Genomic DNA, 100,102 nt, shown 5'->3' with positions numbered 1-100,102 from the left:
ACTTCTCGATGGAGGCGACGACGCCGGCGCCGACGGTGCGGCCGCCCTCGCGGATGGCGAAGCGCAGGCCCTGGTCCATGGCGATCGGCGCGATCAGCTCGACATCCATCGCCACGTTGTCGCCCGGCATCACCATCTCCACGCCTTCCGGCAGCTTCACCACGCCCGTCACGTCGGTCGTGCGGAAGTAGAACTGCGGACGGTAGTTCGTGAAGAACGGCGTGTGCCGGCCGCCCTCTTCCTTGGTCAGGATGTAGGCCTCGGCCTTGAAGCGCGTGTGCGGCGTGATCGAGCCCGGCTTGGCCAGCACCTGCCCGCGCTCCACGTCCTCACGCTTCGTGCCGCGCAGCAGCGCGCCGATGTTGTCCCCCGCCTCGCCGCTGTCCAGCAGCTTGCGGAACATCTCCACGCCCGTCACCGTCGTCTTGACCGTGTCCTTCAGGCCCACGATCTCGACTTCCTCGCCCACCTTCACGATGCCACGCTCCACGCGCCCCGTCACCACCGTGCCGCGGCCCGAGATCGAGAACACGTCCTCGATCGGCATCAGGAACGGCAGGTCCTTCGGACGCTCCGGCTGCGGGATGTAGCGGTCCACCTCCGCCATCAGCTGCAGGATCGCCTGCTCGCCGATCTCGGGCGTCTTGTCCTCCAGCGCCGCCACCGCAGAGCCCTTCACGATGGGAATGTCGTCGCCCGGGAACTGGTAGGAGGACAGCAGCTCGCGCACCTCCATCTCCACCAGCTCCACCAGGTCGGGGTCCGCCAGGTCCATCTTGTTCAGGAACACCACCAGCGCCGGAACGCCCACCTGGCGCGCCAGCAGGATGTGCTCGCGCGTCTGCGGCATCGGACCGTCCGCCGCCGACACCACCAGGATCGCGCCGTCCATCTGCGCCGCACCCGTGATCATGTTCTTCACGTAGTCGGCGTGGCCAGGGCAGTCCACGTGCGCGTAGTGCCGGTTCGCCGTCTCGTACTCCACATGCGCCGTCGAGATCGTGATCCCGCGCGCACGCTCCTCCGGCGCCTTGTCGATCTGGTCGTACGCCGTGAACGACGCCCCACCAGACTTCGCCAGCACCTTCGTGATCGCCGCCGTCAGCGACGTCTTGCCGTGGTCAACGTGCCCGATCGTGCCGATGTTGCAGTGCGGCTTGTTCCGCTCGAACTTCGCCTTCGCCATGTCTGTCCTCGTGCCTGTCGTCCCGGGCCCCGTGTCGCGTGAGAACCGGTCCCGGAAAAGCCGACAGCAGTTGCATGATTGAAAGGTGACGGGAAGATGGAGCGGGTGACGGGAATCGAACCCGCACAACCAGCTTGGAAGGCTGGGGCTCTACCATTGAGCTACACCCGCGCCCCGCATGTACCGGGGTGAATATGGAGGGGGTTGGATTCGAACCAACGTAGGCGCTAGCCAACGGATTTACAGTCCGTCCCCTTTAGCCACTCGGGCACCCCTCCGCATGGCCGACCCAGCGGGAGCGGCGCCGAGGTATCGCGTTCCCGGGCAGGCTGTCAATTGCCCCCGCCGGAAGAATCCGCCGCCCGGCCGGGCACGCACCCGGCCATGCGCCCGAACCCGTACCCGGACATGGCTCCCGCCGCTCCGCCGCCGGCTGGCCCGCGCGCAAAGCCCTTGTGAAGCGGGGCGCGATTTGCTGGATGCCGGAACATGCCCAAGTCCCGCCGTCCCGGCTCGCCCAAAAGCCCGTCCCATCCCCGCACTCCCGGGCAGCCTTCCGGGGCGTCCGCCCATGGGGCTCCCTCCGGGAAGCCTTCCGCGAAATTCGCCGGCACCGCCGGAAGGGCGGCCGGCAAGGCGCCCGTGAAGGCCGCCGGAACACCCACCGGCAAGCCCGCCGGCCACGCCCCGGCGAAGTCCTCCACGAGGTTCCCGGGAAAGCCGGCGGCGCGCGGCCCGGTGCATCCCGAGGGCCGCGGCCAGCGCCCCTTCCCGGCCGAGGCCGGCGGCGAGGCGCGCCCCGCGCTGGGCAAGGATCTCCGCAAGGACCCCCGCCGGAACCCGCGCCAGCCCCGCCCGGACCACGCCCCGGAAGCCCGCGCGGAGGCCCGTTTCCCCGCGGAAGGAAGCTTCCGTCCCCCGCGCGGCCGCGCCCCCGCCGAAGCCCTGGCGGGCGCCCCCCGCCCCGCCGAGCGCGACGGCTTCCCCGAGCGCGTGTCCCACCACCACATCGAGGCGCCGCGCCCGGCCCAGCCCACCGAGCGCCCGGAGAACGGCACGCTCTGGATCTACGGCCTGCACGCCGTCTCGGCGGCGCTGGCGAATCCGCGCCGCCAGCTCCGCCGCCTGCTGCTGACCCAGGAGGCCGAGGCCGGTCTGGCCGAGCGCCTGCCCAAGCCCTGGCGCCTGCCCGCGGAACGGGTCGAGGACCGCGCCCGCTTCAACACCTTCCTGCCCGAGGACGCGGTGCATCAGGGCGCCGCCCTGCTCGTCCATAACCTTCCCACCGCCCGGCTGGATGCCGCCATCGCCGCCTCGGACGGTCCGGTCCTCCTGCTCGACCAGGTGACGGACCCGCGCAACGTGGGCGCCATCCTGCGCTCCGCCGCCGCCTTCGGCGCCGCCGCCGTGGTGATGCAGGACCGCCACGCCCCGCCGGAAACCGCCGCCCTGGCCCGCGCCGCCTCCGGCGCGCTGGAGACCGTGCCCGTGGTGCGCGAGGTGAACCTGTCACGCGTCATCCAGGCGCTCCAGGCCAAGGACTTCTGGGTGCTGGGCCTCGCCGGGGATGCCACCCGCACCCTCGCCGAGGCTGCGCCCCGGGACCGCCGCGTGGCCCTCGTGCTCGGCGCCGAGGACAGCGGCCTGCGCCGCCTGCAGCGCGAGAACTGCGACGAACTGGTGCGCCTGCCGATCTCCCCGGCCATGGAAAGCCTGAACGTGTCCGCCGCCGCCACGGTCGCCCTCTATGAGATCGCGCGGGCGAAGCCGCCGGTCACGGAGCCTTAACCGGCCCGGCGGCAGAATGCCGGCGCGGCCGTATCAAGAGGACACGCCGGCACTTCAAACGAAAGGGGAGCAAACCCCGTGGAACATCGCATTCCGGGCATGCCGGGCCTGAACGACGAACTGCACCTCGCCCTGTCGCGCGAGGCCCTGCGGCAGGCCTCCGAAACCCTGGCGCGGCAGGCCGAGCTGCTGGCCGACGAGATGGAGCTGGGCAATCTCCTCGATCGCGGCGGGCCGGCGGCGCTGCGGCTCTTCGCCGCCGCGATCCGCTCCACCCGCCTGCCCGTCTCGCCCCTGGTCGGCCATGCCTGACCGCGCGCCCACCCGGCTTGAGACGGATCGCGCCACAGTCTAGTGTCCCGCCCGCCCGACCGAGCGCCTCCGCGTGGCGGGTGGATGGGGACCATCAATAAAGTCCCGGGCCTTTGCGCCGGATCGCCGGGTTAGCACAGTGGTAGTGCAGCTGATTTGTAATCAGAAGGTCGGGGGTTCAAATCCCTCACCCGGCACCACGCCCCATCCCCCCCGCACACGCCGGCCGGGTCACCTGCTCAGGGATCATCCCCGAACAGGCAGGACACTGCCGCCAGCACGAAGATCAGCACCATCAGGCTCCCGGCCGGCAGTTCCACGGGCGGGCTGTTCGTTGACACCCCGCCACGCGCCACAGCAGTCCAGGGAAACGCGTTCCGGACGCGCGCACATCGCCATGTCAGAACGAAAACCGGCTCGGAGCTCTGCCACGCACCGTCACATGACCGGCCCCGGGGGCGATCGCCTTCCGGCGCCCAGCCACGTCTCCGGACGCCCGGCACGGAGACACCGGCACCCAGTCCGGCCATCACCTCACCCTGTGCGGCCGGCCTTGCCCTGGGCAGGCATCGCCACCGCCACGCCAGCGCCCTGGCGCTCCCCGGTGGCGGTCCCCGTCCCCTCGCCTCCATCCAGGCTGGAGCCGGGCAGCCATCGCTCGCGATAGGAATCCCACTCGGCCTTGCTGTCGCAGATCAGGCGCAGCAAGTCCTGCGGCACCGACTTCGCGATGCCATCGCCGAAAACCCCGTCGCCGAACTGCTTCCGAAGGCTCTGCCGCAACCACAGGTCGAAGGGGTCCGTGGGCCTCGGAGGCGGGGGCGGGCGGGAGAACTCTGCCGTCATACCAGACCTCGCCATGGAAGGAGATGCGGGTTGAACGCCCGGCAACGCTCCGGGCTTCCCGCGATGCGGCGGGAACGGCTTCGCCCTCCTCCTCGTGTCGGGCTTCGCCCTTTGCGCTCCGCGCAGCCTTCCCGCCCCGGCCCGCCTGCGGGCCGGGGGAAACCGGGCGGCATGGAACCCTGCCCCCGGCTGCGGTGTTGTGCCGGAGACAACGCCGACGCGGCGCATGCACCACACCGGACAAAGGGATATCCAGACCATGGACCAGCAGGCCACCCAGCCCATGCCCTATGGTAGCCAGCCCTATGACAGCCAGCTCCCCGCCCGCAGCGGGGACGACGACGCAACGCTTAGTCTGGGCCAGCGTAGCCTCTACGTCCTAGCCGGCCTCGCACTGGCCGCCGCCGGCGCCAAGCCCCGCCCCAATCCGCTACTGAACATCCTGGCCCTGGGCGCCGGCTCCTACCTCGCCTGGCGCGGTGCTGAAGGCACCTGCCCCATCAAGGCCGCCTACGTCCGGCATTTCGGCTGATCCACGGCGCCAGGGGCGGAACCGGCCAGCAGCGCCCCCGCTTCCCCTCGCGGAACGACGGGGGCAGCTTGGCGGAGGGGTTGCCGTCCCGGCGACCTCACCACCACGGAATCGCTGCACAAGGAGGCAGCCGCCCGTGCCGGGATTGTCCGTGGCAGAACAGGCTGGAGCCATGACCGAAGACACCGTCGCCAAGACCGAAACCCTGGTCCGCCACCTGCGGGAACAGGAGCACCATGCCGAGGCTGACCGCCTCCAGGCTGCGGTGAAAGAGAAACAGGGCGGCAATGCCTTCCTGGAAGGTTTGCGCGACGTCTGCCAGACCGTCCTCACCGCGCTGGAGGCCATTGACCCCAAGACCGAGCTTCTGGCCGAGGAGCTGCGGCTGGAGATCGACCGGCGCCTTGGCCACAACCCCGCCCCGCCTCCGACGGAGAAGGCCTGACCGCTGCCCCCGCGAACGGGACAGGCCAGCGGATGAACATCCTTCCATAAATGCCGGGCCAGGCGGGCTGCCCAAGGCCGTGCCGCACGCCCGGCCCGTCAAGGCTCGCCTCACGCCAATCCGCGGAAAACCCTGACTTTCCAACGCAAGTCGCGACCTTCCGGCCTCCGGTTGCTCTTCGTTACTCTTCTTGAGGCACGATCCGGCTGCGACCACGAGCAGCATCCATTGCATGGAAATGCTTCCGCTCGCAGCGGCGATCCGCTTCGGCCTCGGGCCGCGACCGGACCAGCCCCTTCCCGTCGATGCCCTCGCCTGGCTCGACAGCCAGCTCGATGGTCCGGACACGCCACCCCCGCCACCGCCGGGCCAGGACCGCTACCGCACCGTGGCCGACGGCTTCCAGATCTGGCGCGACCTCGACGCCATGGGCCAACCCGCCCCGGGCCAGAAGAACCCCATCGAGGAGAACTTCGTCGCCGAGGCCACCACCCAACTCGCCTGGCGCATCGACACGCCGCAGCCCTATCGTGAGCGCCTCGCCGATTTCTGGGCCAACCACTTCACCGTCAGCAAGCGTGCCGGCTACCCGGTTTCCACCACCATCGGCCCCTATCTGCGCGAGGCCATCCGCCCGCACGTCACCGGCCGCTTCACAGACATGCTGCTGGCCGTCTTCCGGCACCCGGCCATGCTCTACTACCTGGACCAGACCGCCTCGGTCGGCCCCAGCAGCCCCTATGGCAAACGCAGCGGGCGCGGACTGAACGAGAACCTCGCCCGCGAGATCATGGAGCTCCACACGGTCTCCCCCGCCAGCGGCTATACCCAGGCGGATGTGACGGAGTTCGCCCGCCTCCTCACCGGCTGGGGCGTGGAGCGCAACAAGGACCCCTTCGGCACCCTCTTCCGCCCCTCGAACCACGAGCCGGGCCCCAAGACCGTGATGGGCGAACGCTTCGAGGAAGGCCCGGATTCCGCCGAGCAGGCGCTGCGCTTCCTCGCCTCCCACCCCGCCACCCGCCGCCATGTCGCCCTCAAGCTCGCCCGCCATTTCGTGGCCGACGACCCGCCGCCCGAGGTGGTGGCCCGCATCGCCGGCCGCTGGCGCGACACGGATGGCGATCTCGGCGCCGTCGCCCGCCTGCTGCCGCGCCTGCCGGAAGCCTGGTCGCAGCCCTTCGGCAAGCTCCGCGCGCCGCAGGACTTCATCGCTGCCGCCTTCCGCGCCTGCGGCGCCCGGGGGCAGGACGTCGCCCGCATCGCCTATGGCGCGGGCTACACCCTGAACCAGCCGATCTGGACCGCGCTGCAGCCCAATGGCTGGCCCGACCGCGCCCCCGACTGGCTCGGCCCCGAACCGGTGATGCAGCGCCTCGACTGGTGCTTCGAGACCGCCGGCCGCTTCAGCCGCCTCGAACCGATGGCCGTGCTCGACACCGCCCTCGGTCCCCTGGCCAGCGACGAGACCCGCCAAGCCGTCGCCCGCGCGGGCTCCCCGCGTGAGGCCATCGCCCTTCTCCTCGCCAGCGCGGAGTTCCAGCGCCGATGAGCTGCCACATCCCCGACACCGTCCATGGCGGGGGGCACCTCCCCCGCCTCGGCCGCCGCGGCCTGCTGCTGGGCCTCACCGCCCTGGCGGTCACCGCCAATGCCCGCCTCGCCTTCGCCGACACGCCATCCCCGGTGCAGGCGCCGGGCGCGCCACGCCCGCCGCAGCGCCTCGTCGTGGTGATCCTGCGCGGCGCCATGGACGGCATGGCCGCCCTGGCCCCCTATGGCGACGCGAACTACCGCGAGTTGCGCGGCTCCATCGCCCTGCCGGAGCCCGGCCAGGAGGGTGGGCTGCTCGACTGCGGCGGCTTCTTCGGCCTGAACCCGCGCCTCGTCAGCCTGCACGGCTTCTTCACCCAGGGCGAGCTCCTCCCCATCCACGCCGTTGCCGGCCCCTACCGCAATCGCAGCCATTTCGAGGCGCAGGACATGATGGAGAGCGGCGCCCCACAGCGCCTGACCTCCGGCTGGCTGAACCGCGCCCTGTCCGGCATGCCCGAGCCCGGCCCCAGCGCGCCGGAACAGGGGATCGCCATCGGCCTCGACCTGCCATTGCTGATGCGCGGGCCGCAGCATGTCGGCATGTGGGCGCCGCCCCGCCCGGTGCGGCCGCCACCGGACCTCTACGCCCGCATGGCGGAACTCCTGCACGCCGATCCGGAACTCGGCCCCGCCGTGGCGGACGGGCTCCGCGGCCGTGGCTATGCCACCGGCGTCCTCGGCGGCGACGGCATGGGCGGGAACAATGGCGGCAGCGGCTTCACCCGCCTCGCCGCCACCGCCGGCCGCCTGTTGGCGCGCGACGACGGCCCCCGCGTCGCCGCCATGGAAATCGGCGGTTGGGACACGCATGCCGACCAGACCCGCCGCCTGACCCCCGTGCTGGGCCAGCTCGACGATGGCATGGCGGCGCTGCGCGGCCAGCTCGGCGAGGCCTGGAGGCACACCGCCGTGCTGGTGATGACAGAGTTCGGCCGCACCGCTCGCGCCAATGGCAACAACGGCACCGACCATGGCACGGGTGGGGTTGCCTTCCTGATGGGCGGCGCCGTCTCTGGCGGCCGGGTCCTGGCCGACTGGCCCGGGCTCGCCGAGGCACAGCTTTTCGAGAAGCGCGACCTCGCTCCCACCCGCGACCTGCGCGCCATCGCCAAGGGCCTGCTGCGCGACCACCTGCGCCTGTCGCCGGAGGCCATCGCCCGCGCCTTTCCCGGCAGCGAGGCGCTGGCCGCCGAGAACGGGCTGCTCGGGGCCTGACGGCTCGGGGCGGGCACAAGCGTCACCCGCCCCCGCTCCATCAGGCCGCCCGCACCTTCTCCACGAAGTCCAGCACCTGCTGCCGCAGCCGTTCCGACCGCTGCGACAGCTCGCCCGCGGCGGTCAGGACCTCCCCGGCGGACTGCCCGGTCTCCTGCGCGCTCTGGCTGACCGAGCCGATGCTCACCGTCACCACCTCGGTGGACTGCGCCGTCTGCTGCACCGTGCGGGCGATCTCCGCCGTCGCCGCAGTCTGCTCCTCCACCGCCGCCGCGATCGTCACCGTCGCCTCGCTGACCTCGCCGATGGTGCGGGTGATCTCCCCGATGGCGCCCACCGCGCCCTGGGTCGCTGCCTGCACCTGCGCGATCTGCTGGCCGATCTCCTCGGTCGCCCGCGCCGTCTGCGCCGCCAGGTTCTTCACCTCCGACGCCACCACCGCGAAGCCCTTGCCCGCATCGCCCGCCCGCGCGGCCTCGATCGTCGCGTTCAGCGCCAGCAGGTTGGTCTGCCCGGCGATATCGGCGATCAGCCGCACCACGTCGCCGATCCGCCCGCTGCTCTCGGCCAGGGCGCGCATGGTCTCGTCCGTACGGCGCGCCCCCTCCACGGCGCGCGAGGTCACCGCGCTCGCCTGCATCACCTGGCGGCTGATCTCCTGGATCGAGGCGCTCAGCTCCTCCGCCGCAGCCGCCACGGTCTGCACGCCCTGGCTGGCGTCCCCGGCTGCGACCGAGACGCGCGCCGCCTGCTCGTCCGTGCCCCGCGCCGTGGCGGACATGCCCTGGGCCGTCGCCTCCAGCTCGGTCGAGGCCGCCGAGAGCATCCCAACCATCTCGCCCACCTGCCCCTCGAAGCCGCGCACGACCTGCCCCAGCATCTCGGCCCGCCGCTGCTCCGCCCGGTGCGCCGCCTCCTGCTCCTCCTGCAGCCGACGCGCCGTCACCATGCTCCCGCGGAACACCTCCAGCGCCCCGGCCATGCATCCGATCTCGTCCTGCCGGCCGAGGCCCGGGATCTCCACCTCCAGCTCCCCGACGGAAAGCCGCCGCATCGCCCCGGTCATCGCGCCGATCGGCGCGATGACGCGGCGCAGCACCAGAAACAGCCCGCCCAGCGTCACGACGAGCGCCAGCAACAGCAGCATGACGTTGACGGCCAACGTCACGCCGGCCTCTTCGGCCCGCGCCTCGGCCCGCGCCACCAGTTGCCTCAGCGCCACCAGCGCCACGCCCGACACGGCCGTCACGTCGTCGCTGCTGCGTTGCTGGAAGGTCGCCAGCGGCATGGCCTGGCGCCCCGCCGTCAGGTCTCCATCGATCTCGCGCTGCCGCGCCAGGAAGCTGTCCGGAAAGGCCTCGCGCAGCGGCAGCAGGGCCTGCCGCACCGCCTCGGGCGTGCCGGGCCGGGCCGCGATGTCGAGCACCTGGTCCCAGTTGCCGCGCACCCGCCCATGCCATTCCGCGATGTCGGCCGCCTCCTTTGACGTGGGCGCCCGGCCCGCCGCCAGCAGCGTCTCGTTCAACCCGCCGATCTGCCCCGCCGCGAGGCGCGCGCTCCAGATCGCCTGCTTCAGCGTCATCACCTGGCCGAGTTCCGGTGCCGCCTCGCGGATCATCCCCATGATCTGGGCATCGGCACGGCTGAGCGCCTCGGTATAGGCCAGGGTCGCCCGCGTCGCCTCCTGGATCGCCGCGGCGTCGCTCACCTCCTGGTTCAGGCTGGCATCGAGCCGCGCCCGGAGCGCGCCCATCGACTCGCGATTCTGCCGCAGCGCCTCGATCAGGCCGGCCGTGCCCTCCGCCCGGGACAGGCTGGCCAGGGCGGCGCCCATGGCCTCCTCGCCGCTGGCCCGGCGCTCGGCGATCCGCCGCCGCGCCACCTCATCCGCCTGGCCCGGCCGGATCATGGCCGCCAGGGTGGTGGAACGCTCCACCCGGGCCTCGTTCAGCGCACTGAACAGCGCCGCATCCGCCCGCGACAGCTCGGCGACGCGGATGGCATTTTCACGCCGGGTCCAGCCTCCCCAGACATCGGGGACGGAGGTCCCGATCGTCAGCACGCCCAGAACGCAGATCGTCCCGCCCAGGACGGATTTCATCGATAGCCGCCGCAACATGCCTCGCGCCCCTGTCTGTCTGGCAGCGGCATGTTGCGGCAGGAAAACTACCGTCCCGTGAACGCGGCACCCGAAACACCGCGCCGTGACGGCAGGCTACGCCCCGCCGAGCCCGGCCCGGATCGCCCCGGCGAAGCTGCGGTCCAGCAGATCCTTCGCCTCCACCGGCTTCCGCACCAGCCCGGCGCGGCGATAGAGGTCGATGTTTCCCTGCTCGTCCCGCTCCACGGCGTCGTCCACCGGTACCACCCGGGTCTTCGCTCGCGCGAACCAGTGCTCCGCCACCGGCGCCGGCACGTTCATCAGCCCCGACCATGTCCGGGCATAGCCGGCGGTGTTCGCATTGGCCCATTCCCGCGCCTGGGCCAGCCGCCGCACCAGCTCCGACAGGTCCTCCCGCCGCCGCGCGATGGCGTCGTCGCGCGCCGCCTGGAAGCCCAGCCCCGGCGTGATCCCGCGCCCGCTCGCCACGATCCGCGCGCCGCTCAGGATTTCCTCCTGCGACACATAGGGCTCCCAGGTCGCCCAGGCCTCCACCGCCCCGCGCGACCAGGCCGCTTTGGCATCGGCCGGCAGCAGGAAGACGAACTGCACCGCATCCAGCGGCAGCTTCGCGTGCTCCAGCGCAGCCAGCACCACCTGATGCCCGATCGAGCCCCGCCCCGTGGCGATGCGCTTGCCCACGAGGTCCTGGATGCCCTTCACCGGGCTGTCCTTCGGCACGATGATGGCGAGCCCGCCCCGGTCCTCGCGCGTCGCGGCGATGGCCTTGGCCGGCACCCCCGCCGCCGCGCCGAAGGTGAAGGGCGCATCCCCCACCAGCCCGGTGTCGATGGCATCGGCGTTCAGCGCCTCCACCAGCGGTGCCGCCGCCGGGAACTCGCTCCAGGCGATCCGGTCCTCGAAGCCCTTCAGCGCCCCCGAGGCCTCCAGCACCGCCCGCGCATTGCCGCGCTGGTCGCCGACGCGCAACGGCGCCCCCTGCGCGCGCAGCAGGCGCGGCATCGCCAGCGGAAGGGCGATCCCCGCCCCCGCCAGCAGCAACCCTCGCCGGCTCAGCCTCATTCCGCCGCCACCCGCACGGCGGCCGCCCGCCGCTCCGCCACCAGCCTCTTGGTGATCGGCAGCAGCGTGCGCCCGTACTCCGCCGCATCCTCCAGCGGATCGAAGCCGCGGATCAGAAAGGTCGTCACGCCCAGCTCGTAGTATTCCAGGAAGGCCTCCGCCACCTGCTGCGGCGTGCCCACCAGGGCCGTGGTGTTCCCCCGCGCCCCGGTCTCTCGCGCGATCGCGGTATAGAGCCGCCCCTCCGGCCGGTCGCCCCGCTCCGCCGCCGCCAGCAGGCGCTGCGAGCCCGCATTGGCCGGCGCCTTGTTCGCCGGCCCCAGCGCCGCCTGCCCGCGCACCTCGCGCACCCGGCCCAGGATGCGCTCCGCCTTGGCCCAGGCCGCCTCCTCCGTCTCCGCCAGGATCGGGCGGAAGCTCAGCGAGAAGCGCACGTCATGCTCGCGCCCGTGCTTCGCCGCCTCCTCGCGCACGCGCCCCACGATCTCGCGCACCTGCGCCTGCGTCTCGCCCCAGAGCGCATAGACATCCGCATGCCTGCCCGCGACCCGCAGCGCCGCCTCGGAGGCACCGCCGAAATAGACCGGGATGCGCGGCTTCTGCACCGTCCGCACCTCGGGCGAGGCGCCCTTGATGCGGTAATAGGCGCCCTCGTGGTCCACCGGCTTCGCGCCGGTCCAGATCGCCTTCAGGATATCGACATACTCGTCCGTCCGCGCATAGCGGTCGTCCTTGCCGAGCCAGTCGCCGTCCCGCGCCTGGTCCACGTCATCGCCGCCGGAGATCACGTGGATCGCGGCGCGGCCGCCCGAAAGCTGGTCCAGCGTCGCATAGCTCCGCGCCGCGAGGCTCGGCGCCAGGAAGCCCGGCCGGTGCGCGACCAGGAATCCCACGCGCTTCGTATGCGCGGCCGCGTCGGTGGCCAGCAGGAACCCGTCGGGTCCGTTGCTGTACCAGCCGATCAGCACGCGGTCGAAGCCGCCCTCGTCATGCACCCGCATGGACTTGCGGAAATAGCCGAGGTCGATCGCCTCGCCATGCGGCGGGTGGATCTCCGACTGCTCGCGCGGCTGCACCATGCCGATGAACTCGACATCGTTCAGATGGGAACCCGGAACCGTCATCGGCTTTCCTCCTTCACTCGTCTCAATTCACCCCGAGCGCCCGGCGCCCCGCGACACCGTAGGCACTGTCGGGCTGCGGCGTGTGGATGCGCGCGCAGAGCACGTCGCGCAGATGCCGCTCCAGCGGGTTGGAACGCGCCAGCGCATGGTTGCCGCAGAGCGCCACCGCCTCCTGCACCACCGCGATGGCGTTCTCCGCCGCCACGGTCTTGATCAGCCCGGCCTCGGCCGCCTCCAGCCCCGCGTCGCGCGCGCCGGAGTCCACCAGCCGGTCGTTGGTCGCCAGCAGCGCCTCGATCCGGCCCACCGCCTCCTGCATGCGCGGCAGCGTGGCCAGCGGCCGGCCCAGATTGGCCGGCACGCGCCCCTTCAGGAAACCGACCAGCCAGTCCCGCGCCGCCCGCGCCACGCCCGTATAAAGCGCCGCGATCATCAGCGTGTTCCAGGCGCCGTGCTGCGCGCCGGGCCCGCCGCGCTCCTCCGGCAGCCGCAGGTCCACCGCATGTTCCAGCGGCACCAGCGCGTCCTCGAAGACCACGTCGTGGCTCCCGGAGGCCCGCAGCCCCGCCTGGTCCCAGCTCTCCTCGATCCGTACGCCCGGCGTGTCCGCCCGCACCAGAAGGGACCCGATGCGCGGCCGCTCCTCGTCGGTCCGCAGCCAGACCAGCATCCAGCGCAGCCCCGGCGCCCCGGTGGAGTAGATCTTGCGCCCGCTGACGCGCCATCCTTCCGCCGTGCGCCGCGCCACCGTGCCCGGCAACCCGCCACGCGCCGGCGAGCCCAGTTCCGGCTCCACGCGCAGCGCGTTCACCAGCGCCCCGCGCTCCACCGCCTCGCGCCCCACCAGCGCCTTGATGTGCTCCGGCACATGCGGGTCGGTGACGAGCCCGCGGATCTGGATCAGCTGCATCGCCAGCACCAGCGCCGTGGCCGGGCAGCCTTCCGCCACCCGCCCCACCAGCGCACAGGCCCGCTCCAGCCCGGCCTCCTCGCCACCATCGGCCTGCCGCGCCGTCAGGCCCAGCATCCCGGCCTCGTGCAGCGCCGTGAAGTTCGCGTGCGGGAAGCTGCCTTCCCGGTCATGCGCCGCGGCCCGCGACGCGAAGTCCCGCACCAGCGCACCCAGCGGGTCGGGCCGCACCAGCAAACCGTCCATCATGCCGCCAGCTCCAGCCCATGCCCGAAATCACGGTCCCAGAGCGGCGCCACGTTCACGCCCTTCGGCAGCAGGCCGAGTGCGGCGAAGTCGTCCGCCACCGCCTGGTGCGAGGCGATGGCCGCCTCGTCCGGCGCCACCAGCCGCCGCTTCTGGCTGACATTCTCCAGCAGCGCGCGGATCGTGGCCTCCGGCACGTTCAGCAGCCTCGACTGCGCCGCCGCCAGCTCCGCCGCATGGCTGTCCATCCACAGGAAGGCCCGCGAGACCCGCGCCAGATGATCGGCGATCGCCGCCCGCCGTCCCGGCTCCACCAGCGCGTCCGGGCTGGCGAAGACCAGGTAGTTCCCCGACAGGATCCCGCGCGCGTTGCGCAGTTCCCGCGCCCCGGCCTCGCGCGCCATCGGCACGGAATAGCCATAGATCGCCCAGGCATCGAGCGCCCCGTTCTGGAAGGCCGCACGCCCGTCGCTGGGGGAAAGATTCACGGCCTGGATGTCGCCGAAGCCCAGCCCTGCCTCGGCCAGCATCCGGTTCAGGTAGTAATGCGTGGTCGTTGCCCGCACATAGCCGACGCGCCTGCCCTTGAGGTCGGCGATGCTCCGCACCGTGGACCCCTTCGGCACCAGCACCACCTGCTCGTTCACGTCGCCGCGGATCACCGCGACCACCCTGATCCGTGCGCCCGAGGCGGCGGCGAAGGCCGGCGGGATCTCGCTGCCATAGGCGAGGTCGATGGCCCCGGCATTCACCGCCTCGACCATCAGGTTGCCGCTGCCGAACTCGGACCACGCCACCTGATAGGAACGGTCGCGATCCTGCCCCGACAGGTTCAGCAGGATCTGGTCGCCCGCCTTGTACTGCGCCGCCCGCAGCGTCACCCCCGCCTGCGCCCGCGCGCTTCCCCGCCCCGCCAGCAGCAGCGCCGGCGCCGCCAGCACGGCACCCCGCAGCGCCCCGCGCCGCGTCAGCACCCCGCTCACGCCGCCTGCCTCGCGCTGTCCTCGACGCCCAGCTCCGCCAGCAGCCGCCGCCGCAGCGCCACGAAGCCCGCATCGCCATGCGCCCGCGGCCGCTCCATCGCCACGGGAATATCCGCCGCGATCCGCCCGGCATCCAGCACCAGCACCCGGTCCGCCAGCAGGATCGCCTCGTCCACGTCATGCGTGACGATCAGCGTGGTCGGCCCATGCGCGCGCCAGAGCTCCAGCACCAGCGCATGCATCCGGATGCGCGTTAGCGCGTCCAACGCCGCGAAGGGCTCGTCCAGCAGCAGCAGCCTCGGCTCGCGCACCAGCGCCCGCGCCAGGGCGGAGCGCTGCGCCTCGCCGCCCGACAATGTCAGCGGCCAGGCATTCAGCCGGTGCGACAGCCCCACCTCGCCCAGCGCCCGCTCCGCCCGCTCGCGCGCCCCGCCGCCGGGCAGGCCGAGGGTCACGTTCTGCCAGACCTTCTTCCAGGGCAGCAGCCGCGGCTCCTGGAACACCGCCGCCACGCTCTCCGGCAGCCGGACCACCGCGTCCTCCGGCACCGGGTCCAGCCCGGCCAGCGTCCGCAGCAGCGTCGTCTTGCCCGAGCCCGAACGCCCCAGCAGCGCGGTGAAGGACCCCGGCTCCAGCTCGATATCCAGCCCGTGCAGCACGGTGTTCTGGCCGAAGCGCCGGGTCAGGCCGCGCACCGAGACGGCGCGCGCGTTGTTCTGCTCGCCCATGGTCCCCGCTCCCCGCTCAGGCCTTGATCAGGCTCGGCCGCCAGGCCAGCGTCCGCCGCTCCACGAGGCGCATCAGGGCGTCCGCCCCCAGCCCCAGCAGCGCATAGACGACGAGGCCCACGACGATGACGTCGGTGCGCAGGAAGTCCCGCGCGTCGTTGATCAGGTAGCCGATGCCCGAGGTCGCGTTGATCTGCTCGGCGATCACCAGGCTCAGCCAGGCCGTCCCGATCGCGTAGCGCAGCCCCACGATGCCCGAGGGCAGCGCACCCGGCAGGATCACGTGCCGGATCATCCCCTGCCGGTCGAGGCCGAAGACCTTGCCCGCCTCCATCAGCTTCGGATCGACACCCCGGATGCCCGCGAAGAGCGTCAGATAGACCGGGAAGCTGGTCCCCAGCGCCACCAGCGCGATCTTCGGCGTCTCGCCGATGCCGAACCACAGGATGAACAGCGGCACCAGCGCCAGGAAAGGCAGCGTGCGGAGCATCTGCAGCGGCGCGTCCACGATCTCCTCGCCCAGCTTCGACAGCCCGGCGATCAGCGCGAAGGCCGTGCCCGCCGCCACGCCGATGGAAAGCCCCAGCGCCACCCGGCCCAGCGAGACCAGCAGGTGGTGCGGCAGCTCGCCCGAAAGCGTCAGCTCCCAGGCCGAGGCGATCACCGTGCTCGGCGCCGCCAGGGTGCGCGGCGAGATCAGCCCGGCCATCGAGGCCGCCTGCCAGAGCAGCACGATCACCAGCGGCGAGACGAAGCGCCGCGCCTTGCCGAGATGGAGCCGGCCGGGCAGCAGCGCCCGCGCCGCCCGGGCGAGGCTGCGGTCGGAAAGAGAGGAAGAGGAGCGCCCTGTGGCGCCGATCACCTGGGTGTCGGACATGCTGGCTCCGTCCCGGCCACCGGCCCTGGGGCCGCGCGGTCCGCGAAAAGGGGAAGAGGCGGTGGAACCCGGTTGCAGCCCGGGCGGGATGGCGCGGGCTTCAGCCCGGCAGACCGGGGCCGGTACAGGCCCGGCAGCGGCAACAGGCCCGCCGCGCCGGAACCGGACCCTTGAGGTCCCCGATGCGCCCGCCGGACGCGGCCTCTCGGCCCGGATTCCACGACATCTCGATCATGGAGCAGAGGATAGGCAGAGGGTTATTCGCGATAAATAGTCGGGTTTATCGAAGTTCAACGCCGCCAGAGGATGCCATTCCCCCGTCCGCCCGATCCGGGGGAGTTATTCCTCCGCTCCCTCCTGGGGCTGGCCCCGGTCGCGGAAGGCCGCCCGGTTCAGGGGAAAGGCGGTGGTGTGCTTGATCCGCTCCATGGCGAAGCGGGAGGTCACGTTGCGCATCGGCACCGTCCCGATCAGCCGCTTGTAGAACAGGTCGAACTCCGCCATGTCCGCCACCGCGACGTGGAGCATGTAGTCCACCTCCCCCGCCATCCGGTAGGCCCCCATCACCTCCGGCATGGCGTCCACCGCCTGGGCGAAGCGTTCCAGCCAGTCCGGCGTATGGTCCCCCGCCTCCACCGCCACGAAGACGCTCAGCCCCACCCCCACCTTCTCCGGCGCCACCAGCGCCACCCGGCGGGTGATCACCCCGGCGGCCTCCAGCTTCTGCACCCGCTTCCAGCAGGGCGTGGCGGAAAGCCCCACCTTGTCCGCCATCTGGGCGATGGAAAGCGTGGCATCCTGTTGCAGGATCGCGAGGAGCTTGCGGTCGATCTCGTCCATGAACACTCCGTCCGGCCGCCGTTCCGGCGCCCAAGGGACGCCCCCGGGGAGGCACCCCAGGCGACGTCCCGGCATTGGCCGGCCCGGCCATGCCGGCGTTTCCCGGCCCCATAAGGGATCACGCGCCAGCCGCCGGGGGTCAAGGCCATCCCCGCCGCTCCGCCCTTGCGCCCCCCCTTCGCCCATGTCCCGGCTGCGCCTCAGCCTCGCCCCTCCCCCACGGCCCGGAACTGAACCTTTCCCGCGCTGCGGCGCTTAACCGTGAACAGGACGCAATGATGGGGGCAAGGAGGCAGGCATGTGCGACATACTCGTGGTGGATGACGACGATCTGGTGCGGGCCACCCTCTCCTCGATCCTGGAGATGGAAGGCTGGTGCATCCGCGAGGCGTCCTCCCCCGACGAGGCCACGGTCGTCACGCAGGACGAGATCTGCCGCGTGCTCGTCACCGACATCAACCTCGGCACCCCGCAGGACGGCTTCGACGTCGCCGCGCAACTCCGCAGCCGCAGCCCTGGCCTGCCCGTGGTCTATGTCAGCGGCCGCCCCTGGCTCTTCAACGGCCGCCAGATGAACCCCGACGAGCGTACCCTGGCCAAGCCGTTCCGCGCCGAGGAACTCACCCGCACGGTGCGCGAGCTGCTCGGCCTCGTGCACATGGATCACCCGTCGCGCCAGGGCGCCGTCCCGACGGGACCGTGACGAGTCTCCGGCGAACAGCGGAGCCAGCATCTTCCGGCTGCCCCCTTGCCTGTGGCGAGGCGGGCACGGATGATGTCCCATGAAGCATCACAGCCACGCGAACCTCTCGCGAGATCGTCATCTAAACAGGGATTTGCGCCATTGGGCGGATCGGCCGGCCCCCGGACGGAGCCGGTGCCGATGAACGACGCAAGCCCCTTCGCCGGCGAGACCCGGCCCGGCAGCCTTCCCGAAGTCCACCGCAGCGTCGGCGTCCCCCGCACCGGCAGCACCTTCCGCCGCTTCCTCGCCTTCGCCGGCCCTGGCTACCTCGTCGCCACCGGCTACATGGACCCGGGCAACTGGGCCACGGCGATCGCCGGCGGCTCCGCCTTCGGCTACACGCTGCTCTCCGTCGCCCTGCTGTCCTCCCTGATGGCGATGCTGCTCCAGGCCATCTCGGCCCGCCTCGGCATCGCCACCGGCCGCGACCTCGCCCAGCTCTGCCGCGAACGCCTGCCGCGTCCCTTCGCCGTCCCGCTCTGGCTCCTCGCCGAGCTCGCCATCTGCGCCACCGACCTCGCGGAGCTGATCGGCACCGCCGTCGCCCTGCAGCTCCTCTTCGGCATCCCGCTGCTGCTCGGCACCGTGCTGACCGCGCTCGACGCGCTGCTGATCCTGTGGCTGCAGCACAAGGGCATGCGCTGGCTGGAGGCGATGGTCGCCGGCTTCCTCGCGCTGATCTGCGCCTGCTTCGCCGTCCAGGTCGCGCTTTCCGACCCGAACTGGGGCGATCTGCTGCGCGGCTACCTGCCCTCCGCCTCCATCGTCACCAACCAGACGCAGCTCTACATCGCCATCGGCATCATCGGCGCCACGGTGATGCCGCATAACCTCTACCTGCACACCGCGGCCGTGCAGTCGCGCGCCGTCGCCCCCGACGATGCCAGCCGCAAGGAGGCCGTGCGCTTCGCCACCTGGGACAGTTGCACCGCGCTGACCATCGCCCTGCTGGTCAATTCCGCCATCCTGATCGTCGCCGCCGCCGCCTTCCACACCAGCGGCCACCACGACGTCGCGGAACTCCAGGACGCGCACAGCCTCCTCGCCCCTCTGCTCGGCGCCGCGGCCCCCATCCTCTTCGCCGTGGCGCTGCTGCTCTCGGGCCTCAACTCCACCGTCACCGCCACGCTGGCCGGGCAGGTGGTGATGGAGGGCTTCATCCACTTCCGCCTTTCCCCGGTGGTGCGCCGCCTCGTCACCCGCGGCATCGCCATCGTCCCGGCGCTGATCGTCACCTGGCTCTACGGCGAAAGCGGCACGGGACAACTGCTGATCCTCAGCCAGGTGGTGCTGTCGCTGCAGCTCCCCTTCGCGATGATCCCGCTGATGCTCTTCGCCTCCGACCGGAAGCTGATGGGCAACCTCGTCACGCCCCGCTGGCAGCGCGTGGTCGGCTGGGCCATCACCGTGCTGATCGTGGGGCTGAACGTGAAGCTCATCGCGGACACGGTCACGGGCTGAACGCCACCGCGCGGCCGGCCGGGGGAAGAAGGCGCCCCCTTCTCCCCCCCGGCACGCCCCGCTCAGTGGTTCAGCGTCCCCGCATTGATCACCGGCACCGGGTCCTTGTCCCCCACCAGCACCAGCAGCAGGTTGGACACCATTGCCGCCCGCCGCTCGGTATCCAGCGCCAGCCCCTTCCGCTCCAGCGCGGCCAGCGCGTCCTCCACCATGTCCACCGCCCCGGCGACGATCTTGCGGCGCGCCGCCAGCACCGCCTCGGCCTGCTGCCGCCGCAGCATCGCCCCGGCGATCTCGGGCGCATAGGCGAGATGCGTGATCCGCGCCTCGGCGATGCGGATTCCGGCGCGCCCCACCCGCTCCTGCAGCTCCCGCACCAGCCCCTGCACCACCTCGTCGCCGCCATCCAGCAGCGTCGCCGGCGCCCGCGCCGCCACTGCCGCCTCGGCCTCCGTGCCGCCCACGCCGCTGACGATGGCCACCTCCGCCGCGTCATAGGCATGCGCCCCGGCGATCCGCCGCAGCGCCGCGTCGCTCTGCACCCGCACGAAAGCCTCGTAGTCGTCGATCTCCAGCAGCGCCGCCGCCGAATCCGACACGGACCACACCACCGCCGCCCCGATCTCGATCGGGTTGCCCACGCCGTCATTCACCTTCAGCGCCGCGATCTCATGCGTCCGCAAACGCCGCGACACCTTGCTGCGCGTATAGAGCGGATTGGTGAAGCGCAGCCCCGCCGCCTCGTCCGTGGCGCGATAGCTGCCGAAGAGCAGCAGCACCGCGCTCTCGTTCGGCGCCAGCACATAGAGCCCGCGCAGCAGGAACAGCCCCAGCACCACCAGCAGCCCGGCCGGCACCACCCGCCCCGGCTGTCCCGCCGCGGCGGAGCCCAGGAACAGCAGCACCCCCGCCGCCACCAGCAGCACGATCACGCCCAGCGCCGCATAGCCGCTCACCGCGAAGCCGCGCCGGTCCCGTACCGCCCCGCCCCGATCCGCTTCCGCCATCGCCATCCTCCCTGCCCAAAGGAGACAACGCCCCGGTCGCCTTCCGTTTCCCCGGGCCCCACCAGCACGCGCCCCGGCTGGCCTCAGCCCCAGGCCCCCGCCCCCCGGCAGACCCGGCCTCGCAGCTTGACTCCCGCCCCCGCCCCCGGACCAATGCCGCCCCCTGGCGCCGCGCCGCCCGTTCCGGGCACCGGCCCCCGAAACCTTCCCCGGAGCCCCGCCGCATGACCGCGCGGAAAGTCATCTTCGACACCGACCCCGGCATCGACGACGCCTGCGCCCTGGCGCTGGTCGCCGCCAGCCCGGCGCTCGAACTGGTCGGCATCACCAGCGTCTTCGGCAATGCCCCGGTCGGGACCACCACCCGCAACGCCCTCTACCTCCGCCGCCGCTACGGCCTCGCCGCCCCGGTCGCCCGCGGCGCCGCCCGGCCGCTCGCCTGCCCGCCGCGCGACTTCCCCGCCTTCATCCATGGCGAGAACGGCCTCGGCGACTTCCCCCTCCCCGGCCTGGCGGAAACCGGCCAGGGCCCGGCCGACCGTCCGCACGCGCTCGACGCCGCGCATTTCATCGTGGAACAGCTCCGCGCCGCGCCCGGCGAGATCACGCTGATCGCCGTCGGCCCGCTCACCAACCTCGCCATGGCGCTGGACATCGATCCCGGCATCACCTCGCTCGCCGCCGAGCTCGTGGTCATGGGTGGCGCCTTCGGCACGGCCGGCCGCCCCGGCAACGTTTCCCCGGTCGCCGAAGCCAATATCTACAACGACCCGCACGCCGCCGACCGCGTCCTCACCGCGCCCTGGCCGGTGCGCCTGGTCGGCCTCGACGTCACCACCCTCTGCGTGATGAGCGGCGCCTACATGGCGGCGCTGCGCGACCGCGCGCCCGGCATCGGCGGCTTCCTGTACGATATCACCCGCTTCTACGAAGGGCTCTACCGCAGCCGTGACGGCATCGACGGCATCAACGCGCACGATGCCCTGGCCGTCGCCCGCGCCATCGACCCCACGCTCTTCACCGAGCGCCGCGGCCCCGTCCGCGCCGTCACCGAGGGCATCGCCATCGGCCAGACCATCCAGCGGGTGGAGGATATCCGATATCCCCCCGGCCCCTGGGACAACCTGCCCGCCCAGTCCATCTGCCTCACCGCCGACAACGAGCGCTTCCTGCGCCTCTACGCCGACACCCTGGCCGCCTGGGACGCCGGGCGGGGCTGAAGCGCCGGGAGGCCGGGCGCCGCCTCAGGCAAAAGCCCAGCGCAGCGTCCGCGCCACCCCGCGCACCCCGCCCCGCACCAGCGGCGCGGCCAGCAGCGGCACCTCCAGCCCATGCATCCGCCGCGCCCAGAGCGGCAGCAGGTCCACCGCCGCCCGTCCCGCCAGCGCCCGCAGCGGCTCCGCCTTCCCCGTTCCGGGCGAGAGCACCAGCCCCGCCACCTCCCGCGTCCGGCCGTCACACCGCAGCCCGGGCCGCATCGCCTCGATCAGCCGCCGCGCCTCGCCCCGGCTGCGCGGCACCGGCGCGGCGCCCAGCGCCTCCCCGACCCTGGCCATCTCGGCGACATAGCGGTCCTGCTCCGCCGCGCTCAGATCCGGCGCGGCATAGCGCATCCCCGCCTCCAGAAAGCTGACCACCTCCGTCACATGCACCCAGGCCAGCAGCGCCGGGTCATCCGCCGCATAGGGCGTCCCATCCGGCAGCACCCCCCGCACCCGCGCATGGATGCCGCGCACCCGCGCCGCCACCGCCGCGGCCTCCTCCGGCCCGCCATAGGTGGTGAGCGCGATGAAGCGCGCCGTCCGCCGCAGCCGCCCGCTCATGTCGGCGCGGAAATCCGAATGATCCCAGACCCCCGCCAGCACCGCCGGGTGCAGCATCTGCAGCAGCAGCCCGGCCATGCCGCCCACCATCATCGCCGCCACGTCGCCATGCAGCCGCCAGGCCACCGAGCCCGGCCCGAACCAGCCATCCTCCCGCCGCGCCACCGGCCGCTCGCCGCGGGCGGCATCGTTGAACAGCCCCCGCACCTCGGCGACGATGGCGCGCTTCAGCGGCCGCGCCAGCGGCGCCGGCAGCAGCGTGGCGAAGAGAGGGGACGGCGAGGCTTCGGACATGCCGCACCATGTCGGCACGCCCGCCGCAAGCGGAAGGGGCATCCCCGCCAACCCGCCCCGGAACCGGCCTCCGGGAACCCGCCCCCCGGAAGCCCCCGCCCCTATTCCCCCAGCGCCGGCACCGCCTCCTCCGCCGCCCCATGGCGCGGATCGCCGCAATGCCCGTGCCCGAAATCCGCCAGCGTCTCCAACACCCGGCAATCCTCCGTCACCCCGCAATCCCCCGACACCGCCAGCCGCGACAGCTCCGCCCGCAGCGCCAGCAGCCGCGCCACGCGCCGGTCGATCTCCGCCATTTGCGCCCGGGCGATGCCATGCGCCGCCGTGCAGTCCAGCCCCGGATGCTCCGCCAGGTGCAGCAGCTCGCGGATCGCCGGCATGGCGAAGCCCAGCTCCCGCGCATGGCGGATGAAGCCCAGCCGCCGCAGATGCGCCAGGCCGAAGACCCGGTGGCCGCCCTCGCTCCGCAGCGCCGGCGGCAGCAGCCCCTCCGCCTCGTAGAAGCGGATCGTGGTGGCCTTCACCCCGGTCCGGCGCGACAGCTCACCGATGGCCAGCATTCCGCTCCCTTCCGCCGCCCGCCGTTCCGACATGCCTGCCTCCCGCACCGAAATCCGCCACATCGCCTCTTGAACCTCCAGCCGCTGGAAGTCCCACCTTTCAGGCCGAACGAGCGGAAGATGGTGCGATGACCGGAGCCGATACAAGCGAGGAACGCCTGTCCTGGCGGGTCCAGGGCATGGACTGCCCCTCCTGCGCCGCCAAGGTGGAGAAGGCCGTTGCCCGCCTGCCGGGCGTCCATTCCCCCCGGCTGAACTTCACCGCCGAGCGCCTCAGCCTCGCCCTCGCCAAGGGCATCCAGGCCGAGGCCCTGGCCGCCCAGGTGGAAAGCAGCCTCGCCGCCCTGGGCTACCAGGCCCGCCGCCTCCCCCCGCGTCCGGCGCCCGCCCCGGCCAGCGACCAGGCGCACGGCCACCGGCACGGCCCCGGCCCCTCCTCCGCCACCGAGGCATCCTGCTGCCACCCCGGCGACGCCGGCTGCTGCGGCAATCACTCCGGCGCCGGCCACCCGCCGCACGACCACGGGCACGACCATGCCGGCCAGGATGCCCACCCCATGGACACCGAACCCGCCGCCGCCCACCCCACGGGCTCCCACAGCCATGGCGGCCTCGCCCACGCGCATTCCCACGACGACCCGGCCGAGGCCGGCCTCCCGCTCTGGCGCACCGCCAAGGCCCGCCTCCTCCTCGCCATCGGCCTTGTCGCACTGGCCGGCTGGCTCCTCGCCCGGCTCTCCCCCGGCGCGGCGGATGCGATCTACGCCGCCGCCACGCTGGTCGCCGTCTTCCCCTTCGCCCGCCGTGCCTTCGCCCTGGCGCGCGCCGGCAGCCCCTTCTCCATCGAGACGCTGATGGTGGTCGCCGCCCTCGGCGCCGCCGCCATCGGCGCGGCGGGCGAGGCCATGACGGTCGTCTTCCTCTTCGCCCTGGGCGAGCTGCTGGAAGGCGTCGCCGCCGGCCGCGCCCGCGCCGGCATCCAGTCCCTGGTCGCGCTGATGCCGCGCACCGCCCTGCGCCTCGACGCCGCCGGCAACGCCACGGAGATCCCGGCCGCCACCCTCGCGGAAGGCGACCGCGTCCTGGTCCGCCCCGGCGAGCGCGTGCCCGCCGACGGCACCATCGAGGATGGCCGCTCCGCCCTCGACGAGAGCCCCGTCACCGGCGAGAGCATCCCCGTCCCGCGCGGCCCCGGCGAGCCGGTGGTGGCCGGCAGCATCGCCACCGACGGCGCGCTGCGCCTGCGCGTCACCCGCGCCGGGGAGGACAGCACCCTCGCCCGCATCGCCAGTTTGGTGGCCGAGGCCTCGGCCTCGCGCGGCCGCGCCCAGCGCTTCGTGGAACGCTTCGCCAACTGGTGGACCCCCGGCGCCATGGCGGTGGCGGCGCTGACAATCCTGGTCCCGCCCCTCTTCCTCGGCGGCGACTGGTCGGTCTGGCTCTACCGTGGCCTCGCCCTGCTGCTGGTCGCCTGCCCCTGCGCCCTGGTGATCTCGGTCCCCGCCGCCATGGCCTCCGGCCTTTCCGCGGGCGCCCGGCACGGCCTGCTGGTCAAGGGCGGCGCGGCGCTGGAGGCCATCGGGAACGCCCGCACCATCGCCTTCGACAAGACCGGCACGCTGACCGAAGGCCGCCCCCGCCTCACCGACCTCGTCCCCGCCGGCACGGAGGCGGAGGACGATCTCCTGGCCCTGGCCGCCGCCGTGGAAGCCGGCTCCGCCCATCCCCTGGCCCGTGCCGTCACCGAGGCCGCCGCCGCACGCGGCCTCGCCATCCCCGAGGCCCGCAACGGCAGCGCCATCCCCGGCAAGGCCGTCACCGCCCAGGTCGGCGATGCCCAGGCCGGCATCGGCAGCATCGCCTGGGCCGAGGCCGAGACCGCTCCCCTCCCCGCCGCCCTGGTCGCCCGCCGCGACGGCCTCCAGGCTGAGGGCAAGACCGTTTCCGCCCTCATCGCCGATGGCCGCCTCCTGGCCCTGCTCGCCCTGCGCGACGAGCCCCGCGCCGATGCCGCCCAGGCCATCGCCGCCCTGAAGTCCCAGGGCATCGCCACGGTGATGCTGACCGGCGACAACCCCCGCACCGCCGCCGCCATCGCCGCGCGGCTCGGCCTGGAGGCCCGCGCCGGGCTGCTGCCAGAGGACAAGCTGCGCGAGATCGCCGCACTGAAATCCGCGGGCCCTGTCGCCATGGTTGGCGACGGCATCAACGACGCCCCGGCGCTCGCCGCCGCCAGCACCGGCATCGCCATGGGCGGCGGCACGGAAACCGCGTTGGAGGCCGCCGACGCCGCCCTCCTGCACGGCCGCGTCGCAGGCGTCGCCGAGCTCGTCGCCCTGTCGCGCGACACGCTGCGCAACATCCGCCAGAATGTCGGCATCGCCGTGGGGCTGAAGGCGCTCTTCCTGGCCACCACCCTCGCCGGCATCACCGGCCTCTGGCCCGCCATCCTGGCCGATACCGGCGCCACCGTCCTGGTCACGCTGAACGCCCTGCGCCTGCTGGCCTGGAAACCCGCCCGGGCCTGAGCGCCATTTCAGGCGTTGAGCCGTCCCGGGGGAAAGGCGCTGCCTTTCGCCCCGGACCCCCTATCCGCCAGGACCCTGCGGGCCCTGGGCCCGATGAGTTGGCTCTCCCTGTGGCCGGATTGCGCCGGAGAGCCATGCTCTCCGGCGGACTGCCCGGGCCACCCGCGCGGTAAGGATGCTTTTCTTCTTTTCGGGAGCCCCGCGTCGCTACCTGCTCCCAGGGATCAGGCCGCAGGCTGACGGACACCACGCAGAGCCAGCGAAAGGCGGGGTCCGGGGACATACCATGTCCCCGGCGGAGAGGGGGTCCGGGCGGAGAGGCAGAGCCTCTCCCCCGGCGGCCGGCCTCGAAGCAAAACGCCCGCAGCCTCAGCGCATCGGCAGCGCGTAGAGCAGCCCGCCCCGCGTCCAGAGCTCGTTCGGCCCGCGTGCCAGCCCGACCGGCGTCTTCGGCCCCATGTGGCGGTCGTACATCTCGCCATAATTGCCCACTGCCTTCACCACGCGCACCACCCAGTCCGGGTCCAGCTTCAGCGACTGTCCCAGTTCCGGCGTGACCCCCAGCAGGCGGCGCGTGTCCGGGTTGGTGGTGGTCCGCTTCACCTCCTCCGCATTGGCGGAGGTGACGCCGCTCTCCTCCGCCTGGATCACCGCGTTCACGTACCAGCGCACCAGGTCGTACCACTCGTCGTCGCCACGGCGGACATAGGGGCCGTAGGGCTCCTTGGAGAAGCGCTCGCCCAGGATCTTCCATTCCTCGGGATTGGGCATCGAGGACCGCACGGCGGCGAGCTGCGAGGCATCCGTGCCGAAGGCATCGCAGCGACTGGCCTGCAGCGCGTCGGAAGCCTGGTCGTTGCGCTGGAAAAGCACCGGGCTGAAACCCAGGCCCTGGCTGCGGAAATAGTCCGCCGTCACCTGCTCGTTGGTCGTGCCCTGGATCAGGCAGATCGTGGCGCCGTTCAGCTCGGATGCCTTCGAGATCTGGGCATTGGTCCGGACCATGAAGCCGTGCCCGTCATAGAAATACGGCGTGATCGCCCGCAGCCCGAGCGTCACGTCGCGCAGCATCGTTTCCGTGCTGGTGCGGAACAGCACGTCGATCTCGCCCGAGGCCAGCGCCGTGAAGCGGCTGGAGGACGGCAGCGGCGTGAACCGCACCTTGCCGGCATCGTTGAACAGCGCCACGGCCAGGCCCCGGCACAGGTCCACGTCCAGTCCCTGCCACACGCCCTTGGAGTCCGGCAGGGCGAAGCCCGCCACGCCGGTATGGATGCCGCAGACAAGCTGCCCGCGCGCGCGGACCGCATCCAGCGTGGCCCCGGCCCGCGCGGCGCCAGGACCGGTCAGCAGCGCGGCCACGGACATGGCCAGGGCAAGAAGAAGGCGCTTCATCGTCACGACATCCCGGTTGTGAACCCGGAAAGAGTGCGAAGTCTGTTCCCGCACCGTCAACACGCCCGCCCGGCTTCCAGGGTGCTGGAACGCGCCACCCCGTCCGGCCGCTGCCCACGCCCCGGGCATTGCCGCGTGGCGCCGCCCATCTCCGCGCCGCTTCTGTCCCGCGAGCGGGCGCGGACAGCCACCGCCGAGCCCGAACAGACCGTTCCTCAGTGCCCCCGCACGTAATGCACGATGTCGATGAAGCCCTGGGCGGAGACTGGCAGCACCAGCAGCAGGACCGCCGTGATCAACACGATCGCCGCCCAGAACCGCTCCTGCCCCTTCGAGCGCTCGGGCGGCTCTTCACGCATCCGGAAACCCGCACCATCGAAGGGCATTCGCAGCACTCCCGCCAGCAGCTCCCACTCCCCGGGGGCAAAGCCTATCGGCACGGCCATCGCGGCCTCAAGTCCTATCCGTGCCGTTGCCCGGAACCCGCCCCGGCTCCGGCCCCGACCGCTGCGCCGATGGGAACGGTGCGGGCGTCTCCCCCCGCCACACGCCCGGTGCGGCCCCTCCGGCGTCATGCCCCCCCCGCCACTCCCGGCGGAGGCCGCCGGACCGCCCACCGGCGCCCGGGCTTGCGGTTCGCGGTATCCCCATTAACGTCCGGCAGGCCGGGAGAAGCGTCTCCGCCGCGCCGCGCCCGATGAAAAACCCGTGTCCCCGCACCAGATCAGGCCCAGCATGAACCTGATGACCGCCCCCGCCCCCATCCTGTTCCAGCCGCCGAAGCGCCCGGCCACCGAGCCGCAGAAGCCGCTGCGGGTGGAATCCCCCTACCAGCCCGCCGGCGACCAGCCCGCCGCCATCGCCGACCTCGTCGCCGGCCTGCGGCAGGGGGAGCGCGACCAGGTCCTGCTCGGCGTCACCGGCTCGGGCAAGACCTTCACCATGGCCAAGGTCATCGAATCCGTGCAGCGCCCGACCCTGATCCTGGCGCCCAACAAGACCCTCGCGGCCCAGCTCTACGGGGAGATGAAGTCCTTCTTCCCCGACAACGCGGTGGAATACTTCGTCTCCTACTACGACTACTACCAGCCGGAAGCCTATGTCCCGCGCACCGACACCTATATCGAGAAGGATTCCGCGATCAACGAGCAGATCGACCGCATGCGCCACAGCGCCACACAGGCGCTGCTGGAACGCGGCGACGTCGTGATCGTCTCCTCCGTCTCCTGCATCTACGGCATCGGCTCGGTCGAGACCTACGGCAACATGACCGTGCGCCTCGAACAGGGCGGCCGCATCGCGCGCGAGACTCTGCTCAAGGCCCTGGTGGAACTCCAGTACCGCCGCAACGACGCCGCCTTCGCCCGCGGCACCTTCCGCGTGCGCGGCGAGACGGTGGATGTCTGGCCCTCCCACATGGAGGACCGGGCCTGGCGCATCTCCCTCTTCGGCGACGAGGTGGACGGGCTGCGCGAGTTCGACCCGCTGACCGGCGAGGTTTCCGGCGAGATGGAACGCATCGCCATCTACGCCAACTCGCACTACGTCACCCCGCGCCCGACGCTCATCCAGGCGATCAGGCAGATCAAGACGGAACTCAAGCAGCGCCTCGCCGAGCTCAACGACGCCGGCCGGCTGCTGGAGGCACAGCGCCTGGAACAGCGCACCACCTTCGACATCGAGATGCTGGAGACCACCGGCGTCTGCAAGGGCATCGAGAACTACTCCCGCTACCTCTCCGGCCGCGGCCCCGGCGAGCCGCCGCCGACCCTCTTCGAGTACCTGCCCGCCAACGCCCTCCTCGTCGTCGATGAAAGCCACGTCACCGTGCCGCAGATCGGCGGCATGTACCGGGGCGACTTCGCGCGCAAAACCATCCTGGCCGAGCACGGCTTCCGCCTGCCCTCCTGCATGGACAACCGCCCCCTGAAGTTCGAGGAGTGGGACACCTTCCGTCCCTCCAGCCTCTTCGTCTCCGCCACCCCCGGCCCCTGGGAGATGGAGCGCACCGCCGGCACCTTCGCCGAGCAGGTGATCCGCCCCACCGGCCTGATCGACCCGGTCTGCGAGATCCGCCCCGTCGAAGGCCAGGTGGACGACCTCCTCGCCGAATGCCGCATCATCCGCGACAAGGGCGGCCGCGTCCTCGTCACCACGCTCACCAAGCGCATGGCCGAGGATCTCACCGAGTACATGACGGAGACCGGCATCAAGTGCCGCTACCTGCACTCGGACGTGGACACGCTGGAACGCATCGAGATCATCCGTGATCTCCGCAAGGGCGTCTTCGACGTGCTGATCGGCATCAACCTGCTGCGCGAGGGCCTGGACATCCCCGAATGCGCCCTTGTCGCCATCCTCGATGCCGACAAGGAAGGCTTCCTCCGCTCCACCACCTCGCTGATCCAGACCATCGGCCGCGCCGCCCGCAACGCCGAAGGCCGCGTCATCCTCTACGCCGACCGGATGACCAACAGCCTGAACAACGCGTTGGGCGAGACCGAGCGGCGCCGCGCCAAGCAGATGGCCTACAACGAGGAACACGGCATCACGCCGCAGACCATCCGCCGCGACATCTCCGACGTGCTGCAATCCGTCTACGAGCAGGACTACGTCACGGTGGAGGCGGTCGAAGGCTCCGAGACGGCGGAATTCGTCGGCAAGGACCTCCGCGCCTCGATCGCCGAGCTCGAACGCCGCATGCGCGCCGCCGCCGCCGACCTGGAATTCGAAACCGCCGCCCGCCTGCGCGACGAGATCAAGCGCCTCGAAGCCATGGAGCTCGGCCTCGACGCCGGCCCCGTCACCCACGCCAAGGACATCCGCGCCAAGGGCAACTGGCGCCCCAAGCCCCTCGGCCCCGGCGGCGGCGGCTACGATCCCAAGAAGACCACCCGCGGCGGCCGCTCCCGCGGCCAGCGTGCCGCCGCCCGCAAGGGCTGATCTTCCGCATCCGGCGCCGCTCCGTCCCGGGGGACAAGGCTCCGCCTTTTCCCCCGGCCCCCTTATCCGCCAGGACCCTGCGGGCCCTGGACCCGATGAACTGGTGCCCGCTGATGACGGATCGCGCCGGAGAGCATCGCTCTCCGGCGGACTGCCGGCGCCACCCGCGTGGACAAGGTGTTTTTCTGTTCGGGAGCCCCGCGTCTCCACCGGCTCCCGGGGATCAGGCCGGAAACCAACGGCAGCCACCAGCACCCACTCAAGCCCGGGGTCCGGGGACCGGCTTCGGTCCCCGGCGGAGAGGGGGTCCGGGGCGAGAGGCAGCGCCTCTCCCCCGGCGGCCAGCCACGAAGCGCGATGCCGGAACCGGCCCCGTCACTCTTCCGCCACGCGCCCCGGCCGCAGCAGCCTGTCCCGCAACAGGCCGAAGCCCAGCACCGACAGCACCGAGGCACCCAGCAGCAGCGCCGCGAAGCCGAGCGGCGCGAAGGCATCGCCGGAAAGGTCCCGCACCCGCCCGGCCAGCGCCGGCAGCCCGGCCATGCCCAGCCCGAAGACGGTGTAGAACACGCCCAGCCCCAGGGAGCGGCGCTCCGGCGGCAGGATGGTCGCAGGCAGCGACACCATCGGCCCGCCCGCCAGCCCGCCGAGCAACCCGTAGAGCAGCAGCAGCGACAGGGGCGCCACCGGCAGGAAGGCGACGCTCGCCGCCATCAGCGCCGCCACCCCCGCCGAGAAGCGCAGCACCGAGCCAGCCCGCGCCGCCGCCCAGCCGCCGAAGGGCAGCAGCGGCACCGCCCCCCAGCCCGCGAGGCTCGCCACCCATCCCGCCCCGGCCACGCCATAGCCACGCTCCGCCAGCCAGGCCGGCGCGAAGCCCAGCACGATCACCAGCGCGGCGTTGAAACCCGCCCAGCCCACCGCCAGCACCAGCAGCGGCGCCCAGGCCCGGCGCTCCGGCCACAGCCCCGGCCGCGCCTGCCGCCTCGCCGCCGCCGCGCGCCCATAGCCCGTGCCCCAGATCGCCAGCAGCCCCGCCAAAGCGGGCAGCGTGGCCGCCAGCAGCGCGGCACTCCAGCCCGCCTCCATGGCCAGAGGCGGCAGCAGCACCAGCGACAGCGCGATCCCGACCGGCCAGGCGGCCAGCAGCCACCCCATCGCCACGGTCAGCTCCGCGCCGGCAAAGCGGTCCATCACCCCCTTGGTCAGCACGAGGTTCACCAGCGACGACCCCGCCCCGGCCACCAGCCGCCCCGCCAGCGCCACCTCGAAACCGGGCGCCCGGGCCAGCACCGCTCCGCCCAGCACCATCAGCCCCAACCCGCCCAGCAGCGCCCGCCGGTCGCCCAGCCGCGCGGTCAGCCAGCCCCCGGGCAGCGCCACCGCCGCGCCGGGCAGCTGCGACAGGCCGATCAGCACCCCCAGCGCGGCGAAATCCGCGACCACCGGTCCCACCAGCATCGCCCCGACAGAGCCGACCGACTGGAACTGCACCCCCATCAGACACGGACCGCGACCAACATCGCCAGCACCGTCCAACGCCTGTCCATGCACCCATCCCTCCAGCACGGCGGGGACGAGGCTAGCATCGTCCCGCCGGCCGGCACGGATTCGCCGACGCGGCGGCGCCCGGGCCCCCGGCCCCGTCCCGCCGGCCACCGGCAACCCCGCGCCGCGGCCTCGCGTTGCCCCTCCGCACTGTCCCACAAGAACGAGAGCCAACAGGACGCCACCATGGACCAGAAGATTTCCATCCAGCGACCCGCCGAGGAGGTCTTCGCCTATGTCGCGGACACCGCGCACATCCCGCACTGGGTTCCGCAGCTGCGCCGCGACGACGCCAACCTGCCGGGCTCCGGCCTGGAGGCGGACGAGGCTGCCCTGACGGTCCGCTGGAGCTTCGACCCTCCGGGCGAATGGCGGATCACCGGCAAGGGCGAGAGCGCCGTGCTGCACCTGCGCGTCGATGCCGCCGCCGCCCTCCCCTCCGACCCCACGGAGGAAGAGACACCCCAGGAGGCCCTGGCCCATGGCATCGAGGCAGCGCTGCAAAGCCTGAAGTCGCACCTCGAAGGCGTCGATGGCGGCGACCCGGAGGAACCCAGCAACGACGCCCCCAGCCGCCTCTACGGCCGCAGCGCCACGCAGGACCCGAACCTCTGACGTCCCGCCGGCAGGTCCCGGCCCGCCTCGCCCGGCACACCGCCTGAAGCGCCCCCGGCGTGGCCCCTGGAGGCCACCGCCGGGGCGCGTGCCCAAACCCTCTTCCCGGATACCGCGCGCACCGATCCTGTTCTAAACCTCCTCCATGCTCGACATTCCCTCCGCCATCCCCCGCGCGGCGCTGGTGACCGGCGGCGCGAAGCGGCTGGGCCGCGCCATGGCCCTCGCCCTGGCCCGCGCCGGCTTCGACATCGCCCTGCACCACGGCCACAGCCGGGCCGAGGCGGAAGCGGCCGTGGCGGAGATCCACGCCCAGGGCCGACGCGCCACGATCCTCGCCGCCGACCTGTCGCGGGAGGCCGAGACCGCCCGCCTCCTGCCCGCCGCCACCGAGGCGCTGGGCCCCATCGGCGTGCTGGTGAACAACGCCTCCACCTTCGAGCGCGACGAATGGCACGACGCGACGCGGGAAAGCTGGGACCACCACCTGGAGCCCAACCTCCGCGCCCCCTTCGTCCTGGCCCAGGCCTTCGCGAAATCCCTGCCCGAGGCCGCCGAAGGCGTGGTGGTGAACATGCTGGACGAGCGCGTCTGGTCCCTCACCCCACACTTCACCAGCTACACCATCTCCAAGGCCGGCCTCTGGGCGCTGACGCAGAGCCTCGCCCTCGCCCTGGCGCCACGGGTCCGCGTCGCCGGCATCGGCCCCGGCCCGGCCCTGCCCAGCCCGCGCCAGAGCGAGGAACAGTTCCGCGCCCAGTGCGAATCCACCCCCCTCCACCGTGGCACCTCGCCGCAGGAGGTCGCCCGCGCCCTGCTCGCCATCCTCTCCCTTCCCTCCTTCACCGGCCAGATGCTTGCCCTCGATGGTGGCCAGCACCTGCAGTGGTCGCCTGCGCGCGGCGCCGTGCAACCGGAGTGAGCCGCCCGATGACCCAGAACCGCCCCGGCCCTGCCTTCCCCGACGCCGCCCCGGCCAGCGCCTACCGCCCCGATGCCGCGCGCCGCCTGCGCCGCGTCTTCGTGCGGGGCCTGGAGGTCCGCGCCAGCCTCGGCGTCCTGCCCTACGAGCTGCACACCCGCCAGCGCGTGATCATCGGCATCGAGCTGCTGGTGGAGGACGAATCCGCCCCCGCCTCGGTCGGCGAGGAAAAGCTGGCCCGCGTGGTGGACTACGGCGCCGTCGCCGCCCGGGCGCGGGAGATCGCCACCACCGGCCATATCCGCCTCGCCGAGACCCTGGCGGAGCGAATCGCCGTGGCCGCGCTGGAGGACCGCCGCATCGTTTCCGCCATGGTGACGGTGGAAAAGCCCGACGTCCTGCCCGACGCCGCCGCCGTGGGCGTCACCGTGGAACGCCAGCGTCCCGCCGCCCCTCGCCCCCAGGAGGAGGAAACCGCCGGCCAGCGATCGCCGGAAGCCTGACGGACGGGACCGAAGCGCGGCTGTCGAGGCATGTCGGAAAGCCGAGACACGAACCAGGGCAGGGGGGGTCACGGCGAACCCGCCGGGCATCGTCGGGTGTCCCCGCCCCACATGCCCATCCGGCGGGCAGCGGCGGGGGTGGCAGGCGCATCTTCCAGCACCTTCCCAGCCCGCCAATGGCGAAGCCCGGCAGTCTAGGACCCGCGGCCCCTGGCTAATGTAATGATTTGGTTACACAAGCAGCCGGGGCTTCGCGGCCGCCGCGACAGGGCGGGATTTTCCCCAACCTGCAAACCGCGGCCGCCGTCAACCGCCTCTTTCGCAGATTTGTGCGATGCAACCCGACCGTTTTCCTATTTAATGTGCAAAAACAAAGACCTGGATTCATGCCCAGAGATGAGGCAAAGGGCTGCAACCCAGGAATGACGTGGCTTTTCGGGCCATAGCCACCATTTCATCCACGGGGTTATCCACAGCTTCCGGGGATAACCCGAAACCACCGGACCCAGCGCGCGCCATGGCCTTTGCCCACGAAGAATCCGCCCCCCTCGCCCCCATGGAAGGCCGCGAGGTCATCGAGAAGGCCCTGGCCACCCTGCCGCTCTCGCCGGGCGTGTACCGCATGCTCGATGCCAAGGGCGATGCCCTTTATGTCGGCAAGGCCCGGCAGCTCCGCAAGCGCGTGTACAACTACACCCAGGTCGCCCGCCTGCCGGATCGGCTGAAGCGCATGGTCTTCGAGACCCGCTCCCTGGAGGTGATCACCACCGCCTCCGAGGCCGAGGCGCTGCTGCTCGAAGCCAACCTGATCAAGAAGCTCCGCCCACGCTTCAACATCGTCCTGCGCGACGACAAGTCCTATCCCTGGCTCGTCATCACCGAGGACCACCCCTACCCGCAGATCGGCAAGCACCGGGGCGAGCGCCGCAAGGGCGCCTCCTACTGGGGCCCCTTCGCCTCCGCCTGGGCGGTGAACCAGACGCTGACCGCGCTGCAGCGCGTCTTCCTGCTCCGCTCCTGCCGCGACAGCGTCTTCGAGAACCGCGACCGCCCCTGCCTGCTCTACCAGATCCGCCGCTGCTCCGCCCCCTGCGTCGGCCGCATCCCGGAAGCCGACTACGCCGACCTCACCCGGCAGGCGAAGCAGTTCCTGTCCGGCGAGACCCCCTCCATCCAGAAGAAGCTGGCCCGCGAGATGGAGGAGGCCGCCGAGGCCCTGGAATTCGAGCGTGCCGCCGCCATCCGCGACCGCATCCGCGGCCTGACGCATGTCCAGGGCCGCGACCGCATCAACATGGAAGGCGTGGGCGATGCCGACATCGTCGCCGTCCACCAGGCCGCCGGCCAGTGCTGCGTGCAGGTCTTCTTCTTCCGCGGCGGCCGCAACAACGGCAACCGCGCCTTCTTCCCCGCCCATGCCCGCCAGGACATCCCGCCCGGCGAGGTGCTGGAGGCCTTCCTCGCCCAGCTCTACGACGACCTGCCGCCCCCGCCCCTGGTCCTGCTGAGCCACGACATCCCCGAACCCGCCCTGCTGACCGAGGCCCTCTCCCTCAAGGCCGGCCGCAAGGTCGAGATCCATCGCCCCCAGCGCGGCGACAAGCGCGCCGCCGTGGACCACGCCGCCACCAACGCGCGGGAGGCGCTGGAGCGCAAGCTGGCGGAAGGCACCGCCCAGACCGCCCTGCTGGAAGGCGTGGCGAAGATCTTCGACCTGTCCTCCATCCCGGAACGCATCGAGATCTACGACAACAGCCACATCCAGGGCGCCAATGCCTATGGCGTGATGGTGGTCGCGGGCCCGGGCGGCTTCATCAAGCCCGCCTACCGCAAGTTCTCCATCAAGGGCCCCGTCACCCCCGGCGACGACTTCGCCATGATGCGGGAGGTCTTCGAGCGCCGCTTCGCGCGCGCCCTGAAGGAGGCCCCGGAGCGCGAGCAGGGCTCCTGGCCCGACCTCGTGCTGATCGACGGCGGCCTCGGCCAGCTCAACGCCGCCCGCGAGATCCTGGCGGAGATGGGCGTGGACGACGTCCCCCTGGTCGCCGTCGCCAAGGGGCCGGACCGCGACGCCGGGCGCGAATGGTTCCACCGCACCGGCCACGCCCCCTTCCAGCTCCCGCCCCGCGACCCGGTGCTCTACTACCTCCAGCGCCTGCGCGACGAGGCGCACCGCTTCGCCATCACCACCCACCGCGCAGGACGCTCGCGGTCCCTGGTGAAGTCGGAACTCGACGAGGTGCCCGGCGTCGGCACCGCGCTCAAGCGCCGCCTGCTGAATCATTTCGGCTCCGTCCGCGGCGTCCGCAACGCGGGACTCGAGGATCTGGAGAACGCCCCCGGCATCGGCCCCTCCATGGCGCGCCGCATCTACGAGCACTTCCATCCCGGCGCAGTGGCGTCCCGCGAAGCAGCCGGGTAGAAGACTTCCCGACGCCATGCCGACGGACCTGCCCAACCTCCTGACGCTGTCGCGGATCGCGGCGGTGCCCCTGCTCGTCCTGCTCGCCTATGGCGGCGGCGGCTGGGGCGACGTGGCCGCCTGCGCGGTCTTCTCCATCGCCGCCATCACCGACTACTTCGACGGCAAGATCGCCCGCGACCGGCAGCTCACCTCCGCCTTCGGCCGCATGCTGGACCCGATCGCCGACAAGCTCCTGGTCGGCGCCGCGCTGATGCTGCTGGCTGGCCTCGGCCGCCTCAGCCTCCTCGGCCTGCTCCCCGCCATCGTCATCCTGCTGCGGGAAATCCTGGTCTCCGGCCTGCGCGAATACCTGGCCAGCCTGCGCGTCGGCATGCCCGTCACCCGCCTCGCCAAGTGGAAGACCGGCTTCCAGATGGGCGCCCTCGGCGTCCTCCTGGCCGGCGACACCGGTGCCCGCGCCCTGGGCCTCGGCTTCCTCCCGCTCTCCCTGCTGGGGGAACTCGGCCTCTGGGCCGCCGCCGTCCTGACCATGATCACCGGCTGGGACTACATGATCTCCGGCCTCCGCCACGCCGGGGCCCAGGATGCCCAGGCCGCCGCCACCCTGCGGGGCCGCTCCTGACCACCTGCCCTTGAGCGCTTACCGACACCGGTGCATGTTGCGCCCGCTTCGTCCTGGGGGAGTTTTATGCGGCATTCCATGATCGCGCGGCCGGGTTCGTGCCTCCTGCTGGCCCTTGCGCTGGCCGGTTGCTCGGATGGCCTGATCGCGCCCTTCGGCCGCCGCCCGGCCCTGGTGGCCCCGGGAAGCGCCACTGCCGAGCGAATCCGCGGGCAGGACCTCACGCTGCAGCCGCTGACGCCGGAAGCCGGCAATGTCTGGCCGGATGCCGAGCCCGAGCGCGCCACGCTGATGAATCCGGACCGCGACACCTTCCGCGAGGACGTCACCTCGCCGGCCCTGGAACGCGCCGCCCGCGAGCGTGGCCGCGCCCCGCAGCCGCGCCTGCCGGACCTCAGCGAGCCCGGCCCGGACCTGCCGCCTTCGGCCGCGCCGAATCCGCGCAACCCGCCGCCGGGCACCACCCTGCCCTCCCGCCGCCCGAGTTCCGCGGTGCCGGACAACACGGGCGTTCCGCCTCTGCCCTACCAGCCCGGACGGCTCAGCGTCCCCGCCCAGCCCGGTGAACCCGCCACCCCACCGGCGCCGCGCCAGGACGGGCGCACCATCTTCACCCCGGACGGCGTGCCCAACACCACCACCGGCGGCACCGGCGGCGTGCAGGGCATCAACCGCCCCGGCGGCGCCAGCGGCACCGCCACGCCGCTGGGCAACTCCACGGTGATCACCGTGCCGGGGCAGAGCCCGCAGATCGTGCCCGACCGGCAATGACGCCAGCCATGGCCCTCCGCCCATGATCCGGGTTCTCTACTTCGCCTGGCTGCGCCAGCGCACCGGCCTGGCCGCCGAGGAGGTGGAGCCCCCGCCGGAGGTCGCCACCATCGGCGCCCTGATGCGCTGGCTCGCCGCCCGCTCCCCCGGCCATGCCGCCGCCTTCGCCCAGCCGAAGCAGGTCCGCGCCGCGGTGAACCAGGAATTCCGCGGCCCGGAGGACCCCATCGCCCCCGGCGACGAGGTCGCCTTCTTCCCCCCTGTCACCGGCGGCTGACCCCCTCATGGCCGAGCCCTCTCCCCCGCTTCCGGGCCGCGTCGCGGTCGGCGAGGCCCCCTTCGACATCGCCGCCGAGACCGCCCTGCTGACCCGGGGCCGCGCCGATATCGGCGGCCTCGCTTCCTTCATCGGCCTCTGCCGCGCCGATTCGGGCCTCGCCGCCATGACCCTGGAGCACTATCCGGGCATGACCGAGGCCGCGATCGCCGCCATCCGCGCGGAAGCCGCCCAGCGCTGGCCCCTGCTCGGCGCCACGGTGATCCACCGCGTCGGCCGCCTCCTGCCCGGTGATCCCATCGTGCTGGTCCTCACCGCCAGCGCCCATCGCCTGGCGGCGCTGGAATCCTGCGCCTTCCTGATCGACTGGCTGAAGACCCGCGCCCCCTTCTGGAAGAGCGAGGAATTCCCCGACGGCCGCACCCGCTGGGTCGAGGCCAAGGCGGAGGACGACGCCATGGCCGAACGCTGGAGCCAGCCGGACCCCCAGCGCTGAGCCCGGCCCCGCCCGCCCCCGGCGGCGCGGCACCTCCCATCCCGCGCCTCCCGGTCCCGGCCGCCATCCTGGCCGGCACCCTTCTCCTGACCTGGCCCGCCTTCCTCAACGGCTACCCCATCCTCTTCAGCGACACCGGCGCCTTCCTCCACCAGACGCTCGGTCCGCTGATGATCTGGGACAAGCCCTGGATCTACGGCCCCCTCCTCCACCTCTTCCACCAGCGCCAGTCCCTCTGGCCGCCCCTGCTCGCCCAGGGGCTGATGCTTTCCTGGCTGCTCTGGCTCACCGCCCGCGCCCTCGGCCTTGCCACCCCCGCCCGCCACCTCCTCCTCGCCGCCACCCTGGCGCTGCTCACCAGCGCCCCCTGGGCCGCCGCCCTGCTGATGCCGGACATCCTCACCCCGGCCGCGCTTCTCGCCCTCTTCCTGCTCGGCTTCGCCCGCCCCACCCTGTCCCGGGGCGAGGCCCTCGCCCTCCTGCTCCTCGCCACGCTGGCCATCGCCGCGCACCTGTCGAACCTGCTCCTCGCCGCCGCCCTGGCTGCCCTCACCCTCCTCCTGCGCCGCCGCCCGCGCCCCGCCCTCCGCGTCGCCACGCCCCTGCTCGCCGCCTGCGCCCTGCTCCTGCTCACCAACGCCATCGGCCACGGCCGGTGGTCGCTCTCCCCCTATGGCAGCACCTTCCTGCTCGCCCGCCTCGTGGCCAATGGCCCCGCCGCCCGCACCATCGCGGCGGAATGCCCCGGACGCGGCTGGTATCTCTGCGCCTGGGCCGGCCACCTTCCCACCGACAGCGACGTCTTCCTCTGGGAGCCCGACAGCCCGGTGAACAGCGACGCCGATGGCCGGCCACGCTTCCTGGGCGGCGTCCTTCTGGTCTCCGAGGCGCGCGAGATCATCGCCGAAACCCTGCGCCGCGAACCCCTGGCCGTCCTGCGCAACGCCCTGCGCGACACGGCCCGGCAGCTCGTCACCAACGGCATCGGCGACACCCTGCCGCGCGGCGCCGTGGGGGAAGGCCTTGCCCTGCGCATCGCCAGCGGCTTCCCGCCCGCCGAACTGCACCGCTTCGAATCCTCCGCCCAGATGCGCGGCCTCCTGCCGCAGCGTGCCGCCCCCTTCCTCCCGCTCCAGGCCCCCGCGCTCCTTCTCGCCGCCCTGGGCCTGCCCATCCTGCTCTGGCGCCACCGCCACGACCCCCGCCGCCGCGCCCTGGCCCTCTGCGTGCTCCTCGGCCTCGCCGCCAATGCCTTCGCCACCGGCGCGCTCAGCAAGCCGCACCAGCGCTATGGCGCCCGCATCGCCTGGCTCCTGCCCGCCGCCGCCCTGCTCCTGGCCCAGCCCAGGCGGGACACGATTCCGCCGCAACGCCCCGGCACCTGATCCCGCCGGGCCGCGCGTCATGGCTGGCGTTGCGCCGTCCCCGGGGTGAAAGGCGCTGCCTTTCCCCTTGGCCACGCCCCCCGCCCACGGATTGACGCCCCACCGCGAAACCCGTCCCATTCGGCAGACAGACCCGAAGGAGTCCCCCCGCATGACCTCGCCCCGCGAAGCCCTGGCCGCGCTGCAGCCCGAGATGACCGAATGGCGCCGCGACTTCCACGCGCATCCGGAGATCGGCTTCGAGGAGCACCGCACCAGCGACATCGTCGCGCGGAAGCTCGCCGAATGGGGCATCGAGGTGCATCGCGGCATCGGCAAGACGGGCGTCGTCGGCGTGCTGCGCGGCCGCAAGTCGGGTGCCGGCGGCAACCGCGCCATCGGCCTGCGCGCCGACATGGACGCCCTGCCGATGGAGGAGGCCAACGGCTTCGCCCACCGCTCGCAAAATCCCGGCCGCATGCATGCCTGCGGCCACGACGGCCACACCACCATGCTGCTCGGCGCGGCGAAGTACCTGGCCGAGACCGGCAACTTCTCCGGCACCGTCCACCTGATCTTCCAGCCCGCCGAGGAAGGCTTGGCCGGCGCCAAGGCCATGCTCGACGACGGGTTGCTGGAACGCTTCCCCTGCGACGCCGTCTACGGCATCCACAACAGCCCCGACCGGCCGCTCGGCACCGCCCAGGCCCTCACCGGCACGGCGCTCGCCGCCATCGACTATTTCAGCATCGTGCTGCGCGGCCGCTCCGCCCATGGCGCGCATCCGCAGCAGGGCATCGACACCGTGGCCATGGCCGCGCAGGTGATCAACGCGCTCAACGCCATCCCCTCGCGGCAGGTGGACGCGCTGGAATCCGCCATCGTCAGCATCGGCCAGATCCATGGCGGCACCTCCGACATCGTGCTTCCGGAAAGCATCGAGCTGCGCGGCTCCGTCCGCACGCTGAAGCCCGAGATCCGCGACCGCGTCGAGACCCTCTTCCGCCGCGCCGTCACCCTCACCGCCGAGGCCCAGGGCGGCAAGGCGGAGATCGACTACCGCCGCGCCTATCCGCCCACCATCAACACCCCCGGCGAGACCGACCGCGCCGCCCAGGCCGCCACCGCCATCCTGGGCGAAGGCCAGGTCCACCGCGACGGCCACCCGCTCCTGGCCGGCGAGGATTTCGCCTTCCTGCTGGAACGCGTCCCCGGCGCCTACCTGATGTTCGGCCAAAGGGACGGCGAGCGCGGCGGCACGCCCGTCCACAACCCGCTCTACGACTTCAACGACGACCTGCTGCCCTTCGGTGCCGGCTACCTCGCCACGCTGGTGGAACAGGAACTCGGCTGACCCCGCCACCCCCGCGGCACGGCGGCCGGGCACGGGGGCGTACACCACGGCGCGGGAACCGGGCGGAGGCGCGCATTCCCCGCCAACAAGGAAACCTCCCGAGGAATCTCCATGGGCCTCCCACCCGGGCCGAACAAGCTGGCCCATAACGAGCGGGTCAAGCTGACCGCCACCTGGCTGAACGCGGTGGCCAGCGGCACGGTCCTGGTGGGCATCGTCGCCCCCCTGGCCGCAACTCTCTATGGCACGGCCATGCCGAAAGGTGGCATCCTGGCCGTGCTGGGAAGCGCCCTCTTCCTTGCCGCGGGGATCGGCCTACATATCCAGGCAAGGCGCCTGCTGGAGGACCTGAAGGAATGAGCTGGACCGACATCCTGCTGCTCGCGATCCCGGTTCTGGGCCTGGCAGCCGTGTCCCTGACGGCGCAGAAGCTCCGCCACCGGGGCTGAGGCGCCGCCCCCGCCCCGCGGCACGAACGGACCGGGCCGCTAACTCCCCGGCCGCAGCACATAGCCCCGGTGCCGCACCGTCTGCAGGAAGCGCGGCTCGCGCGGGTCCGGCTCGATCTTCCGCCGCAGCCGCGTCACCTGCACATCCACCGCCCGCTCCCCGGCATCCGGCGTGCCCAGCGCCACCGCGATCTCCTCGCGCGACAGCACCTCCCCGGCCCGCGCCGCCAGCGCGGTCAGCAGCGCCGCCTCCCCCCCGGTCAGCCGCATCGCTCCCTCGGCCCCCCGCAGCTCGCCCCGCTCCGGATCGAACCAGCGCGACCCGAGCTGCACCGGCCCGAGCGACTGCGCCGCCGGCGGCGGCACCGCGACGCGCCGCAGGATGGCCTTGGCCCGCTGCACCAGCTCGCGCGGGTCGAAGGGCTTGGCCAGGTAGTCGTCCGCCCCGTGCTCGAACCCCGCCACCCGGTCGTCCGGCGACCCGGCGGCGGTGAGCATCAGCACCGGCACCTCCTGCCCGCCCCGGCGCAGCGACTCCACCAGCTCCAGCCCCGTCTCCCCCGGCATCATCACGTCCAGCACGATCATGTCGAAGGCCATGGCGCCCAGCGCCTGCCGCGCCGCCGCCGCATCCCCCGCCACCGAGACGCGGAATCCCTGCTCGGCCAGGAAGCGCTGCAACAGGGAGCGCAGGCGCGGATCGTCATCCACCACCAGCAGATGCGGCAGCTCGCTCATCGCCGCGTCCCCGGATGTTCCCCGGGCAGCGCGCCGGCTGGCGCGGCCGTCGCCCCGGGCGCCCTCCCGGCAGCCCCCACTGGCGGCCGGGCCGCGCCACCGGGCAGCCCCGGACCTCCCCCGCGCATCCCGCCCGCCCCCGGCGGCTCGGCCATGCCCGTGGCGACCCGCTCGACCAGGCCACGCGTGGCCGGGGCCATCAGCCCCTGCATGACGCGCCGGAACCCGTCCACCGCGGCCGGGCCGGCCTCGCGATAGGCCCGGATCACCGTCTCCCGCTGCCGCTCGAAGAGTCGCCGCTCCAGCGCCCGCCCCGCTTCCGTCAGGCTCAGCAGCCGCTGCCGCCGGTCGGCCCGGCCTGTCGCCTGCTCGACATAGCCGCCCTCCACCAGCGGGGTGAGGACGCGGCCCAGCGACTGCTTGGTGATGTCCAGAATGGCGAGCAGCTCGCCCACCGTCAGCCCGGGCCGGCGGCCGACGAAATGCAGCACGCGATGATGCGCGCGGCCCAGCCCGATCTCCGCCAGCATGGCATCGGCCCCCGCGGTGAAGTCGCGGTAGCCGAAGAACAGCAGGTCCTGCGCCGCGCGCAGCTCCTCTTCGCGCAGGAAGAGGTGCTCGCGGCCGGCGGAGACGGGCGTCTTCTCCTTCACGGCGGGATGTCCTCCGGGAAGCCCGTCGGGCATGGCGGGCATGACTCCATGTTGGGTCAGGTTTATTGACACAAATCGAAGCAAAGGTCTAGTTTCAGCCTCGTAACGCAATTTTATTTCTCAAACCATGGCGCGAAGGTTCCAAACATGTCCCTGCTGCCTTTCGATGACCGCGACGGCTGGATCTGGATGGATGGCGAGTTCCTCCCCTGGCGCGAGGCGAAGCTGCATGTCCTGACCCACGGCCTGCATTATGCCTCCGGCATCTTCGAGGGCGAGCGCTGCTATGCCGGAAACATCTTCAAGCTGCGCGAGCACACCGAGCGCCTGATCCGGTCCGGCCGCCTCCTGGGCTTCGAGATTCCCTTCACGGCCGACGAGATCGACGCCGCCTCGATCGAGACCGTGCGCCGCAACGGCCACACGGATGCCTATGTCCGTCCGGTCGCCTGGCGCGGCTCGGAAATGCTGGCCGTCTCCGCCCAGCGGACGAAGATCCACCTCGCCATCGCCTGCTGGGGCTGGCCCAACCTGTTCGGCGAGAACCGCATGAAGGGCGTCCGCCTCGGCATGGCCAGGTGGCGCCGCCCGGCCCCCGACACGGCCCCTACCGCCTCCAAGGCCTCCGGCCTCTACATGATCGGCACCCTCTCCAAGCACGCGGCGGAGGCCGAGGGCTTCGACGACGCCATGATGCTCGACTTCAAGGGCGACGTGGCCGAGGCGACCGGCGCCAATGCCTTCTTCGTCTTCGACGGAGAGCTGCACACCCCCACCCCCATCTGCTTCCTGGACGGCATCACCCGCCGCACCGTGATGCGCCTCGCCCGGAACCGCCAGATGAAGGTGGTGGAGCGCACCATCCGCGCCGAGGAGCTGCCGAAGGCCACCGAGGTCTTCCTGGCCGGCACCGCCGCCGAGGTGACGCCCGTCCGCGCCATCGGCGAATACGCCTACACCCCGGGCCAGATCACCGAGACCCTGCTGTCCGACTACGAGAAGCTGGTCCGCATGTCCCCGGAGGAAGTCCACCGCCTGGCGGCCTGACCGCCCCTTCGGGAACGCCTGCCGCCTCGCCAGGGCCACGCGGCCCATGCCGCGGACGGTGCCGCCCCGTGGCGATCCGCTCCGGAATGCCGCGGGGGAGGCAGGCGGCGGCCTACGCAGGCAGGCTCCGGCTGTGCTATCTGCTGTGCTGCCTGCCAGGACAGGATCGCCCCGGGCCGCCCTTCCTCCTGTCCAGGGTCCGCCCCTGTCCGGGCCCGCGGCCGGCGCCCGCCTGCCGCGGGGTCCCGGAAACCGGGACATCAGGACCATCTCGCGGAGGGACAGCAGACATGGCCGACGCCCCCCATCCGGCCTCCCCGGCCTCCGCCCTTCCCGCCCACAGCGTCGGCCTCGCCGAGCTCCGCCGTGGCGAGGCCGACCCCGCCAGCCTCCCCGCCACGCCCGCCGCCCCACGCCGCGGCCGCCCCGCGCCGATGGGGCGGCTGCGGCGCTGGATGCATGCCCTGGTCCCGCGCGGCCTGCTCGGCCGCGCCCTGCTGATCGTGCTGGTGCCGATGCTGGTGCTCCAGGGCATCGCCCTGCAACTCTTCTACGGCAACCATCTCGACGTCATCTCCCGCCGCCTCGCCGCCGGCATGGCGGGCGAGATCGGCATGGTGGTCGAGATGCTGCAGCACGCTCCGCCCGGTTCCGACACCAGCTGGATCTTCCGCGAGGCCGCCTGGCGCCTCGACCTCTCCATGGCCTTCGAGCCCGGCGCCATCCTCTCCGGCCGCGATCAGCCCCGCTCCGCCTCCCTGCCCCTGCTGCCGCTGGAGGAGGACCTGCAGAATGCCCTGCGCGAACGCCTGCTCCTGCGCTTCGACGCCGATTGGCAGAGCGACCCGCGCAGCATCGTCGTCCGCGTCCAGCTCCCCGACGGCGTGCTGCATGTGGAGGCCCCCCGCAAGCGCCTCTTCACCGGCACGCTCTACCTCTTCGTCATCTGGCTGGTCGGCGCCTCGGCCCTGCTCTTCCTGATCGCCGCCCTGTTCATGAAGAACCAGGTCCGCGCCCTGCGCCGCCTCGCCGCGGCGGCGGAGGCCTTCGGCATGGGCCGCGACCAGGGCCCGGTGAAGCCCGAGGGCGCCACCGAGGTCCGCCAGGCGGCGGCGGCCTTCAACCGCATGCACGCCCGCATCCGCCGCTTCGTCGCCCAGCGCACCGACATGCTGGCCGGCATCAGCCACGACCTGCGCACCCCCCTCACCCGCATGCGCCTGGCGCTCGCCATGCTGCCCGTCCCACCGGACGATCCGGGCTTCGAGCAGGACATCGCCGACCTCACCCAGGACGTGGAGGAGATGGAGCGCATGGTCGCCGGCTATCTCGCCTTCGCGCGCGGCGAGGTGGAGGGCAAGCCCGGCCCGGTGGACCTCGTCGAGCTGGCGCAGAACGTCGCCGCCCGGGCCCGCCGCGACGGCGCCGCCGTCGCCCTGCACGCCCCGGAAACCCTGGTCCTTCCGGCACGCGGCGACGCGCTGCGCCGCTGCCTCGCCAACCTCACCGACAACGCCCGCAAGCATGCCGGCCGCATCACCCTGACGGTGGAGCGCGTGGACGAGCTCTGGGCACAGGTGATCGTGGACGACGACGGCCCCGGCATCCCGCCCGAACAGCGCGAGGAAGCCTTTAAGCCCTTCGCCACCCTGTCCGGCAGCAGCACCGGCCTGGGCCTCGCCATCGCCCGCGACATCGCCCGCGCCCATGGCGGCGACGTGATCCTGGAGGACAGCCCCCTCGGCGGCCTCCGCGCCCGCATCCGCCTGCCGGCCTGACCACGGGCCGCGCGCCCGTCATTCGCCGGGAGCACGGCCCGCCATGGCGGATCGCCGCCAATCCCGCGCGTCCACCCCATGGGCCTCATTGTCCTCCGCCGCGGGCAGGCGCACCCTCCCCCATGCCGCCACCGCCGCAACAGGCGGACCGGCAGGGAGTTCAGAACGGCACCGAACCCCCGGAGCCCACCCGGGCGCCGGAGCGGTTCCGCAGGACGTCCAGGGAAGGCAGAACACGATGAGCGTCACCCATCCGGCGCGCCCCATGGCCCCCGCCCCGCCCCCCTTCGCGCCGCCCCTGCCCGCCACCGGCGCCGAGTTCATCAACACCCTGGCGCACTTCCATCGCGCCGAGATGGGCCGCATGGCCGGCTGGCGCGACCGCATCGACCGCACCACCAACTGGGCCATCACCGTGGTGGCCGGCATGCTCTCGGTCTCGCTCTCCACGCCCAGCGCGCATCACGGCGTGCTGCTCTTCGCCATGCTGCTGGTGCTGCTCCTCCTCGTCATCGAGGCCCGCCGCTACCGCTTCTTCGACGTGTACCGCGCCCGCGTGCGCCAGATGGAGCGCCACTACTTCGCCCAGGTCCTGTCCCCGCGGCCCGATCCCGCACCGGATCCCGCACCGGCCGAGGGGCCCAACTGGGCCGCCCTCCTGGCCGAGGACCTGCGCCACCCGAACTTCCTGATCGGCCTGCCGGCCGCCTTCTCGCGACGCCTGCGGCGCAACTACATCTGGATGTTCCTGGTCCTGCTGCTGGCCTGGATCATCAAGATCTCCACCGCATCCCTCCAGCACGACGAACGCGCGGCCGCCGCGCATCAAAGCCTCCCGGACCTGCTGCTCGGCCTGTCCCTGGGCCCCTTCCCCGGCTGGTCGGTGCTGGCCGGCGTCACGCTCTTCTATGCCTGGCTGATCTACGCCGCGCTCCGCCCGCCGCAACACAGCGGCGAACTCGCCCATGGCGAGGTCCATGTCTGACGCCGGCTCTTCCGGGTTCTGGGCGCGCCGTCCTGGCGGCTGCTCCCGGCCCCCTGGCGCGATCCGGCATCGGCACGCACCCACTCGCCGGATGCAGGGTCCGCAAGGTCCTGCCGGATGGGTTCCGGGGAAGGCAACGCCCTCCCCAGGGGCCGCCCTCAGACGTTGAAGCGGAACAGCAGCACGTCGCCGTCCTTGACGACGTATTCCTTGCCCTCGACCCGCATCTTGCCCGCTTCCTTCGCCCCCTGCTCGCCACCCAGCGCCACATAGTCCTCATAGGCGATGGTCTCGCAGGCGATGAAGCCGCGCTCGAAGTCATTGTGGATCACCGCCGCCGCCTGCGGCGCCTTGGTGCCGCGCGTGATGGTCCAGGCGCGCGCCTCCTTGGGCCCGCAGGTGAAATAGGTGATCAGCCCCAGCAGCTCGTATCCGGCACGGATGATGCGGTCCAACCCGCTATCCTCCAGCCCCAGGCTTTCCAGGAACTCCGCCCGGTCGTCGGCCGCCATCTGGCTGATCTCCGCCTCGATCGCGGCCGAGACCACGACCGCCTTGGCCCCCTCGGCGGCGGCCCGCTCGAAGACGCGCGCCGAATGCGCATTGCCGGTGGCCGCCGAGCCCTCCTCGACATTGCAGACATAGAGCACCGGCTTGGTGGTCATCAGCTGCAGCCGCGCCGCCGCCTCTTCCTGCCCCTTCGGCACCGCCGTCCGCGCCGGCTTGCCCTCGGTCAGCGCCGCCACGATCGGCTCGGCCAGCGCCACGAAGGCCGCGCTCTCCTTGTCGCCGTTCTTCGCCTTCTTCTGCGCCGTCCCCAGCCGCTTCTCCAGGCTGTCGAGATCGGCCAGCATCAGCTCCGTCTCCACCGTCTCCGCATCGCGGATCGGATCGACGCTGCCCTCGACATGGGTGATGTCCCCATCCTCGAAGCAGCGCAGCACATGCACGATGGCATCCACCTCGCGGATATTCGCCAGGAACTGGTTGCCCAGCCCCTCCCCGCGCGAGGCGCCGCGCACCAGCCCGGCGATGTCCACGAATTCCAGGCTGGTCGGCACCGTCTTCTGCGACTTGCCAACCCGCGTCAGCTCGTCCAGCCGCCGGTCCGGCACCGCCACCCGCCCCACATTCGGCTCGATGGTGCAGAAGGGATAGTTCGCCGCCTGCGCCGCCGCCGTCTGCGTCAGCGCGTTGAAGAGCGTGGACTTGCCCACATTCGGCAGCCCGACGATGCCGCAGTTGAAACCCATGATCCGTCTTTCTCAATCATCGCCCGTGCGAGGGAGCTGCCGCAGCCCGCCCGGACCCTGTCCCGTTCGGCCCCAGCCATTACGCCGCCCGCGCCCGCAGGGCCAGCCGTAAGGCCTTGGCAGGCCAGCCAGCACGATACCGCAACAGCTCCGGCCCGCATTGCCCGTCCGGCGTTGCGCTGTCCCGGGGGACAAGGCTCCGCCTTTCCCCCGGACCCCCTATCCGCCAGGACACTGCGTGCCCTGGACCCGATGGGTTGGTGCTTGCCGGGGCCGGATCGCGCCGGAGAGCCAGGCTCTCCGGCGGCTGACGCCGCCGCCAGCGCGGACACGGTGTCTTCTTTCTACGAGGAGCCCCGCGTCGCCACCTGCTCCCAGGGATCGAGCCGCAGGCTGACGGCCACCACGCAGAGCCAACGCAAGCCCGGGGTCCGGGGACCGGCTTCGGTCCCCGGCGGAGAGGGGGTCCGGCGGGAGAGGCAGAGCCTCTCCCCCGGCGGCCCACCACGAGGCGAGACGACAGCCAGGAAGAGTCGCCGTCAGCCTCAGCCCGGCTTCACCACCGCCCCCGGCACGATCTCCGCCACCAACTCCGGCGGCCGGCACAGCCGCGCGCCGCCCGGCGCCAGCACCACAGGCCGCTCGATCAGCGCCGGCGTCTTCACCATGGCCTCCACCGCCACCTTGGCCGGCAGTCCGGGATCGTCCAGCTCCTGGATCGCGAATTCCGGTGCCTTCCGGCGCAGCAGGCTGCGGGGCGAGATCCCCATCCGCGCGCAGGCCGCGCGGATCTCCGCAGCGGAAGGCGGGGTCTTCAGGTACTCGACCACCACCGGCTCCACACCCGCGGCGCGGATCGCCGCCAGCACCTTGCGGGAGGTGCCGCAGGCCGGGTTGTGCCAGATGGTGACGGTCTGGGTCGCTTCGGGGGCGGCAGCGGCGGACAAGGCAGGTCTCTCCCGGAAAGATCGCCGGCCGGGCCGGCATTCCGCCCACCGATAGGACGGATCGCGCCCCAGCGGAACGCCCCGCCTCAACCTCCGCCGGGCGTCATCCCCAGCCGCGTCAGGACCGCCGCGCCAGGCCCGGTTCCGGCCCTCAGTCCCCGCCTTCCATGGACCCGGCCATCGGCGCCATCCCGGGCGTCGGCCGCCGCGCCCCGAACATCCGCCACAGCCCCAGGAAGGGTGCCGCCAGCAGCTTCGGCACGCTGTCGTACCGCCCCTGCTCCTCCGGCCCCAGCCCCAGGCGGAAGCGGTACTGCGTGTCGGTCGGCCGGAAGGTGCCGAACAGCTGGTCCCAGACAGCCAGGAAGGTGCCGAAATTGACGTCCCAGTCCCGCACCTCGCAACTGTGGTGCAGGTGATGCTGCGCCGGGCTCATCACATACCGCTCGAACCGCCCGAAGGAGAGCGCGATATGCGAGTGGCGAAGCTGGTAGAAGGACAGCACGTCGCAAAGGAAATAGGCGTCCATCCCCATCAGCACCGTCTCGGTCGGCGGCAGGCCCAGCAGATAGCAGGCCAGGCCGATGAAGGCGCCCACCACCACGGCCCCGCTCATCAGCTCCATGAAGCGCTCGCCCGGATGCTGCCGGCGGTTCGACAGTGGCACCAGGAACTCGGCGCTGTGATGCACCTTGTGGAATTCCCAGAGCGCCGGAACCTTGTGCTCCAGGTAGTGCCGGAAGAAGTTCACGAAATCCTGGAACACCACCGAGCCCACCAGCAGCGCCGCCCAGCTCCACCAGCCCTGCGACCCGCCCTCCCGCGCCCCGAGGACACCCTGCATCGCCGACCAGGCGGCAAAGGTCACCGCGCCGTTGGACAGCAGCGCCGGCACGATCAGCAGCTTGTCGATCACCCAGGCCACGGCGACAAACGCCACATCCACCCGGACCGAGCGGTGCCGGAACATCTCCGCCGGAAAGCAGAAGCGCAGGAAGCCGCGCAGCGACTTCCGCGGCTCGGCAGGCGCCTGGAACAGATAAGCCAGCGCCGCCCCCAGGGCCATGCTGCCCCAGCTCACCAGAACGAGGAGCCCGCCTCCCGTCAGCGCATGGCGCAGCACGAAGTCCAGGGCCGGCCAGGTCTTTCCAGGCTCCATCGCCAGCAGCCTTTGTGCCGTTGCGAAGAAGCATCCTCGCGCATCGGTGATTGCGCCGGCCTCGGCGGCAGATGAAATCCACGGCAGGTCATTTTCGCGAAACGGCGGCATTCCTGGGACAGCATCCCATGAAGCGGAACCCGCCATGCCCGTCCCGGGCAGTATCGGGAAAGCCGAACAGGCACCGGCACCACCTCGTCCATGAGGACGGCACGAGGGACCGGCATCGACCCGATCCGCTTCCGGCGGAAACCCCGCCCCTCAGCCCTTCTGCTCGACCCCCTGGGTCAGCAGCGCCACCTTGGTCATGAACTCCTCAGGCCGCCCCTGCGCCAGCAGCGGCGCCGCATCGGCCACCGCGTCCAGCAGCGGCTCCACCCAGGTGTCGGCCTTGGCGAAATCGCCGAGCACATGTCCGTGCACGCGCTCCTTCATCCCCGGATGCCCGATGCCCAGCCGCACCCGCCAGAAATCCGGGCTGCCGAAGGCCCGCTGCATGTCCCGCAGCCCGTTATGCCCGGCAGCACCCCCACCCCGCTTCACCCGCACCTTGCCCGGCGCGAGATCCAGCTCGTCATGGAAGGCCCAGACATCGGCAGGAGGGATCTTGTGGAAACCCGCCGCCGGCTGCACCGACTGGCCACTCGCATTCATGTAGGTCTGCGGCTTCAGCAGCGTGATCCGCTGCCCGGCGATGCTGCCATCGGCAATCTCGCCCTTGAAGCGGCTCCGCCACGGCCCGAAGCCGTGGCGGCGCGCGATGGCGTCCAGCGCCATGAAACCGATGTTGTGGCGCTGCCGCGCATGTTCCCGGCCCGGATTGCCCAGGCCCACCCACAGCAGCACCGCAACGGTTCCTTACTTCTTGCCCTTCTTGGCCGGGGCGGCGGGGGCCGCCGGCGCGGGCGCCACGATCACCACCTCTTCCTCGACCGTCGGCGGGGCGAGCGTCGCCACCACGAAGTCACGGCCCAGCACCGCCTCGGTGCCGAACACGTCCTTCACGTTGGACCAGCGGAAGGTGTCGCCGATCGTGCCCTCGGCCACGTCGATCTCGAAGGCCTCCGGCACGGCGTCCGGATCGGACAGCACCTCGATCTCGCGGCGCACGACGTTCAGCGTGCCGCCTTCCTTGATGCCCGGCGCGCTTTCCTCGTTCAGGAAATTCACCGGCACCATGACGCGGATCTTCTGCCCCGGGGCGAGGCGCTGGAAGTCCACATGCAGCGGCATGTCCGTCACCGGATGGAACTGCACGTCCCGCATCAGCGTGCGGGTGGCCTGGCCATCCACCACCACCTCATAGAGGTGCGACTTCCAGCCGCCCTTCTGCAGCTCCTTCACCACGATGCGCGGATCGAGGCTGATCAGCGTCGCCTCCTGCTTCGCGCCGTAGATCACCGCGGGAACATGTCCCGCCCGCCGGGTCGCGCGTGCCGCCCCCTTACCTGCCTGCTCGCGCGCCGCGGCTTCGATCCGGATGGTCTGGACCATGGCCGTTATTCCTTGGGATGTCGTGAAAACACGAATGTCGTGAAAAACAGATCGCGCGCCGGCCTCCAGGGGTGCCAGCGTGCGCGCCTCTCCTACCCCACACATCCCGCCCGCGCAACGCCGCACTCCGCATGGGTGCCACCACCCCGGGGTCCCGGCCCGAGGAAACCTCCCCCGCCCGAACCCGCTTTCCAGGGCAGCGGCGGCCCGGCCGCCCGATCCCCGAACAGGAGAGCGACGCATGAAGAAGCACGGATCCGCCGTCTGGCAGGGTGGGCTGAAGGACGGCAAGGGCACCATCTCCACCGAGAGCGGCGCCCTGAAGAACCAGCCCTACGGCTTCAACACCCGCTTCGGCGACACGCCCGGCACCAACCCGGAGGAACTGATCGGCGCAGCCCATGCCGGCTGCTTCTCCATGGCGCTGAGCAACATCCTGGGCGAGGCCGGCTTCAAGGCGGACGAACTCGCCACCGAGGCCGAGGTCACGCTCGACAAGCAGCCCGACGGCTTCGCCATCACCGCCGTCCGCCTGACCCTCAAGGCGAAGATCCCCGGCATCGACGACGCGAAATTCCAGGAGCTCGCCGCCAAGGCCAAGGCCGGCTGCCCCGTCTCCAAGCTGTTGAAGGCCGAGATCAGCCTCGACGCCAGCCTGGCCTGAGCCGCCCCACCGGGCCCGGGCGGGACGATACGATACGGGACCCATATCCCGGTTGACGTCCCCCCCGGGTCGGCTCTCTTTCCTGTCCCGGAAGACAGAGGGAGCCGCCCGTCCTTGTTCCGCCCCATCCCGTTCCCGCGAATCCATCCGCCGCGGACCATCGCCCGGGCCACCACCACCCTGGTCCTGCTCCTGGCCTCCACGGTGCCCCACGCGGCCCGGGCCGCACCCTCCTGCCAGGTCGTCCGCTTCGACCGTGGCCAGAACGGCATCGAGATCGCCGGCATGGCACCGGCCCGCGACACCCTCTGCTACGCGCTGACCACCGCCCCGAACCAGACGGCGAATCTCCGCCTCACCGCCTCCCCCAACATCGTCCTGGACATCCCGGGCGTCGCGGAGGATCAGCGCGAGGTCACCTTCCGCACAGAACGCCGCACCTACCGCATCCAGGTCGGCCAGCTCGCGCGCGGCGCCTATGCCGAACCCTTCCGCCTTTCCATCTCGCTGGACTGACCTGGCTTTTCCCGGCCACGCAAGCCCTGGCCACCGGCCCCGGGGGAGAGGCGCCGCCTCTCCCGCCGGACCCCCTCTCCGCCGGGGACCGAAGCCGGTCCCCGGACCCCGGGCCCGAGTTGGCTCTGCATGGTTGCCGTCGGTCTGCGGCCTGATCCCCGGAAGCAAGTGGCAACGCAGGGCTCCCGAAAGGAAGAGAAGACACCGTCTCCGTGCTGGTGGCAGCGGCAGTCCGCCGGAGAGCGTCGCTCTCCGGCGCGATCCGAACCCAGCAAGGGCCAACTCATCGGGTCCAGGGCGCGCAGCGTCCTGGCGGATAGGGGGTCCGGGGGAAAGGCAGAGCCTTTCGCCCGGGACGGTGCAACGCCGGACCTTGGGGCGCGCCGCCGCCCCTACCCCGCCAGTTCCGCCGGGGTGAAACGCCAGGCATCGCCGCCGCCCAGCGGTGGCTCCACCCAGAGCGGCAGCGCATTCGGCGTGCGCACATTCGCCTCCAGCCCGGCCGACTGGCGGAAGGCGCGCCACAGCGCCCCATGCGCCACGACCAGCACCGGCCCCGGCAGGGCCAGCGCCCGGTCGATCGCCCGCACCGTGCGCGTCCGCAGAGACGCGAAGCTTTCCGCCCCTTCCGGGGTGAAGCGCCCCTCGACCCAGTCGTCAAACCAGCCGGCCATCGGCTGGCCTTCCTGCACGCCGAAGCCCACCTCGCGCAGTTCCTCGTCGGTGGAGAAGTCCAGCCCCAGCGCCTCGGCCACGATCCGCGCCGTATGCTGCGCGCGCCCCAGCGGCGAGGCCACGATGGAAACGATGCGCCGACCCTCGCCCGGCTCCTGCAAGGCCAGCGCCGCGCGCCGCGCCTGCTCCACGCCCACGCCGTTCAGCGGGATGTCCACATTGCCCTGGCTCAGGCCGCGCGCATTCCAGTCCGTCTCGCCGTGGCGCAGGAACCAGAAGGCCACCCGCCGCTCCGGCACCGCGTCCGAAACCTCCGTCATGGCGCCAGTCCCTCCGTCTCCATCACCCGCGCCACCGCCGGCCGCGCCGCCATGCGGGCCTGGTGCTCGCGGCATTCCGCCGGCAGCTCCAGCCCGAAGGCCCGCGCCGCCCAGCGCTCCTGCATGAACAGGTAGTAATCCGCCAGCCCCGGCCGTTCGCCGCCCAGATGCCCGCCGCCACGCGACAGTGCCCCGGCCGCCTGCCGCATCGCCTCCGCCACGCGCCCGATCGAGGCCGCCCGCAGCTTCGCCGCCTCGGCATCGCCCTCGATGAAGCGCTGCGGCATGAAGCCGGGAAAGAAGCTCTGCGCCTGCCGGAAGGAGCACCATTGCAGCCAGGACAGCGCCAGCGCCTTCTCCAGCGGATCGGCCGGCAACAGCCTCGCCGCGGGATTCGCCTCGGCGATGAAGACGCAGATGGCCGGGATCTCCGTCACCACCCTCTGCCCCACCACCAGGGCCGGCACCTCGCCCTTGGGGTTCACCGCCAGGTATTCCGGCCTCCGGTGCTCCCCATCCTTCAGGCTCAGGAACCGCACCTCGAACGCCGCCCCCGCCTCCGCCAGCAGCAGATGCGGGATGGTGGAGGTGGTCCCCCGGGCGCCCCAGAGGACCATCCGCGGCACCATCCCGTCCCCGCTCCGGCCTTCCGCCAGCGTCACGCCGGCAGTCCCTCGGCTTCCAGTGCCCGCTTCACCGCCGGCCGGGCCAGCATCCGCTCCAGATGCGCGGCGAGCTTCGGCGGCAGCGTCTCGCCCACCCGCTTCGCCCACCAGTACTCGACAAAGAACAGCGCCGCGTCCGCGATGGAATAGCCGCCGGGCACCGCCCAGTCGCCGCCCTTCCATCCCTTCTCCAGCGTGTCGAAATACTTCACGGCATTCGCCTTGCCGGTCTCCAGCACCTTGGGATGGTCCGCCTCGCTGGGCGCGAAGCGCGCCGGGCCGAAGATGCGCGAGAAGGCCTGCGGATGCACCGTGCCGCAGACATAGTCCACCGTCTCCAATACCCGGACCTGCGCCTCCAGTTCCGCCGGCCACAGCGCCTTCTCCGGGTTCGACCCCGCCAGAAACAGCGCGATCGCCGGCCATTCCGTCACCACGGAACCGTCGTCCCGCTGCAGCGTCGGCACCTTGTGCTTCGGGTTCACCGCCAGGAACTCGGGCTTCATCTGCGCCTGTTCCTTCAGCGACACCACCACGCCCTCATAGGGCTTGCCGATCTCTTCCAGGATCACGTGGATGCCGAGGCTGCAGGCGCCGGGCGAATAGTAGAACTTCATGTCGGGCTCCATTTCCCGGGCAGCCCCGCGCGCCACCGGCGCGGCGCGGCCACCTCCCCACCGGCCCGGAAGGACCCGCGAGGCTCCAGAGCCCCGCCAGCCGCCCCCACGGCCCATGGCGCGGAGCATCGGCGGCGGCGCCAGCCCGCGCAAGGCCCCGGCCAGCACGAAAACCGCACCTTCACGCCCCCGCAACACCCAGGTGCAGGCTCCGGGCGCGAGACGCTGGCGCGGGAGGCCGGAGCCGCCCGCGAGGCAGGGCAGGACAGCGCGCCGCCCGTCCCTCACCCTTTCCAGCGCGCCGCCGTCTCCGCCGCGAAGTCGCGATAGCGCCGCCGCTTCCGCCCGAGGATCGCCTCCACCCTCTCCCCGGCCCCCGCCGCCGCGGTCATTCCCTCTTCCTGGAAGCGCCCGAACATCCGCCGCATGTCATAGGCCATCCAGCCCGGCATCTTCCCGGCCGAGGCCCGCTCATAGGCATCGAGATCGTCGCCCGCATAGCGCACCGCCCGCCCCAGCGCCTCCGCCCAGGCCGCCGCGATCCCTTCCCCGGTCAGCGCCTCCGGCCCCGGGATCTCCACGACCTCGCGCGGCAGCGGCTCCGCTGCCGCATCCCGCCGGCGCAGCTCCGCCGCCGCGACCCCCGCGATGTCCTCCGCATCCACCATCGCCACCCCGCGCGAGCCCACCGGTATGGGATAGACCCCCTGCTCCGCGATCGGCTGCCGCAGCTGTGCGTCGTTCTGCATGAAATAGGCCGGGCGCAGGACCGTCGCCGCCATGCCGCGCTCGGCCAGCATCCGCTCCGCCGCGAACTTGCCCGCGAAATGCGGCACGTCGCTGCTGCTCTCCGCCTTCAGCACCGAGAAATAGATGATCCGTTCGATCCCGGCCTCCCGCGCCAGGCCCAGCACCATCAGCGCCTGGGTCAGCTCGTCCGGCACCACCGCGTTCAGCAGGAAGAGCGTCCGCACCCCCTTCAGCGCCGCCCGCACCGCCTCCGGATCGCCGAGGTCCCCCGCCGCCGTCTCCACCCCGGCGGGGAACTTCCCCTTGGAGGGATCGCGCGCCATCGCCCGCACCGGCGCCCCCGCGCCATGGAGGACCTCCACGATCCGCGCCCCGATCGTGCCCGTGCTGCCTGTCACCAGGATCGTCATGCCATGCCCTTTCCATCCGGAACCAGGCTGGCAGGTGGCGGCGGCGGGACCACGGATCAGGACGGGTGCGGATCACGAAACGGCGTGCCGCCTAACCTCGGGGCGCCCCCGTCCCCGGGCGCCGTGGCCGGCACCCGGTCCGCCACCACGGGCACCCAGGCCTCCGCCCCGGCCCGCCGTACATACAGCCGCTGCCGGGCATAGGAGATCCAGAAGCGCCGCGGCACAGGCCCCCACCCAGCAGGCCCAGCGGCCACAGCGCGGTGACCGTCCGGCCAAGCTGCTGCATCACCGGGCGGAAGCCTATGAACCGCAGGTTGCGGAACCGTCACCTCCGGTTCCGCAACGCATGTCAACCCCAACAGGCCAGCCCCCCGGCCCATCGGCCCGCACCCAACCCGGCGCGGGCCATTCGTCCCGGTCGTGCCCGGTCCTCAGTTGAACAGCGTGGAAACCGAGCTTTCCTCGCTGATCCGCCGCATCGCCTCGGCCAGCAGCGGCGCCACGGTCAGCTGCCGGATGTTGCTCGACACCCGCACCGCCTCGGTGGCCTGGATGCTGTCGGTGATCACCATCTTCTCGATCGGCGCCGCGCCGATGCGCGCCACGGCCCCGCCGGACAGCACGCCATGCGTCACATAGACGCTGGCCGAGTTCGCGCCGTTCTTCAGCAGCGCCTCGGCCGCGTTGCACAGCGTCCCGCCGGAATCCACGATGTCATCGACCAGGATGCAGTCGCGGCCCTGCACGTCGCCGATCACGTTCATCACCTCGGACACGCCCGCCTGCGGCCGGCGCTTGTCGATGATGGCGAGGTCCGTGTGCAGCCGCGTCGCGATCGCCCGCGCACGCACCACGCCGCCCACATCGGGGGAAACCACCATCAGGTCGCGGCCCTTGTAGCGCTCCAGGATGTCCCGGGCGAAGAGCGGCGCGGCGAAGAGGTTGTCCACGGGGATGTCGAAGAAGCCCTGGATCTGCCCGGCATGAAGGTCCAGCGTCAGCACGCGGTCGGCGCCCGCCTCGGTGATCAGGTTCGCCACCAGCTTGGCCGAGATCGGCGTGCGGCTGCCGGACTTCCGGTCCTGCCGGGCATAGCCGAAATACGGGATGACTGCCGTGATACGCCGGGCGCTGGCGCGGCGCAGCGCGTCCAGCGTGATCAGCAGCTCCATCAGGTTGTCGTTCGTGGGAAAGCAGGTGGACTGCACCACGAAGACGTCCTCGCCACGCACGTTCTCATGGATCTCGACGAAGATCTCCATGTCGGCGAAGCGGCGCACCGAAGCCTGGGCCAAGGGCAGGTTCAGGGATGCAGCAACGGCCTCTGCGAGGGGGCGGTTGCTGTTGCAGGCAATGATTTTCATGAAGGGCAGCCTTGGAGGGGGGAGGCGCGCTGCGGGATAGCAACCTCACCGAAGCGTGTCCATGCATGAGATGCAGGACAGCAAAATTGGACGCCGGCTGATGCTGCAAAGCCGCATGACCTACGCCTTCCCCCACCCGCGATTTGGCCGCCCCCACACCCATGGGCCCCGTGCCCGGCAGCGCCCGCCATCCCCGGAGGCGGACATGCGGGCTTCACATGGCACCCATCCGCCCCGGCACCTTTTGCGCCGCAGCAAACGGCCCAACTCCCCTTCTCCCGCGGCAATCCCGCCACGGGCACCAATAGGGAACCGGCCGATGCCGAGCCTCTTCGATCCCCTCCGCCTGGGCGACCTCACCCTGCCCAACCGCGTCGTCATGGCCCCCCTCACCCGTACCCGCTCGCCCGGCCATGTCCCCAACGCCCTGGTCGCCGAATACTACCGCCAGCGCGCCTCCGCCGGGCTGATCATCAGCGAAGGCATCCCCGTCTCCCCCATGGGTGTCGGCTATGCCGATGTTCCCGGCCTCTGGAGCGAGGAGCAGGTCGAGGGCTGGAAGCCCGTCACCCATGCCGTCCACGGGGCCGGTGGCCGCATCCTCGCCCAGATCTGGCATGTCGGCCGCATCTCCGACCCGTCCTTCCTCGGCGGCCGCGTCCCCGTTGCCCCCAGCGCCATCGCCGCGAAGGGCCATGTCAGCCTGCTCCGCCCGCAGCGCCCCTACGTCACCCCGCACGCGCTGGAGACGGAGGAAGTCGCCGCCATCGTCGAACAGTTCCGCCAGGCCGCCGCCAATGCCCAGCGCGCCGGCTTCGACGGCGTGGAGCTGCACGGCGCCAACGGCTACCTGCTCGACCAGTTCCTGCAGGACAGCACCAACCGGCGCACCGACCGCTACGGCGGCTCCATCGCCAACCGCGCCCGCCTGCTGCTGGAGGCCACCGACGCCGCCATCTCCGTCTTCGGTCCGGGCCGCGTCGGCGTCCATCTCGCCCCGCGCTGCGACACGCACGACATGGGCGACAGTGACCCCGTCGCCCTCTTCACCCATGTCGCCCAGGCCCTCGGCGAGCGGCGGATCGCCTTCCTCTGCTCCCGCGAGGCCCAAGGCCCCGACAGCCTCGGCCCGCAGCTCAAGCGCGCCTTCGGCGGCGCCTACATCGCCAACGAAGGCTTCACCCGGGAAAGCGCCGAGGCCATCCTCGACCGTGGCGACGCCGATGCCGTGGCCTTCGGCAAGCTCTTCATCGCCAATCCCGACCTGCCGGAACGCTTCGCCCACAACCTGCCGCTGAACACGCCGGACCCCTCCACCTTCTACGCCCCCGGTCCGCACGGCTACACCGACTACCCCGCCCTGGCCGAGGCCGCCTGAGGCGCCGTCCCCGGGAGAGGCCCCGCGCCTCTCCCGGCCCCATCCCGGGCCTCCTCCCGCGGCCTTCACGCCTGACCGCCTGCGCCCTTGCCCCCGTGGCCCGGCAAGGCTAGCCGTCCCCTCCGGCCACCCCCCGCCTGCAACCGCGCCCCGCGGCCGGCGAATGCCTGCCCACAGCATTGCGACTCAATATCAGCGTCATAGGGTTGTAACCTGCCGCGGCCTGATCCGCGTTCGGGGATTCGCCCCGCCACACCGCCGCCCCGGGAACTTGGCTGACCCGCCGCGCAGGAGGACAAGACACCTCATGAACCACACCACGACGAATGCCCCCGCCGCGGCCGCCTCCCCACAGCAGACCTTCGGCACCGAGGGCATGGCCGCGATGGACCGGCCCAGCCGCACGACACGGTTCTTCATGACCATCGTCGCCGGGGCGGAGCGGCTGAACCTCCGCCACTCCAAGGTCGGCAACCCGCCCGTCTACAACAACGCCACCTTCCCCTGGGCGGCGGAGATCGAGCGCGAATGGCCCGCCATCCGCAAGGAGCTCGACCGCGTCCTGCTCCGCCAGGAAGACCTGCCCGGCTTCCACGAGCTCTCCGCCGATGTCCGCACCATCAGCACGGACCGGGCCTGGAAGACCTTCTTCCTCACCGGCTATGGCCTCTCCTCGAAGCAGAACATCGAGCAGTGCCCCGAGACCTGGCGCATCGTGCAAAAGATCCCCGGCCTCAAGACCGCGATGTTCTCGATCTTCGAACCGGGCAAGCACCTGCCGCCCCATCGCGGCCCCTACAACGGCGTGCTGCGCCTGCATCTCGGCCTGATCGTGCCGGAATCGAAGGACGACCAGCTCGCCATCCGCGTCGACAAGCAGGTCTGCCACTGGCAGGAAGGCAAGGCCCTGATCTTCGACGACGCCTACGAGCACGAGGCCTGGAACCATACCGACAAGACCCGCGTCGTCCTCTTCGTGGACTTCGTGAAGCCGCTGCGCTTCCCCGCCCGGCTGGTGAACTGGCTCCTCCTCAATCTCGCCCCCTTCACCCCCTTCATCCGTGAGGGGCTGGAGAACCAGAACACCTGGGAGAAGCGCTTCTACGCCGAGGCCGAGAAGCTCCGTAACCAGCCCGGCTGACCCGCCGGACCGGCAGCCGGCGCGCCCCAGGGCGCACCGGCCTCCACGTCACATCGCCGCCCGGCGGGACAGGCCAAAGCCTGGACCATGACGGAACATGGTTTCTGGCCCGGCAGCTTTCTGGCGGCCCTGGCCCGCGGCACCCACTGTGCCCTTCCGCTGCCGTTCGCGCAGCACCGCGCCGGAACGCTCCCGTCCGGCACCGGCGGGAGCCTCCGCGCGGGAACGCCCCGCCCGTCCACGGCAACGGCCGGCCCCACCCTGCCCGAAGCCCGGCTGGAAACGGGGGGCTCCCGAGAGGAAGGAAAACACCGTTTCCGCACCGGTGGCACCGGCAGTCCGCCGGAGAGTCATGCTCTCCAGAGTCATGCTCTCCGGCGCGATCAGCCTCGGCGAGAGCCAACCCATCGGGTCCAGGGCGCGCAGCGTCCTGGCGGATAGGGGGCCGGGGGAAAGGCAGCGCCTTTCACCCGGGGACGGAGCAGCGGCGGACGGCGCAACGCCCACGCCACCAACCCGCCCGCGTCATCCCCCGCGCCGCCGGTATCCCGACACCGCCTCTCCCGCATCCCGCGGCAGTTGCAGGCACGGCGGCAGCGAAGCCAGCACCACTGCCGCCACCGCAACGAAGGCCAGCGAGAAATCCCCCAGCGCCGGCTCGCCATGCCCGTGCAGCGCGGTGGAAGCCGCCAGCACGGAGGAGCCCATCACCACGCCCAGCGCCATGGAGAGCTGCTGCGCCGTCGAATAGAGGCTGGTGGCGGCGGAGAGCGCCTTCTGCGGCAGCTCCGCATAGGCCAGCGAGTTCAGCGAGGTGAAGTGCAGGGAGCGGAAGATCCCGTTCACCGCCAGCAGGATGAACACCCCCCAGAGCGGCCAGCCGGGCGAGAGCGTCGCCAGCAGCAGGATGATCGCCCCCTGCAGCACCGTGTTCCAGACCAGCGTGCCACGATAGCCCAGCCAGCGCAGCACCCGGTGCACCAGCGGCTTCATGCCGAAGGCCCCTAGCGCCGAGGCCAGCGTGATCAGCCCCGAGGTGGTGGCCGAGGCCCCGAAGCCCAACTGGATCGCCAGCGGCACCAGGAAGGGGATCGCCCCCGCCCCGATGCGGAACATCGTCCCCGCCGTCACCGTCACCTGAAAGGCCGGGATGCGCAGCAGGCTCAGGTCCAGCGCCGGATGCTCCGCCCGCAGGCAGTGCCGCACCGCCCACACCACCAGCCCCGCCCCGGCCACCAGCGCCACCCAGCTCCAGGCGGGCTCCACCACTCCGCGCCCCACCGTCTCGAAGCCGAACATCAGGCAGGCCAGCGACAACCCGACCAGCGTGATCCCCGGCACGTCCAGCTTCGGCGGCCGCTCCTGCTCCGGCGCGGTGATGAAGCGCCAGGCCAGGAACAGCCCCAGCATCCCGATCGGCAGGTTGATCCAGAACACCCAGCGCCAGGAAAGCTGGTCGGTCAGGAAGCCCCCCAGCGGCGGTCCCATGATCGGCCCCAGCAGCCCCGGCATGGTCAGCCAGGTGGTGGCCCGCACGATCTCCTCCTTGGTCACCCGGCGCAGCAGCAGCAGCCGCGCCACCGGCACCATCATCGCCCCTCCGATCCCCTGCACCACCCGCGCCAGGATCAGCTCCGTCAGCCCCTGCGCCAGTCCGCAAGCCACCGAGGAGGCGACGAAGACCGCGATCGCCCAGAGGAAGACCCGCTTCGCCCCGTACCGGTCGGCCACCCAGCCGCTCACCGGCACGAAGACCGTCAGCGCCACGAGATAGGAGGTGATCGCCGCCGAGAGATGCAGCGGCTCGCTGCCCAGGTCCCGCGCCATGGCCGGCAGCGCCGTCGCGATCACGCTGCTGTCCAGGTTCTGCATGATCAGCGCGCTGGCCACGATCGCCGCGGTGAAGCGCGGGTCGTCCACCCAGCCGCGCCCGCCGGCGGCCTTGCCCGGCGCGGCGGGCCGCTCCGTCACCTCTCCGCCCGGACTCTCCCGCCGCGAACCTGTCTCCGCGTGCCCGCCCGCCGCCATGCACACCCCTCCCCTTGCCGCAAAGCCCGCCGGCACGGCCCCGGGGAGGGCACCCGACCACGCCCCTTGGACACGCCAGGGAACCCTGCGCGTGCCCGCCCGCTTCCCCCGGTTTCCGTCACCGCGGAATCCCGACGCCAGTGCAATCCTCCCTTGCGCCGCATGTCCAAGCCTTGCAAGCCACGCGCCGCCGCCGCATTTTCGCCTTCATGGAACAGTCAGCGGGCGAGGCGCGGCGGATACCGCTGCATGGGCCGGAGGATTTCGAGGGCATGCGCAAGGCCGGCCAGCTGGCCGCCGCCTGCCTGGACATGATCACGCCCCATGTGGTGCCCGGCGCCACCACCGAGGCGCTCGACAAGCTCTGCCACGACTTCATGCTCGACCACGGCGCCGTCCCGGCGACGCTGGGCTACCGCGGCTACCCGAAGAGCTCCTGCATCTCCATCAACCACGTCGTCTGCCATGGCATCCCCGGCGAGCGGCGGCTGGTGGAGGGCGACATCCTCAACATCGACGTCACCCCCATCCTCGACGGCTGGTACGGCGACACCTCCCGCATGTACGTGGCCGGGGAGCCGAGCCGGAAGGCCGCCCTGCTGATGGACGTGACCCACGAGAGCCTGCTCCGCGGCATCGCCGTGGTGAAGCCCGGCACCACGCTCGGCGACATCGGCCACGCCATCCAGAGCTACGTGGAGAAGCAGCGCTTCTCCGTGGTCCGCGACTTCTGCGGCCACGGCGTCGGCCGCACCTTCCACGCCCCGCCCAACATCCTCCATTTCGGCCGCCCCGGTGAAGGCCCCAAGCTCAAGGAAGGCATGTTCTTCACCATCGAGCCGATGGTGAATGCCGGCCGCCCGGAGGTGAAGGTGCTCGACGACGGCTGGACCGCCGTGACCCGCGACCGCTCCCTCTCCGCCCAGTTCGAGCACATGGTCGGCGTCACCGCCACGGGCTGCGAGGTCTTCACCTACTCCCCCGCCGGGCTGCACAAGCCGCCCTACAGCCTGCCCGCCTGACCCCGCCCCCAAAGCACATGACCGGCCAGCCGAAGCCACCCCCCGCCCTGCCCTCCCGCCTCGTGGAGGGCTACCGGGGCTTCCGCTACACGCGCTTCCGGCGCGAGCGCCACCACTACGCCCAGCTCGCCCAGGCCGGGCAGCACCCGCGCATCCTGATGATCGCCTGCGTGGACAGCCGCGTCGCGCCCGAGGTCGTCTTCGACGCCGATGCCGGGGAGATGGTCGTGGTCCGCAACGTCGCGAACCTCGTGCCCCCCTACCAGCCCGACGCCAACTACCACGGCACCTCGGCCGCCATCGAGTTCGCCGTCCGGTCGCTGGAGGTCGAGCACGTCGTCGTCCTCGGACATGCCTCCTGCGGCGGCATCAACGCCTTCCGCAGCAACCAGCGCGATCGTGTGGACGCGGCGCATGGCGACTTCGTCGCCCGCTGGATGGACCTGATCGCCCCCGCCCGCGACCACGTCCTGCGCTGCGAGGGCGTGGACCCGCTGGACGACCAGCGCGCCATGGAACATGCCGCCATCCGCCAGTCCCTGCGCAACCTCCGCACCTTCCCCTGGCTGGCGGAGCGCGAGGCCGCCGGCCAGCTCGGCCTGCACGGCCTGTGGTTCGACGTGGCCGACGGCACCCTCAGCGCGCTGGACGAGGCCGAGGGCCGCTTCCACCCCGTCCCCGCCGGCCCCCTCACCCAGGACTGACCCGCACCTTCTCCCGGCCGGGAAGATGAAAGGGAGAACAGAATACTCCCTCGTGCCCCCGTATGGCCTGTGCGTGGCGCTTAATGCTGGCATAATCTCCTCCAGCAGCATACATGCGCGGTTGTAAGCACGGGCAGCGGATGGGCGGGGGAGTGGCAAGGCACACAAAGGCTCAGGCAGAGCAGACACGCGAGGCGATCCTCGATGCCGCCGAGAAGGTCTTCTACGAACGCGGCGTGGCCCGCTCCACGCTGGAGGAAGTCGCCCGCGTCGCCGGCGTCACCCGTGGCGCCATCTACTGGCACTTCCGCGACAAGCTCGATCTCTTCCTCACCCTGAACGAGCGCGCCGAGCTTCCGCACGAGGATCTGGTCACCCGCCTCGCCGAGAATCCCGACCTCGATCCGCTGGAAGAGCTCGACACCGTCATGGCCGACACCAAGCGGCAGTTCGAGCAGGACGAGCGCCGCCGGCGCCTCCTCACCATCTTCTACCAGCGCTGCGAATACGTGGACGAGATGGCCCCCGCCCTGCACCGCCTGCAGAAGGCGGACGAAGACCTGCGCGCCAAGTTCCGCGAGCTCCTGAACCTCGCCGCCCTGCGCTACCCCCTCGCCCCGCCCTGGACGCCGGACACCGCCGCGGACGCGCTCTTCGTGCAGATCCGGGGCATGATGCAACTCTGGCTGCGCGAACCGGAGGTCTACCGGCTGAGCGAGGAAGGACTGCGCCTGGCGCGGGCCTTGCTGGCCTCCTTCCAGGGCAAGTCCCTGAAAACAGACCAGAAGCCCGACAGTCCCGGAACCCTTTCCCCATCGACGGGGTGAACGCGGCAGGGCCGGTTAAACGGCCCGCAATGAAAATCAACGAAGAGTGTCTGTCATACATTCTCGTCAGTACGTACCTCCGCGGCGCACCACCGGCCTCCCATGCGGCCGGAATCGGGCGCGCATGGATCTGAGCAACGAGGTAGTTCGTGGTTGATCGGCAGCAGGATGAAACGCATCCCCCCACTCATCCGGCCGATCCCCAGCACGTCCGGGCCGCCCATGCGGAGGAACCCGCCCGCGGCCGCGCCCGCATCCGGCGCGACCGCGCGGATGACGGCGGCGGCAAGTCCGAAGGCGGCGAGGAACGCAAGGACCAGCCGCAGCAGAAGAACGGCAAGAACGGCAACGGCAAGGACAACGGAAAGGGGAAGACCAGCCGCCTGCCGCTGATCATCGGCGGCATCCTGCTCGTCATCGCCATCCTGGGCGGTGCCTGGTACTGGTGGACGACGCGCAACCTCGCCTCCACCGACGACGCCTATACCGAAGGCCGCGCCATCACCATCGCCCCCCAGGTCTCCGGCTACGTCACCGAGTTGCGCGTCCGGGACAACCAGTTCGTCCATGCCGGCGACGTGATCCTGCGCATCGACCCGCGCGACTACATCGCCCGCCGCGACCAGGCCGCCGCCAACCTCGAACTCGCCGAGACCCAGCTCCACAGCGCCGAGATCGACCTGGAGATCGCCCGCACCCGCTTCCCCGCGGAACAGAAGAGCGCCGAGGCCCAGCTCTCCTCCGCGCGCGCCAGCCAGACCCAGGCACAGTCGGACTACCGCCGCCAGCGCTCGGTGGACCCGCGCGCCACCACGCAGACCAACATCGACACCGCCACCGCCACGCTGCAATCCGCCACCGCCCAGGTGAACCAGGCCCAGGCGCAGCTGCAGATCGCCAACCTGGCGCCGCAGAACATCGACCAGGCCGAGGCCACCGTCCGCCAGCGCCGGGCCCAGATCGATGAGGCCAGGGCCAATCTCGCCCAGGCCGAGGTCACCCTCTCCTATACCGAGATCCGCGCCCCCCAGGACGGCCGCGTCACCCGCCGCAACGTGGAACAGGGCGGCTTCCTGCAACAGGGCCAGTCCGTCATGTCCCTGGTCACGCCCGAGGTCTGGGTCGTCGCCAACTTCAAGGAGAACCAGCTCGACGGCATGCGCCCCGGCCAGCGCGTGGCGATCGAGGTGGACGCCTATCCCGGCCTGGAACTGCACGGCCACATCGACAGCATCCAGATGGGCAGCGGCGCCCGCTTCAGCACCTTCCCCGCCGAGAACGCCACCGGCAACTTCGTGAAGATCGTCCGCCGCGTGCCGGTGAAGATCATCATCGACAGCGGCCTGCCCGCGGACATGCCCATGCCCCTCGGCCTCTCCGTCATCCCCACGGTGACCCTGGAATGACCCCCGCCGGCAGGGCCGCGGCGGCGGGCAGGGGCGGCCGGGCATGAGCGGCAGCGCCGAGAAGTCCGGTAGCGGCTGGAAGCCCCGCTACAATCCCTGGCTGGTGACGCTGGTCGTCACCATGGGCGCCTTCATGGAGGTGCTCGACACCACCATCGTCAACGTCTCCCTGCCGCACATCGCCGGCAGCATGTCCGTCTCCAACGACGAGAGCACCTGGGCGCTCACCACCTACCTCGTCGCCAACGGCATCGTGCTCACCATCTCCGGCTATCTCAGCCGCTGGCTGGGGCGGAAGCGCTACTTCACCATCTGCCTCGCCGCCTTTACCGTCGCCTCGCTCGCCTGCGGCATCTCACAGGAATTCTGGCAGCTCCTCGTCTGCCGCGCGCTGCAGGGCTTCTTCGGCGGCGGCCTGCAGCCGACGCAGCAGGCCATCATCCTCGACACCTTCCCGCCGGAGAAACGCGGCACCGCCTTCTCCGTCACCGCGCTCGCCATCATCGTGGCCCCCATCCTGGGCCCCGTCGTCGGCGGCTACCTCACCGACACCTATTCCTGGCACTGGATCTTCCTGATCAACGTGCCCATCGGCATCGCCACCGTCTTCGGCGTGATCGCGGTGGTGGAGGACCCTCCCTCGGTGGAGGAGCAGCGCAAGACCACGCCGCCCTTCGACTTCATCGGCCTCGGCTTCATCGTGCTCGCCCTGGCCGGGCTCGAACTCGCCGTGGACCGCGGCGAGGACTACGACTGGCTGGATTCGAGCTTCGTCCGCATCGCCGCCCTGGCCTCCATCACCGGCTGGGTCGGCGGCGCCTACTGGTTCGCCTATGCCAGGCGCCCGATGGTGAACCTGCGCGTCTTCCGCGACCGCAACTTCACCCTGGGATGCGCCCTGATCTCGGTGATGGGCTTCGCCCTCTACGGCAGCGCGGTGATGATCCCCCAGCTCGCGCAACAGCAGCTCGGCTACACCGCCACCTGGTCCGGCCTCGTCCTCGCCCCCGGCGCGGTGCTGCTGGTGATGCTGATCCCCGTCTCGAGCCGGCTCATGGGTATCATCCCGGCCAAGTGGATCATCGTCTTCGGCGGCCTCTGCCTGGCCACCTCCTTCTGGTACTCCAGCCACCTCACCCCGGATCTCAGCTTCCGCAGCCTCGTCATCATCCGCGCCTCGCAGACCATCGGCCTCGCCTTCCTCTTCGTGCCGATCAGCACCATCGCCTACGCCACCCTGCCACCCGAGCTGAACGGCGACGCCACCGCGCTCTTCTCCATGTTCCGCAACGTGCTGGGCTCCACCGGCATCTCGGTCTCCACCGCGCTGATCACCGACCACGAGCAGATCCGGCAGGCCCACCTGGTGCAGCACCTGACGCCGCTCTACGAGCCCTACAACACGACGATGCAACAGGTGCAGAACGCGATGATCAGCCACGGCATCCCCGCCGCCGAGGCCATGCAGCAGGCGGAGGGATGGATGTTCCAGCAGCTCCGCACCCAGACCGCGATCCTCGCCTATTCCGACGTCTTCATCATCACCGCCGCCATCGCCGCCTGCATCATCCCCTTCGCCCTGATGCTGTCGGGCGTGAAGGTCCAGGGCGGCGGCGGAGCCCACTGAGCCCCATGCATCCCACACGCCATTCCCGCCCCGCCCCGCCCGCCCTCCCGCTCGCTCTTCCCCTGGTCCTCTCGCTCCTCGCCGGCTGCACCGTGGGCCCCGACTTCACCCCGCCCAAGGCCGAGGCGCCGCCGAGCTGGAACGACCCCGCCCGCGCCCCCACCCAGGCGGTCACCCTCAGGGCCGATCCCGACCCGCGCTGGTGGACCGGCTTCAACGACCCCGTCCTCACCTCGCTGGTGGAACGCGCGATCAGCGGCAACCTCGACCTGCAGCAGGCCGTCCTGCGCGTCGTCCAGGCCCGCCAGAGCGAGGCCGCCGCCCGCGCCGCCGGCCTGCCCAGCCTCAACGGCACCGGCAGCTACACCCGCCAGCAGCTCGGCCTGCAGGGCACCATCCGCCGCAGCGGCCTCGCCCAACGCCTCGACGGGCTGGGCGGCGAGGCCGCCTCCGCCGGCGACGCCCTGGTCGACAAGCTGAACGGCCCCGTCGACCTCTTCCAGGCCGGCTTCGACGCCTCCTGGGAGCTCGACCTCTTCGGACGCGTCCGCCGCTCGGTGGAACAGAGCCAGGCCCAGACCCAGGCACAGGCCGAAGCGGTCAACGACGCCCTCGTCACCCTCCAGGCCGAGGTGGCCCAGGCCTATGCCGGCCTGCGCGGCGCCCAGGCCCTTGCCCAGTCGCAGCGCGAGAACGTCCAGACCGCCCAGGACATCCTCGACCTGACCCAGCGCCAGCGCCGCCAGGGCCTCGTCACCGAGCTGGACGTGGAGAACCAGCGCACCCAGCTCTTCAACCTCCGCGCCCAGTTGCCGACCTACGAGAAGCAGGTCCGCCAGGCGATGAACCGCCTGGCCATCCTGACCGGCCAGCCCCCCGGCGCCCTGGATGCGGAGCTGGAGGCCGCCCGCCCCATCCCGCCGACGCCGCCCGCCGTGCCGGTCGGCCTGCCCGCCTCCCTGGCCCGCCGCCGCCCCGATATCCGCCAGGCCGAGGCCCGGCTGCACGCCGCCACCGCCGGCGTCGGCGTCGCGGTGGCGAATTTCTACCCCGACATCTCGCTGACCGGCAGCCTGGGCGCACGAGGGCTGGAGGCCAGCTCGCTCACCAACTGGTCGAACCACTTCTATTCCTTCGGCCCCAGCATCTCCCTGCCGATCTTCCAGGGCGGCCGCCTCACCGCCAATCTCCGCACCGCCCGCGCGCAACAGGCCGAGGCCGCGCTCGCCTATCGCGGCACCGTGCTGAACGCGCTGGGGGAGGTCGAGGACAGCCTCGTCGCCTACCGCACCGACCGTGCCCAGCTCGAAAGCCTCGACCAGTCGGTCCGCTCCGCCGACACCGCCCTCTCCCTCGCCCGCAGCCGCTACAACAGCGGCCTCTCCAACTTCATCGATGTCCTCGACGCCCAGCGCACCCTCGTCCAGGCGCGCCAGCAGCGCCTCCAGGCCACGCTCTCCCTGACCACGGACCTCGTCTCGCTCTACAAGGCCCTGGGCGGCGGCTGGCAGGACGTCGCTCCGCCGCAGGTGGCCTCCATCCCCCCGCCCCCCTCCGCCCGCGGGGGCCCCTCCACCCCCATCGAATCCCTCTCGCCCGACAGCCTCGCCGGCATCGACAAGCCGGGCACCATCGTCCCCCTCGCCCCGGCCACCACCCCCGCCGGCGGGCGCTAAGGCCTGCCGCCGGGGGGACACGGCCACCCCGCATCGGCTACCCTCCCCCGGCCACCGCCAGGGACGAAGCCGATGCACCGACGCCTGCTTTCCGCGCTGCTGGTCCTGCCGTTCCTCTGCTCCACGGGCCAGGCCGACCCGGCCGGGCGACGATGGCAGGCCATCAGCAACACCGCCGCCTCCATCACCGGCGACATCACGGTCACACTGGACCGGATCACCTTCGCCGGCGGCCACGCCCTCACCCTGTCCGAACCCACCGCCCTGCCGCGCTTCCTGGCGGAAGGCAGCCCCGTTGCCGCCACGCGCTACCGCGTCGCCAGCCCGGCCGACCCACCCCTCCTGAACGGCAACCGCCTCTGCGGCGGCAAGACACCGGCCCCCGTGACCTACATCGTCCTGTGGACACCCCAGGAACTCGCGGGCGACACCGCCCCCCGTAGCCTCGCCGCCTTTTCCGGCCCAACCCCGCCCACCGGAACCGACAGTCCCGGCCTCTGCGGCACCTTCCGCTACGAGGCCGGCCCGGCCGCGCGCTGATCCATTCGGTCCGCCGGGCCGCGACAGGAGCCAGCCGCCGGCAGGTCCAGGAGCCACTGGCTCCTGGCGGATGGGGGTACGGGGGCAAGGCGGAGCCTTCCCCCCGGGCCACGGGCGCAACACCCCGGAAAAAGCGCCGCCCAGGCCTCAGACCCGGGCGCGTGCCCCGGCCAGGCTCACCGCCTTGTCCTTTGGCAGCATGAAGTGGATCAGCGTCACCGCGACCACATAGGCCCCGGCGCCCACGAAGAAGACCAGCGTGTAGTTGTTGTTGGTCGCATCCAGCACATGCCCGACCACCACGGCCGAGAAGCCGCCCAGGATCGAGCTGATGCAGCCGCCCAGCCCGACCGCCCCGGCCACCGCCTCCTTCGGCATGGTGTCGGAAACCAGCGTGAACAGGTTGGCCGAGAAGCCCTGGTGCGCCGCCATGGCCAGGCCGATCAGCAGCACCGCCACCCAGATCTGCTCCGTCATCGGCGCCAGGAAGACCGGCACGGTGCAGAGCGCGCAGGCCAGCAGCGCCAGCTTGCGCGCCGTGAACACCCCGAAGCCCGAGCGCATCAGCCGCCCCGAAAGCCAGCCGCCGCCGATCGAGCCCACATCCGTCATCAGGTAGATCACCACCAGCGGCAGGCCCAGCGCCATCAGGTTCACGTGGAACTTCGAGAACAGGAAGCTCGGCACCCAGTTGTTGTAGAACCACCAGACCGGGTTGGTCAGGATGCCGCCCACCAGATAGACCCAGGTGCCCGGATAGCGCAGCAGGTGCGACCAGGGCACCTTCCGCGACGGCGGCGCCACGTCGTGGTCGCTCTGGATGTAGCGCAGCTCCGCCGGGTTCACCTTCGGATGCTCCTCCGGCGCCCGGTAGGTCGCCAGCCACACCGCCACCCAGACGAAGCCCACCAGGCCGGTGATGTAGAACGCCGTCTGCCAGCCCCAGTGCACGGTGACGAAGGCCGCGATCAGCGGCGCCAGCAGCCCGCCGATATTGCTGCCGGAATTGAAGATGCCCGTGGCCAGCGCCCGGTCGCGCACCGGGAACCAGGTCGCCACCGACTTGATGCAGGTCGGGAAGTTGCCGCCCTCGCCCAGCCCCAGCATGACGCGGGCCAGGATGAAGCCGCTCACGGAGGTCACCAGCCCGTGCGAGGCCGAGGCCGCGGACCAGATCATCGCGGCGATCGCCAGCCCCCAGCGCACGCCCACCTTGTCGGTGAAGGCGCCCATCCCCGCATAGCCGGCCGCATAGGCCATGCTGAAGGCGAAGACGATGTTGCCGTACTCGCTTTCGTTGAACTGGAGCTCACCCTGGACGGTCGGCTTCAGCACCGCCAGCAGGTTGCGGTCCATGTAGTTGATCGTCGTGATGACGAAAAGTAAACCTATAATGAACCATCTGTAATTTCCGGCGGGTGCCATGCCCTGCCCAGGCGGTTTGCTGCCCATGTTCCGTTCCTCCTGCACGGCAATTTCCCAGGTGGAAAACCCTTCTTGCCGAGCACTTGGCTTCTGCTTTCGTTCACCGCCCCCGGTAGCGTCAAGACTCTTTTGCTCTGTGATATGTCAGATGTCATGGGAAAGGCCCCGCCGAGCCAGAAACAGGCCGTCAGCCGACCCTCCAACGTTGGGCTGAACACCCGGCATTCGAGGCAAAGGCGAAAGCCGGGAAAATCACACTGGCGAAACAAAGCAGGTCATGTTCAACTTATGCGAGAAAAATCACTTGGTTCGCTCCCATCGCGCGCAAGATCACAACCCGCACTGGTCACACATCCGGTCCGCCACCCGGGCAGCCTCCTGGTCACTCCCCCGGCCAGCCCTCGCTGCTCGACCTTCCGTCCCTGCCGGACCGGCCGCCCGCCGCCGCCGCCACGCCGCCCGAGGGCCCGGCTGGCCACCGCCACCGCCTGCGCCAGCGCTTCCTGCGCGGCGGCGCCGAGGCGATGCCCGATTACGAGCTGCTGGAACTGCTGCTCTTCGCCGCCCTGCCGCGCGGCGACACCAAGCCCCTGGCCAAGACCCTGCTCGCCCGCTTCGGCAGCTTCGCCCGCGCCATCACCGCCCCCGAGGCCGAGCTGCGCGCCATCCCCGGCGTCGGCGATGCCGTGCTGGCCTCCCTCCGCCTCGCCCGCGCCGCCGCCCTGCGCCTGCTGGCCCAGGAGGCCCGCCAGGGGCCCGTCCTGGACAACTGGCCCCGCCTTACCGCCTATCTCTCCGCCGCCCTGTCCCGGGAGGATGTGGAGCAGTTCCGCATCCTCTTTCTCGACAGCCGCAACCGCCTCCTGGCCGACGAGGCCCAGGCACGCGGCACGCTGGACCACGCCCCGGCCTATCCGCGCGAGGTCGTCCGCCGCGCCCTGGAACTCGGCGCCGCCGCCGTGATCCTGGTGCATAACCACCCCAGCGGCGACCCGACCCCTTCCCGCGCCGACCTGGCCACCACCGAGGCCATCCGCGCCGCCACCACGGCGCTGGGCATCCTCGTCCACGACCACCTGATCGTCGGCCGCGACCGCACCCTCTCCTTTCGCCAGGAAGGACTGCTCTGAAACGGTCCCGGGATCGCGTCCATGGCCACCCCCGGGGGAGGCTCCGCCTGCCCCCCAGGCGGGGAAGCCTCCCTCAGCTCCGCGAGGACCCTCCGGCCCGCAGCGCCGCGCCGACCTCGCGCGCGAAGCGCGGCGCGTCCACGCTGGCCGCCCCCCCATCCGCCGCCATCGTCAGCTGCGTCCGCAGGAATCGCCCGCCCACCGTGCCGACGCAGAGATGCCGCTCGATCCGGGTGCGTCCCAGCCGTCCCTCCAGCAGCGCGCAGCGCAGCGGCCCGCCATTGGCCAGCGGCACCTGGCTGCGCGACACCTCGCGGAAGCTGCGCCCGGTCACTTCGGCGTCGATCGAGGTGGACTCCCGCACCAGCGAGGCCAGCTCCGCCTCCACCGCGGCGCCATTGATCGCCGTCAGCCCCCGGTCATAGAGCGTGACCTGCGCCGCCACGGTGCGCGAGGGCGTGGCATAGTCCACTGTCCGCGCATCGGCGCCCAGCGTGGGGGCGGCCACGTTCCCGCCCCGAAGCATCCCCGATGCCTCCGCCGGAAGCCGCTTCAGCACCTCCGCCATGGCCGGCCGTGGCGCACCCGCCTCGACCGAATCTGGATCGTCCCCGCCCGGCTGGGCACAGGCACCGGCCAGCAGCGCCAGCAGCGCCAGCGCGAGGCTGCCCGCCCGCAGTGCCTTCGGCAGCACCCGGCTCACGAATGCCCCTCCGCCGGCAGGGGCAGCGGCAGTCCGAGGTTCAGAACGAGATTGGCCGACACCAGGCCCTCCCAAAGCAGTTGCAGGCCCACATAGAGGATCAGGAACACGCCCAGATAGGCGATCCACCGCCAGCGATCGAGCAGCTTGGCCAGCAGCCCGCCCAGCACGCCCATCATGATGATGGAGATCAGCAGCCCGACGACCAGCAGCGGCAGGTCGTTGCGCGCCACCGCAGCCACGGCCAGCACGTTGTCCAGGCTCATCGACACGTCTGCCAGGATGATCTGCCACAGCGCCTGCCAGATCGTCTTCTCGGCGGCCTTGCCGTGCCCTTCCTCCTCCTCGTCCTTGCTGCGCAGCTCCCGCCAGAAATTCCAGGCGATGTAGAGCAGCGCCGCGCCGCCGAGCAGATCGATCCACCACAGCGACAGCAGCAGCGTGGCGAAGACCGAGAAGACGATCCGCAGCACCGCCGCCGCGATGACGCCGAACAGCACCGCCTTGGCGCGCTGGTGCGCCGGCAGCCCCGCCGCCGCCAGTCCGATCACCACCGCGTTGTCGCCGGACAGGATGATGTTGAGCCAGATGATCTCCAGCAGCCCGGGCAGCATCCCGGTCAGCGATTCCATATCCGCATTTCCTCACCGGACGCGTGCGGGATCCCTCCCGGCGAGGTGCAGCGCCCTTCCCAGATGACGGCGAAGCTAGACCGGTTCCATGCGGCCTGGAATGCGCCCCGGCGTGAAAAGCCGCACCGAATCAAGGAGACAGGATTGCCCGGCCAGCCTCGGCCCCGCCTGCGCCAGCCCGGCGGCGTCATTTTCGCGCCCTCTCCGGCACGCTCCCGCATGAACGGCCGGCAAGGATCGGGCCCGCCCTGGCCGTGGCGGCGCCCCTGCGCTCCAGCCTTCCCCGCCCGCCCCTCCCCGCGGCACGGACAGGCGCCGGAACGGGGAAGCGGAACGGAAAAAGGGCGGGATGCACCGGCACCCCGCCCCTCGGAATCCATCTCCGTCAACAGGCCGGGGCCATACCGGGGCGCCATCCTCGCGGCACGCCCCACCCCCGCCTCACGGCCTCAGCGCGTGGCGGCGCCCCCGCCGAACCAGGCCGAGACATGCGGTCCGACCTCGTGCCAGCCCTCGTAGATCATGCTCAGCGCCACGTAGAGGATCACCAGCAGCCCGATCCAGGCAATCCAGCGGAAACGCTCCAGCAGGCGTGCGATGAAGCTCGCGGCCAGTGCCATCAGCACCACCGAGATGGCGAGGCCGATCACCAGCACGTCCAGGTGCTCCTTCGCCGCGCCGGCCACCGCCAGCACGTTGTCGAGGCTCATGGACACGTCCGCCACCAGGATCTGCACGATCGCCTGGCCCAGCGTCTTGCGCGGCGCCCCCGAAGCGGCACCCCCCTCTCCGGACACCGCTCCATGCGCGGCCTCGGCGCCCTCGTGCTGCTCATGCCCCGCCCGCAGCTCGCGGTACATCTTCCAGCAGACCCAGAGCAGCAGCAGGCCGCCCATCAGCGTCAGGCCGACGATCGCCAGAAGCTGCGTGGTGATCGCCGCGAAGCCGATCCGCATGATCGTCGCGGCGCCGATGCCCCAGAGGATCGCCTTGCGCCGCTGGTCCGGCGGCAGCCCGGCCGCCGCCATGCCCACCACGATCGCGTTGTCGCCGGCCAGCACCAGGTCGATCAACAACACCTGCCCGAGGGCCAACAACCAATCCAGACTCATCGGCGTTTAATCGCTCCCCTCGCGGCCGAACCGGCCCGGCCAGAATCCCGCCGGGCGTCGCCACCCGCGGCGCCGCCACTTAAACACTAAGCAATCTTACGGCAACAACGCACAATATCCACGGATCGCGGCGGACGGCCTCAGCCCCGCAGCCAGCCCTCCATCACCTTCGCGCAATCGCCCGCCACCCCGGCACGGACGGCCCCGCCCTCGCGCCACGCCCTCGCCCGCAACAGGCTCGCCCGCCCCATCTCCACCCCCTGCCGCACCGTCAGCGACAGCCTCTCCTCCCCGGACAGGTCGAGCAGCAGCGCCGCCACCGTCGCCGTGGCGCTCCCCGTCGCCGGGTCCTCGTAGAGCTCGCGCGTGAACATGCGCGAACGCAGTCCGCCCTCCGCCAACCGCACATAGGCATAGATCGAACTGGCCCCGTCGCGCGGCAGCGTCCCGCCCCAGGCCACCGGGTCCGGCCGGACCCGCCCCAGCGCCTCCAGCCCCGCCAGCTCCGCCACCAGAAAGGGCGCCCCCACCGAGACGACCTGCGGCGCATGCCCCGTCACCACCACATCCTCCGCCCGCAACGAGAGACAGGCCGCCACCTCCGCCGCCCCGCAGCCGCCAAGGCGCGACAGGGCCTGCGGCGCCTCCAGCGAAGCCCCGGCCACCACGCCGCCCTCCAGCAACGGCCGCACCGGCACCAGCCCGGCGATTTCCTCGAAGAGCAGCACCTCCGGCACCGCCTCGCCCCGCGCCGCCATCTCCGCCGCCAGCACGAATCCCGTGCCGATATTCGGATGCCCGGCAAAGGGCATCTCCCGCGTCGGCGTGAAGATCCGCACCCGCGCGCCGTGCCCCGGCTCCTCCGGCGGCAGCACGAAGGCCGTCTCGGACAGGTTGAACTCCCGCGCGATGCGCTGCATCGCCGCCCCGTCCAGTCCCGCCGCCTCTGGCAGCACCGCCAGCGGATTGCCCGCGTAGCGCTCCGAGGCGAAGACATCCACCGTCACGAAGCGATAGCGCCCGCCGCTCATGACCGGCGCGCCCGCTCGGCGACGATCCCGGGCGTGTCGTCCCAGAACGGCCTGCCCGCCTCCATCGCCGCATCCATGGGCGTCAGCCCGATATCGGCCAGCTCCCGCTCCGGAAGCTCCCGCAGCACCCGCCGCGTCTCCGCATTGCGGTGCCAGACGGCCAGCCGCGCCAGCACCCGCCCTAGCACGCCCCGGGCCGGCGCCGCGTCCAGGCCGCCAAAGGCCGGATTGATCCGATCAACCCTGGAAATTGATCCGAGCATCTGAGAATCGCACCTTATTGCACCGAATCACTTTCTGGCACGCTATCGATTTCCGCTTCAACGACACAATTGTTCTCGGTACAATATTCCCGTGACCGACTTCCGCGACCTCGCCGACCGCTTCGCCCAGGATCTCGCGGCAGACCTCGCCGCCGGCCGCCGCCAGCCGGGCGAACGCCTCCCTCCCAGCCGCGACTACGCCCATCGCCAGGGCATCGCCCCCTCCACCGCCTCCCGCGTCTATGCCGAGCTCGTCCGGCGCGGCATCGCGGTGGGCGAGGTCGGGCGCGGCACCTTCCTGCGCACCGCCCCCACCCCGCCCGGCCTCCCGGCGCGCGAACTCCACGCCGACGCCATCACCGACCTGGAGGTGAACTTCTCCGTCCTCCCCGAGCAGGGCACCATCCTCGCCCCCGCCCTCGCCAGCCTGTCGCGGCCGGAGGCGCTGCAGCCCCTGCTTTCCCGCGCCGGGGCCGCCGGCGATGCCGCCGCCCGCACCGCCAGCGCCCGCCTCCTCGCCCGCACCGGCTGGACCCCCAGCCCCGATTCCCTTCTCTTCGCCGGGCGCGGCCAGCAGGCCCTCTCCGCCTGCTTCACCGCCCTCATCGCCCCCGGCGAGCGCCTGGGCTTCGAGGCCATGACCTATCCGCTCGCCAAGGGCATCGCCCAGCGCCTCGGTCTCGTCCCCACCCCCATCGCCATGGACGCCCAGGGCCTGCGTCCCGACGCCCTGGCCGCGGCCCATGCCGCCCACCCCCTGCGCCTGCTCTACCTGCAGCCGGACCTGCACAACCCGCTCGGCCCCAGCATGCCGGAGGCCCGCCGCCGCGAGATCGCCACCCTCTGCCGCAGCCTGGACATCCTGGTGGTGGAGGACTCCGTCTACGGCTTCCTCGCGGAGGACATCCTCCCGCCCCTGGCCGCCCATGCGCCGGAACGCGTGGTCCTGGTGGACAGCCTCTCCAAGCGCGTCGCCCCCGGCATGACGCTGGGCATCCTCGCCGCCCCGCCCGCCCTGCGCCCCCGCCTCGCCGCCGCCCTGCGCGTCGGCGGCTGGGCCGCCCAGGGCTTCACTCTCGCCGCCGCCACCGCCTGGATGGAGGACGGCAGCGTCGGGGAACTCGTCCGCCGCAAGCGCCAGGACGCCCGCCGCCGCAACGCCCTGGCGCGCGGCCTCCTCGGCGGCGCCGGCCTTTCCCTGCGCGGCGATCCGCGCGCCTACCACCTCTGGCTCGAACTGCCCGATCCCTGGCGCGCCGAGACCTTCGTGGCCGCCGCCGCCCGCCGCCGCATCGCCGTCTCACCCGCCGCCGAATTCGCCGCCGGCCCCGGCCACGCCCCCGACGCCGTCCGCCTGGCCCTCGCCGCCCCCGCCGAGGCCGCCTTGCGCCCGGCCCTCGAAACCCTGCTGGAACTCGCCCTCAACGGCCCCGACGCCGCCATCATCGGCTGAGGCCGCGGCGCCGCTCCCCCGGGGACGATTCATCCCCATGACGGTCATCACCCGCAGTGATGGCCGCGCCGCGCCGCCCATCCCATATCCCCGGCAACCGGCCCGGCCCCGCCGCGGCGCCCGGCCAGACCACCCTCACGCAAGGGGCGCGCCCCGTCCCGCCCCGCCGGACGACCTGAACCCATGAAGAAGATCGGCTTCCTCTCCTTCGGCCACTGGACGCCCTCGCCGCATTCCGGCACCCGCACCGCCGCCGACGCGCTCCTGCAATCCATCGACCTCGCCGTCGCGGCCGAGGAGCTGGGCGCGGACGGCGCCTATGTCCGCGTCCACCACTTCGCCCGCCAGCTCGCCTCCCCCTTCCCGCTGCTCGCCGCCATGGGCGCGCGGACGAAGCGGATCGAACTCGGCACCGCCGTCATCGACATGCGCTACGAGAACCCGCTCTACATGGCGGAGGATGCCGGCGCCGCCGACCTGATCTCCGGCGGCCGCCTCCAGCTCGGCCTCAGCCGCGGCTCGCCCGAGCAGGTGATCGATGGCTGGCGCCACTTCGGCTATGCCCCCGCCGAGGGCGAGACGGATGCCGAGCTGGGCCGCCGCCACGCCGAGGTCTTCCTCGAAGTGCTGAAGGGCCAGGGCTTCGCCCGCCCCAACCCGCGCCCGATGTTTCCCAACCCGCCCGGCCTGCTGCGCCTGGAACCCTTCTCCGAGGGCCTGCGCGAGCGCATCTGGTGGGGCTCCGGCTCCAACGCCACCGCCGCCTGGGCGGCGAAGTTCGGCATGAACCTGCAAAGCTCCACCCTCAAGGACGACGAGACCGGCGAGCCCTTCCACATCCAGCAGGCCGGGCAGATCCGCCTCTACCGCGAGGCCTGGAAGGAAGCCGGCCACAGCCACACCCCCCGCGTTTCCGTCAGCCGCAGCATCTTCCCCCTGCTCGACGACCGGGACCGCGAGTATTTCGGCCGTGGCGGCAAGGAGCAGGACCAGATCGGCCTCCTCGGCGGCAACACCCGCGCCATCTTCGGCCGCGGCTACACCGCCGAACCCGAGGCCCTGATCGCCCAGCTCCGGGAGGACGAGGCCATCGCCGAGGCCGACACCCTGCTGCTGACCATCCCCAACCAGCTCGGCGTCGAGTACTGCGCCCATGTCATCGAGGGCATCCTGAAGCACATCGCCCCCGCCCTCGGCTGGCGCTGAGCGGCTCCCTGGGGAGGCGCCGCCTCCCCAGACCCCGCCTTTCGCTGGCACTGCGCTGCAAGGCCGGTCCCGGGCCTGACCCCTGAGCGCAGGTGGATCAATGAGGCCCCGAAAATGGAAAAACACCCTGCCCGCACTCGCGGCACCGGCAGCCCGCCGGAGAGCATGGCTCTCCGGCGAGATCCGGCCGCGGCAAGCGCCAACGAACCGGGTCCAGGGCGCGCAGCGTCCTGGCGGATGGGGGGCCGGGGGGAAAGGCAGCGCCTTCCCCCCGGAACAGCGCAACGCCCGAACTGAAGCGCCTTACGACGCCTCCGCCGGCACCTTCACCTCGCTCGTCCAGCCATGGGCATCCGGCGCGGTGCCGTACTGGATCGCCACGATCGCCTCGTACAGCTTCTGCGTCAGCGGCCCGGTCTCACCGCCGTTGATGACCACCTTCTCGCCCTTGTAGCCCAGCAGCCCGACCGGCGAGACCACGGCGGCGGTGCCGGTGCCCCACATCTCCCGCAGCGTGCCGTCGCGGCCCGCCTGCATCACCTCGTCGATGGTGACCGGCCGCTCGCTGGCCTTCACGCCCCAGTCGCGCAGCAGGGTCAGGATCGAGTTCCGCGTCACGCCGTCCAGGATGGTGCCGGCCAGCGGCGGGGTGATCACCTCGTCGCCGATCTTCACCATGATGTTCATGGTGCCCACCTCGTCGAGATAGCGCCGCTCCACGCCATCCAGCCACAGCACCTGGGTATAGCCCTGCGCCTCGGCATCCTGCGCGGCGGCGAGGGAGGCGGCGTAGTTGGCCGCCGTCTTGGCCTCGCCCAGCCCGCCCCGCACCGCACGGACATACTTGTCCGTGGCCAGGATCCTCACCGGCTTCATGCCTTCCTTGTAGTAGGCGCCGACCGGGGAGCAGATCACGAAATAGGTCAGCCGGTGCGCCGGATGCACGCCGAGCTGCACCTCCGTCGCCACCACGGTCGGCCGGATATACAGCGACGTCCCGGCCCGGCGCGGCACCCAGTCATGGTCCACCGCCACCAGTTCCTCGAAGGACCGGCGGATCAGCTCCGGGTCCATCGGCGGGATGCAGAGCGCGGCGCAGGACCTGTTCAGCCGCTCGGCATGCCGCTGCGCACGGAACAGGCGCACCGTCCCGTCCTGGCCGCGAAAGGCCTTCAACCCATCGAACACCGTCTGCCCGTAATGCAGGACGGAGGTCGCGGGGTCCATGCTCAGCGGCCCATAGGGAACGATGCGCGGGTCGTGCCAGCCCTTCCCCTCCTCGTAGTCCATCAGGAACATGTGGTCGGTCATGACCTTGCCGAAGCTCAGCTCGGCATCGTCGGGGCGTTGCTTCGGCGCCTGGGTGCGGGTCACTCGGATGTCGGGGATGGTCATGGACACCAGCTCTTGTGCGTTTCGTTGCTTCTCATGACCTTGTAGCGCAAGAAACGACCCCGGCGGACCCTCACGCCTGCACGATCTGGTTTTGCCTGCCTTGTGCGGAGTGCGGGGCGGCCCATGCAACACTTCCAGCCCGGCGCCCTGCGCGGCCGCATCCGCATCGCCCCCGATGTCGGCACGCGCGCCTGCGTCCCGCCGCCCCCGTTCCGCGGGCGGAGCCTCCTGGGACAGCGCCGGACGTGGCGGGCAGCCGGCCGCCCCGGGCCGGCAGGAACCCCTTCGCGATCAGACCCCCGCCGCAGGCCCCGGCCGGAGGTAGGCGAATATGTGAGGCACGTAGTCGGCCTTCCCGATCTCGACGCCCTGGCTCCGGAGAATCGCGTAGGCGGTGATGACGTGGAAATAGAACTGGGGCAGCGCCCAGTCGCGGGCATACCGTTCGCCCGTCATGTCGAAGGCGATACCCCCGGGAAGCTCGATGGCGATCGGCAATCCGGCTCCGGCATCGAGCGCGTCCGGGGCCAGGCCATCCAGAAGCGACAGGGCCTCATCGATCCGCTTCCGGGCATCCGAGATCAGCCCAGGCACCTCACCGGCATGACGCCCCTCGGCCGCCAACTCGTCCAGCGAAGGCGGCATCGGCTCCCCCCGCAGCCGGAAGACCGCCTCCTGCGCCTGGAGCGCCGCGAACCTCAACTGCGTCGCCAGGGGATACATGTCGGCCGCCAGCCGCGCCGAGAGGAAGGCCTCCGCCTGCCCCGGCATCTGCCGCTGCGCCTTGTCCAGCAGGCCGCCCAGCATGCGAAGCATCTGCCTGTAGGTGGGAACGAGAAGCTCGGTCAGCGACATGGATGCTCCCTGGGGCCAGCCTGGCGCCGCCCATCATCCGTTGCGGGAGGCCCGATTAAACAACCGGCCCGCCACACCCGGTAGAGCCCCGGCCCCCGCACCCCCTCGCACCCCAGCCCCGCACCGCTTTCCCTTGACGAACCCGCCCCCCTCGCGCCAGGGGGACCGCGCCGTTCAGGAGTTCCCCGCCATGGTCCCGCGCTACGCCCGCCCCGAGATGACCGCGATCTGGTCGCCCGAGACCCGCTACAAGATCTGGTTCGAGATCGAGGCCCTGGCGGCCGAGGCCATGGGCAACCTCGGCACCATCCCGGCCGAGGCCGCGCGCGTGATCCGCGAGAAGGGCGACCAGCGCACCGCCGAGATCACCGCCGCCGATGTCGGGCACATCGACGAGATCGAGCGCGTCACCCGCCACGACGTCATCGCCTTCCTCACTTGGCTGGGCGAGGGCATCGGCCCCGAGGCCCGCTTCATGCACCAGGGCATGACCTCCTCGGACGTGCTCGACACCTGCCTGAACGTGCAGCTCACCCGCGCCGCCGACCTGCTCCTGGCCGACATGGACGCCCTCCTCGCCGCCCTGCAGCGCCGGGCCGAGGAACACGCGCTGACCCCCACCATCGGCCGCAGCCACGGCATCCATGCCGAACCCACCACTTTCGGCATCAAGCTCGCCGGCCACTGGGCCGAATTCGCCCGCTGCCGCAAGCGCTTGGCCGCCGCCCGCGACGAGGTCGCGACCTGCGCCATCTCCGGCCCCGTCGGCACCTTCGCCTCGGTGGATCCGCGCGTGGAGGAATTCGTCGCCACCCGCCTCGGCCTGCGCGCCGAGCCCGTCTCCACCCAGGTCATCCCCCGCGACCGCCACGCCGCCTTCTTCTGCGCCCTGGCCATCACGGCGAGCGCCATCGAACGCCTGGCCACCGAGGTCCGCCACCTCCAGCGCAGCGAGGTGCGGGAGGCCGAGGAATACTTCCACCCCGGCCAGAAGGGCTCCTCCGCGATGCCCCACAAGCGCAATCCGGTGCTGAGCGAGAACCTCACCGGCCTCGCCCGCGTCATCCGCGGCTACGCCACCCCGGCCCTGGAGAACGTCGCCCTCTGGCACGAGCGCGACATCAGCCACAGCAGCGTCGAGCGCTTCATCGGCCCCGATGCCACCATCACCCTGGACTTCGCCCTGGCCCGCGCCACCTCGATGATGGACAAGCTGACCGTCTATCCCGACCAGATGAAGCGCAACCTCGAAGCCCTGGGCGGCGTCGTCCACAGCCAGAAGGTCCTGCTCGCCCTCACCCAGGCCGGCATGAGCCGCGAGGCCTCCTACGCCGCCGTCCAGCGCGCCGCCATGGCCACCTGGACCGCGCTGGGCACCCCGAACGGCCGCTCCTTCCGCGACGAGCTCCTCGCCGACCCCGAGGTTTCCGCCACGCTCGATGCCGCGACCCTCGACGCCGCCATGGACCCGGCCAAGGACTTCCGCCACGTCCGGGCCACCCTGGCCCGCGTCTTCGCCAGCCAGGGCGCCTGACCGCAGCGCGCACGAAAAGACCCGCGGCGCCGCACCGGCACCGCGAGTCTCCCAACCCTCACCGCACTGACAGGGGTTTCCGCGTCTCGCCAAGGCAGACAGGAACACCCCGGCTTCCGAAAGCAACCCGCGTGCGACACGGCCCGGAAGGAAGCGGACCGAACCGCCCGCCCCTTCCTCGGCCCTATCAGCCGGTCATCCCGGACGAGCCGGCCTCAGCGCCGCGTCCCGTCCGGATTGGTCCCGCTGGTGTTCGAACCCGTGGCCTTGTCGAAGCCCCGGCTAGCCATCGTTCCCTTCGGGTTCTCCGGCGTGCCGTCCGACTGCCCCGGATAGGCCCCGCTCAGATTGGTCCCCGCCGCGCGATCCGCCGCCCGCGTCGCCGCCGTGCCGGGCGGGTTCCCAGCCGTGCCATCCGGCGCCGAACCCGTCCCGCGCCCGGATTCCAGCGTGTTCAGGTCGTCGTCCCGATACCCGCTCCAGCCACCCGCGCGGTAATCCGCCTCCCGCGTGGCGACATCGACCGGCCCGTGACTGGCCATGATCCGCTCCGCCTCGTCGATGCGCGCATCCTCGCTCCGCACCGTCACCAGCGTCCCGCCCCGCCGCACGCCCTCGGCATAGGTCCCGGCCTCGTTCTCGCTCACCCCGGCCCCCGTCAGCGCGCCCAGCAACCCGCCAGCCGCAGCACCAGCGCCGGCCCCGGTCAGCGTCGCCACCAGCCAGCCCGCCGCCACCACGGGCCCCACGCCCGGAATCGCCAAGGCCCCAAGCCCGGCCGCGAGCCCCGCGCCGCCACCCAGTACCGTCCCCAGCGTGGCACCGATCCCGGTCCCGGACTCGGCGTTCTCCGCAGTATCCGTGTGGTCCCCGGCACGCCCCCCGGGCGCCGTGGCAACATCACTCCGCTGGCCCTCGGCATTGTTGGCGAGGATGCTCACATCCTCATGCCGGAAGCCCGCAGCCTCCAAGTCCCGCACCGCCGCCATCGCGTGGTCGCGGGTGTCGAAAAGCCGGGTAATGGTCCGCATAGCCATGGTTCGCGTTCCTCTCGTTTCGTTCTCTCGTCATCCGCCGCCCTGCCGCCGCACCCTCCGCGGCCATCCCCGCGGGAACGGCCCCTGCGGGAACGACCACGGGACGCCGGCCTCAGCGCGTGGCGGAAGCGGCGCCCGTCACCACGTTGCCGCGGAAATCCAGCCCCACATCCACGGTCTGCCCGTTCCGCGTGGCCTTGCCGCGCCAGACACCCGCATCATCCTTCTTCAGCTCCGAAACATGCGAGTAGCCCGCCGCCTCGATCCGGCTCTGGGCCTGCCCCTCGGTAAAGCTGTTCGCCCCGGCTTCCGGCGTCGTCGTCACCGGCGTCCCCGAAGCCTGCGGCCTGGAACCCGCCTCGCCCGCCGGCCGCGGCGCGGTCATCGGCGTCGCCGTCCCGGGCGTGGTCCCAGAGGTCGTACCCGGGGTCGTACCCGGGGTCGTCCCCGTCGTGGCCCCGGGCGTGCCCTGCGCCATGGTCGATCCGCCGCCACCCGGCATCGTCGGCGTCCCGATCGTGCCCTGCGAGCTGGTCCCCGTCTGCGCCATCGCCGCAGGCACGAAACCCGCCGATCCCAGCACCAGCCCCGCCGCCACCGCGAAACCACCGATGCCGTTCATAAGACTGCCCCGCATGCGCGCTCTCCTTGTCCATCTGCGGCGTTGTCCAACCGGGCACTCCGGCCCGTCCGCCTGTGCCCGTGTTAACGACCCATCGCCGCTTCCGTTGACAAGCACCGTCGCAAAAGTTGACAATGGCCGTTCACGCGGCGACCACGCCCGCCCGGACCACGGCGCGGCAGGCCGACCGGGAGGCCGCCCGCTTCAAGACCAGCCGCCCTCACGGCCACGCGGGTCAGCCGGCACACCCTGGGCGGTGGAAGAACCCCCCACCCCCTGCTATACCCACCCACCACAGGCTGCCCGACCCCGGTCCCCCACGACCCATGGTCCGGCGGCCACGACGGATTTCTGGACGACGATTGACGATGGCCCGACGGCGGCAACTCTACGAAGGCAAGGCGAAGATCCTCTTCGAAGGTCCGGAACCGGGCACCCTCGTCCAGTACTTCAAGGATGACGCCTCCGCCGCCAACGGCGCGAAGAAAGGCATCATCACCGGCAAGGGCGTGCTCAACAACCGCATCAGCGAATACCTGATGACGCGCCTCTCCGACATCGGCATCCCCACCCACTTCATCCGCCGCCTGAACATGCGCGAGCAGCTGATCCGGGAGGTCGAGATCATCCCCCTCGAACTGGTGGTCCGCAACGTCGCCGCCGGCTCCCTCTCCACCCGCCTCGGCATCCAGGAAGGCCAGCGCCTCCCCCGCTCGATCATCGAGTACTACTACAAGAACGACGCCCTCCAGGACCCCATGGTCTCCGAGGAGCACATCACCTGCTTCGGCTGGGCCTCCACCCAGGACCTGGACGACATGGTCCAGCTCGCCCTGCGCGTGAACGACTTCCTCACCGGCCTCTTCCTCGGCATCGGCATCGTCCTCGTGGACCTCAAGCTCGAATTCGGCCGCTTCTACGAGAACGAGGAGGTCCGCATCGTCCTCGCCGACGAGATCTCCCCCGACAATTGCCGCCTCTGGGACAGCAAGACCGGCGAGAAGATGGACAAGGACCGCTTCCGCCGCGACCTCGGCAAGGTCGAGGAAGGCTACCAGGAAGTCGCCCGCCGCCTCGGCATCCTCCCCGAGGCCGGCGTCCGCGACCTCAAGGGCCCCGAACTGATGCAGTGACGGCCCCGCCAGGCCCTCACCCGCCCACCCCACACACCCCCTTGGGAGACCCCACCCCGTGAAAGCCCGCGTGACCGTCATGCCCAAGCAGGGCGTCCTCGATCCCCAGGGCAAGGCCATCGCCCACGCCCTCGCCAACCTGGGCTACGACGCCGTCCACGACGTCCGCGCCGGCAAGGTCATCGAACTCGACCTGACCGAGACCGACCCGGACAAGGCCAAGGCCCAGGCCGAGGACATGGCCCGCAAGCTCCTCGCCAACACCGTCATCGAGAGCTTCCGCGTCGAGGTCTCCCCCGCGTGATCCCCAGGGGGAGAGCGGCGGAGGGAACCCCGCCCATGCCGCGCCCCCACCCCATGGGTCATCCCTTTGGCGGGGCCCCGCTCGCATGATCAAGGCCTCCCTCCTCCTCATGCTGGGCCTCACCGTCCTCGTCGCCATGACCCTGCGCTGGCGGGAACGCCACCACCCCCCCGCCCCACCGCCCCAGCCCACGGCACGGCCCCGCCGCGCCCGCCGCCCCTCCCTCCTCCGGGAAGGCAAGCGCACCCTCGACCGCTGGGTCACCGCCGCCGCCATCGCCGCCTGCCTCACCATCGTCCTGATGGGCGGCCTGCACTACCTGAAGCTCTGGCAGAACTGACCTCCACGGAAAGGCACCCCCCATGAAGGCCGCCATCGTCGTCTTCCCCGGCACCAACCGCGAGCGCGACATGGCCCTCGCCCTCAGGCGCGCCTCGGGCCACGAGCCCCTGATGCTCTGGCATGGCGAGCACGCCCTCCCCCCGGGCCTCGACCTCGTCGTCCTCCCCGGCGGCTTCTCCCATGGGGACTACCTCCGCTGCGGCGCCATGGCCGCCCAGTCCCCCATCATGCAGTCCATCAAGGACTTCGCGGCCAGGGGCGGCCACGTCCTGGGCGTCTGCAACGGCTTCCAGATCCTCACCGAGGCCGGCCTCCTCCCCGGCGCCCTCCTCCGCAACGCCGGCCTCCGCTTCCTCTCCATGGATTGCGTCCTGCGCGTCGAACGCGCCGGCACCCCCTACACCGCCCGCTGGCAGCAGGGCGAAACCTTCCGCGCCCCCATGGCCCATGGCGACGGCAACTACTTCGCCGATGACGCGACGCTGGACCGGCTGGAGGGCGAGGGCCTCGTCGCCTTCCGCTACGCCGACCGCAACCGCAACGGCGCCGTCCGCGACATCGCCGGCATCCTCTCCCCCAATCTCCGCATCCTCGGCATGATGCCCCACCCCGAGAACTACGCGGATCCCCTCACCGGCGGCGAGGACGGCCTGCCCCTCTTCCAGAGCATCGCGGAAACCCTGGTCGGGGCCTGAGGGTCGGGCGTCGCAGCGCAGGGGCCCTGCCCCTGCACCCCGGCAGGAACCTGAGGTTCCTGCACCTCCCGGGATTTTTTATTCACTACCAAGCGATAAGTAGCCGGCAGTCTATTCAAATCTTCCAACATTACTGAGGAAGCTCAGATGGTCTCCGTAAATATTTCTGATTTTTCTTGTATCAAGGACGCTAACTTGCAATTAGCGCCCGTCAATATAATTATTGGGCCTCAAGGTAGTGGCAAAAGTGTCACCACGAAAGTTTTATATTTCTGCAACGACATTATTGTTAATTCCATACAGTCCGCTGAGAAGGGTGAATCTATCGAGGATTTCAAAAAATCTTTAGCAAAGCAGTTTTCCCTATGGTTTCCTCCTTCCGCATGGGGGCAGGAAAGATTCACTATAAATTACGCAGCCGGCGACTTCACCGCCAGAATATTGCGCCGCCGCAGCAAAGGGCGAGTCAGTGATGAAATTTCCATCACATTTTCGGAGTGGTTTGCGGATTTTTATAGCTCAGCTCTCACCCTATTTGAGAAATCCAGGACAAATAGTGATGATGAAATCAAATCTAGCGCACAGGCAACTCGTTTCCTTGATCAATTTTGGAGAATTAGGGACATTGTTAGCCGTCGCCTTTTGACAGAACTTAAAAACGACTACTTTGCTCAACAAACATTTATTCCTGCTGGCAGAGCATTTTTTACCAGCATTGGCCGCTTGGTCGCCGGCTTTGAGCAAGCCGGAAATTTAGATCCCGTCACTATTAAATTTGCGCGTCTATTCGCCACCATCAGAGATAGAAATTCGCGCAGATATGTATCTAGGCTGCACCGCCTTGGTCCTGATTTTTTAGAAAAACGCCGCGTTTTTATGGAAAATTTCTTTGGGGGAGAGCTAAACTTTAAAGATGATCTGGAATTCGTTGAAACCCAAGATGGAAGAAAAATCCCATTCAGTTCGCTCTCAAGCGGCCAACAAGAACTTCTGCCAATGTGGTCATTGATAGACTATTTTAATGAAATGGATTCCTACCGTCAGGAAGCAGGCGTAAAAGTACCTCGAGGACCTCGTGAGTTGATATACATTGAGGAACCTGAAGCACATTTGTTTCCATCAGCACAAAGCTTGTTAATGGAATTTCTAATTGGTTCGGTAACACCAGACAAAAGCAAAAGATGCTTAATCATCACCACACACAGCCCATACATAATGGGCAAACTCAATGTATTTCTTAAAGCCGGCCAACTAGCGCGACGAAAAAAGAAAAATCAAGAAATCAATGACGTTGTACCGAGAGAATGTTGGTTGAATGACAAGCAACTCTCTGCTTTTGCCATAGAAGACGGCAAGCTTAGATCGCTACTTGATGAAGACTCACTGATTGATGGTCGCTATCTAGATCAGATCTCCGAAGACATCTCAAGGGATTTTTCCAAACTTTTGCGTATTGAAGCGGAAATCTAGCTTATGTCCAAGCAGTGCATCAAAACGAACAAGTTTCCTCTTGTTTCAGTTAAAGAGAACAAAAGGCAAGCAACCTTCAAAAATCCAGAAAGAAAACCACATAAAATTGTTGAAATTGACGGATGTCTTATTGACGGCAGTGAAGAAATAAAATGCGATTACTTGGTTTCAGAGATAGGCAGCTCATCGGTGTTAATTGAATTAAAAGGGGGGGACGTTGAACATGGTTGCGAACAACTTCTTGCCACTGCCGAGCATGATGCGATTAGGCCCCTGCTCGAAAAGCGCGTCGCATTCCTTATGATATGCAGCAAATATCCGAGATTCGATTCGTTTGTTGCAAAAGCAAAACAAAAATGCGCAAAAAAATACAAGACAGGATTCCACGTATTATGCGATAGGCGAGAGTTAGAGATGCATCGAGTTATGGAGATCGACGGACCTTACTAATCGTGTGTGGGGCGAGAGGGCTTTCATTTTCATAGGAAAACTTGCCTATTTCCCACCCCCATGCTACACTCCCGCCCATGCCCTCCTCCCGCCTCTCCCCACCCCAACCCTTCCGCCCCCTCACCGACGACGACCCCCCATGCCCCCCCCCCGCCTCTCCCCACCCCAACCCTTCCGCCCCCTCACCGACGACGAGTGGCTCGCCCTACTCCCCCACATCCTCCCGCGCTCCCCCGCCGGCCGCCCCATCGCCGACCTCCGCCTCCGCATGGACGCCATCTTCCACCTCGCCCTCACCCCCGACCCCTGGCGTGCCCTCCCGCCCCACTACGGCAACCCCGCCACCATCTCCCGCTACTTCCGCCGCCTCACCCACAACGGCCTCTGGACCCGCCTCCTCACCCTCCTGGCCGAAACCCACCCCAATCACCCCCTCCGCGCCATCGAGCACCGCATCTGCCGCGCCGCCCGCCGCGCCTACCGCATCCTCGGCCTGCGCCTCATCCTCCTCGCCCGCCGCCTCGGCCTCCGCTCCGCCCTCCCGGGCCCGCCCTGGCTCCTCCCGGACCCGGATTTGTCCGAAACCCTGCGCCAGACAAAAATCCCGCCCTTTCCAACGCGCTACGGCACCCTCACCGCCTATCGTGACCTGCTGAAAACCCTCGCCGCCCTCCACCGCGCCGCCGCTGGCTGCGCCCGCCTCCCCAACCGCCTGCGCCACGCCTGGCCATGACCACCCCCATCTCCGAACCCGGCGGATACCCGCCCTGCGCCCATTCCCCTTGCGGCCGGGGCCAGCCCGCGCCTAATCCGCGCGGCATGAGCGATGCCCTCCCGATCCGCCGTGCCCTTCTCTCCGTCTCCGACAAGGGGGGGCTGATCGACTTCGCCCGCGCCCTCGTCGCCCACGGGGCCGAACTCCTTTCCACCGGCGGCACCGCCGCCGCCATCCGCGCTGCCGGCTTGGCCGTTAAGGATGTCAGCGACCACACCGGCTTCCCGGAAATCCTCGATGGCCGCGTGAAGACGCTGGTGCCCCAGGTCCATGGCGGCATCCTTTTCCGCCGCGACCTGCCGGAACATCAGGCCCAGGCCGACCGGCACAACATCGCTCCGATCGACCTCGTCTGCGTGGACCTCTACCCCTTCGAGGCCACCGTCGCGAAAGGCGCGCCTTTCGAGGACTGCATCGAGAACATCGACATCGGCGGCCCGGCCATGATCCGCTCCGCCGCCAAGAACCACGACCACGTCGCCGTCCTGACCTCCCCGGCCCAGTACACGGAAGTCGCCGGGGCCCTGTCCTCCGGCGGCACCACCCTGGCCCTGCGGCGGAAGCTGGCTGCCGCCGCCTATGCCCGCACCGCCGCCTATGACGCCGCCATCGCCGCCTGGTTCGCCCGCCAGGAAGGCGAGGAATTCCCCAACCGCCTCAGCACCGCCGGCACGCTGAAGCAGACGCTGCGCTATGGCGAGAACCCGCACCAGCGCGCCGCCTTCTACATCGACGGCACGAACCGCCCCGGCATCGCCACGGCGCGGCAGGTCCAGGGCAAGGAACTCTCCTACAACAACCTGAACGACACGGACGCCGCCTACGAGGCCGTGGCCGAGCTCGACGGCCCCGCCATCGTCATCGTCAAGCACGCCAACCCCTGCGGCGTCGCCCTGGGCTCCAACCTGGCCGAGGCCTGGGACAAGGCGCTCCGCTGCGATCCCGTCTCCGCCTTCGGCGGCATCGTCGCCGCCAACCGCCCGCTCGACGCCGCGGCGGCGGAAAGGATCGCGGCCATCTTCACCGAGGTCGTCATCGCCCCCGACGCCTCGGACGAGGCCAAGGCGATCTTCGCCCGCAAGAAGAACCTGCGTCTCCTCCTCACCGGCGGCCTGCCTGACCCGGCGGCCCCCGGCACCCTCATCCGCTCCGTCAGCGGCGGCTTCCTCGCCCAGTCCCGCGACGCCGGCCGCATCACCCAGGCCGATCTCAAGGTGGTCACGAAGCGCGCCCCGACCGATCAGGAACTGGCCGACCTGCTCTTCGCCTTCCGCGTCTGCAAGCATGTGAAGAGCAACGCCATCGTCTATGCCAAGGATGGCGCCACCGTCGGCATCGGCGCCGGCCAGATGAGCCGCGTGGACAGCGCCCGCATCGCCGCCTGGAAGTCCGAGGAAGCCGCCAAGGCCGCCGGCCTCGCCACCCCGCTCGCCCCCAAAGGCTTGGCAGATGGTTCCGTGGTCGCCTCCGACGCCTTCTTCCCCTTCGCCGACGGCCTCCAGGCCGCGGCGGCGGCAGGCGCCACGGCGGTGATCCAGCCCGGTGGCTCGATGCGCGACAACGAGGTCATCGCCGCCGCCGACGAGGCCGGGCTGGCGATGGTCCTCACCGGCATGCGGCACTTCCGCCATTGACCCGGCGGGCCTCCCCACCCATCCCGAGCGGGCTGGACGCTGGCGTCCAGCCTTCCGAACAGGGCAGGGGAGGCCCCCGATGACCGCCGAACACGCCGAATCCCTCCTCGCCTTCTGGCGCGAGGCCGGTCCCGAACGCTGGTTCGCCAAGGATGACGGCTTCGACGCCGCCTGCCGCCATCGCTTCGAGGCGCTGCACCTCGAAGCCTCGCGCGGTCCCGTCGCGCCCTGGACCGAGGCCCCGGACACCGCCCTGGCCTTCATCCTGCTGACCGACCAGATCCCGCGGAACCTCTACCGCGGCTCCGCCCACGCCTTCGCCACCGACCCGCTGGCCCTGGCCACCGCGAACCTCGCCATCGCCCGCGGCCACGACCAGGCGACCGAGCCCGTGCTCCGCCCCTTCCTCTACCTTCCCTTCGAGCATTCGGAGGACCCGCGCGACCAAGCCCGCTCCGTCCAGCTCTTCGCCCATCATGCGGAGCAGACGGGCGACACCCATTCGCTCCACTGGGCGCGGCTGCACGACGACATCATCCGTCGCTTCGGCCGCTTCCCCCATCGCAACGCCGTTCTGGGCCGTGCAACCACGCCGGAGGAACAGGCTTTCCTGGACGCCGGAGGCTTCTCGGGATGACCCCGCCGCGATCGCTGTCCCGCCCCCATGCCGGAGCCCACCGCATGCCGAAAGCCCGCCCCGCCCCCCGGCTCCCCGGAGCCCTGGTCCCGCGGGTCCTTCTCCCGGCCGGCCTGCTTTCGGCGGCCATGCTGTCCTCCGTCCCGCTTGCCCCCGCCCAAGCCGCCGACCCGCCGCCCCCGCCGCTGGCCACCCAGCAGATGCTGCCCGCCACCGACACGCTCCGCGTCTTCGGCCGCGACGTGAAGAGCGCCTCCGGCACCGTGGTCGCCCAGATCGTCAACGTCCTGGTCAACGAGGCCGGCGAGCCCCGGGCCGCGATCCTCGACTATGGCGGTTTCCTCGGCGTCGGCCGCCGCCGCATCGCCGTGACCTGGGAAACCCTTTCCTTCACGCCGGACGGCATCACCTTCCTGCTGACCCGCGACCAGCTGAAGGGCTTCCCGGATTTCGTGGAAGGCAAACCCATCCTCGCCGCCGCCCCTCCGCCGGAAACTCCCGCCGCCCCCGCCGAGGCCGTTCCCGGATCCGCTGCCCAGCCCGCGCCCGAGGCGGCCCCCGCCCCGGCGGGGACCACTCAGCCCGCGCCCGCCCAGGCTCCCGCCGCCCCGCCTGATCCGGCCTCGGCGAACACTCCTCCATCAGCCGCCCCAGCCCCGGACAATGCTCCCGCGAGCAGCGTCCCACAGGCCACGGGCGCGCAGGACAACGCTCCTCCGGGGAACCTTCCCCAAGGCAGCGGCGCACAGGGCGCCGCCCCCGCGGGCAACGCCCCCCAGCGCGATGGCACGCAGCGCGATGGCGCGCAGGACAATGCCCCACCGGGCAACCTTCCCCATGGGACGGGCGCCCAGGAAGGTGGCGCCCAGGAAAGTGGCACCCAGAATGATGCCACCCAGAATGGCGCCACCCGGAAAGGCGAGGCCGGGAGAGGCGACGCGAAGGGCCATGACACGGGGAGCGGCAGCTCCGGGGGAGACGCCGTCCAGGGCGGCACCACCAGCCCCGGGGCCGTGACGCCCACGCCCCGGCCGGCCTTGGCCGCCCCCGGCACGACCCTGGCGCCACAATCGCCACCCTCCGCGCCGGCCCCCGCAACCCCCGGCGGCAAGCCGGATTAAGCGCCCATGGCATCCGGTCTGACCGGGTCGGCGCGCAGCGCGCGCGGGCTCGACCTGCTCAATTTCTTTGTCGCGAACATCCAGACCGGCTTCGGTCCCTTCATCGCCGTCTATCTGAGCGCCCAGGCCTGGACCGAGTTCGAGATCGGCATGGCGCTCAGCGTCGGCACCTTCACCGCCATGGTCAGCCAGCTTCCCGCCGGGGCGCTGGTGGATGCCACGCCGCGCAAGAAGCTGGCGGCCCTGGTCGCCATCCTTTGCATGCCCGTCAGCGCCCTGCTGCTGGTGGCGGTGGAGCCGCGCCAGCTCCCGGTGATGCTGTCCGAGGTTCTGCACGGCATCGCCAGCTGCGTCCTGGCGCCCGCCATCGCGGCCATCAGCCTGGCACTGGTCGGACGCATGGCGCTGGGGGAGCGCCTGGGCCGCAACGCCCGCTTCGCCGCCATCGGCAACGGCGCGGCCGCCGGGCTGCTGGGTTTGGCGGGCACCTACATCTCCAGCGCGGCGGTCTTCTGGCTGACGGCGGCCTTGGCCATTCCCAGCCTGATCGCCCTGGCCATGATCCGGCAGGCCGACCTTGTCACGGTGGTCCAGCGGGAACAGGCATCGAAGGGGCAGGGCGGCCTGATGACGCTGCTCCGCAACCGGGGCGTCCTGATCTTCTCCGGCTGCTGCCTGCTCTTCACCCTGGCGAATGCCGCCATGCTGCCGCTGGCCGGTTCGGAAGTGACCCGCAACAGCGGCGACGAGGCCAACCTCATCATCGCCGCCTGCATCGTCGCGCCACAGCTCGTGGTGGCGGCGATCTCTCCCTGGATCGGGCGGCTGGCCGAACGGCGCGGCAGGCGTGTGGCCCTGATGATCGGCTTCGCCGCGTTGCCCCTGCGCGGCCTGCTCCTCGCCGTCGTGTCCGACCCCAAGGTCCTGATCCTGGTCCAGGCCCTGGACGGCGTCAGCGCCGCGGCGCTGGGCGTGCTGCTGCCGCTGCTTTCGGCGGACCTGACGCGGGGCACGAACCGCTTCAATCTGTGCATGGGCATCTTCGGCCTTGCGGTGGGCATTGGCGGAACGCTCAGCACGACGGTGGCAGGCGCGACCGCGACATGGTTCGGTTCCGGCGCTGCGTTCGGCCTGTTGGCCGTCGTCGGCCTGCTGTCGTTCCTGCTGGTGCTCTTCGTGATGCCGGAAACCGGGACGGCCGATCCCGATGGCGTGATTCGCAAGCCAGCTTCCCCGGCCACGACGTCGTCAGGCCTGCGCGAATCCATGCGGACGGGGCCGAAACTGGTGGAGAATGACCCGGAGGGGGTTGGGCAGCCGTGGAGCGGCTAGCACAGGGCGCAAGTCATGCGAGTTCTTTGCTCTTCATGAGCGAAAGAATCCCAGGAAAGCAACCCCTAAGTGTTGGAAACAGTCTCTCAGAACCGCGCCCCACCCTGCACTGAGAGAAGATGCCTCACGGATAATTGTGTTCGGGGCGCGACTGTAAGAACCTGCCGCTTTCCATGACGGCAAGACGCCGAATGGCACCGGAAAGCAACCGGGGTGGCGGGAAGGCAGAAGGTTCACGGTACAGCCGCGGGGCCGGCAGGCATCCGTCACCCGAAGGGGACGAAGCCGCTTGAACTACAGCCTGCCCGGACAACCCGGACCGGAATACCCCGGCGGTCTTTCCCCCCGCCCCACCTTCCTCCGCAGTGGCACGCGCACCGGGCTGATCTGTGCAGCGCTGGTGCTGGCGGCCCTTGGGCTGATGCTCTTCGTGCTGCTGCGCACGCCCATGAAGGACGACATCGCCTGGCTGCTCTGGGTGGCGCGGCAGTGGCTGAAGGGGAAGCGCCTCTATGTCGATGTCATCGAGGTCAATCCGCCGCTGATCGTCTGGATCAGCGCCATCCCGGTGCTGGCCGGCGACATGCTGGGCGTCTCCGCGAAGCCCCTGGCCCTGCTCCTTTTCGCGGGCGCCGCCCTGGGCTCCGCCTGGACGACGGCACGGCTGCTGCTGGGGCTGGGGCCGGCCTTCCGTTGCCTGCCCGCCACCTTCGCGGCCATCGCCTGCGTCCTGATCCTGATGCCGGGGATCGAGTTCGGGCAGCGCGAGCACCTGCTGACCATCGCCGTGCTGCCGCATCTGGCGATCCTGATCCGCTCCCTGGAAGGCCGGGCCACTGGCTGGCGCATGGCCACCGGCAACGCCGTGCTGGCGGGTCTGGGCGCGGCGCTGAAGCCCCGCTACCTGCTCTGCCTGGGGGTGGTGGAACTGGTGGGCTGGCTTCAGCGCGGCTTCCGTCTTCGCCTGTCGCCCTTTGTCGCCTTCGGCGTCGCGGGGCTCTATGCCGCGGCCATCCTGTTCCTCTATCCCAGCTTCGTCGATCGCGCGGTGCCGCTCGCCCTGACCCTTTATGGCGGCACCGATGCCGGCTTCCTGTCCTTGCTGGCGGATTCCTGGCGCCTGATGGTCGGCGTCATTCTGGCCGTTGCCCTGACCTTCACGACGCCGCGCGGCAGCACGGCACGGCGGGTGATGGCGGTGCTGTCGGGCTTTGCCGTCACGGCCACGGCGGTGATGTTCCTGGACGGCAAGAACTGGTTCTACCACCGGATTCCGGCCTCGATCGTGGTGACGCTGTCCCTCATCTACTGGTGCGCGGAGGCGGCGGCCCTGCGCCGCTGCGGCGGCCTCCCGGGCTGGCGCTTTCCCGTGCTGATGCTGGTGGCGCTGATGCCCCTGGCGATCCAGGCGCAGAGCCTGGCCGGACGGCTGCAGGACCGGCTGGTGCTCGCGATGGAGCCGGAGCTTTCCACCGAGGTGAAGCTGGAGCGCCTGATCCGGCAGGAGAAGGCCCGGACCTATGTGGCCTTCTCCGAGTGGATCGGGCTGGGCTTCCCGATCGTGGACGACACCGGCGTCACCTGGGCGAGCCGCTTCGATTCCATGTGGGCGCTGCGGGGTGAGCTGTGGCGGGCAAGGCTGGACGGACGGCCACCGGCGGAATGGCCGATCCATCTCTGGGTGGCGCAGGACTTCATCCGGGGCTGCCCGGACCTGGTGGTGGTGGACAGCCGCCGCGGGGCGGAGGACATCAACTATCCCAGCGTCCTCGCACAGGCCGACCCGGATTTCGCGGCGGTCTGGGCGCTCTACCGCCAGATCGCCGTGGTGGACGGGCTGCAGGTGTTCAAGCGTGGCGGGGGGAGCTGCCAGCCCGCGGCGCCGGCCGGCGCCGCGGGTTGAGGCGGAGGGCGGCTGGACCCTCCACGCGTCACGGGAGGCCGCCGCAAGCCCGCGTAGCGGCGGTGGCATTCATGCTGCGCTGCCGTATCATGCGGCCCGGCCAAGGAACGAGAGGGCGCGATGACGCTGGAGCAGCTGCGTGTCTTCGTGGCCGTGGCCGAGCGCCAGCACGTCACCCGGGCGGCGGAAGCGCTGCACATCGCCCAGTCGGCTGCCAGCGCGGCGGTGGCGACGCTGGAGGCGCGCCATGGCGTACGGCTGTTCGACCGGCTCGGGCGCGGCATCACCCTGACGGGGGCGGGACGGATCTTCCTGGCCGAGGCCCGCGCCGTGCTGGCCCGGGCGGAGACGGCGGAACGTGTCCTGGCGGAACTGGGAGGGCTGGAGCGAGGCGTGCTGACCGTGCAGGCGAGCCAGACCATCGCCAGCTACTGGCTGCCGCGGTATCTGGTGGCCTTCCGGCGCGCCTATCCGGGCATCGAGATCCGCCTGGGGATCGGCAATACGGCGCAGGTGGCCGCCGCGGTGCATGACGGGCTGGCGGAGCTGGGCTTCGTCGAGGGGCGCGTGGAGGATTCCGCACTCGCCAGCCGCGACGTGGCCACCGACCAGCTCGTGCTGGTGGTGGCGCCCGGACATCCCTGGACCGGCGCCTTGCCGGGGGATCTGGCCGGGCTGGTGGCGGAGGGGGAGTGGGTGTTGCGCGAGCCCGGTTCCGGCACCCGGTCGGCCTTCGAGGCGCTGCTGACCGGAGCCGGCCTGCGGGAACGCCTGCGCGTGGCGCTGGAACTGCCGTCCAACGAGGCGGTCCGGGCGGCGGTCGAGGCGGGCATGGGCGCGACGGTGATCTCCGCCTCGGTGGCGGCGCCCAGCCTGGAGGCGGGGCTGTTGCAGCAATTGCCCTTCCCGCTGCCGGAGCGTGCCTACCACGTCCTGAGCCATCGGGAGCGGCGCTACAGCGGCGCGGCGCGGAGGCTGCTGGATCTCGTGACCGGGGCGGCGCACCCGACCGCGGGGATACCTGCCGACGCCATGCCAGGGTGATGTGCCCAGGCCATATGCGGCGAGGCCCGGCAGTGTCCTGCCGGGCCTCTCGCGAATGGTCCCGGGGAAGGCCATCTTGCGGATGGCCTCCGTGGCGGTGGGGCCCGCGCTGCCGGGCACCATGCCCGGCAAGCGGCCCGCCACGGCCCTCTTCCCCCCGGGTGAGGTTCCTCAGTAGCGGTACTGCTCGGCCTTGAAGGGGCCGGCCTGCGGCACGCCGATGTAGTCGGCCTGCTGCTGGCTCAGCACCGTCAGCTTGGCGCCGACCTTCTCCAGATGCAGGGCCGCGACCTTCTCGTCCAGGTGCTTGGGCAGGGTGTAGACCTGCTTCTCGTACTTCGCGCCATTGGTCCAGAGCTCGATCTGCGCCAGCGTCTGGTTGGTGAAGGAGGCGCTCATCACGAAGCTCGGGTGGCCGGTGGCGTTGCCGAGGTTCACGAGGCGGCCTTCGGAGAGCAGCGTGATCGCCTTGCCATCCGGGAAGGTGATCTCGTCCACTTGCGGCTTCACGTTGCTCCACTTCAGGTTCTTCAGCGCGGCGACCTGGATCTCGCTGTCGAAGTGGCCGATGTTGCAGACGATGGCGCGGTGCTTCATCGCGCGCATGTGGTCGATGGTGATGACGTCCACATTGCCCGTGGCGGTGACGAAGATGTCGGCGCGCGGCGCGGCATCCTCCATGGTCACGACCTCATAGCCCTCCATCGCCGCCTGCAGCGCGCAGATCGGGTCGATCTCGGTGACCATGACGCGGCAGCCGGCGTTGCGCAGCGAAGCGGCCGAGCCCTTGCCCACGTCGCCATAGCCGGCGACGCAGGCGATCTTGCCGGACATCATCACGTCCGTGCCGCGGCGGATGCCGTCCACCAGGGACTCGCGGCAGCCGTAGAGGTTGTCGAACTTCGACTTGGTGACGCTGTCGTTCACATTGATGGCGGGGAAGAGCAGCTTGCCTTCCTTGGCCATGGTGTAGAGGCGATGCACGCCCGTCGTCGTCTCCTCGGAGACGCCCTTGATCGAGGCAGCGAGCTTCGCGAACCAGCCCGGCTTCTCGGCGACCAGCTTCCGGATCAGCGCGAAGAAGACGGTCTCCTCTTCGTTGCTGGCCTTGTCGAGGAAGGCGGTGTCGCCCTTCTCGGCGCGCAGGCCGTAATGGACCAGCAGCGTCATGTCGCCGCCGTCGTCCAGCAGCATGTTCGGCACGTCGCCGTTCCAGTCGAGCGTGCGGTACACGTAGTCCCAGTATTCCTCCAGCGTCTCGCCCTTCACGGCGAAGACGGGCACGCCGGTGGCGGCGATGGCGGCCGCGGCATGGTCCTGGGTGGAGAAGATGTTGCAGGAGGACCAGCGGACCTCGGCGCCGAGCGCGGTCAGCGTCTCGATCAGCACGGCGGTCTGCACCGTCATGTGCAGGCAGCCGGAGATGCGGGCGCCCTTCAGCGGCTTCTCGGTGCCGAACTCGTGGCGTAGCGCCATCAGGCCGGGCATCTCGTCCTCGGCCATCGCCAGTTCCTTGCGGCCCCAGTCGGCCAGGGTGATGTCGCGGACCTTGTAGTCGGTGGCGGGCACGTGGGTATCGGGCATGGGTCGTCCGGGACTCCGGCTTGTGGGCGGGCCAGGGCACCGGCGGAACCGGCCCTGGTCAGGTATCAAGATATCTTTATGTTATGCGAAGGGATTTGGGAAGCACGAAGCGCCCCTCCCGGCATGGGGTGTCCGTGAAGAGCCGAAGACAGGCCCCCGGTGCGGTGCCGGGGCGCTCCCCCACCCGCGCCCGGCCGCAGCCGTCCCGTGTGGGGGGGCGACGTGGGCCAGAGGCTGATGGTGGCGCTGATCGGCGCGGTGCAAGCGATCCTGGCCGGCTTGAAGGTGCGGGTGACGCAGACCTTGCCGGCGCCGAAGGGGCCGTTGAAGCGGCCGAGCCTCAGCTTCGCCAGTCGGCGCCTTCCTCGAAGTTCAGCACCAGCTCCTGGATGCGGCCCGGGTCCGACTGCTCCATGACCCGGCGGGCGAAGCGGGCGCAGTCGTCGATGTTCAGCGCCCGCACGGCCTGCTTCACCCTGGGCACGGCGGAGGCGTTCATCGACAGGCTCCGCAGGCCGAGGCCCAGCAGCAGCGGCACCAGGCGGGGATTTCCCGCCATCTCGCCACAGACCGAGACCGGCATCCGCAGCCGCAGCGCCGCCTCGGTGGAGAACTGGATCAGCCGGAGCACCGCCGGGTGCAGCGGGTCGTAGAGATGCGAAACCTCCGCCTCCGCGCGGTCCACCGCCAGCGTGTACATGGCGAGGTCGTTGGTGCCGATGGCGAAGAAATCGGCCTCCAGCGCGATGGCGTCGGCGGCCAGGGCGGCGCCAGGCGTCTCGATCATCGCGCCCAGCGGCGGCAGCTTGTCCGGCAGGGCGATGTTGCCGCGGCGGCGCAGGCGCTTGGCCACGCGCTCGTAGATCTCGCGGGCCTGGCGCACCTCCTGCGGCACGGTGACCATGGGCAGCAGGACCCGCACCGGGCCGAGGGCGGCGACGCGTAGGATGGCGGCGAACTGCACCTCCAGGATCTCCGGCCGCCGCAGTAGCATGCGGATACCGCGCAGGCCGAGCGCCGGGTTGGCGCCGCCCTGGGCGAAGTCGATGGTCTGGGCGAGGGCCTCCATGTCCTTCTCGCCGCCCCAGTCGAGGACGCGGATGGTCACGCCGTCGCCCGCGATGCTTTCGACGATCTGGCGATAGACCTCGAAATGCGCCTCCTCGTCGGGCGGCACGTCGCGGTTCATGAAGAGGAACTCGGTGCGCAGCAGGCCGATGCCGTGCGCGCCCGCGCCGGCGATCAGCGGCAGCTCGGCCGGGATCTCCATGTTGGCCTGGAGGTCCACCTCCTCCCCATCCGTGGTGACGGAGGGCAGGCGGCGCAGCTTGTTCAGCCGGGTGCGCTCGCGCGCATAGCCGGCCAGGGCCTCGCGCCCCAAGGCCAGGGACTTCTCGTTGGGGCGGACCACCACCGTGCCGGCGCCGCCGTCCAGCACGCAGAGATCGTCGCGGCGCGCTGCCTCGGTCAGCCCCTCGCAGCCCAGCACGGAGGGGATGCCCAGGGCGCGCAGCATGATGGCGGTATGGCCGTCGGCGCCGCCTTCCTCGGTGGCCACGCCGGCGATGCGGGAAGGGTCGATCAGCGCCGCATCGGCTGGGGTCAGCTCCTGCGCCACCAGGATCGAGCCGGCGGGCACGTCCTTGAAGGAGCGAAAGCCGGTCTGCGTCAGGTTGCGGGTCAGGCGGCGGGCGATCTCGCGCACCTCGCCGGCACGGCGGCGCAGGCCGGGCTTGTCGTCGTCCTTGGCGGCCAGGATGGCGGCGGCGATGGCTTCCGCCTCGTCGGCCACCGCCGTTTCCGCGGAGAGCAGGCCGGCCTCGATGCGCTTGCGGGCGCCGCGCAGGAGGCGAGATTCACCCAGCATCATGGCGTAGGCGTCGAGCAGCGGCTCCAGCTCCTCCTGCGCCTCCTCCGGCAGGACGGAGAGGCGCTTCTTGAGCTTGCTGACCTGCTTGCGGGAGGTCGCCGCCGCCGTG

The 100,102-nt window shown here is 71.0% G+C and carries 94 protein-coding genes and 3 tRNA genes; 54 read left to right on the top strand and 43 right to left on the bottom strand.

The annotated features are described in order from the left end of the window. From tuf to BT98_RS0102545, 3 genes are all read right to left on the bottom strand, one after another. A partial coding sequence (gene tuf, locus BT98_RS0102555) for an elongation factor Tu (RefSeq protein ID WP_019463282.1) occupies positions 1-1,186 on the bottom strand: 1,186 nt, incomplete at its 3' end. A gap of 97 nt (positions 1,187-1,283) precedes the next feature. Continuing rightward, positions 1,284-1,357: transfer RNA gene (locus tag BT98_RS0102550), tRNA-Gly, on the bottom strand. Between the two features lie 24 nt (positions 1,358-1,381). Continuing rightward, positions 1,382-1,464: transfer RNA gene (locus tag BT98_RS0102545), tRNA-Tyr, on the bottom strand. A 364-nt stretch (positions 1,465-1,828) separates the two neighbouring features. On the opposite strand from BT98_RS0102545, the gene rlmB reads away from it, so the two are divergent. The 3 genes from rlmB to BT98_RS0102530 all read left to right on the top strand — a co-directional run bounded on the left by rlmB (position 1,829) and on the right by BT98_RS0102530 (position 3,486). Continuing rightward, positions 1,829-2,974: a 23S rRNA (guanosine(2251)-2'-O)-methyltransferase RlmB gene (gene rlmB, locus BT98_RS28525; RefSeq protein WP_019462859.1), complete on the top strand. Its 1,146-nt coding sequence runs from the start codon at positions 1,829-1,831 to the stop codon at positions 2,972-2,974. Between the two features lie 78 nt (positions 2,975-3,052). Further along, positions 3,053-3,286: a hypothetical protein gene (locus tag BT98_RS22995; protein ID WP_226946033.1), complete on the top strand. Its 234-nt coding sequence runs from the start codon at positions 3,053-3,055 to the stop codon at positions 3,284-3,286. A gap of 125 nt (positions 3,287-3,411) precedes the next feature. Then, positions 3,412-3,486 (top strand) — tRNA-Thr (locus tag BT98_RS0102530). A gap of 334 nt (positions 3,487-3,820) precedes the next feature. Here BT98_RS0102530 and BT98_RS0102520 read toward each other — a convergent pair. Then, positions 3,821-4,069, bottom strand: a complete 249-nt coding sequence (locus BT98_RS0102520; RefSeq protein WP_019462861.1) for a hypothetical protein — start codon at positions 4,067-4,069, stop codon at positions 3,821-3,823. Positions 4,070-4,391: 322 nt separating this feature from the next. On the opposite strand from BT98_RS0102520, the gene BT98_RS22990 reads away from it, so the two are divergent. The 4 genes from BT98_RS22990 to BT98_RS0102500 all read left to right on the top strand — a co-directional run bounded on the left by BT98_RS22990 (position 4,392) and on the right by BT98_RS0102500 (position 7,920). Beyond that, complete coding sequence (locus BT98_RS22990) at positions 4,392-4,664, top strand: hypothetical protein (protein WP_147292443.1); 273 nt, start codon at positions 4,392-4,394, stop codon at positions 4,662-4,664. A 172-nt stretch (positions 4,665-4,836) separates the two neighbouring features. Continuing rightward, the gene (locus tag BT98_RS0102510) at positions 4,837-5,109 is read left to right on the top strand and encodes a hypothetical protein (RefSeq protein ID WP_019462863.1); all 273 of its coding nucleotides are present in this window, start codon (positions 4,837-4,839) and stop codon (positions 5,107-5,109) included. Between the two features lie 238 nt (positions 5,110-5,347). Further along, positions 5,348-6,661 (top strand): DUF1800 family protein, encoded by a 1,314-nt coding sequence (locus BT98_RS0102505; protein WP_019462864.1) that lies wholly within the window; start codon positions 5,348-5,350, stop codon positions 6,659-6,661. Then, entirely contained in the window at positions 6,658-7,920 is a 1,263-nt protein-coding gene (locus BT98_RS0102500; RefSeq protein WP_019462865.1) for a DUF1501 domain-containing protein, read from the top strand. Before BT98_RS0102505 ends, BT98_RS0102500 begins: the two co-directional genes overlap by 4 nt. A 40-nt stretch (positions 7,921-7,960) precedes the next feature. Here BT98_RS0102500 and BT98_RS0102495 read toward each other — a convergent pair whose 3' ends face one another. The 8 genes from BT98_RS0102495 to BT98_RS0102460 form a co-directional block, all read right to left on the bottom strand. Then, a complete protein-coding gene (locus BT98_RS0102495; RefSeq protein WP_019462866.1) occupies positions 7,961-10,021 on the bottom strand; it encodes a methyl-accepting chemotaxis protein in 2,061 nt (686 codons plus the stop codon). Between the two features lie 114 nt (positions 10,022-10,135). After that, positions 10,136-11,104: an ABC transporter substrate-binding protein gene (locus BT98_RS0102490; protein WP_037249519.1), complete on the bottom strand. Its 969-nt coding sequence runs from the start codon at positions 11,102-11,104 to the stop codon at positions 10,136-10,138. Then, positions 11,101-12,228: an LLM class flavin-dependent oxidoreductase gene (locus BT98_RS0102485; RefSeq protein WP_019462868.1), complete on the bottom strand. Its 1,128-nt coding sequence runs from the start codon at positions 12,226-12,228 to the stop codon at positions 11,101-11,103. Before BT98_RS0102485 ends, BT98_RS0102490 begins: the two co-directional genes overlap by 4 nt. A gap of 22 nt (positions 12,229-12,250) precedes the next feature. After that, the gene (locus BT98_RS0102480) at positions 12,251-13,387 is read right to left on the bottom strand and encodes an acyl-CoA dehydrogenase family protein (protein WP_019462869.1); all 1,137 of its coding nucleotides are present in this window, start codon (positions 13,385-13,387) and stop codon (positions 12,251-12,253) included. Continuing rightward, entirely contained in the window at positions 13,384-14,367 is a 984-nt protein-coding gene (locus BT98_RS0102475) for an ABC transporter substrate-binding protein (RefSeq protein ID WP_019462870.1), read from the bottom strand. The genes BT98_RS0102480 and BT98_RS0102475 overlap by 4 nt, the downstream gene beginning before the upstream one ends. After that, positions 14,364-15,095 carry an ABC transporter ATP-binding protein gene (locus tag BT98_RS22985; RefSeq protein ID WP_019462871.1) on the bottom strand — a complete coding sequence of 244 codons (732 nt, stop codon included), beginning with the start codon at positions 15,093-15,095 and terminating at the stop codon, positions 14,364-14,366. The genes BT98_RS0102475 and BT98_RS22985 overlap by 4 nt, the downstream gene beginning before the upstream one ends. 16 nt (positions 15,096-15,111) lie before the next feature. Next, complete coding sequence (locus tag BT98_RS0102465) at positions 15,112-15,972, bottom strand: ABC transporter permease subunit (protein ID WP_019462872.1); 861 nt, start codon at positions 15,970-15,972, stop codon at positions 15,112-15,114. Between the two features lie 339 nt (positions 15,973-16,311). Continuing rightward, on the bottom strand, positions 16,312-16,812 hold the full coding sequence (locus tag BT98_RS0102460; protein ID WP_037249723.1) for an Lrp/AsnC family transcriptional regulator: 501 nt from the start codon (positions 16,810-16,812) through the stop codon (positions 16,312-16,314). A 298-nt stretch (positions 16,813-17,110) separates the two neighbouring features. Between BT98_RS0102460 and BT98_RS22980 the strand changes: the two genes are divergently transcribed. Continuing rightward, positions 17,111-17,515 carry a response regulator gene (locus tag BT98_RS22980; RefSeq protein ID WP_019462874.1) on the top strand — a complete coding sequence of 135 codons (405 nt, stop codon included), beginning with the start codon at positions 17,111-17,113 and terminating at the stop codon, positions 17,513-17,515. A gap of 180 nt (positions 17,516-17,695) precedes the next feature. After that, positions 17,696-19,018 carry an Nramp family divalent metal transporter gene (locus BT98_RS0102450; protein WP_019462875.1) on the top strand — a complete coding sequence of 441 codons (1,323 nt, stop codon included), beginning with the start codon at positions 17,696-17,698 and terminating at the stop codon, positions 19,016-19,018. 62 nt (positions 19,019-19,080) lie between these two features. Here BT98_RS0102450 and BT98_RS0102445 read toward each other — a convergent pair whose 3' ends face one another. Next, complete coding sequence (locus BT98_RS0102445; protein ID WP_019462876.1) at positions 19,081-20,025, bottom strand: SPFH domain-containing protein; 945 nt, start codon at positions 20,023-20,025, stop codon at positions 19,081-19,083. 224 nt (positions 20,026-20,249) lie between these two features. Between BT98_RS0102445 and BT98_RS0102440 the strand changes: the two genes are divergently transcribed. Continuing rightward, complete coding sequence (locus BT98_RS0102440; RefSeq protein WP_019462877.1) at positions 20,250-21,245, top strand: nucleoside hydrolase; 996 nt, start codon at positions 20,250-20,252, stop codon at positions 21,243-21,245. Between the two features lie 24 nt (positions 21,246-21,269). Here the strand turns inward: BT98_RS0102440 and BT98_RS0102435 are convergent, their stop codons facing one another. Next, a complete protein-coding gene (locus tag BT98_RS0102435; RefSeq protein ID WP_019462878.1) occupies positions 21,270-22,184 on the bottom strand; it encodes an oxygenase MpaB family protein in 915 nt (304 codons plus the stop codon). Positions 22,185-22,243: 59 nt separating this feature from the next. Continuing rightward, positions 22,244-22,702 (bottom strand): MerR family transcriptional regulator, encoded by a 459-nt coding sequence (locus BT98_RS28350; protein WP_019462879.1) that lies wholly within the window; start codon positions 22,700-22,702, stop codon positions 22,244-22,246. A 128-nt stretch (positions 22,703-22,830) separates the two neighbouring features. On the opposite strand from BT98_RS28350, the gene BT98_RS0102425 reads away from it, so the two are divergent. Beyond that, positions 22,831-25,230: a heavy metal translocating P-type ATPase gene (locus tag BT98_RS0102425; protein WP_019462880.1), complete on the top strand. Its 2,400-nt coding sequence runs from the start codon at positions 22,831-22,833 to the stop codon at positions 25,228-25,230. 369 nt (positions 25,231-25,599) lie between these two features. Here BT98_RS0102425 and BT98_RS0102420 read toward each other — a convergent pair whose 3' ends face one another. Beyond that, the gene (locus BT98_RS0102420; protein ID WP_019462881.1) at positions 25,600-26,625 is read right to left on the bottom strand and encodes an amino acid ABC transporter substrate-binding protein; all 1,026 of its coding nucleotides are present in this window, start codon (positions 26,623-26,625) and stop codon (positions 25,600-25,602) included. 215 nt (positions 26,626-26,840) lie between these two features. Next, positions 26,841-27,071, bottom strand: a complete 231-nt coding sequence (locus BT98_RS0102415; RefSeq protein ID WP_019462882.1) for a hypothetical protein — start codon at positions 27,069-27,071, stop codon at positions 26,841-26,843. A 289-nt stretch (positions 27,072-27,360) separates the two neighbouring features. Here BT98_RS0102415 and uvrB point away from each other — a divergent pair, with 289 nt between their 5' ends. After that, complete coding sequence (gene uvrB, locus BT98_RS0102410) at positions 27,361-29,568, top strand: excinuclease ABC subunit UvrB (protein WP_019462883.1); 2,208 nt, start codon at positions 27,361-27,363, stop codon at positions 29,566-29,568. 375 nt (positions 29,569-29,943) lie between these two features. On the opposite strand, the gene BT98_RS0102405 is transcribed toward uvrB, so the two are convergent. Next, on the bottom strand, positions 29,944-31,068 hold the full coding sequence (locus BT98_RS0102405; protein WP_019463028.1) for an MFS transporter: 1,125 nt from the start codon (positions 31,066-31,068) through the stop codon (positions 29,944-29,946). A gap of 234 nt (positions 31,069-31,302) precedes the next feature. On the opposite strand from BT98_RS0102405, the gene BT98_RS27565 reads away from it, so the two are divergent. The 11 genes from BT98_RS27565 (at position 31,303) to BT98_RS0102345 (ending at position 40,825) form a co-directional block, all read left to right on the top strand. Further along, a complete protein-coding gene (locus BT98_RS27565) occupies positions 31,303-31,731 on the top strand; it encodes an SRPBCC family protein (protein ID WP_019463026.1) in 429 nt (142 codons plus the stop codon). A gap of 145 nt (positions 31,732-31,876) precedes the next feature. Continuing rightward, on the top strand, positions 31,877-32,653 hold the full coding sequence (locus BT98_RS0102390; RefSeq protein ID WP_019463025.1) for an SDR family oxidoreductase: 777 nt from the start codon (positions 31,877-31,879) through the stop codon (positions 32,651-32,653). Positions 32,654-32,661: 8 nt separating this feature from the next. Beyond that, positions 32,662-33,156: a dihydroneopterin aldolase gene (locus BT98_RS0102385; RefSeq protein ID WP_019463024.1), complete on the top strand. Its 495-nt coding sequence runs from the start codon at positions 32,662-32,664 to the stop codon at positions 33,154-33,156. Positions 33,157-33,673: 517 nt separating this feature from the next. Further along, positions 33,674-35,578: an excinuclease ABC subunit UvrC gene (gene uvrC, locus BT98_RS0102380; protein WP_019463023.1), complete on the top strand. Its 1,905-nt coding sequence runs from the start codon at positions 33,674-33,676 to the stop codon at positions 35,576-35,578. Between the two features lie 16 nt (positions 35,579-35,594). Continuing rightward, positions 35,595-36,203 (top strand): CDP-diacylglycerol--glycerol-3-phosphate 3-phosphatidyltransferase, encoded by a 609-nt coding sequence (gene pgsA / locus BT98_RS0102375; RefSeq protein ID WP_019463022.1) that lies wholly within the window; start codon positions 35,595-35,597, stop codon positions 36,201-36,203. Positions 36,204-36,281: 78 nt separating this feature from the next. Then, on the top strand, positions 36,282-36,974 hold the full coding sequence (locus BT98_RS0102370; protein ID WP_126281939.1) for a hypothetical protein: 693 nt from the start codon (positions 36,282-36,284) through the stop codon (positions 36,972-36,974). A 22-nt stretch (positions 36,975-36,996) separates the two neighbouring features. Next, entirely contained in the window at positions 36,997-37,251 is a 255-nt protein-coding gene (gene moaD / locus BT98_RS0102365) for a molybdopterin converting factor subunit 1 (RefSeq protein ID WP_019463021.1), read from the top strand. Between the two features lie 7 nt (positions 37,252-37,258). Next, the gene (locus BT98_RS0102360; protein WP_019463020.1) at positions 37,259-37,747 is read left to right on the top strand and encodes a molybdenum cofactor biosynthesis protein MoaE; all 489 of its coding nucleotides are present in this window, start codon (positions 37,259-37,261) and stop codon (positions 37,745-37,747) included. A 170-nt stretch (positions 37,748-37,917) separates the two neighbouring features. Further along, positions 37,918-39,132 carry a hypothetical protein gene (locus tag BT98_RS0102355; protein ID WP_019463019.1) on the top strand — a complete coding sequence of 405 codons (1,215 nt, stop codon included), beginning with the start codon at positions 37,918-37,920 and terminating at the stop codon, positions 39,130-39,132. 151 nt (positions 39,133-39,283) lie between these two features. After that, a complete protein-coding gene (locus tag BT98_RS0102350) occupies positions 39,284-40,465 on the top strand; it encodes a M20 aminoacylase family protein (protein WP_019463018.1) in 1,182 nt (393 codons plus the stop codon). Positions 40,466-40,576: 111 nt separating this feature from the next. Further along, the gene (locus BT98_RS0102345; protein ID WP_019463017.1) at positions 40,577-40,825 is read left to right on the top strand and encodes a hypothetical protein; all 249 of its coding nucleotides are present in this window, start codon (positions 40,577-40,579) and stop codon (positions 40,823-40,825) included. A 128-nt stretch (positions 40,826-40,953) separates the two neighbouring features. Here BT98_RS0102345 and BT98_RS0102335 read toward each other — a convergent pair whose 3' ends face one another. Beyond that, entirely contained in the window at positions 40,954-41,652 is a 699-nt protein-coding gene (locus BT98_RS0102335; protein WP_019463015.1) for a response regulator, read from the bottom strand. Next, positions 41,649-42,305, bottom strand: a complete 657-nt coding sequence (locus BT98_RS22970; RefSeq protein WP_410527988.1) for a MarR family winged helix-turn-helix transcriptional regulator — start codon at positions 42,303-42,305, stop codon at positions 41,649-41,651. Before BT98_RS22970 ends, BT98_RS0102335 begins: the two co-directional genes overlap by 4 nt. 147 nt (positions 42,306-42,452) lie before the next feature. Between BT98_RS22970 and BT98_RS0102325 the strand changes: the two genes are divergently transcribed. The 3 genes from BT98_RS0102325 (at position 42,453) to BT98_RS0102315 (ending at position 46,115) form a co-directional block, all read left to right on the top strand. Further along, positions 42,453-43,352, top strand: coding sequence for a branched-chain amino acid aminotransferase (locus BT98_RS0102325; RefSeq protein ID WP_019463013.1), 900 nt, complete (start codon positions 42,453-42,455; stop codon positions 43,350-43,352). 290 nt (positions 43,353-43,642) lie between these two features. Next, complete coding sequence (locus tag BT98_RS0102320; protein ID WP_019463012.1) at positions 43,643-45,130, top strand: HAMP domain-containing histidine kinase; 1,488 nt, start codon at positions 43,643-43,645, stop codon at positions 45,128-45,130. A gap of 238 nt (positions 45,131-45,368) precedes the next feature. Further along, positions 45,369-46,115: a DUF2270 domain-containing protein gene (locus BT98_RS0102315; RefSeq protein ID WP_019463011.1), complete on the top strand. Its 747-nt coding sequence runs from the start codon at positions 45,369-45,371 to the stop codon at positions 46,113-46,115. A 158-nt stretch (positions 46,116-46,273) separates the two neighbouring features. On the opposite strand, the gene ychF is transcribed toward BT98_RS0102315, so the two are convergent. The 5 genes from ychF to BT98_RS0102290 form a co-directional block, all read right to left on the bottom strand. Further along, positions 46,274-47,368: a redox-regulated ATPase YchF gene (gene ychF, locus BT98_RS0102310; RefSeq protein ID WP_019463010.1), complete on the bottom strand. Its 1,095-nt coding sequence runs from the start codon at positions 47,366-47,368 to the stop codon at positions 46,274-46,276. A 545-nt stretch (positions 47,369-47,913) separates the two neighbouring features. Then, positions 47,914-48,315 carry an arsenate reductase (glutaredoxin) gene (gene arsC, locus BT98_RS22965; protein ID WP_019463364.1) on the bottom strand — a complete coding sequence of 134 codons (402 nt, stop codon included), beginning with the start codon at positions 48,313-48,315 and terminating at the stop codon, positions 47,914-47,916. Between the two features lie 151 nt (positions 48,316-48,466). Beyond that, positions 48,467-49,474: a sterol desaturase family protein gene (locus BT98_RS25870; RefSeq protein WP_019463365.1), complete on the bottom strand. Its 1,008-nt coding sequence runs from the start codon at positions 49,472-49,474 to the stop codon at positions 48,467-48,469. Positions 49,475-49,735: 261 nt separating this feature from the next. Next, positions 49,736-50,320, bottom strand: a complete 585-nt coding sequence (gene pth / locus BT98_RS0102295; RefSeq protein ID WP_019463366.1) for an aminoacyl-tRNA hydrolase — start codon at positions 50,318-50,320, stop codon at positions 49,736-49,738. Between the two features lie 12 nt (positions 50,321-50,332). Further along, positions 50,333-50,968 carry a 50S ribosomal protein L25/general stress protein Ctc gene (locus tag BT98_RS0102290; protein ID WP_019463367.1) on the bottom strand — a complete coding sequence of 212 codons (636 nt, stop codon included), beginning with the start codon at positions 50,966-50,968 and terminating at the stop codon, positions 50,333-50,335. Between the two features lie 241 nt (positions 50,969-51,209). Between BT98_RS0102290 and BT98_RS0102285 the strand changes: the two genes are divergently transcribed. Together BT98_RS0102285 and BT98_RS0102280 are read left to right on the top strand one after the other, a co-directional pair. Further along, positions 51,210-51,632, top strand: coding sequence for an OsmC family protein (locus BT98_RS0102285; protein ID WP_019463368.1), 423 nt, complete (start codon positions 51,210-51,212; stop codon positions 51,630-51,632). 114 nt (positions 51,633-51,746) lie between these two features. After that, complete coding sequence (locus BT98_RS0102280) at positions 51,747-52,148, top strand: hypothetical protein (RefSeq protein ID WP_019463369.1); 402 nt, start codon at positions 51,747-51,749, stop codon at positions 52,146-52,148. A 392-nt stretch (positions 52,149-52,540) separates the two neighbouring features. Here the strand turns inward: BT98_RS0102280 and BT98_RS0102275 are convergent, their stop codons facing one another. The 5 genes from BT98_RS0102275 to BT98_RS0102255 all read right to left on the bottom strand — a co-directional run bounded on the left by BT98_RS0102275 (position 52,541) and on the right by BT98_RS0102255 (position 56,952). Beyond that, a complete protein-coding gene (locus BT98_RS0102275) occupies positions 52,541-53,143 on the bottom strand; it encodes a histidine phosphatase family protein (RefSeq protein ID WP_019462817.1) in 603 nt (200 codons plus the stop codon). Next, positions 53,140-53,805: a glutathione S-transferase family protein gene (locus BT98_RS0102270; RefSeq protein WP_019462816.1), complete on the bottom strand. Its 666-nt coding sequence runs from the start codon at positions 53,803-53,805 to the stop codon at positions 53,140-53,142. Before BT98_RS0102270 ends, BT98_RS0102275 begins: the two co-directional genes overlap by 4 nt. Beyond that, on the bottom strand, positions 53,802-54,425 hold the full coding sequence (locus tag BT98_RS0102265) for a glutathione S-transferase family protein (RefSeq protein ID WP_026033512.1): 624 nt from the start codon (positions 54,423-54,425) through the stop codon (positions 53,802-53,804). The genes BT98_RS0102270 and BT98_RS0102265 overlap by 4 nt, the downstream gene beginning before the upstream one ends. Before the next feature lie 284 nt (positions 54,426-54,709). Next, a complete protein-coding gene (locus tag BT98_RS0102260) occupies positions 54,710-55,585 on the bottom strand; it encodes an SDR family oxidoreductase (protein WP_019462814.1) in 876 nt (291 codons plus the stop codon). Positions 55,586-56,019: 434 nt separating this feature from the next. Next, positions 56,020-56,952: a ribose-phosphate pyrophosphokinase gene (locus BT98_RS0102255; protein ID WP_026033511.1), complete on the bottom strand. Its 933-nt coding sequence runs from the start codon at positions 56,950-56,952 to the stop codon at positions 56,020-56,022. A gap of 319 nt (positions 56,953-57,271) precedes the next feature. Here BT98_RS0102255 and BT98_RS0102250 point away from each other — a divergent pair, with 319 nt between their 5' ends. Both BT98_RS0102250 and BT98_RS22955 read left to right on the top strand, forming a co-directional pair. Continuing rightward, positions 57,272-58,330 (top strand): alkene reductase, encoded by a 1,059-nt coding sequence (locus BT98_RS0102250; protein WP_019462812.1) that lies wholly within the window; start codon positions 57,272-57,274, stop codon positions 58,328-58,330. A gap of 307 nt (positions 58,331-58,637) precedes the next feature. Continuing rightward, positions 58,638-59,471, top strand: a complete 834-nt coding sequence (locus BT98_RS22955; protein WP_019462811.1) for an ornithine lipid ester-linked acyl 2-hydroxylase OlsC — start codon at positions 58,638-58,640, stop codon at positions 59,469-59,471. A gap of 525 nt (positions 59,472-59,996) precedes the next feature. Here the strand turns inward: BT98_RS22955 and BT98_RS0102235 are convergent. Beyond that, positions 59,997-61,442 carry an MDR family MFS transporter gene (locus tag BT98_RS0102235; protein WP_019462810.1) on the bottom strand — a complete coding sequence of 482 codons (1,446 nt, stop codon included), beginning with the start codon at positions 61,440-61,442 and terminating at the stop codon, positions 59,997-59,999. 266 nt (positions 61,443-61,708) lie between these two features. Here BT98_RS0102235 and map point away from each other — a divergent pair, with 266 nt between their 5' ends. The 7 genes from map to BT98_RS22940 all read left to right on the top strand — a co-directional run bounded on the left by map (position 61,709) and on the right by BT98_RS22940 (position 69,301). Next, positions 61,709-62,521 carry a type I methionyl aminopeptidase gene (gene map, locus BT98_RS0102230; RefSeq protein ID WP_026033508.1) on the top strand — a complete coding sequence of 271 codons (813 nt, stop codon included), beginning with the start codon at positions 61,709-61,711 and terminating at the stop codon, positions 62,519-62,521. Positions 62,522-62,538: 17 nt separating this feature from the next. Next, on the top strand, positions 62,539-63,225 hold the full coding sequence (locus BT98_RS0102225; RefSeq protein ID WP_019462808.1) for a carbonic anhydrase: 687 nt from the start codon (positions 62,539-62,541) through the stop codon (positions 63,223-63,225). 152 nt (positions 63,226-63,377) lie between these two features. Next, positions 63,378-64,052 (top strand): TetR family transcriptional regulator, encoded by a 675-nt coding sequence (locus BT98_RS22950; RefSeq protein WP_019462807.1) that lies wholly within the window; start codon positions 63,378-63,380, stop codon positions 64,050-64,052. A gap of 149 nt (positions 64,053-64,201) precedes the next feature. Next, the gene (locus BT98_RS0102215) at positions 64,202-65,458 is read left to right on the top strand and encodes an HlyD family secretion protein (protein WP_019462806.1); all 1,257 of its coding nucleotides are present in this window, start codon (positions 64,202-64,204) and stop codon (positions 65,456-65,458) included. Positions 65,459-65,501: 43 nt separating this feature from the next. Further along, positions 65,502-67,085, top strand: a complete 1,584-nt coding sequence (locus BT98_RS0102210; RefSeq protein WP_027297140.1) for a DHA2 family efflux MFS transporter permease subunit — start codon at positions 65,502-65,504, stop codon at positions 67,083-67,085. Positions 67,086-67,090: 5 nt separating this feature from the next. Beyond that, entirely contained in the window at positions 67,091-68,761 is a 1,671-nt protein-coding gene (locus tag BT98_RS22945; protein ID WP_081798515.1) for an efflux transporter outer membrane subunit, read from the top strand. Positions 68,762-68,833: 72 nt separating this feature from the next. Next, complete coding sequence (locus BT98_RS22940) at positions 68,834-69,301, top strand: hypothetical protein (protein ID WP_019462489.1); 468 nt, start codon at positions 68,834-68,836, stop codon at positions 69,299-69,301. Positions 69,302-69,448: 147 nt separating this feature from the next. Here the strand turns inward: BT98_RS22940 and BT98_RS22935 are convergent, their stop codons facing one another. Next, positions 69,449-70,753: an MFS transporter gene (locus BT98_RS22935; protein WP_026033443.1), complete on the bottom strand. Its 1,305-nt coding sequence runs from the start codon at positions 70,751-70,753 to the stop codon at positions 69,449-69,451. A 377-nt stretch (positions 70,754-71,130) separates the two neighbouring features. Here BT98_RS22935 and radC point away from each other — a divergent pair, with 377 nt between their 5' ends. Next, positions 71,131-71,856 carry a RadC family protein gene (gene radC, locus BT98_RS0102190; RefSeq protein ID WP_314216865.1) on the top strand — a complete coding sequence of 242 codons (726 nt, stop codon included), beginning with the start codon at positions 71,131-71,133 and terminating at the stop codon, positions 71,854-71,856. 73 nt (positions 71,857-71,929) lie between these two features. On the opposite strand, the gene BT98_RS0102185 is transcribed toward radC, so the two are convergent. From BT98_RS0102185 to BT98_RS22925, 5 genes are all read right to left on the bottom strand, one after another. Then, complete coding sequence (locus BT98_RS0102185; RefSeq protein ID WP_019462492.1) at positions 71,930-72,559, bottom strand: hypothetical protein; 630 nt, start codon at positions 72,557-72,559, stop codon at positions 71,930-71,932. Continuing rightward, positions 72,556-73,191 (bottom strand): TerC family protein, encoded by a 636-nt coding sequence (locus BT98_RS0102180; protein WP_019462493.1) that lies wholly within the window; start codon positions 73,189-73,191, stop codon positions 72,556-72,558. Before BT98_RS0102180 ends, BT98_RS0102185 begins: the two co-directional genes overlap by 4 nt. A gap of 449 nt (positions 73,192-73,640) precedes the next feature. Further along, a complete protein-coding gene (locus BT98_RS22930; protein WP_037249511.1) occupies positions 73,641-74,303 on the bottom strand; it encodes a TerC family protein in 663 nt (220 codons plus the stop codon). 140 nt (positions 74,304-74,443) lie between these two features. Continuing rightward, positions 74,444-75,334 carry a PhzF family phenazine biosynthesis protein gene (locus BT98_RS0102170; RefSeq protein WP_019462495.1) on the bottom strand — a complete coding sequence of 297 codons (891 nt, stop codon included), beginning with the start codon at positions 75,332-75,334 and terminating at the stop codon, positions 74,444-74,446. Next, a complete protein-coding gene (locus BT98_RS22925) occupies positions 75,331-75,597 on the bottom strand; it encodes a DUF1127 domain-containing protein (protein WP_037249508.1) in 267 nt (88 codons plus the stop codon). The genes BT98_RS0102170 and BT98_RS22925 overlap by 4 nt, the downstream gene beginning before the upstream one ends. Before the next feature lie 91 nt (positions 75,598-75,688). On the opposite strand from BT98_RS22925, the gene BT98_RS0102160 reads away from it, so the two are divergent. Next, positions 75,689-77,050 (top strand): aminotransferase-like domain-containing protein, encoded by a 1,362-nt coding sequence (locus BT98_RS0102160; protein WP_019462497.1) that lies wholly within the window; start codon positions 75,689-75,691, stop codon positions 77,048-77,050. 183 nt (positions 77,051-77,233) lie between these two features. Next, positions 77,234-78,256 carry an LLM class flavin-dependent oxidoreductase gene (locus tag BT98_RS0102155; RefSeq protein ID WP_019462498.1) on the top strand — a complete coding sequence of 341 codons (1,023 nt, stop codon included), beginning with the start codon at positions 77,234-77,236 and terminating at the stop codon, positions 78,254-78,256. Positions 78,257-78,559: 303 nt separating this feature from the next. Here BT98_RS0102155 and BT98_RS0102150 read toward each other — a convergent pair whose 3' ends face one another. Together BT98_RS0102150 and BT98_RS0102145 are read right to left on the bottom strand one after the other, a co-directional pair. Next, positions 78,560-79,651 (bottom strand): branched-chain amino acid aminotransferase, encoded by a 1,092-nt coding sequence (locus tag BT98_RS0102150; RefSeq protein WP_019462499.1) that lies wholly within the window; start codon positions 79,649-79,651, stop codon positions 78,560-78,562. 291 nt (positions 79,652-79,942) lie between these two features. After that, positions 79,943-80,506, bottom strand: coding sequence for a DUF1993 domain-containing protein (locus BT98_RS0102145; RefSeq protein WP_019462500.1), 564 nt, complete (start codon positions 80,504-80,506; stop codon positions 79,943-79,945). A gap of 190 nt (positions 80,507-80,696) precedes the next feature. Between BT98_RS0102145 and purB the strand changes: the two genes are divergently transcribed. Then, entirely contained in the window at positions 80,697-82,040 is a 1,344-nt protein-coding gene (gene purB, locus BT98_RS0102140; RefSeq protein ID WP_019462501.1) for an adenylosuccinate lyase, read from the top strand. Positions 82,041-82,255: 215 nt separating this feature from the next. Here the strand turns inward: purB and BT98_RS22920 are convergent, their stop codons facing one another. Together BT98_RS22920 and BT98_RS25865 are read right to left on the bottom strand one after the other, a co-directional pair. Continuing rightward, positions 82,256-83,077, bottom strand: coding sequence for a hypothetical protein (locus tag BT98_RS22920; protein WP_174978048.1), 822 nt, complete (start codon positions 83,075-83,077; stop codon positions 82,256-82,258). Between the two features lie 112 nt (positions 83,078-83,189). Next, positions 83,190-83,714, bottom strand: coding sequence for a PepSY domain-containing protein (locus tag BT98_RS25865; protein WP_202801224.1), 525 nt, complete (start codon positions 83,712-83,714; stop codon positions 83,190-83,192). 353 nt (positions 83,715-84,067) lie between these two features. Here BT98_RS25865 and purC point away from each other — a divergent pair, with 353 nt between their 5' ends. The 13 genes from purC (at position 84,068) to BT98_RS0102075 (ending at position 96,539) form a co-directional block, all read left to right on the top strand. Continuing rightward, positions 84,068-84,832 carry a phosphoribosylaminoimidazolesuccinocarboxamide synthase gene (gene purC, locus BT98_RS0102125; RefSeq protein WP_019462504.1) on the top strand — a complete coding sequence of 255 codons (765 nt, stop codon included), beginning with the start codon at positions 84,068-84,070 and terminating at the stop codon, positions 84,830-84,832. A gap of 58 nt (positions 84,833-84,890) precedes the next feature. Continuing rightward, positions 84,891-85,136, top strand: a complete 246-nt coding sequence (gene purS, locus BT98_RS0102120) for a phosphoribosylformylglycinamidine synthase subunit PurS (protein ID WP_026033446.1) — start codon at positions 84,891-84,893, stop codon at positions 85,134-85,136. A gap of 85 nt (positions 85,137-85,221) precedes the next feature. Beyond that, positions 85,222-85,476: a hypothetical protein gene (locus BT98_RS0102115; protein ID WP_027297139.1), complete on the top strand. Its 255-nt coding sequence runs from the start codon at positions 85,222-85,224 to the stop codon at positions 85,474-85,476. 22 nt (positions 85,477-85,498) lie between these two features. Further along, entirely contained in the window at positions 85,499-86,173 is a 675-nt protein-coding gene (gene purQ / locus BT98_RS0102110) for a phosphoribosylformylglycinamidine synthase subunit PurQ (RefSeq protein ID WP_027297138.1), read from the top strand. A 147-nt stretch (positions 86,174-86,320) separates the two neighbouring features. Further along, positions 86,321-87,643 carry an AAA family ATPase gene (locus BT98_RS26450; protein WP_081798521.1) on the top strand — a complete coding sequence of 441 codons (1,323 nt, stop codon included), beginning with the start codon at positions 86,321-86,323 and terminating at the stop codon, positions 87,641-87,643. Positions 87,644-87,646: 3 nt separating this feature from the next. Next, positions 87,647-88,093 carry a hypothetical protein gene (locus BT98_RS27095; protein ID WP_147292445.1) on the top strand — a complete coding sequence of 149 codons (447 nt, stop codon included), beginning with the start codon at positions 87,647-87,649 and terminating at the stop codon, positions 88,091-88,093. A 139-nt stretch (positions 88,094-88,232) separates the two neighbouring features. Then, the gene (locus tag BT98_RS28345) at positions 88,233-88,826 is read left to right on the top strand and encodes a transposase (protein WP_081798513.1); all 594 of its coding nucleotides are present in this window, start codon (positions 88,233-88,235) and stop codon (positions 88,824-88,826) included. Positions 88,827-88,912: 86 nt separating this feature from the next. Next, positions 88,913-90,502: a bifunctional phosphoribosylaminoimidazolecarboxamide formyltransferase/IMP cyclohydrolase gene (gene purH / locus BT98_RS0102100; RefSeq protein ID WP_019461833.1), complete on the top strand. Its 1,590-nt coding sequence runs from the start codon at positions 88,913-88,915 to the stop codon at positions 90,500-90,502. A gap of 79 nt (positions 90,503-90,581) precedes the next feature. Continuing rightward, positions 90,582-91,139: a DUF924 family protein gene (locus BT98_RS0102095; RefSeq protein ID WP_019461832.1), complete on the top strand. Its 558-nt coding sequence runs from the start codon at positions 90,582-90,584 to the stop codon at positions 91,137-91,139. Positions 91,140-91,267: 128 nt separating this feature from the next. After that, on the top strand, positions 91,268-92,260 hold the full coding sequence (locus BT98_RS25860; RefSeq protein ID WP_162175643.1) for a PRC-barrel domain-containing protein: 993 nt from the start codon (positions 91,268-91,270) through the stop codon (positions 92,258-92,260). 6 nt (positions 92,261-92,266) lie between these two features. Next, entirely contained in the window at positions 92,267-93,592 is a 1,326-nt protein-coding gene (locus BT98_RS0102085; RefSeq protein WP_019461830.1) for an MFS transporter, read from the top strand. A 289-nt stretch (positions 93,593-93,881) separates the two neighbouring features. Further along, positions 93,882-95,495: a hypothetical protein gene (locus tag BT98_RS0102080; protein ID WP_019461829.1), complete on the top strand. Its 1,614-nt coding sequence runs from the start codon at positions 93,882-93,884 to the stop codon at positions 95,493-95,495. A 120-nt stretch (positions 95,496-95,615) separates the two neighbouring features. Next, complete coding sequence (locus BT98_RS0102075; protein ID WP_019461828.1) at positions 95,616-96,539, top strand: LysR family transcriptional regulator; 924 nt, start codon at positions 95,616-95,618, stop codon at positions 96,537-96,539. A gap of 171 nt (positions 96,540-96,710) precedes the next feature. Here BT98_RS0102075 and ahcY read toward each other — a convergent pair whose 3' ends face one another. After that, positions 96,711-98,123 (bottom strand): adenosylhomocysteinase, encoded by a 1,413-nt coding sequence (ahcY, locus tag BT98_RS0102065; RefSeq protein ID WP_019461826.1) that lies wholly within the window; start codon positions 98,121-98,123, stop codon positions 96,711-96,713. Between the two features lie 340 nt (positions 98,124-98,463). Beyond that, positions 98,464-100,102: phosphoenolpyruvate--protein phosphotransferase (gene ptsP / locus BT98_RS22905; RefSeq protein ID WP_211254373.1), on the bottom strand; the 1,639-nt coding region annotated here is incomplete at its 5' end.

It is taken from the genome of Roseomonas mucosa ATCC BAA-692 (genome assembly GCF_000622225.1).
GTDB lineage: Bacteria > Pseudomonadota > Alphaproteobacteria > Acetobacterales > Acetobacteraceae > Roseomonas > Roseomonas mucosa.
Note: the sequence above shows the minus strand (reverse complement) of the source record. Positions and strands in the feature narration are given on the sequence as shown.

Bases quoted from the DNA above. Each gene is read 5' to 3' on its own strand.
- BT98_RS22990 (WP_147292443.1), top strand. From the start codon at position 4,392: ATGGACCAGCAGGCCACCCAGCCCATGCCCTATGGTAGCCAGCCCTAT.
- BT98_RS0102510 (WP_019462863.1), top strand. From the start codon at position 4,837: ATGACCGAAGACACCGTCGCCAAGACCGAAACCCTGGTCCGCCACCTG.
- BT98_RS0102505 (WP_019462864.1), top strand. From the start codon at position 5,348: ATGCTTCCGCTCGCAGCGGCGATCCGCTTCGGCCTCGGGCCGCGACCG.
- BT98_RS0102500 (WP_019462865.1), top strand. From the start codon at position 6,658: ATGAGCTGCCACATCCCCGACACCGTCCATGGCGGGGGGCACCTCCCC.
- BT98_RS0102495 (WP_019462866.1), bottom strand. From the start codon at position 10,021: ATGAAATCCGTCCTGGGCGGGACGATCTGCGTTCTGGGCGTGCTGACG.
- BT98_RS0102490 (WP_037249519.1), bottom strand. From the start codon at position 11,104: ATGAGGCTGAGCCGGCGAGGGTTGCTGCTGGCGGGGGCGGGGATCGCC.
- BT98_RS0102485 (WP_019462868.1), bottom strand. From the start codon at position 12,228: ATGACGGTTCCGGGTTCCCATCTGAACGATGTCGAGTTCATCGGCATG.
- BT98_RS0102480 (WP_019462869.1), bottom strand. From the start codon at position 13,387: ATGATGGACGGTTTGCTGGTGCGGCCCGACCCGCTGGGTGCGCTGGTG.
- BT98_RS22985 (WP_019462871.1), bottom strand. From the start codon at position 15,095: ATGGGCGAGCAGAACAACGCGCGCGCCGTCTCGGTGCGCGGCCTGACC.
- BT98_RS0102465 (WP_019462872.1), bottom strand. From the start codon at position 15,972: ATGTCCGACACCCAGGTGATCGGCGCCACAGGGCGCTCCTCTTCCTCT.
- BT98_RS0102460 (WP_037249723.1), bottom strand. From the start codon at position 16,812: ATGGACGAGATCGACCGCAAGCTCCTCGCGATCCTGCAACAGGATGCC.
- BT98_RS22980 (WP_019462874.1), top strand. From the start codon at position 17,111: ATGTGCGACATACTCGTGGTGGATGACGACGATCTGGTGCGGGCCACC.
- BT98_RS0102450 (WP_019462875.1), top strand. From the start codon at position 17,696: ATGAACGACGCAAGCCCCTTCGCCGGCGAGACCCGGCCCGGCAGCCTT.
- BT98_RS0102445 (WP_019462876.1), bottom strand. From the start codon at position 20,025: ATGGCGGAAGCGGATCGGGGCGGGGCGGTACGGGACCGGCGCGGCTTC.
- BT98_RS0102440 (WP_019462877.1), top strand. From the start codon at position 20,250: ATGACCGCGCGGAAAGTCATCTTCGACACCGACCCCGGCATCGACGAC.
- BT98_RS0102435 (WP_019462878.1), bottom strand. From the start codon at position 22,184: ATGCCCCTTCCGCTTGCGGCGGGCGTGCCGACATGGTGCGGCATGTCC.
- BT98_RS28350 (WP_019462879.1), bottom strand. From the start codon at position 22,702: ATGCTGGCCATCGGTGAGCTGTCGCGCCGGACCGGGGTGAAGGCCACC.
- BT98_RS0102425 (WP_019462880.1), top strand. From the start codon at position 22,831: ATGACCGGAGCCGATACAAGCGAGGAACGCCTGTCCTGGCGGGTCCAG.
- BT98_RS0102420 (WP_019462881.1), bottom strand. From the start codon at position 26,625: ATGAAGCGCCTTCTTCTTGCCCTGGCCATGTCCGTGGCCGCGCTGCTG.
- BT98_RS0102415 (WP_019462882.1), bottom strand. From the start codon at position 27,071: ATGGCCGTGCCGATAGGCTTTGCCCCCGGGGAGTGGGAGCTGCTGGCG.
- uvrB (WP_019462883.1), top strand. From the start codon at position 27,361: ATGAACCTGATGACCGCCCCCGCCCCCATCCTGTTCCAGCCGCCGAAG.
- BT98_RS0102405 (WP_019463028.1), bottom strand. From the start codon at position 31,068: ATGGGGGTGCAGTTCCAGTCGGTCGGCTCTGTCGGGGCGATGCTGGTG.
- BT98_RS27565 (WP_019463026.1), top strand. From the start codon at position 31,303: ATGGACCAGAAGATTTCCATCCAGCGACCCGCCGAGGAGGTCTTCGCC.
- BT98_RS0102390 (WP_019463025.1), top strand. From the start codon at position 31,877: ATGCTCGACATTCCCTCCGCCATCCCCCGCGCGGCGCTGGTGACCGGC.
- BT98_RS0102385 (WP_019463024.1), top strand. From the start codon at position 32,662: ATGACCCAGAACCGCCCCGGCCCTGCCTTCCCCGACGCCGCCCCGGCC.
- uvrC (WP_019463023.1), top strand. From the start codon at position 33,674: ATGGCCTTTGCCCACGAAGAATCCGCCCCCCTCGCCCCCATGGAAGGC.
- pgsA (WP_019463022.1), top strand. From the start codon at position 35,595: ATGCCGACGGACCTGCCCAACCTCCTGACGCTGTCGCGGATCGCGGCG.
- BT98_RS0102370 (WP_126281939.1), top strand. From the start codon at position 36,282: ATGATCGCGCGGCCGGGTTCGTGCCTCCTGCTGGCCCTTGCGCTGGCC.
- moaD (WP_019463021.1), top strand. From the start codon at position 36,997: ATGATCCGGGTTCTCTACTTCGCCTGGCTGCGCCAGCGCACCGGCCTG.
- BT98_RS0102360 (WP_019463020.1), top strand. From the start codon at position 37,259: ATGGCCGAGCCCTCTCCCCCGCTTCCGGGCCGCGTCGCGGTCGGCGAG.
- BT98_RS0102355 (WP_019463019.1), top strand. From the start codon at position 37,918: ATGATCTGGGACAAGCCCTGGATCTACGGCCCCCTCCTCCACCTCTTC.
- BT98_RS0102350 (WP_019463018.1), top strand. From the start codon at position 39,284: ATGACCTCGCCCCGCGAAGCCCTGGCCGCGCTGCAGCCCGAGATGACC.
- BT98_RS0102345 (WP_019463017.1), top strand. From the start codon at position 40,577: ATGGGCCTCCCACCCGGGCCGAACAAGCTGGCCCATAACGAGCGGGTC.
- BT98_RS0102335 (WP_019463015.1), bottom strand. From the start codon at position 41,652: ATGAGCGAGCTGCCGCATCTGCTGGTGGTGGATGACGATCCGCGCCTG.
- BT98_RS0102325 (WP_019463013.1), top strand. From the start codon at position 42,453: ATGTCCCTGCTGCCTTTCGATGACCGCGACGGCTGGATCTGGATGGAT.
- BT98_RS0102320 (WP_019463012.1), top strand. From the start codon at position 43,643: ATGGCCGACGCCCCCCATCCGGCCTCCCCGGCCTCCGCCCTTCCCGCC.
- BT98_RS0102315 (WP_019463011.1), top strand. From the start codon at position 45,369: ATGAGCGTCACCCATCCGGCGCGCCCCATGGCCCCCGCCCCGCCCCCC.
- ychF (WP_019463010.1), bottom strand. From the start codon at position 47,368: ATGGGTTTCAACTGCGGCATCGTCGGGCTGCCGAATGTGGGCAAGTCC.
- BT98_RS25870 (WP_019463365.1), bottom strand. From the start codon at position 49,474: ATGGAGCCTGGAAAGACCTGGCCGGCCCTGGACTTCGTGCTGCGCCAT.
- BT98_RS0102290 (WP_019463367.1), bottom strand. From the start codon at position 50,968: ATGGTCCAGACCATCCGGATCGAAGCCGCGGCGCGCGAGCAGGCAGGT.
- BT98_RS0102285 (WP_019463368.1), top strand. From the start codon at position 51,210: ATGAAGAAGCACGGATCCGCCGTCTGGCAGGGTGGGCTGAAGGACGGC.
- BT98_RS0102275 (WP_019462817.1), bottom strand. From the start codon at position 53,143: ATGACGGAGGTTTCGGACGCGGTGCCGGAGCGGCGGGTGGCCTTCTGG.
- BT98_RS0102265 (WP_026033512.1), bottom strand. From the start codon at position 54,425: ATGAAGTTCTACTATTCGCCCGGCGCCTGCAGCCTCGGCATCCACGTG.
- BT98_RS0102260 (WP_019462814.1), bottom strand. From the start codon at position 55,585: ATGACGATCCTGGTGACAGGCAGCACGGGCACGATCGGGGCGCGGATC.
- BT98_RS0102255 (WP_026033511.1), bottom strand. From the start codon at position 56,952: ATGAAAATCATTGCCTGCAACAGCAACCGCCCCCTCGCAGAGGCCGTT.
- BT98_RS0102250 (WP_019462812.1), top strand. From the start codon at position 57,272: ATGCCGAGCCTCTTCGATCCCCTCCGCCTGGGCGACCTCACCCTGCCC.
- BT98_RS22955 (WP_019462811.1), top strand. From the start codon at position 58,638: ATGAACCACACCACGACGAATGCCCCCGCCGCGGCCGCCTCCCCACAG.
- map (WP_026033508.1), top strand. From the start codon at position 61,709: ATGGAACAGTCAGCGGGCGAGGCGCGGCGGATACCGCTGCATGGGCCG.
- BT98_RS0102225 (WP_019462808.1), top strand. From the start codon at position 62,539: ATGACCGGCCAGCCGAAGCCACCCCCCGCCCTGCCCTCCCGCCTCGTG.
- BT98_RS0102210 (WP_027297140.1), top strand. From the start codon at position 65,502: ATGAGCGGCAGCGCCGAGAAGTCCGGTAGCGGCTGGAAGCCCCGCTAC.
- BT98_RS22945 (WP_081798515.1), top strand. From the start codon at position 67,091: ATGCATCCCACACGCCATTCCCGCCCCGCCCCGCCCGCCCTCCCGCTC.
- BT98_RS22940 (WP_019462489.1), top strand. From the start codon at position 68,834: ATGCACCGACGCCTGCTTTCCGCGCTGCTGGTCCTGCCGTTCCTCTGC.
- BT98_RS22935 (WP_026033443.1), bottom strand. From the start codon at position 70,753: ATGGGCAGCAAACCGCCTGGGCAGGGCATGGCACCCGCCGGAAATTAC.
- BT98_RS0102180 (WP_019462493.1), bottom strand. From the start codon at position 73,191: ATGGAATCGCTGACCGGGATGCTGCCCGGGCTGCTGGAGATCATCTGG.
- BT98_RS22930 (WP_037249511.1), bottom strand. From the start codon at position 74,303: ATGAGTCTGGATTGGTTGTTGGCCCTCGGGCAGGTGTTGTTGATCGAC.
- BT98_RS0102170 (WP_019462495.1), bottom strand. From the start codon at position 75,334: ATGAGCGGCGGGCGCTATCGCTTCGTGACGGTGGATGTCTTCGCCTCG.
- BT98_RS22925 (WP_037249508.1), bottom strand. From the start codon at position 75,597: ATGCTCGGATCAATTTCCAGGGTTGATCGGATCAATCCGGCCTTTGGC.
- BT98_RS0102155 (WP_019462498.1), top strand. From the start codon at position 77,234: ATGAAGAAGATCGGCTTCCTCTCCTTCGGCCACTGGACGCCCTCGCCG.
- BT98_RS0102150 (WP_019462499.1), bottom strand. From the start codon at position 79,651: ATGACCATCCCCGACATCCGAGTGACCCGCACCCAGGCGCCGAAGCAA.
- BT98_RS0102145 (WP_019462500.1), bottom strand. From the start codon at position 80,506: ATGTCGCTGACCGAGCTTCTCGTTCCCACCTACAGGCAGATGCTTCGC.
- purB (WP_019462501.1), top strand. From the start codon at position 80,697: ATGGTCCCGCGCTACGCCCGCCCCGAGATGACCGCGATCTGGTCGCCC.
- BT98_RS22920 (WP_174978048.1), bottom strand. From the start codon at position 83,077: ATGGCTATGCGGACCATTACCCGGCTTTTCGACACCCGCGACCACGCG.
- BT98_RS25865 (WP_202801224.1), bottom strand. From the start codon at position 83,714: ATGCGGGGCAGTCTTATGAACGGCATCGGTGGTTTCGCGGTGGCGGCG.
- purC (WP_019462504.1), top strand. From the start codon at position 84,068: ATGGCCCGACGGCGGCAACTCTACGAAGGCAAGGCGAAGATCCTCTTC.
- BT98_RS0102115 (WP_027297139.1), top strand. From the start codon at position 85,222: ATGATCAAGGCCTCCCTCCTCCTCATGCTGGGCCTCACCGTCCTCGTC.
- purQ (WP_027297138.1), top strand. From the start codon at position 85,499: ATGAAGGCCGCCATCGTCGTCTTCCCCGGCACCAACCGCGAGCGCGAC.
- BT98_RS26450 (WP_081798521.1), top strand. From the start codon at position 86,321: ATGGTCTCCGTAAATATTTCTGATTTTTCTTGTATCAAGGACGCTAAC.
- BT98_RS27095 (WP_147292445.1), top strand. From the start codon at position 87,647: ATGTCCAAGCAGTGCATCAAAACGAACAAGTTTCCTCTTGTTTCAGTT.
- BT98_RS28345 (WP_081798513.1), top strand. From the start codon at position 88,233: ATGCCCCCCCCCCGCCTCTCCCCACCCCAACCCTTCCGCCCCCTCACC.
- purH (WP_019461833.1), top strand. From the start codon at position 88,913: ATGAGCGATGCCCTCCCGATCCGCCGTGCCCTTCTCTCCGTCTCCGAC.
- BT98_RS0102095 (WP_019461832.1), top strand. From the start codon at position 90,582: ATGACCGCCGAACACGCCGAATCCCTCCTCGCCTTCTGGCGCGAGGCC.
- BT98_RS25860 (WP_162175643.1), top strand. From the start codon at position 91,268: ATGCTGTCCTCCGTCCCGCTTGCCCCCGCCCAAGCCGCCGACCCGCCG.
- BT98_RS0102085 (WP_019461830.1), top strand. From the start codon at position 92,267: ATGGCATCCGGTCTGACCGGGTCGGCGCGCAGCGCGCGCGGGCTCGAC.
- BT98_RS0102075 (WP_019461828.1), top strand. From the start codon at position 95,616: ATGACGCTGGAGCAGCTGCGTGTCTTCGTGGCCGTGGCCGAGCGCCAG.
- ahcY (WP_019461826.1), bottom strand. From the start codon at position 98,123: ATGCCCGATACCCACGTGCCCGCCACCGACTACAAGGTCCGCGACATC.